The organism is Streptomyces sp. YGL11-2, assembly GCF_050054615.1.
GTDB lineage: Bacteria > Actinomycetota > Actinomycetes > Streptomycetales > Streptomycetaceae > Streptomyces.
In genome coordinates this window covers 109,794-194,831 of the sequence record NZ_JBNHIN010000006.1, presented here as the reverse complement: position 1 = coordinate 194,831, position 85,038 = coordinate 109,794, and the positions used below count along the sequence as shown (strand labels likewise).

General features: G+C 71.5%; 75 protein-coding genes, 1 tRNA gene and 3 pseudogenes. 22 read left to right on the top strand and 57 right to left on the bottom strand.

The genetic code is table 11. The annotated features are described in order from the left end of the window. Nucleotides 1-43: 43 nt before the first annotated feature. The 5 genes from ftsH to dacB all read right to left on the bottom strand — a co-directional run bounded on the left by ftsH (nucleotide 44) and on the right by dacB (nucleotide 7,501). Nucleotides 44-2,059 carry an ATP-dependent zinc metalloprotease FtsH gene (ftsH, locus tag ACO1BR_RS09940; RefSeq protein WP_426794656.1) on the bottom strand — a complete coding sequence of 672 codons (2,016 nt, stop codon included), beginning with the start codon at nucleotides 2,057-2,059 and terminating at the stop codon, nucleotides 44-46. 283 nt (nucleotides 2,060-2,342) lie between these two features. Continuing rightward, complete coding sequence (gene hpt / locus ACO1BR_RS09935; RefSeq protein ID WP_189302356.1) at nucleotides 2,343-2,882, bottom strand: hypoxanthine phosphoribosyltransferase; 540 nt, start codon at nucleotides 2,880-2,882, stop codon at nucleotides 2,343-2,345. A gap of 113 nt (nucleotides 2,883-2,995) precedes the next feature. Continuing rightward, complete coding sequence (tilS, locus tag ACO1BR_RS09930) at nucleotides 2,996-4,003, bottom strand: tRNA lysidine(34) synthetase TilS (protein ID WP_426794655.1); 1,008 nt, start codon at nucleotides 4,001-4,003, stop codon at nucleotides 2,996-2,998. A gap of 195 nt (nucleotides 4,004-4,198) precedes the next feature. Next, complete coding sequence (locus tag ACO1BR_RS09925) at nucleotides 4,199-5,347, bottom strand: zinc-dependent metalloprotease (RefSeq protein WP_426794654.1); 1,149 nt, start codon at nucleotides 5,345-5,347, stop codon at nucleotides 4,199-4,201. Nucleotides 5,348-5,887: 540 nt separating this feature from the next. Next, the gene (gene dacB / locus ACO1BR_RS09920; RefSeq protein ID WP_426794653.1) at nucleotides 5,888-7,501 is read right to left on the bottom strand and encodes a D-alanyl-D-alanine carboxypeptidase/D-alanyl-D-alanine endopeptidase; all 1,614 of its coding nucleotides are present in this window, start codon (nucleotides 7,499-7,501) and stop codon (nucleotides 5,888-5,890) included. Nucleotides 7,502-7,587: 86 nt separating this feature from the next. On the opposite strand from dacB, the gene ACO1BR_RS09915 reads away from it, so the two are divergent. Then, nucleotides 7,588-8,082, top strand: a complete 495-nt coding sequence (locus tag ACO1BR_RS09915) for an inorganic diphosphatase (protein ID WP_003968257.1) — start codon at nucleotides 7,588-7,590, stop codon at nucleotides 8,080-8,082. Nucleotides 8,083-8,275: 193 nt separating this feature from the next. On the opposite strand, the gene ACO1BR_RS09910 is transcribed toward ACO1BR_RS09915, so the two are convergent. The 9 genes from ACO1BR_RS09910 to ACO1BR_RS09870 all read right to left on the bottom strand — a co-directional run bounded on the left by ACO1BR_RS09910 (nucleotide 8,276) and on the right by ACO1BR_RS09870 (nucleotide 19,230). Continuing rightward, complete coding sequence (locus tag ACO1BR_RS09910) at nucleotides 8,276-9,133, bottom strand: hypothetical protein (protein WP_426794652.1); 858 nt, start codon at nucleotides 9,131-9,133, stop codon at nucleotides 8,276-8,278. 145 nt (nucleotides 9,134-9,278) lie between these two features. Next, nucleotides 9,279-9,455, bottom strand: coding sequence for a linaridin family RiPP (locus ACO1BR_RS09905; protein WP_426794651.1), 177 nt, complete (start codon nucleotides 9,453-9,455; stop codon nucleotides 9,279-9,281). 134 nt (nucleotides 9,456-9,589) lie between these two features. After that, on the bottom strand, nucleotides 9,590-10,177 hold the full coding sequence (locus ACO1BR_RS09900; protein WP_426794650.1) for a hypothetical protein: 588 nt from the start codon (nucleotides 10,175-10,177) through the stop codon (nucleotides 9,590-9,592). Continuing rightward, complete coding sequence (locus ACO1BR_RS09895; protein WP_426794649.1) at nucleotides 10,177-11,082, bottom strand: alpha/beta fold hydrolase; 906 nt, start codon at nucleotides 11,080-11,082, stop codon at nucleotides 10,177-10,179. Before ACO1BR_RS09895 ends, ACO1BR_RS09900 begins: the two co-directional genes overlap by 1 nt. 186 nt (nucleotides 11,083-11,268) lie before the next feature. Then, complete coding sequence (locus ACO1BR_RS09890; protein ID WP_426794648.1) at nucleotides 11,269-11,616, bottom strand: transposase; 348 nt, start codon at nucleotides 11,614-11,616, stop codon at nucleotides 11,269-11,271. 1,112 nt (nucleotides 11,617-12,728) lie between these two features. Continuing rightward, nucleotides 12,729-14,195, bottom strand: coding sequence for a phytoene desaturase family protein (locus ACO1BR_RS09885; RefSeq protein ID WP_426794647.1), 1,467 nt, complete (start codon nucleotides 14,193-14,195; stop codon nucleotides 12,729-12,731). Then, nucleotides 14,192-16,126, bottom strand: a complete 1,935-nt coding sequence (locus tag ACO1BR_RS09880; RefSeq protein ID WP_426794646.1) for an ABC transporter ATP-binding protein — start codon at nucleotides 16,124-16,126, stop codon at nucleotides 14,192-14,194. The genes ACO1BR_RS09885 and ACO1BR_RS09880 overlap by 4 nt, the downstream gene beginning before the upstream one ends. Before the next feature lie 460 nt (nucleotides 16,127-16,586). Next, nucleotides 16,587-18,359 carry a threonine/serine ThrE exporter family protein gene (locus tag ACO1BR_RS09875; RefSeq protein WP_426794645.1) on the bottom strand — a complete coding sequence of 591 codons (1,773 nt, stop codon included), beginning with the start codon at nucleotides 18,357-18,359 and terminating at the stop codon, nucleotides 16,587-16,589. 151 nt (nucleotides 18,360-18,510) lie between these two features. Further along, on the bottom strand, nucleotides 18,511-19,230 hold the full coding sequence (locus ACO1BR_RS09870; protein ID WP_426794644.1) for a DedA family protein: 720 nt from the start codon (nucleotides 19,228-19,230) through the stop codon (nucleotides 18,511-18,513). A gap of 257 nt (nucleotides 19,231-19,487) precedes the next feature. On the opposite strand from ACO1BR_RS09870, the gene ACO1BR_RS09865 reads away from it, so the two are divergent. Further along, on the top strand, nucleotides 19,488-19,853 hold the full coding sequence (locus tag ACO1BR_RS09865) for a YbjQ family protein (RefSeq protein ID WP_426794643.1): 366 nt from the start codon (nucleotides 19,488-19,490) through the stop codon (nucleotides 19,851-19,853). 122 nt (nucleotides 19,854-19,975) lie between these two features. On the opposite strand, the gene ACO1BR_RS09860 is transcribed toward ACO1BR_RS09865, so the two are convergent. Then, nucleotides 19,976-20,734 (bottom strand): MerR family transcriptional regulator, encoded by a 759-nt coding sequence (locus ACO1BR_RS09860; protein ID WP_426794720.1) that lies wholly within the window; start codon nucleotides 20,732-20,734, stop codon nucleotides 19,976-19,978. A 169-nt stretch (nucleotides 20,735-20,903) separates the two neighbouring features. Between ACO1BR_RS09860 and leuE the strand changes: the two genes are divergently transcribed. The 3 genes from leuE (at nucleotide 20,904) to ACO1BR_RS09845 (ending at nucleotide 23,880) form a co-directional block, all read left to right on the top strand. Then, complete coding sequence (gene leuE, locus ACO1BR_RS09855; RefSeq protein ID WP_426794642.1) at nucleotides 20,904-21,656, top strand: leucine efflux protein LeuE; 753 nt, start codon at nucleotides 20,904-20,906, stop codon at nucleotides 21,654-21,656. Between the two features lie 168 nt (nucleotides 21,657-21,824). Then, a complete protein-coding gene (gene wrbA, locus ACO1BR_RS09850; protein WP_426794641.1) occupies nucleotides 21,825-22,448 on the top strand; it encodes an NAD(P)H:quinone oxidoreductase in 624 nt (207 codons plus the stop codon). A 16-nt stretch (nucleotides 22,449-22,464) separates the two neighbouring features. Then, nucleotides 22,465-23,880: a glutamate decarboxylase gene (locus ACO1BR_RS09845; protein WP_426794640.1), complete on the top strand. Its 1,416-nt coding sequence runs from the start codon at nucleotides 22,465-22,467 to the stop codon at nucleotides 23,878-23,880. Nucleotides 23,881-23,895: 15 nt separating this feature from the next. Here the strand turns inward: ACO1BR_RS09845 and ACO1BR_RS09840 are convergent, their stop codons facing one another. The 4 genes from ACO1BR_RS09840 to ACO1BR_RS09825 all read right to left on the bottom strand — a co-directional run bounded on the left by ACO1BR_RS09840 (nucleotide 23,896) and on the right by ACO1BR_RS09825 (nucleotide 27,724). Next, nucleotides 23,896-24,582, bottom strand: a complete 687-nt coding sequence (locus ACO1BR_RS09840; RefSeq protein WP_426794639.1) for a PadR family transcriptional regulator — start codon at nucleotides 24,580-24,582, stop codon at nucleotides 23,896-23,898. Nucleotides 24,583-24,648: 66 nt separating this feature from the next. Beyond that, on the bottom strand, nucleotides 24,649-25,197 hold the full coding sequence (locus ACO1BR_RS09835; protein WP_426794638.1) for a DinB family protein: 549 nt from the start codon (nucleotides 25,195-25,197) through the stop codon (nucleotides 24,649-24,651). A gap of 141 nt (nucleotides 25,198-25,338) precedes the next feature. Next, nucleotides 25,339-26,796 carry an aldehyde dehydrogenase family protein gene (locus ACO1BR_RS09830; RefSeq protein WP_426794637.1) on the bottom strand — a complete coding sequence of 486 codons (1,458 nt, stop codon included), beginning with the start codon at nucleotides 26,794-26,796 and terminating at the stop codon, nucleotides 25,339-25,341. A gap of 64 nt (nucleotides 26,797-26,860) precedes the next feature. Beyond that, nucleotides 26,861-27,724 carry a helix-turn-helix domain-containing protein gene (locus tag ACO1BR_RS09825; RefSeq protein WP_426794636.1) on the bottom strand — a complete coding sequence of 288 codons (864 nt, stop codon included), beginning with the start codon at nucleotides 27,722-27,724 and terminating at the stop codon, nucleotides 26,861-26,863. A 313-nt stretch (nucleotides 27,725-28,037) separates the two neighbouring features. On the opposite strand from ACO1BR_RS09825, the gene ACO1BR_RS09820 reads away from it, so the two are divergent. Then, on the top strand, nucleotides 28,038-28,568 hold the full coding sequence (locus tag ACO1BR_RS09820) for an ATP-binding protein (protein WP_426794635.1): 531 nt from the start codon (nucleotides 28,038-28,040) through the stop codon (nucleotides 28,566-28,568). A gap of 161 nt (nucleotides 28,569-28,729) precedes the next feature. Here the strand turns inward: ACO1BR_RS09820 and ACO1BR_RS09815 are convergent, their stop codons facing one another. The 6 genes from ACO1BR_RS09815 to rpmG form a co-directional block, all read right to left on the bottom strand. Further along, entirely contained in the window at nucleotides 28,730-28,969 is a 240-nt protein-coding gene (locus ACO1BR_RS09815; protein ID WP_426794634.1) for a DUF397 domain-containing protein, read from the bottom strand. A gap of 153 nt (nucleotides 28,970-29,122) precedes the next feature. Continuing rightward, on the bottom strand, nucleotides 29,123-29,575 hold the full coding sequence (locus tag ACO1BR_RS09810; RefSeq protein WP_426794719.1) for an SRPBCC family protein: 453 nt from the start codon (nucleotides 29,573-29,575) through the stop codon (nucleotides 29,123-29,125). A 47-nt stretch (nucleotides 29,576-29,622) separates the two neighbouring features. Next, nucleotides 29,623-29,859 (bottom strand): 30S ribosomal protein S18, encoded by a 237-nt coding sequence (rpsR, locus tag ACO1BR_RS09805; protein ID WP_159508820.1) that lies wholly within the window; start codon nucleotides 29,857-29,859, stop codon nucleotides 29,623-29,625. A gap of 214 nt (nucleotides 29,860-30,073) precedes the next feature. Further along, nucleotides 30,074-31,222 (bottom strand): CobW family GTP-binding protein, encoded by a 1,149-nt coding sequence (locus ACO1BR_RS09800; protein WP_426794633.1) that lies wholly within the window; start codon nucleotides 31,220-31,222, stop codon nucleotides 30,074-30,076. Next, nucleotides 31,222-31,476, bottom strand: a complete 255-nt coding sequence (locus ACO1BR_RS09795; RefSeq protein WP_159508824.1) for a type B 50S ribosomal protein L31 — start codon at nucleotides 31,474-31,476, stop codon at nucleotides 31,222-31,224. The genes ACO1BR_RS09800 and ACO1BR_RS09795 overlap by 1 nt, the downstream gene beginning before the upstream one ends. Nucleotides 31,477-31,482: 6 nt before the next feature. Continuing rightward, nucleotides 31,483-31,647, bottom strand: coding sequence for a 50S ribosomal protein L33 (gene rpmG, locus ACO1BR_RS09790; protein WP_159508826.1), 165 nt, complete (start codon nucleotides 31,645-31,647; stop codon nucleotides 31,483-31,485). Between the two features lie 74 nt (nucleotides 31,648-31,721). Between rpmG and rpmB the strand changes: the two genes are divergently transcribed. The 3 genes from rpmB to tatA all read left to right on the top strand — a co-directional run bounded on the left by rpmB (nucleotide 31,722) and on the right by tatA (nucleotide 32,608). Then, nucleotides 31,722-31,958, top strand: coding sequence for a 50S ribosomal protein L28 (gene rpmB / locus ACO1BR_RS09785; protein WP_159508828.1), 237 nt, complete (start codon nucleotides 31,722-31,724; stop codon nucleotides 31,956-31,958). After that, complete coding sequence (gene rpsN / locus ACO1BR_RS09780) at nucleotides 31,958-32,263, top strand: 30S ribosomal protein S14 (protein ID WP_159508830.1); 306 nt, start codon at nucleotides 31,958-31,960, stop codon at nucleotides 32,261-32,263. The genes rpmB and rpsN overlap by 1 nt, the downstream gene beginning before the upstream one ends. Before the next feature lie 111 nt (nucleotides 32,264-32,374). Beyond that, nucleotides 32,375-32,608, top strand: coding sequence for a Sec-independent protein translocase subunit TatA (tatA, locus tag ACO1BR_RS09775; RefSeq protein ID WP_426794632.1), 234 nt, complete (start codon nucleotides 32,375-32,377; stop codon nucleotides 32,606-32,608). 21 nt (nucleotides 32,609-32,629) lie between these two features. Here tatA and ACO1BR_RS09770 read toward each other — a convergent pair whose 3' ends face one another. The 6 genes from ACO1BR_RS09770 to ACO1BR_RS09745 form a co-directional block, all read right to left on the bottom strand. After that, entirely contained in the window at nucleotides 32,630-33,475 is an 846-nt protein-coding gene (locus tag ACO1BR_RS09770; protein ID WP_426794631.1) for a nitrilase-related carbon-nitrogen hydrolase, read from the bottom strand. A 188-nt stretch (nucleotides 33,476-33,663) separates the two neighbouring features. Beyond that, on the bottom strand, nucleotides 33,664-33,789 hold the full coding sequence (locus tag ACO1BR_RS09765) for a hypothetical protein (protein WP_426794630.1): 126 nt from the start codon (nucleotides 33,787-33,789) through the stop codon (nucleotides 33,664-33,666). An 830-nt stretch (nucleotides 33,790-34,619) separates the two neighbouring features. Further along, the gene (locus ACO1BR_RS09760) at nucleotides 34,620-34,913 is read right to left on the bottom strand and encodes a hypothetical protein (RefSeq protein ID WP_426794629.1); all 294 of its coding nucleotides are present in this window, start codon (nucleotides 34,911-34,913) and stop codon (nucleotides 34,620-34,622) included. Between the two features lie 270 nt (nucleotides 34,914-35,183). Beyond that, nucleotides 35,184-35,417, bottom strand: coding sequence for a chaplin (locus ACO1BR_RS09755; RefSeq protein ID WP_426794628.1), 234 nt, complete (start codon nucleotides 35,415-35,417; stop codon nucleotides 35,184-35,186). A 359-nt stretch (nucleotides 35,418-35,776) separates the two neighbouring features. Continuing rightward, nucleotides 35,777-36,199, bottom strand: a complete 423-nt coding sequence (locus ACO1BR_RS09750) for a rodlin (protein ID WP_426794627.1) — start codon at nucleotides 36,197-36,199, stop codon at nucleotides 35,777-35,779. Between the two features lie 249 nt (nucleotides 36,200-36,448). After that, nucleotides 36,449-36,721, bottom strand: a complete 273-nt coding sequence (locus ACO1BR_RS09745; protein WP_426794626.1) for a chaplin — start codon at nucleotides 36,719-36,721, stop codon at nucleotides 36,449-36,451. Between the two features lie 288 nt (nucleotides 36,722-37,009). Here ACO1BR_RS09745 and ACO1BR_RS09740 point away from each other — a divergent pair, with 288 nt between their 5' ends. The 3 genes from ACO1BR_RS09740 to ACO1BR_RS09730 all read left to right on the top strand — a co-directional run bounded on the left by ACO1BR_RS09740 (nucleotide 37,010) and on the right by ACO1BR_RS09730 (nucleotide 40,886). After that, complete coding sequence (locus ACO1BR_RS09740) at nucleotides 37,010-37,192, top strand: hypothetical protein (protein WP_426794625.1); 183 nt, start codon at nucleotides 37,010-37,012, stop codon at nucleotides 37,190-37,192. Between the two features lie 688 nt (nucleotides 37,193-37,880). Next, nucleotides 37,881-39,560, top strand: a complete 1,680-nt coding sequence (locus ACO1BR_RS09735; RefSeq protein ID WP_426794624.1) for a bifunctional 3'-5' exonuclease/DNA polymerase — start codon at nucleotides 37,881-37,883, stop codon at nucleotides 39,558-39,560. Between the two features lie 303 nt (nucleotides 39,561-39,863). Beyond that, nucleotides 39,864-40,886, top strand: coding sequence for an alpha/beta hydrolase (locus tag ACO1BR_RS09730; RefSeq protein ID WP_426794623.1), 1,023 nt, complete (start codon nucleotides 39,864-39,866; stop codon nucleotides 40,884-40,886). A 140-nt stretch (nucleotides 40,887-41,026) separates the two neighbouring features. On the opposite strand, the gene ACO1BR_RS09725 is transcribed toward ACO1BR_RS09730, so the two are convergent. Next, nucleotides 41,027-41,650 carry a TetR/AcrR family transcriptional regulator gene (locus ACO1BR_RS09725; RefSeq protein ID WP_426794622.1) on the bottom strand — a complete coding sequence of 208 codons (624 nt, stop codon included), beginning with the start codon at nucleotides 41,648-41,650 and terminating at the stop codon, nucleotides 41,027-41,029. A 158-nt stretch (nucleotides 41,651-41,808) separates the two neighbouring features. Here ACO1BR_RS09725 and ACO1BR_RS09720 point away from each other — a divergent pair, with 158 nt between their 5' ends. From ACO1BR_RS09720 to ACO1BR_RS09710, 3 genes are all read left to right on the top strand, one after another. Further along, the gene (locus tag ACO1BR_RS09720; RefSeq protein WP_426794621.1) at nucleotides 41,809-42,519 is read left to right on the top strand and encodes a spheroidene monooxygenase; all 711 of its coding nucleotides are present in this window, start codon (nucleotides 41,809-41,811) and stop codon (nucleotides 42,517-42,519) included. A 51-nt stretch (nucleotides 42,520-42,570) separates the two neighbouring features. After that, entirely contained in the window at nucleotides 42,571-43,410 is an 840-nt protein-coding gene (locus ACO1BR_RS09715) for a DeoR/GlpR family DNA-binding transcription regulator (RefSeq protein ID WP_426794620.1), read from the top strand. 224 nt (nucleotides 43,411-43,634) lie between these two features. Beyond that, a complete protein-coding gene (locus ACO1BR_RS09710) occupies nucleotides 43,635-44,072 on the top strand; it encodes a RidA family protein (protein ID WP_426794718.1) in 438 nt (145 codons plus the stop codon). 137 nt (nucleotides 44,073-44,209) lie between these two features. On the opposite strand, the gene ACO1BR_RS09705 is transcribed toward ACO1BR_RS09710, so the two are convergent. From ACO1BR_RS09705 to topA, 9 genes and pseudogenes are all read right to left on the bottom strand, one after another. Further along, nucleotides 44,210-45,052 (bottom strand): arylamine N-acetyltransferase family protein, encoded by an 843-nt coding sequence (locus ACO1BR_RS09705; RefSeq protein WP_426794619.1) that lies wholly within the window; start codon nucleotides 45,050-45,052, stop codon nucleotides 44,210-44,212. Between the two features lie 327 nt (nucleotides 45,053-45,379). Then, on the bottom strand, nucleotides 45,380-46,444 hold the full coding sequence (locus tag ACO1BR_RS09700) for an acyltransferase family protein (RefSeq protein WP_426794618.1): 1,065 nt from the start codon (nucleotides 46,442-46,444) through the stop codon (nucleotides 45,380-45,382). A 643-nt stretch (nucleotides 46,445-47,087) separates the two neighbouring features. Next, the gene (locus ACO1BR_RS09695) at nucleotides 47,088-47,693 is read right to left on the bottom strand and encodes a DUF3995 domain-containing protein (RefSeq protein WP_426794617.1); all 606 of its coding nucleotides are present in this window, start codon (nucleotides 47,691-47,693) and stop codon (nucleotides 47,088-47,090) included. Nucleotides 47,694-47,922: 229 nt separating this feature from the next. Next, nucleotides 47,923-48,813, bottom strand: a complete 891-nt coding sequence (locus ACO1BR_RS09690) for a glycerophosphodiester phosphodiesterase (RefSeq protein ID WP_426794616.1) — start codon at nucleotides 48,811-48,813, stop codon at nucleotides 47,923-47,925. A gap of 674 nt (nucleotides 48,814-49,487) precedes the next feature. Further along, nucleotides 49,488-49,561: transfer RNA gene (locus tag ACO1BR_RS09685), tRNA-Thr, on the bottom strand. A gap of 81 nt (nucleotides 49,562-49,642) precedes the next feature. After that, a complete protein-coding gene (locus ACO1BR_RS09680; RefSeq protein ID WP_426794615.1) occupies nucleotides 49,643-51,247 on the bottom strand; it encodes an alpha/beta hydrolase in 1,605 nt (534 codons plus the stop codon). A 124-nt stretch (nucleotides 51,248-51,371) separates the two neighbouring features. Beyond that, nucleotides 51,372-52,761 (bottom strand): annotated as a pseudogene (locus tag ACO1BR_RS09675) (DNA polymerase III subunit delta'). Between the two features lie 225 nt (nucleotides 52,762-52,986). Next, nucleotides 52,987-56,187, bottom strand: a complete 3,201-nt coding sequence (tmk, locus tag ACO1BR_RS09670) for a dTMP kinase (RefSeq protein ID WP_426794614.1) — start codon at nucleotides 56,185-56,187, stop codon at nucleotides 52,987-52,989. A 156-nt stretch (nucleotides 56,188-56,343) separates the two neighbouring features. Beyond that, a complete protein-coding gene (gene topA, locus ACO1BR_RS09665) occupies nucleotides 56,344-59,205 on the bottom strand; it encodes a type I DNA topoisomerase (protein ID WP_426794613.1) in 2,862 nt (953 codons plus the stop codon). A gap of 498 nt (nucleotides 59,206-59,703) precedes the next feature. On the opposite strand from topA, the gene ACO1BR_RS09660 reads away from it, so the two are divergent. Next, nucleotides 59,704-60,279 carry a hypothetical protein gene (locus tag ACO1BR_RS09660; RefSeq protein ID WP_426794612.1) on the top strand — a complete coding sequence of 192 codons (576 nt, stop codon included), beginning with the start codon at nucleotides 59,704-59,706 and terminating at the stop codon, nucleotides 60,277-60,279. Next, a complete protein-coding gene (locus tag ACO1BR_RS09655; protein WP_426794611.1) occupies nucleotides 60,276-60,752 on the top strand; it encodes a DUF2752 domain-containing protein in 477 nt (158 codons plus the stop codon). The genes ACO1BR_RS09660 and ACO1BR_RS09655 overlap by 4 nt, the downstream gene beginning before the upstream one ends. 18 nt (nucleotides 60,753-60,770) lie before the next feature. On the opposite strand, the gene ACO1BR_RS09650 is transcribed toward ACO1BR_RS09655, so the two are convergent. The 7 genes from ACO1BR_RS09650 to bldG all read right to left on the bottom strand — a co-directional run bounded on the left by ACO1BR_RS09650 (nucleotide 60,771) and on the right by bldG (nucleotide 67,870). Continuing rightward, a complete protein-coding gene (locus tag ACO1BR_RS09650) occupies nucleotides 60,771-61,175 on the bottom strand; it encodes a hypothetical protein (RefSeq protein ID WP_426794610.1) in 405 nt (134 codons plus the stop codon). A 308-nt stretch (nucleotides 61,176-61,483) separates the two neighbouring features. Continuing rightward, the gene (locus ACO1BR_RS09645) at nucleotides 61,484-63,025 is read right to left on the bottom strand and encodes a DUF7059 domain-containing protein (RefSeq protein WP_426794609.1); all 1,542 of its coding nucleotides are present in this window, start codon (nucleotides 63,023-63,025) and stop codon (nucleotides 61,484-61,486) included. A 105-nt stretch (nucleotides 63,026-63,130) separates the two neighbouring features. Then, entirely contained in the window at nucleotides 63,131-63,715 is a 585-nt protein-coding gene (locus tag ACO1BR_RS09640) for a small secreted protein (protein ID WP_426794608.1), read from the bottom strand. Between the two features lie 216 nt (nucleotides 63,716-63,931). After that, nucleotides 63,932-66,340, bottom strand: coding sequence for a sodium-translocating pyrophosphatase (locus tag ACO1BR_RS09635; protein ID WP_426794607.1), 2,409 nt, complete (start codon nucleotides 66,338-66,340; stop codon nucleotides 63,932-63,934). 369 nt (nucleotides 66,341-66,709) lie between these two features. Next, nucleotides 66,710-66,895 carry a hypothetical protein gene (locus ACO1BR_RS09630; protein WP_426794606.1) on the bottom strand — a complete coding sequence of 62 codons (186 nt, stop codon included), beginning with the start codon at nucleotides 66,893-66,895 and terminating at the stop codon, nucleotides 66,710-66,712. Nucleotides 66,896-66,985: 90 nt separating this feature from the next. Then, a complete protein-coding gene (locus ACO1BR_RS09625; RefSeq protein WP_426794605.1) occupies nucleotides 66,986-67,417 on the bottom strand; it encodes an ATP-binding protein in 432 nt (143 codons plus the stop codon). Nucleotides 67,418-67,528: 111 nt separating this feature from the next. Continuing rightward, nucleotides 67,529-67,870 carry an anti-sigma factor antagonist BldG gene (gene bldG, locus ACO1BR_RS09620; protein WP_004571875.1) on the bottom strand — a complete coding sequence of 114 codons (342 nt, stop codon included), beginning with the start codon at nucleotides 67,868-67,870 and terminating at the stop codon, nucleotides 67,529-67,531. Between the two features lie 161 nt (nucleotides 67,871-68,031). On the opposite strand from bldG, the gene ACO1BR_RS09615 reads away from it, so the two are divergent. Beyond that, nucleotides 68,032-70,392 (top strand): DEAD/DEAH box helicase, encoded by a 2,361-nt coding sequence (locus ACO1BR_RS09615; protein ID WP_426794604.1) that lies wholly within the window; start codon nucleotides 68,032-68,034, stop codon nucleotides 70,390-70,392. Between the two features lie 117 nt (nucleotides 70,393-70,509). Here the strand turns inward: ACO1BR_RS09615 and ACO1BR_RS09610 are convergent. From ACO1BR_RS09610 to ssd, 7 genes and pseudogenes are all read right to left on the bottom strand, one after another. Further along, nucleotides 70,510-70,830: pseudogene (locus ACO1BR_RS09610) on the bottom strand (Rv3654c family TadE-like protein); the annotation flags it as partial. Further along, nucleotides 70,808-71,224 carry a TadE family type IV pilus minor pilin gene (locus tag ACO1BR_RS09605; RefSeq protein ID WP_426794603.1) on the bottom strand — a complete coding sequence of 139 codons (417 nt, stop codon included), beginning with the start codon at nucleotides 71,222-71,224 and terminating at the stop codon, nucleotides 70,808-70,810. The gene ACO1BR_RS09605 and the pseudogene ACO1BR_RS09610, both read right to left, overlap by 23 nt. Beyond that, nucleotides 71,211-71,399, bottom strand: coding sequence for a DUF4244 domain-containing protein (locus ACO1BR_RS09600; protein ID WP_159508885.1), 189 nt, complete (start codon nucleotides 71,397-71,399; stop codon nucleotides 71,211-71,213). Before ACO1BR_RS09600 ends, ACO1BR_RS09605 begins: the two co-directional genes overlap by 14 nt. A gap of 77 nt (nucleotides 71,400-71,476) precedes the next feature. Continuing rightward, a complete protein-coding gene (locus ACO1BR_RS09595; RefSeq protein ID WP_426794602.1) occupies nucleotides 71,477-72,301 on the bottom strand; it encodes a type II secretion system F family protein in 825 nt (274 codons plus the stop codon). 47 nt (nucleotides 72,302-72,348) lie between these two features. Further along, entirely contained in the window at nucleotides 72,349-73,218 is an 870-nt protein-coding gene (locus ACO1BR_RS09590) for a type II secretion system F family protein (protein WP_426794717.1), read from the bottom strand. Between the two features lie 56 nt (nucleotides 73,219-73,274). After that, nucleotides 73,275-74,432, bottom strand: coding sequence for a TadA family conjugal transfer-associated ATPase (locus tag ACO1BR_RS09585; RefSeq protein WP_426794601.1), 1,158 nt, complete (start codon nucleotides 74,430-74,432; stop codon nucleotides 73,275-73,277). A 193-nt stretch (nucleotides 74,433-74,625) separates the two neighbouring features. Beyond that, entirely contained in the window at nucleotides 74,626-75,801 is a 1,176-nt protein-coding gene (gene ssd, locus ACO1BR_RS09580) for a septum site-determining protein Ssd (RefSeq protein ID WP_426794600.1), read from the bottom strand. Nucleotides 75,802-76,259: 458 nt separating this feature from the next. Between ssd and ACO1BR_RS09575 the strand changes: the two genes are divergently transcribed. After that, on the top strand, nucleotides 76,260-77,192 hold the full coding sequence (locus tag ACO1BR_RS09575; protein ID WP_426794599.1) for an HAD family hydrolase: 933 nt from the start codon (nucleotides 76,260-76,262) through the stop codon (nucleotides 77,190-77,192). Nucleotides 77,193-77,465: 273 nt separating this feature from the next. On the opposite strand, the gene ACO1BR_RS09570 is transcribed toward ACO1BR_RS09575, so the two are convergent. Beyond that, a complete protein-coding gene (locus ACO1BR_RS09570) occupies nucleotides 77,466-78,323 on the bottom strand; it encodes an oxidoreductase (RefSeq protein ID WP_426794598.1) in 858 nt (285 codons plus the stop codon). Nucleotides 78,324-78,424: 101 nt separating this feature from the next. Here ACO1BR_RS09570 and ACO1BR_RS09565 point away from each other — a divergent pair, with 101 nt between their 5' ends. Continuing rightward, nucleotides 78,425-79,411, top strand: a complete 987-nt coding sequence (locus tag ACO1BR_RS09565) for an ATP-binding protein (protein WP_426794597.1) — start codon at nucleotides 78,425-78,427, stop codon at nucleotides 79,409-79,411. A 43-nt stretch (nucleotides 79,412-79,454) separates the two neighbouring features. Here the strand turns inward: ACO1BR_RS09565 and ACO1BR_RS09560 are convergent. Next, nucleotides 79,455-80,154: pseudogene (locus ACO1BR_RS09560) on the bottom strand (hypothetical protein); the annotation flags it as partial. 324 nt (nucleotides 80,155-80,478) lie between these two features. On the opposite strand from ACO1BR_RS09560, the gene ACO1BR_RS09555 reads away from it, so the two are divergent. Then, a complete protein-coding gene (locus ACO1BR_RS09555; protein ID WP_426794596.1) occupies nucleotides 80,479-82,797 on the top strand; it encodes a SulP family inorganic anion transporter in 2,319 nt (772 codons plus the stop codon). A gap of 216 nt (nucleotides 82,798-83,013) precedes the next feature. After that, entirely contained in the window at nucleotides 83,014-84,981 is a 1,968-nt protein-coding gene (acs, locus tag ACO1BR_RS09550) for an acetate--CoA ligase (protein WP_426794595.1), read from the top strand. Nucleotides 84,982-85,038 lie beyond the last annotated feature (57 nt).

The window sequence follows — 85,038 nt, the reverse complement described above, 5'->3', positions numbered from 1 at the left end:
CCCCGGCACGTATTCCGGGGCGCCCGGGGCGGGCGCCCCGGGCTCAGCTCTCGGGACGCCGGTCCTCGGGGGCCTCCGCCTTCTCGGTGGAAACGGTGCCGGACGCCGCCGTCACAGAGCCGTTGGCCGGGGCCAGCTCCTTCGGCGACAGCACCGGCGGGCGGGTCGAGGGCGTACGGCGCGAGGAGCCGGTCCACGCCGGGCGGGCCGGGCGCTTGACGACGTGCTTGAAGAGCTCGGCGATCTCCTCCTTGTTGAGCGTCTCCTTCTCCAGGAGCGTCAGCACGAGGTTGTCGAGCACATCGCGGTTCTCGACCAGGATCTCCCACGCCTCGTTGTGCGCGGTCTCGATCAGCTTCTTGACTTCCTCGTCGACCAGCGCGGCGACCTCTTCCGAGTAGTCGCGCTGGTGACCCATCTCACGGCCCAGGAACGGCTCGGAGTTGTCCGTGCCGAACTTGATCGCGCCGAGCCGCTCGGTCATGCCGTACTGCGTGACCATCGAGCGGGCCGTCGCGGTCGCCTTCTCGATGTCGTTCGCGGCGCCCGTGGTCGGGTCGTGGAAGACCAGCTCCTCCGCCGCGCGGCCGCCCAGCATGTACGCCAGCTGGTCGAGCATCTCGTTGCGGGTGGTGGAGTACCTGTCCTCGTCGGGCAGGACCATGGTGTACCCCAGGGCCCGACCGCGGGACAGGATCGTGATCTTGTGGACCGGGTCGGAGTTCGGCGAAGCCGCCGCGACCAGGGCGTGTCCGCCCTCGTGGTACGCGGTGATCTTCTTCTCCTTCTCGGACATGATCCGGGTCCGCTTCTGCGGTCCGGCCACGACGCGGTCGATCGCCTCGTCCAAGAAGTGGTTGTTGATCAGCTTCTCGTCGCTCCGGGCCGTCAGCAGCGCGGCCTCGTTGAGGACGTTGGACAGATCGGCACCGGTGAAGCCGGGGGTGCGCTTGGCGACGGCCGAGAGGTCGACGTCCGGCGCGACCGGCTTGCCCTTCTGGTGGACCTTGAGGATCTCCAGACGGCCCTGCAGGTCCGGGCGGTCGACGGCGATCTGCCGGTCGAAACGGCCGGGGCGCAGCAGCGCCGGGTCGAGGATGTCCGGGCGGTTCGTGGCGGCGATCAGGATCACGCCGCCCTTCACGTCGAAGCCGTCCATCTCGACGAGGAGCTGGTTCAGGGTCTGCTCGCGCTCGTCGTGGCCGCCGCCGAGGCCCGCACCGCGGTGCCGGCCGACGGCGTCGATCTCGTCGACGAAGACGATCGCCGGGGCGTTCGCCTTGGCCTGCTCGAAGAGGTCGCGGACCCGGGAGGCACCGACACCGACGAACATCTCGACGAAGTCGGAGCCGGAGATCGAGTAGAACGGGACGCCGGCCTCGCCCGCGACGGCGCGCGCGAGCAGCGTCTTGCCCGTACCGGGCGGGCCGTACAGCAGCACGCCCTTGGGGATCTTGGCGCCGACGGCCTGGAACTTCGCCGGGTCCTGGAGGAACTCCTTGATCTCGTGGAGCTCCTCGACGGCCTCGTCGGATCCCGCGACGTCCGCGAAGGTCGTCTTGGGGGTGTCCTTGGTGATCAGCTTCGCCTTCGACTTACCGAAGTTCATCACCCGGGAGCCGCCGCCCTGCACCTGGTTCATCACGATCAGGATGCCGATGGGCAGGAGGATGAAGGGCAGCAGCGAGATCAGCACGCCGACGAACGGGTTCTGCTTCGACGGGGAGACGGTGTACCCGTCCTTGATCTCGCCGGTCTGGTACTTGGCCTGCAAATTCTTGGCGATGTCGACGCCCTGGTCGCCGATGTAGCTCGCCTGGATCTTGTTGGAGCCGTCGATCTTGTTGTTGCCCGACAGCTCGATCTTGATCTTGTTCTCGTCGCCGGTGGTCAGCTCGGCGGATTTCACCTTGTTGTCAGCGATCGCCTTGACGACCTGACCGGTGTCCACCGTCTTAAAACCGCCGGACGAGCCGACGACCTGCATCAACACGACCACGGCGAGGACGGCCAGCACGATCCACATGACCGGCCCACGGAAGTATCGCTTCACGTCCATCCATACGGAGCCGTGTACGGCCCCGTCCCTCCTGCCACAGTGAGGCACAACGCCCTCGGGAGGGCTGGTCGTGCGTACGGTGTTTTACTGGCCCGAAAACAGACTGCCTTCGGACGGTACCCCAGCATTGTCACCCGGCGCCTGCGCCGACAGTGAACAATGAAGCCGAGGAATCCCCTCTTCCTGCTCCAACGGCGGGAAACCGCGAACGGTTCCCGCCGGGCGGCGCAGACAGGTCCGGGACCTCGCCGGCCACGGCGGCCGGCGAGCGGATGGTGCGCTCTCAGCCCCCGTAGACGTGGGGCGAGAGGGTACCGACGAACGGCAGGTTGCGGTACTTCTCCGCGAAGTCCAGGCCGTAGCCGACGACGAATTCGTTGGGGATGTCGAAGCCGATCCACTTCACGTCGATCGCGACCTTGGCCGCCTCCGGCTTGCGCAGCAGCGTGCACACCTCCAGCGAGGCGGGCTCCCGCGAGCCGAGGTTCGACAGCAGCCACGACAGCGTCAGGCCGGAGTCGATGATGTCCTCGACGATCAGGACGTGCTTGCCCTTGATGTCGGTGTCCAGGTCCTTGAGGATGCGGACCACACCTGAGGACTGGGTGCCCGCGCCGTAGGAGGACACGGCCATCCAGTCCATCGTGACGGGGGTGGACAGCGCGCGCGCCAGATCCGCCATCACCATCACCGCGCCCTTGAGGACACCGACGATGAGCAGGTCCTTGCCCGCGTACTCCGCGTCGATCTTCGCGGCCAGCTCGGCCAGCTTCGCTTCGATCTCTTCTTTGCTGATGAGCACCGACTGAAGGTCGGCGCCCATGTCCTTGTCGTCCACCCGTGCCACTCTCGCTCGCTTCGGTGTGCAGATCAGCCGTGAACCTCACGAAGCGGGACCCGGTCGCAAGATCACGGGGCAGGGTGGTCTTCTGCGGCTCAGCCCTGCCGAATGACCAGTCTGCCACCCTGCCGTCGCACACCCACCCGCCCGGGGAGGTTGATGGCGCCCTGCCCGCGCCAGGCGGTGATCAACCGGTCCACTTCTTCGATGTGCCGGGCGAACAGCGAACCGGCAGGTGAGCCGGCCGCGATGACGGCCCGGCGCAGCACCCGGCGGCGTACCGCGGGCGGCAGCGCGAAGAGGGCGGCGACGTCGAGGGTGCCGGACTCGTCCAGCACCGTGCCCTCGGCCTCGGCGGCCCAGGCGTCCAGCGCGTCGGCGTCGTCCCGCGAGAGCTGGGCGGTGCGCGCCAGCGCCTCGACGACGCCCTTGCCGAGGCACTTCTCCAGGGCCGGCAGCCCCTCGTGCCGCAGTCGCGAGCGGGTGTAGGCGGGGTCGGTGTTGTGGGGGTCGTCCCAGACGGGCAGCGCCTGGATGAGGCACGCCTTGCGGGCGGTCTGCCGGTCGAGGTCCAGGAAGGGGCGGCGGTAGCGGCCGTCCGTCCCGGTGGTCGCGGCCATCCCGGAGAGCGAGCGGATGCCGGACCCGCGGGCGAGACCGAGGAGCACCGTCTCCGCCTGGTCGTCGCGGGTGTGGCCGAGGAGGATCGCGCTGGCACCGTGGCGGTCGGCGGTGGCGTCCAGGGCGGCGTAGCGGGCGTCGCGCGCGGCGGCTTCCGGGCCGGCCCCGCGCCCGACGTGGACGCTGACGACGTCGACGGGGTCGAGCCGCAGGGCCCGCAGCCGTACGGCGACCTCGGCGGCGCGGAGGTCGGAGCCCTCCTGGAGGCCGTGGTCGATGGTCACGCCCCCGGCGCGGACCCCCAGCTTGGGAGCCTCGAAGGCGAGGGCGGAGGCGAGCGCCATCGAGTCGGCGCCGCCGGAACAGGCGACGAGCACGAGCGGGGCCTCGTGCTGATCCTGCGCGCAGTGGTGGTTGAGTACGTCGTGGAGTACGCGGCGGACCGCCAGGCGTATCGCGGCGACCGCTGGATGGGGACCCATGTCCGTTTCCAATCGTTCAGCTGGGGGACGAGCTTCGGGCCGTGGACGGCACTTCGTCACACAGAGTGCCTAGATGGTGACAGAGACGAGCAGTTCCCCGAGCATTGCACGCCTATCCACCGGTCACGGTCCCTCAGACGGGTGATTGGAGGGGCGCGCTACTGCCGCACGGCGTGCCCAGCTCACGCCGTGCGCTTACGGTGCTCCGTCGGCCTTCCGATGCACCCGCGCGACCCAGTCCGCCGGTTTGGCGATCTCTTGTTTCGTGGGGAGGGTGTTCGGCGACGTCCAGACCCGGTTGAAGCCGTCCGTGCCGACCTCCTTGACGACGGACCGCACGAACCGCTCCCCGTCACGGTACTGCCGCAGCTTCGCGTCCAGCCCCAGCAGCTTGCGCAGCGCCAGATCCAGCCGGCCCGCGCCGCTGGCCCGGCGCTGCTGGAACTTCTCCCGGATCTCCGCGACCGACGGCACCACCTCGGGCCCCACCCCGTCCATGACGAAGTCGGCGTGCCCCTCCAGCAGCGACATCACCGCCGTCAACCGCCCGAGGATCTCCCGCTGGGCGGGCGTCTGCACGAGATCGACGATCGACCGGGTTCCGTCTTCGCCCTCCTCGCCCTCCGGCTTGGCGCCGGCCAGCGACTGGGCCGCCTCCCGCAGCCGCTCCAGCAGCGTCCCCGGGTCGATGTCGGTCTCCCCCAGGAACGACTGGATCTCGCCCTCGATGTGGTCCCGCAGCCAGGGCACGGCGGTGAACTGGGTCCGGTGCGTCTCCTCATGGAGGCACACCCACAGCCGGAAGTCATGCGGCGCGACGTCCAGCTCGCGCTCCACGTGGACGATGTTCGGCGCCACGAGCAGCAGCCGGCCGCCCTGCGCCGCGGCCGGCAGATCACGCGTGGGCGGCGCGAACGTCTCGTACTGGCCCAGCACCCGCGACGCCAGGAACGACAGCAGCATCCCCAGCTCCACGCCGGTCACCTTGCCGCCGACCGCGCCGAGCACCGCGCCACCGGGCACGTTCGAGCGCCGGTCCTCCATCTTGGCCAGCAGTGGCCGCAGGACGGCCCGGAAGCCGGCCACGTTGGCCCGGATCCAGCCGGGCCGGTCCACGACCAGCACCGGCGTGTCATGCGGCACCGCCGGGCCCTCCGCACCCGGCTGCGCCATCCGGGTGAACGCCCGGACGTGCTCCTCGGAGGACTTGGCATGCCTCCGCAACTCCGCGACGATCTCCCGCGCCTCGTCCCGGCTCACCTCCGGACCGGGCCGGACGAATCGGGTCGCGGTCGCAACCGCGAGATTCCAGTCGACCATCTCCGCACCACCGATGCTCGTCATGGCTTCACGGTACGGGGGCGCTGGGCTTGCTGGTAGCCGATCCGCTGCGCTTGGCGCCCTTCCCACGTCGTCGACTGTCCCGCCGAGGGGGTTTCGCTGTGTTCCGCCCGCGGCGCGGGGCTCGCTTCTTGCGTTGGCGGCATTGGCGCCGATCCGCTGCGCTTGGCACGCTTCCCACGTCGTCGACTGTCCCGCCGAGGGGGTTTCGCTGTGTTCCGCCCGCGGCGCGGGGCTCGCTTCTTGCGTTGGCGGCATTGGCGCCGATCCGCTGCGCTTGGCACGCTTCCCACGTCGTCGACTGTCCCGCCGAGGGGGTTTCGCTGTGTTCCGCCCGCGGCGCGGGGCTCGCTTCTTGCGTTGGCGGCATTGGCGCCGTGGTGGCTTTTTTATCCGCTGCGCGGGGCTGTCGGGGTGCGGTGACGGGCCTCCGGGGGCGGTGTGCAGGACTGCTTCGCTTTACGTCCTGCACACCGCCCCCTCCGGCCCGTCCCCTCCCGTGGGTGGGGGGGAGGAACGGTGGGTGGGGGCGGGCCAAACCGGTCAGCGGCAGCCGCAGTTGGCCACTGTGGAGGCCATGCGGTCGAGGGCCTGTTGTGCGGCCTGGGCGTCGGTGGTGCCGGTGGTCATGAAGGCGAAGGCGAGCAGCCGGCCGTCCGCGTCCACGACGGTGCCGGCCAGGGTGTTGACGCCGGTGAGGGTGCCGGTCTTGGCCCGTACGGCGCCGGCGCCCGCGGTGTCGCCCACGTAGCGCCCGCTCAGCGTGCCGGTGAACGCGGCCACCGGGAGGCCGGTGACGACCGGGCGCAGGTCCGGCTTGTCGGGGGCGGCGGCGGCCAGCAGGAGGTGCGAGAGCAGGTTCGCGGAGACCTTGTCGTCGCGGTCCAGGCCGCTGCCGTCCTCGAAGACGGCGCCGGCCAGCGGGAGGTGCTGGGCGGCCAGGGCGTCGCGTACGGCCGTGGCGGCGCCGGCGAAGTCGGCGGGCTGCCCGGAACCACGGGCGGTCTGGCGGGCCAGCGCCTCGGCGATGTCGTTGTCGCTGTTGGTCAGCATCCGTTCCACGAGGGCGGAGAGGGGGAGGGAGTGGACGGCGGCGATCCGGTCGGGGCGTTGCGGGGCGGCGGCCTCGCCGGGGTCGCCGTCGACGGTGATACCGCGCTGCCGGAGCAGCCCCGCGAAGGCGCCGGCCGCGTCGCCCGCCGGGTCGGTGGCGCGCGGTGCGGGGCCGTGGTCGCTGCCGTCGAGGCGGGCCTCGTCGGTCATCAGGGCGGTGACCGGGGCGAGGTTCTCGTTGGGGCCGATGGGGTGCTCGGCGGGTCCCGTGTAGGCGGAGGCGTCGTAGCCGAGGCCGACCTTGGTGATACCGCGCCGCTTGAGGACGCGGGCCGTGTCGTCGGCGAGGGTGCGCAGGCTGGCGGGCCGTTCCCCGCCGCCCGGTGCGGGCGCGCGGGCGGTGAGGGTCGGATCGCCGCCGCCGACCAGCACGATGCGGTCCTTGCCGCCCATGACGACGGACGTGTCGATGCGGTGGTCGGCGCCGAGCTTGGAGAGCGCGGCGATGGCGGTGGCGAGCTTCACCGTGGAGGCGGGGGTGGCGGCCTCGTCCTGTTTGGCGCCGAACACCTGCCGGCCGGACGCGACGTCCAGGACGGACGCGGTACGCAGCGGGCCGAGCGCCGGATCGGCCAGCAGCGCCGCGAGCGCGTCGGCCAGCCCCGCGTCGGTCGGTACGGGTGCGGTGCCGGGCCCCACGGCGCCGTGCGCGGGTCCGCTGAGCGCCGCGAGCACGGGCGGCGCGCTCGGCGACGGGCGGGGCGCCCGGCCGTCATCGTGATGCTCGCCACCTGTGTCCGGTACGCCGGCCGCGGCGGCCCGCTCGGCCGTACGCTGACCGGAGTCCCACGGCCCGGCCGCCGCGACCGCGGCGACCGCGACCGCCAGTCCGGTAGCGGCGGACAGCGCCGTCAGCCGCCAGGTCTGCCGCGTATGCCGCGGTGTGGCCCGCCACGTCTGCCGGGCGGCGAACGACGCCGCGTACGCAGCACGGTGCGCGGTCCGTCCCGCGGTGCGGGCGGAACGCTGTGCCCGGCGCGCCGCCACCCGCGCGGAGCGCTGCGCCGACTGCCACCTGACCTGCCATGTTCGGGTCTCGGGCACCTCGGACCAGCCCCTTTCGCCACCACACACCTGCGTGGGGGACACTTAATCACCAGACGTATGTGTTGATCATGGAGGAGCCACCCGTGGAGTTCGACGTCACCATCGAGATCCCGAAGGGTTCGCGGAACAAGTACGAGGTGGACCACGAGACCGGTCGGATCCGCCTGGACCGTCGACTCTTCACCTCGACCAGCTACCCGGCCGACTACGGCTTTGTCGAGAACACCCTGGGCGAGGACGGCGACCCGCTGGACGCGCTGGTCATCCTGGACGAGCCGACCTTCCCCGGCTGCCTCATCAAGTGCCGCGCCATCGGCATGTTCCGGATGACGGACGAGGCCGGCGGCGACGACAAGCTGCTGTGCGTGCCCGCCTCGGACCCGCGGGTGGAGCACCTCCGCGACATCCACCACGTCTCGGAGTTCGACCGCCTGGAGATCCAGCACTTCTTCGAGGTCTACAAGGACCTGGAGCCCGGCAAGTCCGTCGAGGGTGCCGACTGGGTCGGCCGCGCCGAGGCCGAGGCCGAGATCGAGGCGTCCTACAAGCGCCTTGAGGCGCAGGGCGGCGCGCACTGACCTGACGAGCGGACCCGGCGCAGCGCGGGGCTCTCCGGCCCCGCCGCGCCCTTGGGCGCGCTCTGATTTTCGTACGCGAACGGGCGGCACCCAGTCGGGGTGCCGCCCGTCGTTCGTGTCGTGGGTCCGCGGGGTGGACGCCGGGGGCCGGGGGTCTCCCGGCCGCGGGGCGCGAGCCGCGGTGTTACGGGTGTTACGCAGCGGCGGGCGCGAGGGCAGCCGCCGGGGCCTTGCCGGCCAGCGCCGGGCTCTTGTCGCTCTGCGCGAAGACATAGAGGAGCGCCGGGTGCGTGGCGGCGAAGGCCAGCACGAAGCGGTTGAGCCCCATGAACTGCCCGATTCCCAGGTGGAAGAGCGTCATCGAGCCGAGGTACGCCTTCGCCGCCGGCTTCGGCAGGACGAAGACCAGCGGGAAGCCGACCTCCGCGGCGACCGTCGTCCAGGTGATGAGCTTGCCCAGCATCGGGTACTTGTGCACGAGCTTGTAGATGTTCGGGTCCCCGTAGTTGTGCGTGCGGATGACGCCGCTGAACGCCTCTCCGCTCAGCCACACCGGGGACACCAGCTTGACGACACCGGACGCGACGTAGGAGATGGTCGTCTCCAGGGCGAGCGCGCGCATGGCCACGTCGCGGGCCTTCTCGTTGTCCTTGAAGGTGCCGGTCGAGGCGAGGACGACGTTGATCACCTGCTGGAGCTGGTCGGCACCGTCTCCGCCGTAGGGGGTGCGCACACGTGAGGCGGCACCCGTCACCGCCAGAACGGCGCTGCCCGCCGCGCGCACTCCGCGCTTGTGACCCCAGATCAGCGTGGCGGCGGAGGCTCCCGCCTGAATCCCGTAAAGGGCGACGCCTGCCTTCTTGGAGGTGAGGGCCCGGGTCAGCCGGGGAAAGCGCTTGGCGAGTCCGGGGTGCGTGTTCTCCAGCTGGGCACTCAGCAGGTCACCGTCCGCGAGCTTGCGGTGCTGGCTCAGCATTTCCAGCGCGGAGACCAGCGTCCCCACGGAAGCCACTCGGCGGGCCGTGACCTCGGGCGGGGCGCTGAGAAACATGAGTGAGTGCTCCTGATGAATTGATACGAGTACGGTGGGTATCAAAGGACGGCGGCACGGTATGTGTATCGGACGTACCGTGCCGCCGCCCGCCTTCATCAGCCGGGACTAACGATGCCGTTCAACACCGTCCCGGCCGGTTCTCTTAGTGGCGCAGGACCTCGTGGGTGGCCATGTTCACCGTCGCCGCGGTGGCCGCGGTCACCGCGACGCCCTCGGGGGTCGCGAGGACGGTCAGCGGAGTGGTCATGGTCGGGGTCGCGTCAGAACCGATACGGCCCGGCGTCGCGTCGGACAGCTCGGTGTTAGCGAATTCAGCCACAACAGACATTTGCGTTCCTTTCTTCAAGAAAATTCAGCAAGTTCTCCAGCCGTTCGGCGGGAGGACGCGGACTCACGCGGTAAGGGGCTGCCGAGTGAGTTCGCGGCTTCCAGTCGAGAGGGTTGGTCGGCTCGCTATGCGGCCACCGGAAACGCGACCACGTCGGGGGCGTCGTCTTCCTCCAGCGGGAACTCCATGGAGACGAAGACGGGTTCGATGTGCCGGTCTTCCGGATTGGTGGGGTGCGAATACATCAGCAGGAACTGGCTGTGCGAGGCGCCCTCGGCATGAGGCAGATGGCGCTGGATATAGCCGGCCAGCAGCTTGTACCCGGTCCCCATCGATACGGGGCGCACGTCCGATCCGAAGGCGATCGACTGGGCGATGACGTGCTGGCTCGCGTCGAACAGGGCCTTCGGGCACCGGTTGCGCGCGTTCCACGCCAGTGCGTACCACGGCCGGTCACGGGTGACCGGAACTTCCGCCCACTCACCGGGCTTGCCGTCCGTGATGTCCCGGTAGAGGAGGTGACTGTCCTTGACTCCGGGGTTCGGCCCGAAGAAACGCCAGTTGGGGGTGGGTATCCGCCACCACTTCCCGCGGCGCATGAGACCGTCGAAACGCTGCTCGGGAATCTGCGCCACGGCCGTCGCCACCAGCCAGCCGGCGAGTGTCGCCGTGACAGCAGCCGTCTTCACCCGTTCCGTGTTCACGCTCACCATCACGTCAGTTCCTTTTCCCGCTCCGCGGCGCTCTCTTCAGCCTGGCGGCCCTTGCCGGGCCGCGACTGCTCCGGGTCGGTCCGCTCGGAGGGCGGTTCGCCGGCGATCAACTCCGCCACCTCTCGGGCGTGTTCCGGCACGGAGAGAAGGGACTCGTGATCGGAGCCGTCGACGAAGTGGTGCCGGGACCTCGCCGAGATGAGGGGCAGCCTGGCCTGGACCCCGTGGTGTATGGCGTTGTCGCCGACGTTGTTCTCCGCCGTGATGACGGTCAACGGGCAATCCAGTTCAGCCAGTTCCGGATAGGTCATCGCGTCCCGGTACTCCCGGCCGGCCGTGGCCCACGTACTCGGCTGCGCCAGGAACGCCAGGTAGCTCCGGTTGATTTCCGGGCGGTATTGCTTGTTCACGTTCAGGGCGGGGCGGAAGACCGAGAGGCCCGTCCCCGAATACACCTGCTCCATCACCATCGACCGGCGGGACCACCGGTCGACTTCGGTACGGCGGGAGTAACGCAGGCTGACCACTTCGGTGGCGTCGATCATGACCACTGCGGTCACGCCCTTCACCGCGTCCGGGTGGAGCGAGGCATAGGCGGCGATGAGGTACCCGCCGAGGGAGTGCCCGGCCAGCACCAGCGGAAGATCACCGACGTACGTTTCGCGCAGTTCCTGCACCAGCTCGAAATGCCGGTCCAGTCCGTACTGCTTCGACGGCGTGCTGAGTCCGTAGCCGGGACGGTTGAACCGTACGTACCCCATATCTGCGGGAAGCGCTTCGCAGACCCAGTCCCAGTATTCGTGGGCCATTCCCAGCCCGTTGTCGAGCAGGACCATGCGACGGGCATTCGGAGGAATCTTGACGTCAACCTCTACGAGGCTGCCGTCCGGCCTCTCGTGCGTCATGTAGCGACGTGCACGTTCACGTTTCCCCGTGAATCGCGTTACTGCACCGGCCAGCAGGCTCGCGCCGGCCAACCCTGCGATACCCACGGCGAATTGGCGTTCCAATGACGCCACAATTCCTCCCCCGTGATTTCAAGTGGCTGATACCCAGAACTCTAACACCGAGTGCCGGGGTAAAATAATGAGTTAGTTGACTCTCCGGACCGGGTGAGTCTTCCCCCGAGGCTGCGGAACACGACCTGGCGCACTCCGCCCATACTTCCGGAGTTCCATGTACAGCTCGCCTATCGTGGCCTTCAGCATGGCGTTTTCCTGGGTCAACTCAGCTATCCGGGACGCCTCCTCGGAGTCCCTTCCGCTCTCGCCGGCCAGGCCGTTGCGAGCCCCCTCAATAAACTGTCTGCGCCAGTTTGATACTGACTGCTCGGAGACTCCGGCTTCACGCGCGGCCTCTGCCGCGGTCAGTTGGCCACTCATGACTCTGACCAGGAGACCGAGTTTCTTGTCTGCGGGCAAAATCGGTGGACGTCCCACGTGGAACCCCCTTCTACGATCCGCGTTCGGGTATGCCGCACTCAGGGTTTGACGTAGCAACTGGTGAACAGGGCGACCGGTCGGCTGTGGCGAGCGCCGTCCCAGTTCGTGGGCTGCGCGCTCCAGCCCGGCCGCGCGGGCATGATCGTGGGCGTCATCCGGGGTGGTCGGCCGGGTGAATGCGGTCCCCACCCGGATGGTGCCGGTGGTTAGGGTTCCAGGATCGGTTGCTTGTTGCGCATCTCGATCACCAGGCTGCCGCCGGGGGCGAGAAGCCGGCCACTCGCCGGACGGCCCGGTGGCTGTTCCTCGCGAATGTGCCGGAGCGACGCGGTCGCACCGGCGTGGGACTTCAGCCCGCAGCGGGATTCCGAGGTGTGGTCACGTGCGTCCCCGAGGCCGAATTCAACGGTCCCCGCCTCAGGCGCGGAATGAACGGCCGGCAGACCCTTCACGGTCTCCGTGGTACGTCTGCCGCCAGGAAATAGGCGATCGCTTCGGCCTTCGCACTGCCACCCACAGCCAATGTCTTCTCCCCCGTTATCCACCCGTGCTCCCTCGCTTTGTCCCCACTGTCGATCCCGACGGGAACGTCGTGAAGCAGAAGAGCTGGAACGAGGCAAGACGCCGTTACCAGAAATGACGTCATACGCCAACACAGCTGCGCAGTAGAACCACAGCCGCCTGCATGGTGGGTCAGACCAGCAGTCCTATCGATCCAGTGGTATCGCCTCAACGAGATGTGGGGGATTTCACGTTTATGCCGTGTCAGTCCATCATATACGCCGGCCCGGATACCAGTGAATAGTACACAGAGCCACGAAGTCACCCAGGTGCCACCACCAGGCGCCGACCGGGCAACGCGTGTCCGAATTGACTGACTGCAACCCTTTTGCGTCGAGCGCTGCCGGGCCACATCGGCTTTCCGTATCGCGTTTCCCTTACTTGGTCCGGACTCCATCCCACACCAGACCCTCCGGCGTTGCCCAGCCCTTTGCCTACTTTTAGCGACAGGATTACCGGTGGCCCGACCCAGAAGGTGAGGTCACCGGCACCGACGCCGACCGATGACGACAAAGAATGCACAGCCGCTTCAGCGGGAAAGTGCGCATTTAAATAACGGCAGCTTTCGGTGACAGCGCGGGTACGTTACGTATATCGAAACGGTGCCGTAGTGCGGAAATCGCGGCCAGATAGCCGGACATGCCGTGCACGCTGGGCCCCGGCGGGGTGGCCGAGGAGCACAGGAACACTCCGGGCAGCGGTGTGCGGTAGGGGTCGACGCGGGGCACGGGCCGCGCGATGCTCTGGTACAGCGTCATCGCGCCGGAACCGATGTCCCCGCCCACGTAGTTGGGGTTGTAGCTCTCGTACGCGGCGGCGGGCACGGAGCGGTGGGCGACGACCGTGTCCCCGAACCCCGGGGCGTAGCGCTCGATGCGGGCGCGCACCAGGTCGTAGGGGTCGGTGGGGTCGCCGTTCGGCACATGGGCGTAGGCCCACACGGGCCGCTTCCCGGGCAGCGCACGTCCCGGATCGGTCACCGCGGGGTCCACGAGCAGGACGAACGGCTCCCTGGTCCGTATCCGGCGGGCGTTCCTCGTCTCCTGGCGCACCATCTCGGCATGCGTGCCGCCCAGATGCACCGTCCCGGCGCGACCCACCGCGGGATCGGCCCAGGGGATCGGCTCGGAGACCAGGAAGTCGACCTTGGCGGCGCCCGGACCGTAGCGGAACCGCGCAAGGGCGCGCGCGTAGGAGCGGGGCAGCCGCTCGCCCGCGACAGCCAGGAAGCCCTTGGGGCTGGTGTCCAGCAACACCGCCCGCGCGCCGCCCAGTTGCGCCAGGTCCGTCACCGCGTGCCCGGTGTGGAAGACGCCGCCGTGCGCGGTGATGTCCTGGGCCATCGCCTCCGCGATACGGGCGCTGCCACCGCGCGGCAGCGGCCACCCCGTCCCGTGCGCCAGGTGGCCGAGCAGCATGGCCACCGCGCCGGCCGCGAGACTCGGCAGCCTGCCGACCGCGTGCGCGGCGACGCCGGTGAGCAGGGCCGCCGCCTCCTCGCCCTGGAAGCGTGCCGCGCCGAGCCCGGTGCCGTGGAGGGCCACCCGGCCGGCCAGCAGCAGGGCGGCGGCGGGGTCCCGCGGCAGGCTGCGCTGCCCGCCGAGGATCAGCTCGACGACGGCTTCGCTGTGCTCCAGTAGCGGGCGCATCAGCCGCCGCCAGCGCGGGCCGTCGGGGCCCAGGTGCGCGCAGGTGTCCGCCAGCGAGCGGTACGCCAGGGCGGCCCGGCCCCCGTCCAGCGGGTGGGCGTAGCTGATCTCGGGGTGCAGCAGCTCGACCCCGCGGGCCGCCAGGTCGAACGCGCGGAAGAACGGGGAGGCGGCGGCCATGGGATGGACGGCGGAGCAGATGTCGTGCACCACGCCGCTGTCGAAGAGCGGCGCGGTCCGCAGCCCGCCGCCGATGGTCTCGGCCGCCTCGTGAAGCTCGACCTTCAGGCCGGCCCGGGCCAGGACCACACCGGCCGCCAGGCCGTTGGGGCCGGTGCCGACGATGGCCACGTCCGTGCTGCTCACCACTGCTCCTCGATCCTGATGGGCCGAAGCCGCACCGTCTGCTCGTTGAGGCCGCCCCATTGGGGCCAGCCGAGCGCGGACGCCAGCGGACCCGCCCCCGGCTCCCCGCGCACCCAGTCGGTCGCCGTGGCGACGGGGGCGGACCCGGCGTGCAGTTGGGAGCCCGCCAGCCGCCGGTACAGCTCGTCGCGCTCCATCAGGTCGTGGTGCACGCCGGTGGCGCGGACCCGGCCGCCTTCCAGCACCACGATCTTCTCGGCGTCGACCACCGTGGAGATGCGGTGGGCGATGGCGATGACCGCGCACTGCTGGGACACCCTGCGCAGCACGTCGCGGAAGTCCCGCTCCGAGTCGGAGTCCAGGTTGGAGGTGGCTTCGTCCAGCAGCATGACCGCGGGCTTCTGGAGCAACGTACGGGCGATGCACAGGCGTTGGCGCTGCCCGCCGGACAATCCGCTGCCCTGGTCGCCGAGTTCGGTGTCGAGTCCCTTCGGGAGACCGGCGACCACCGAGGTGAGGCCGGCCATCTCCACCGCCTCCCAGATGTCGTCCTCGGCGGCGTGCGGATGGGCGTAGGTCAGGTTCTCCCGGACCGTGCCGCGCAGGGTCGCGCTGTCCTGCTGGACGTAGCCGACCAGCCCGCGGACGGTGTCGAGCGGCAGCGTCTCGATGTTCTTCCCGCCGATCAGGATGACGCCGCCGTCCAGCGCGTAGAAGCGCTCGATGAGCTGGAACATGCTGGTCTTGCCCGCGCCCGAGGGCCCGACCACCGCCGTCAGCCCGCGCGCCGGCACGGTGAGCGAGATGCCGTGCAGGACCTGCGTCCGCTCTTCCTCCTCGCCCCGCCGGTAGCCGAACCGCACGTCGTGGAACTCGACCGCCGGCACGTGCAGGGCCAGCGGCCCGATGGGCGCGCCGCCGGACGCCTCCTCCGCCCCGTTGCCCTCCTGGGGCATGCGGGCCAGCTCGTCGACCCGCTGGATGGCGGCCCGGCCCTGGATGAACTGGCCTATCCCCATGAAGAACGTCACCAGCGGCGACACCAGCTGGAAGAGGTACATGATGAACGTGGTCAGGTCGGCCATCTTCATCTCGCCACGGGCCACCCACGCCATTCCGGCACCGACGACGACGGCCAGCGCGCCCTGCGTACCGACGTTCATGGACGGCGTGAACAGGGCGTTGTAGGCGTTGACCCGGATACCCGAACGCCGCGCCCGCTCGGCCAGCTTGCCGATGCGGGCGGTCTCCCGCGTCTCGGCGCGCGACGCCTTGACGGTGGGCAGCGCGGCGAGCACGCGCTGTACGGCGGTGCCGAACTGGCCGGTGTCGTCCCGGTTTTGGAGGGCCACCCTGCGCAGCTTGCGCGCGATGGAGAGGGAGATGAGGCTGGCGGCGCCGAGGCAGCCGATGGTGATGAGCATCAGCCGTACGTCGATGAGGAACATCAGCACCACACCGCCGATCACGGTGGCACCGCTGATGATCAGCTGGGCGAGGCTCTGCGAGAGGGCGATCTTCACCAGTGAGGTGTCGGTGACCGTGCGGGTGAGGATGTCGCCCTGGGGCCGCTTCCCGAATTCGGTGAGGTCGGCGCGGAGCAGCCGTCCGGTCAGCAGCTGGCGGACGTCGTAGACGATGTTCTCCCCGGCCCGCCCGATGACGTACGCCTGGAGCGAGGAGAAGACCGCGCCCACGCAGAAGAGGGTGACGAGTCGGACGATCGGGAAGGCGAGCGATTCGCCCTTGCCCGCCGCCTCGATCAGTTTTCCGATGGACCACGGTTGGGTGAGCGAGGCGCCCACGCCCAGCAGGCCCAGCAGCACGCCCGTGACGAGCAGTGTGGTGTGTTGTCTGACGACGCTTGAGACCGATCCGGCGCCGCGTCCGGTCCTGCTACTCAGGCTTGCGTGGCCGGCATGACTCGCCATGAGTGCTCCCCCCGTATTGACGACGGTTCACGGCGCGTGCGCGACCAGGAGAACAGCCCTGTCTTATAGGGACTGTCGTCGTCAAGATGTTCGAAGCTAACACGCCGTCCGGCGTCAAGTTATGGGTTAGTTGAGGCACCGGCATACGGCCCCGCAGATCACTGGCGGGCATCTGGGGCCGCGTCAGTTAACTCATCTCTTCTTTACTTGGCGCAGGTCCCGGGGGAGCCCGGGAGGGGCGGTCGAGGCGCCGCCGGGCGCCGAACGCCATGAACGTAGCGCCCACCGCATCGGCTGACAAGACCGTTCCGACAGGGTACGGAAAACCCGGACAGGAATTGCCGGCGGTCCCTCGCATTCCTCGGACCGCCGCAGTCAGAAACACGGCCCATATCCACGGACCGTATCCCCCGTGGTTTTACCGGAAAGGGGAATTCGCCGACGGCCGCCGGGTGTTGCCCTAGAAGCCGCGGGTCCGCTTGGCCGCCCTTCGGCCCGCGCCCGCCTCCGTGATGCCCGGCGCCCGCAGGAACAGCCGCGCGACCTCGCTTCCCAGGTTGACCCCGACGGCGATCGCCAGCGCCAGCGAGGCGGCCCGGATCAGCGACGAGATGCCCTCCTGCAGATTGCCCTGGGCGAAGTTGAGCAGCCCGAAGTACGTCGCGCTACCAGGGAGCAGCGGGCCGATCGCCGCGGTGACGTACGGCAGCGCCGAGGCGTAGCGGTACCGGGAGAGCAGCTGGCCGAAGAGGCCGACGAGCCCGGCGGCGATGGCCGTGGAGGGTACGGCGTTGAAGCCGGCGGTCACGTTCAGCGCCCCGTACACGACCCAGGCGACCCCGCCGTTTATCGTCGCGAACGCGACGGTGTGCCGCTCCTGTTGGAGCAGCACACAGAACGCCAGCGCCAGCAGCATGGACGCGACGATCTGCACCAGGGGATCGTTGAACATCCCCAACGCCTGCTCGGGGTTGAGCCGCTTGAGGCCGGGGTCGATCTGGAGCCCGATGTAGAGCACCGACAGCACGCCGACGACGATGCCGACGATCAGGTAGCCGACCTCCAACAGCCGGGCGGCGGCGGTGATGTAGTAACCCGTCAGCCCGTCCTGCACACCGGCGACCAGCGCCCGCCCCGGGATCAGCGCGAACAGCCCACCGGTGATCACCGCGGACGCCTGCACGTTGGAGTGCGCCAGGCCGAACGCGAGCCCTATCGCGGCCGGCGGCATGGCCGCGCACACGAACTGGTAGAACTCCGGCAGCCCGCGCCCGGACGCCAGCCACGCCAGCCGGTCGCCGAGCATCGAGCCCACCGCCGCCGCCGCGAACACCAGCGCCCCGCCGCCGACCAGCATGCTCGCCGCGCCGGAAAGCAGCCCGGAGGCCAGCGTCAACGCCCAGCTCGGGTACGGGTGGCGGTTCCGCCGGATCTCGGCCAGACCGCGGTACGCCTCCTCCAGGGTGATGCCCTCGGAGGTGATGTCGTCGACCAGCCGGAACACCGCGGACAGCCGGTTGTAGTCGACCCCGCGCCGCCGCACCGTCCGGCTGGCGGTGACCGGGTCGTCGACCAGCGACGGCTGGTACGAGATCGACAACAGCGTGAACGTGACCGTCGGCTCGACCCGTTCCAGGCCGTACGCGTGCGCCACGCCGAACATCGCCGCCTCGACGTCCTCCGCGCCCTCGCCGCCCGCCAGCAGGATCTCGCCGATACGCAGCGTCAGGTCGAGCACGCGGGGAACGGCGGGGCCGCCGGTCTCGTCTTCGGCGCGCTCCACCCGCTCGGGCACCGGCCGCTCGTGGATCGGCATCCGGAGCATCGTGCGCATCCGGTCCTGCCACGGAGCCTCCTTGGTGAGGCTGAGGACCGGGATGCCGTGCGGCGGGGTGAACGCCAGACCGCCGGCCACGGTGCCCGGCAGCGGCGTCTGCCCGGTGGTGCTCCCGGGCGGCGCGAACGCCGACCCCTCCTGCTCGGCCGGCACCTCCGGGCGCAGGCCCTGGGGCAGCGCGAACTCGGAGGTGGGGTGCTCCTCTTCGGGCGGCGGCGGCAGCGGCACGCCCAGCGGTGGCGTGAAGGCGCTGTGCGCCTCGTCCGACTGCGGTTTGCGCTCCTCGGGAAGACCGGACGGCGCCGAGGTCCCAGGGTCACCGGTACCGCCGCCCCTGCCCGCGCCGGTGCTGTTGCCGCTGCTGCCGCGCTGCCCGCGCGGTGGGTCCGACACCACGTCTCTCCGCTCCTCTTACGCCTCCTGCCGACCGGTCATGCACACGATGCCGTATGCCGGGGCGTGGCGCTTGCCCGGGTACCACCTTTCCGGACCGCGTGGAGTCGGACGCGGTGGCGCGGGAGCGGGGTGCGGTGTCCGGGCCGGGGCGTCAGCGCTTGGCGTGCCGCCCGCGGCGGCCGTCGCCCGGGGCGCCCAGGGGCCGGTCCGGGCCCCCCGCCGGGTGGACGGCCGCGCCCGCCGGCTCCTTCGCCGCCTTGCCGCGCGCCCGGAGGTACTCGATGACGATCGGGACCACGGAGACCAGCACGATCCCCACGAGGATCAGCTCGATGTGCGTGTGCACGAACGCGACGTTGCCCAGCGAGGCGCCCAGCAGCGTCACCCCGGCGCCCCACAGCGCACCGCCGATGAGGTTGAAGGTGAGGAAGGAGCGGTAGTTCATCCGGCTCACACCGGCGATGATCGGCGTGAACGTCCGCACGATCGGCACGAAGCGGGCCAGGATCAGCGACTTCGGGCCGTGCTTCTCGAAGAAGAGGTGCGCCTTCTCGACGTTCTCCTGCTTGAAGAGCCGCGAGTCGGGCCGCTTGAAGAGCGACGGGCCGACCTTGCGCCCGAAGAGGTAGCCGGCCTGGTCGCCCAGGACGGCGGCCAGCACCACCAGCAGGCACACCGCCCACAGCGGGGTGTTGAGCTTGTTCGTCGTCACCAGCAGCCCGGTCGTGAACAGCAGCGAGTCACCCGGCAGGAAGAAACCGATCAGCAGGCCGGACTCGGCGAAGACGATGAACAGGAGGCCGACCAGACCGAAGGTCTGGAGGAGATAGTCCGGGTCCAGCCACTGGGGGCCGAGCGCGAGGGTATTCACGGGGTGAGGGCTCCTGGGTCGAGGGCGCCGGGTCGCGCGATGCGACGAGCCAAAGCGGGGGTGCAGGCGCAGTGTGCGGCCCAAAGCTATCAACGGACTATGTCGCCTCGTGGTTCCAGCCGGAGGACCGGGGGCCTCCGGAACCCGGCCCTCCGGCGCCCCGGGCCCCGCGGATCCGCCCCTGCCACCCGACCGCGCCCCGGCCGCTGGCCGCCCCCGCCGTACCGGGTGATGCTGGCCGCAAGGAGGTGCGGATCATGGGCATCGAGGAGTACGGCGGGGGACAGCAGGCAGCGGACGTCCTGGTGGTCACCACGAACGACGTCCCCGGATTCCACGTGACGCGGGTGATCGGCGAGGTCTTCGGCCTGACCGTCCGCTCACGGCATCTCGGCAGCCAGATCGGCGCCGGCCTGAAGTCGATGATCGGCGGCGAGCTGCGCGGCCTGACCAAGACCCTCGTCGAGACCCGCAACCAGGCCATGGAGCGGCTGGTGGAGCAGGCCCGCTCCCGGGGTGCGAACGCGGTGCTCATGTTCCGCTTCGACGTCACCGAGGCCGCCGACGTCGGCACCGAGGTGTGCGCTTACGGCACGGCCGTGGTCCTGTCCCCCGCGAGCTGATCGGCCCCCGCAGCCGTGCGGGCCGGAGAGCAGCGCGCTCCGGCCCCCCCACGTCCGCCGAGGGACGCCACCGCACTCACCGGGACGCCCCCGCACTCACCTCACAGATACCGGACCGCGTCTCACAGGTGCCGGACCGCGTTCGCCAGCATCGCGTCGCGCATGTAGACCGCCAGACCGGGCCGGATCGCCTCGTACGTGGCGGTGAACCGCTCGTCCGCGACGTACATCTCCCCGAGCCCGGTGTGGATCTCGTAGGTGCAGTCGTAATAGGCGCCCCCGATGAACCGGCGGTGCTCCTCCGCGACGTCCATCGCCGCCTCGGAGTCCGCCGGCACGCCCTGCGCCAGCAGGTCGGCCATCCTGCGGTGGATGGCGTCGAACTCCGCGCCCAGCCGCTTCCAGTCCTCCTTGGTGTACGCGGCCGTCCGCCGCTGCGACTCCTTGTAGGCGTCGGTGCCGCCCCAGCGCCGCTCCGCCTCGGCGGCGTACCGGTCGGGGTCGAAGTCCCCGAAGACCTCGAACTTCTCCTCCGGGGTGAGCCGTACGTTCATTCTGCGTGCCTCCATCGCGTTTTCGACGGCGGCGGCCATCTCCTGGAGCCTGCCGATCCGCGCGGTCAGCAGGTCGTGCTGGCGCCGCAAGTGCGCTTGCGGGTCCGCGTCCGGGTCGTCCAGGAGGGCCGCCACCTCGTCGAGCGGAAAGCCGAGCTCGCGGTAGAACAGGATCTGCTGGAGCCGGTCCAGGTCGTGATCGCCGTACCGGCGGTGACCTGCGTGGCTGCGCTCGCTGGGCACCAACAGCCCGATCTCGTCGTAGTGGTGCAGGGTGCGCACCGTGATCCCGGCGAAACCGGCGACCTGCCCTACCGAATAGCTCACTTCCGCTCCCTCGTCGGTCATCGGTACGCGCTTCACGATGGGTCCTCACGCCGCGTGAGGTGCAAGCCCGGCCGTACGGATACGGATACGGATACGGGCGGGCGGCCGCGGTGGTCCGGATTCTGAACGGCCGGCGAGCCACCGGCCGCCCGGTGGCATCCTTCCGGCCATGCTCGGAATAACGGATCTGTCCACGTATCTGGCGGGCCTGGCACTGATCATTCTGCTGCCGGGCCCGAATTCGCTCTATGTCGTCTCGGTGGCCGCCCGGCGCGGCCGGCGGGTGGCGTACCGCGCCGCGGCGGGCGTGCTGTGCGGCGACACGGTGCTGATGACGCTGTCGGCGGGCGGGGTGGCCTCGCTGCTGAAGACCAGCCCGCTGCTCTTCGGCATCGTGAAGTTCGCCGGCGCGGGCTACCTCACGTGGCTGGCCGTCGGGATGCTGCGCGGCGCCTGGTCCCTGTGGCGCGGCGGCCGGGACCGCAGGTCCGTACGGGACGCCGGCGCCGCGGGGGACGCGGCGCCCCAGGGGGCGGCCGTGGCGGCCCGGGACGGCGCGGCCGTACCCGGCGGCGCCCCGGCGCCCCCCGCCCCCTCTGCGGCCCCCAAGGAGTCCGCCGAACGGCCGTTCCGCCGGGCACTGGTGGTGAGCCTGCTCAACCCGAAGGCGATCTTGTTCTTCATCTCCTTCTTCGTGCAGTTCGTGGACCCGTCCTATGCGCACCCGGTGCTGTCGTTCCTGGCCCTCGGTGCCTGGGCGCAGCTGTTCAGCCTCAGCTACCTCTCGGTCCTGATCTTCAGCGGGACGTTCCTGGCGGTGACCTTCCGGCGCCGCAAGCGGCTGACGGCCGGGCTGTCCGCGGGCGCCGGCGCCGCCTTCCTCGGTTTCGCGGCGAAGCTGTCGCTGGCCAGCGCGAGCTGAGCCGCCGCCCGGCCGCGCCGCCGTACGGGTCCGCGTGGCCGGGCCGGGCCGCGCCACCGTGGCCCGGCCAGGCGGCCCGGCCACGCGGACACCGGCGCTTCCACTGGCCGAACACTGGAGGCCACGCACCCCTTATGCCCCTATTGTCGGGTTCCAGGAGGTGCCTCCATGCCCACGCACGACGTGAACGTCGCGGTCATCTACTACTCCTCGACCGGCACCATCGCCGAGCTGGCCCGCCTGATCGCGGACGCCGCCGAGCACGCCGGCGCCGACGTGCGCCTGCGCCGGGCCGCCGAACTCGCCCCCCAGGCCGCCATCGACGCCAACCCGGCCTGGGCCGCGAACGTCACCGCCACCGCCGACATCCTGGAGGCGAGCCACGAGGACATGATCTGGGCGGACGCGGTGATCTTCGGGACGCCCACCCGCTTCGGCAACGTCACGTCCCAGCTCAAGCAGTTCCTCGACACCCTCGGCGGCCTCTGGCAGCAGGGCAGGCTGGCCGACAAGGTCTACAGCGGCTTCACCGGCTCCGCCACCGCGCACGGCGGCCAGGAGTCCACCCTCCTCGCGCTCTACCACTCCGTCCACCACTTCGGCGGCATCCTCATCGCCCCCGGCTACACGGACCCGGCGAAGTTCACCGACGGCAACCCCTACGGCACCTCGCACGTCGGCGGCCCCGATACCCCGGTCGACGCGAACGCCCGCACCGCCGCCCGGATCCAGGCGGAACGTGTCGTGAAATTCACCAAAGCCATCAAAGCCGGCCTTTCCGCTGCGAGTTGACGGGTATCCCCCTCAGATGACTCTCCACAAAGGCGCATCCGACCGCGACCGCTCGCGCCCGGCGCGCCCGGTCAACCCCTTCTACGGCGAGGCCGACCCGGTCGCCGGCATGGAAACCTCTCCCCCGCGGCACACCCTGCCCGAGGGCCCCGTCTCCCCGCACACCGCCTACCAGTTCGTGCACGACGAGCTGATGCTGGACGGCAACTCCCGGCTGAATCTGGCCACCTTCGTCACCACGTGGATGGAACCGCAGGCCGGCGTCCTGATGTCGGAGTGCCAGGACAAGAACATGATCGACAAGGACGAGTACCCGCGCACCGCCGAACTGGAGCGGCGCTGCGTGGCGATGCTCGCCGACCTCTGGCACGCACCCGACCCGTCCGCCACCATCGGCTGCTCGACCACCGGCTCCAGCGAAGCCTGCATGCTCGCCGGGATGGCCCTCAAACGGCGCTGGTCCCGGCGCAACGCGGACCGCTATCCCGCCACCGCCCGCCCCAACCTCGTCATGGGCGCCAACGTCCAGGTCTGCTGGGAGAAGTTCTGCACCTTCTGGGAGGTCGAGGCCCGCCAGGTCCCCATGGAGGGCGACCGCTTCCACCTCGACGCGGCCTCCGCGGCCGCGCTCTGCGACGAGAACACCATCGGCGTGGTGGCCGTCCTCGGCTCGACCTTCGACGGGTCGTACGAGCCGGTGGCGGAGATCTGCGCAGCCCTCGACGCCCTCCAGGAACGCACCGGCCTGGACGTCCCGGTCCATGTCGACGGCGCGTCCGGCGCCATGATCGCCCCGTTCCTCGACCCCGACCTGGTCTGGGACTTCCGGCTCCCCCGGGTCGCCTCCATCAACACCTCCGGCCACAAGTACGGCCTGGTCTACCCGGGTGTCGGCTGGGCACTGTGGCGCGACGAGGAGGCGCTCCCCGAGGAACTGGTCTTCCGCGTCAACTACCTGGGCGGCGACATGCCGACCTTCGCCCTGAACTTCTCCCGGCCCGGCGCCCAGGTGGCCGCCCAGTACTACACCTTCCTGCGGCTGGGCAGGGAGGGCTACCGCGCCGTACAGCAGGCCACCCGCGACGTGGCCCGCTCACTGGCCGAACGGATCGCCGCGCTCGGCGACTTCCGGCTGCTCACCCGGGGCGACCAGCTGCCGGTCTTCGCCTTCACGACCGCGGACGGCGTCACCGCCTTCGACGTCTTCGACGTGTCCCGCCGGATGAAGGAGCGCGGCTGGCTGCTCCCCGCCTACACCTTCCCGCCACACCGCGAGGACCTCTCCGTCCTCCGCATCGTCTGCCGCAACGGCTTCTCCCAGGACCTCGCCGACCTCTTCCTCACGGACCTGGAGAGCCTGCTGCCCGAACTCCGCAGCCAGCCCCGCCCGTTGAACCGCCCGGAGAACGTCGCCACCGCGTTCCACCACTAGCGTCTGTCCGATGGGTCAGGGTGAGCCCGGCCCCGGCCCCGACCCCGGACCGTCGGCGTCGTCGTCCTCGTCGCCCGCGGCGTCCCCGGTCGTCGCGTACGGGTTCTCCTGCCCCTCCGCGAGCACCCCCCTGAAGGGCTCCCCCTCGCCCGCGAAGACATAGGCGCCGCCCTCGATCCGCGCGATCAGCTCCCGGGTCCACTCCGCACCGCCGTCCGCCGAGTGCACCCACATGTTCATGATCTCGCCGATGTGGCCGAGCTGTCCGGTCCCGCCCTCGGGCGTGTAGTACGAGGTGACCGTGGACCGCCACTCGGTGAGCGCCCGCACCCGCTCCCCGAGCAGCGCCACCGCCTCCTCCCGCGGCAGGTCCACCATGAAGCCCAGACCGGCGCTCAGCACGTCGGTCTTCGGATCCCGCTGCGCCAGCGCCGCCCGCAGCAGCGTGAAGTACTCCGCCTCGCCCGCCGCGGTCAGCTCGTACTCGGTACGCGGCGGGCCGCCGGCGGTGCTGGGCGCGATGTCGTGGGCGTGCAGCAGCCCCTGCTTCGCCATCTGCTTCAGCGCGTGGTAGATCGACCCCGGCTTGGCGTTGGACCACTCCTGAGCGCCCCAGTACTCCAGGTCGTTGCGCACCTGATAGCCGTGCGCCCGGCCGTGCTGCCGCACGGCCCCCAGCACCAGCAGCCGGATCGCCGACATCGTCTCCTCAATCCCTCGCGCGCGTCCCTGCCGTCAGCCTAGGCCGCCGCGCACCGGGATCGGAGGTCACCCCTCTCGGGCCGCCCGCTCCTCGGCCACCAGCTCGAACGCGGTCCTGCCGTCCAGGGACTCCCGGATGATGTCGGCATGGCCCGCGTGCCGCGCGGTCTCCTCGATCAGGTGCAGCACCAGCCAGCGCATCGAGTGCCGTCCCCCGTCCGGGAACCAGGGCGCCTTCGGCAGCGGGAAGGTGTCGTCCAGGCTCGGCACGGAGCGGATGAACTTCTCCGTCTTCTCCGCGACCTCGTCCCAGAACGCCAGCGTCCCGGCCACCGTCTGGCCGTCCTCCAACTGGAAGGACAGATGCCAGTTGTCCCGGTCCCGCGCAATGGAGTGCTCCCGCTGCTGCGCGGTCTCCAGCCAGCGCAGCTCGACCTCCGCGGCATGCTTGACCAGCCCGGCCGGCGACAGCTCGCTGGCGCTCGGCCGCCGCTGCGCCTGCTCGTCGGTCAGTCCGAGGACCGCCCGCCGCAGCCCGCCGCGCTGCGCCTCCAGGAAGGCCAGCAGCGCACCGCGCTCGTCACCGTGGGCCTCGGCAGGGACAAGAGTGGGCATGACAGCCGCCTTTCACGACAGGTACCGGCGGCCGGCGGGAGCCGGCCGGCCGTCTTCCGACACCCCGTACGCTACGGGCCCTTGCGGTCAGCCCGTGTCCTCAACTGGCCACGCGGCATACCGGATTGCGGCCCGGCGGCCTCAGATCGGAAAGTGGGACCGCCCGTGCTGGATGGACACCCACTTCTGCGTCGTGAACGCCTCGATCGTGGACTCCCCGTTCAGCCGCCCGACCCCGGAGAACTTCTCCCCGCCGAACGCCACCTGCGGCTCGTCGTTGACCGTCCCGTCGTTGACGTGGACCATCCCGGTCTCGATCCGCTGGGCGATCCGCACCCCGCGCTCCACGTTGGCGGTGTGCACCGCCCCGCTGAGCCCGTAGGGCGAGTCGTTGGCGATCCGCACCGCCTCGTCCTCCCCTTCGAACGGCACCAGCAGGACGACCGGCCCGAAGATCTCCTGGCCGTGCAACCCGGAGTCCGCGGGCAGCCCGGCCAGCACGCTCGGCTCGACGAGGTTGCCGTCCGTACGGCCGCGCAGCAGCGCCGTGGCCCCCTCGGCGACCGCCCGGTCCACCAGCGAGGTCAGCGCCTCCGCCTGGAACCCGTTGATCAGCGGGCCTATCTGGGTCTGCGGATCGCGGGGATCGCCGGTCCGCAGCGCCGCCACCCTGGCGACGAACTTCTCGGTGAACTCCGCCTCCACGGCGCGGTCCACCAGCACCCTGTTGGCCGCCATGCAGACCTGCCCCTGGTAGACGAACCGGCTGAAGACGGCGGCGTCCACGGCGTAGTCGATGTCGGCGTCGTCCATGACGATCAGCGCGCTGTTGCCGCTGAGTTCAAGGATCACCCGCTTGAAGTGCCCGGCGCTGACCGCCGCCACATGCCGGCCGACCTTGTCCGACCCGGCGAACGAGATCACCCGGGGCACCGGGTGCTCGATCAGCGCGTCACCGATCTCCGCGATGTCCGTGATCAGTACGTTGAGCAGCCCGTCCGGCAGCCCGGCGTCCTGGAAGAGCTTGGCGATCAGCCCGCCACCGGTGATCGGGGTGTTCTGGTTGGGCTTGATCACCACGGCGTTGCCGAGCGCCAGCGCCGGGGCCACCGACTTCATGGAGATCAGGAACGGGAAGTTGAACGGGCTGATCACGCCGATCACCCCGACCGGCAGGCCGTAGACGCGGTTCTCCTTGCCGTCCACCGGCGAGGGCAGTATCCGTCCCTGGGGCCGCAGCGCGAGTTGTATCGCCTCGCGCACGAACTCCTTGGCGAGCCGGACCTCATAGGCGGCCTTGCTGCGGGTGCCGCCCAGTTCGAGGACGAGCGCCTCGATGATCTCCTCTTCGCGCTCCTCGATCAGCCGCAGCAGCCGCTCGGTGACGTCTCGCCGCTCGTAGGGATTCGACCGGGCCCAGGCGCGCTGCGCCCGTTCGGCGGCGCGGTACGCCTCGTCGACCTGGTCCACTCCGGCGACCGTGATCGACGCCAGCTTCTCCTGGTCGTAGGGGTTGAAATCGATGATGTCCCACGAGCCGCTGCCGGCCCGCCATTCACCGTCGATGAACTGGTAGGCCAGGTCTGCGAAGAAGGACATGGCATCCCTACTCTGTGCGGCTCTGCTCTGCGGGGGGCTGATCCGGCGTCATCCTACTGCCGCGTCAAGTGAGTTGGAGTAGACCACGCAGGAGATCCCTGGTCTGGGAGGGATCCGGACTGTCCTCCTGGAGCCGCGCCATCGCCCGCTCGTACTGGGCGACCTCCTCCGCCTTGTCCAAGTAGAGGGCACTGGTGAGCTGTTCGAGGTAGATCACGTCGGACAGATCGGACTCCGGGAACCGCAGCATGGTGAACGCACCGCTCTCGCCGGCGTGCCCACCGAAGTTGAACGGCATGACCTGCAACCGCACGTTGGGCCGCTCGGAGATGTCGATCAGATGCTTCAACTGGCCCCGCATCACCGCCCGTCCGCCGTACGGACGTCTCAGCGCGGCCTCGTCCAGCACGCAGTGCAGCTGCGGCGCCCGCTCGGATATCAGCAGCTTCTGCCGCTCCTGGCGCAGCGCCACCCGGCGCTGGATGTCGGCCGCCGGCGCACCCGGCATGCCCCGCGAGACGACCGAGTGCGCGTACTCCTCGGTCTGCAACAGCCCGTGGACGAACTGGACTTCGTAGACGCGGATCAGCGAGGCCGCCCCTTCCAGCCCCACGTACGTCTGGAACCACCCGGGCAGCACGTCGCCGTAACTGTGCCACCAGCCCGCGACGTTGGCCTCGCGGGCCAGGGCGAGCAGCGCCTCGCGCTCCTGCTCGTCGCCCACGCCGTACAGCGTGAGGAGATCGGCGACATCGCGTGCTTTGAAGCTCACTCTGCCCAACTCCATGCGGCTGATCTTCGACTCGGACGCACGGATCGAGTAGCCGGCCGCTTCGCGGGTTATCCCGCGCGATTCACGCAGCCGACGGAGCTGCGACCCGAGCAGGATCCGCCGCACCACCGACCCGCTCGACTCACTTGCGGACACCTCTCTGACCCTCCTGTGACCCCACCCCGTCCAACAGTGGGCCGCAGTCTGCCATGTTCAGGCTTCGTTGAGTGCTCATCCGGTTACTGATATGTGCGGCCCCCGCAAGCCCTCCACAAGAAATCACGGGAAGAATACGGCGCTTATGCGGCTAGCCCTACGCAATCACGTCAGCTGCACGTGCATCTGCCCTTGCATCTGTCCTACGCATTGGGAACCATGGGCGTCGCACGCATGCACGCTCGTGAAAGATCCGCCAGATCCGGCTGACCGGCCAGGGTCATGACGTCCGCGAACGCCAGGAGTGCCTCGCATGGGGACCAAGGTTATGACCATGCTCGATTTCGAGCCGTTATGGCAGGGCTTTCCTCCCGTCGACCCCTTGGCCGTCTCCGGATCCGCGTCCTGCTCGCTCCCGCCGCGCTACGAGTCGGTCGGCGGGGCACGGAAGTTCACCCGCGAAACGCTCTGCGGCTGGGACCTGGAGGACCTCTTCGACGGGGTGGCCCTGGTGGTTTCCGAGCTCGTCACCAACGCCCTGCGCCACGCGGTGCTCGCCGCCCCCGGCCGGACTCCCGAATTCGGCTCGGAATACGCGGAATACACCGAGTACACAGACACGGTGCCGCCCGCCCGGCTCCACCTGATGCGCTGGTCCTCCCGGCTCGTCTGCGCCGTACGGGACCCCAGCGACGCGTCTCCCGAGGCCGGCGAGGCGGACTCCGCCGCCGAGTCGGGGCGCGGGCTCTACCTGGTCGACTCCTTCAGCGACAGCTGGGGCTGGCACCGGCTGTCTGGGGCCCAGCACGGAAAGGTCGTGTGGGCCCTCTTCCGGCTGCCGTGAGAACCGGCCGCCGCGGGCCTGCCGCCACAGCGCCCGCGGCCCGCGCACACGACGAACGGGCGCCCGTATGCCACGGGCGCCCGTTCGCCTGTCCGCACCGCGCCGCCCGGCCACGCGCGGCCGGGCCGGTCGCGTACGCGGTGTCCGTCGCGTACGACGTGTCAGTCGCGTACCAGGTGGTCGAACTCCCCGTCCTTGACGCCGAGCAGCATCGCCTCGACCTCGGCCAGCGTGTAGACCAGCGCCGGGCCGTCCGGGAAGCGGGAGTTGCGGACCGCGATGTCACCGCCGGGCAGCTTCGCGAACTCCACGCAGGACCCCTGGGAGTTGCTGTGCCGGCTCTTCTGCCATGACACATCACGGAGATCCGTTGCGGCCATGCCGTTGTATGCGTGGGGCACAGGGCTCTCCCGGTGGTGAACGCGGTGATAAACGGTGTCAACTGCCCCGGATCATAGCTGCGTTCACATGCGGATGCATGCGCAGATGCACGTGCACGACAGCCGGTGCCGAGACCGTCACCGCCCGTGGAGCGGTCACCGTCCGTGGCGCGCTCACCGCCCCTGGAGCACCTTCCCCAAACCCTCCGTCACAATCGACCGCCATCCGCCGCCCATGACCCTGTGCGCCTGCACCTGGAACGGATCGTCCGGGTCGAAGCCCTCATGGACGAGGAAGAGACGCGTACCGCGCCCTTCGGGTTCCAGGGTCCAGGTGATCGTCCAGTCGGCGAGGTTGCCCTGCCCCTCGTCCGCGTCCCGCCAGCGCAGCCGCAACATCCGCTCGGGCTCGAACGCCTCGACCTCGGCGACGACGGTGCCGGAGAAGTTGCTGTTCGGCCGGGGCGGCGTCCGCATCTCGTAGCAATGGCCGACCTCCAGCCGGAAGTCACCGGGCATCAGCCACTGGGCGATCAGCTCCGGCTCGGTCAGCGCCCGCCAGACCTTGACCGGAGGATGCGCGAGGAAGTGCGCGACACGGATCGTGGTCGGGTCTATGCAGGAGATTCCCTACGCGTCAAACGTAGGGAATCTCCTACGTATCCTCCTGTGCATCACCGCGAGGCGTACGGCAGCAACGCCATCTCCCGGGCGTTCTTGATCGCGCGGGCCAGCTGCCGCTGCTGCCGGGCGGTGACCCGGGTGACCCGACGGCTCCGGATCTTGCCGCGGTCCGAGAGGAACTTCCGCAGCAGGTCGGTGTCCTTGTAGTCGATGTACGTGATCCCGGCCGCGTCCAGCGGGTTGGGACGGGGCGCGGGCTTACGGCGCGGGTCGGGCCTACGGGGCATGGTCACGGCTTTCTCGTGCGTGCGGATGCGGCCGGTTCCCCAGCGGAGAACGGCCGGTTCGGCGAGGGGCGGACCACGGGCTCACGGAACGGGAGCCCGCGGAACGCCGCCTCACGGGACGGGGACCCACAGGACGGGCCCCACAGAACGGCGCCTCGCGGAAGGGGAGTTCACGGAACGACGCCGAACGGAACGACGCCGAACGAACGGCGCCTCACGACACCGGGTCGAGGAGCGCGTCGAAGGCGGGCGGAAGGCTCTTCCAGGCCGGCGGCCCGCCCGCGTACTCGGCGTCGGTGAGCAGACAGGACTCCAGCAGGGACCGGAGCCCCTCGCGGTCCAGGCCGGGCGAGGTGAAGACCAGGTGCTGGGCCCGGTCGCCGTGCTCCGGATGCCAGTCCAGCGCGGCGGCGGCCCGGCGCATCGGCGGCACCATCTCCCAGGCGGCGTCCGGCAGCGAGGCCAGCCACGGCCCGGCGCTCTCCACGCACAGCGCACCGCCCGCCGCGTCCCAGGACAGCAGCGCGTCCGGCCGGTCGGCCAGCCAGAACCGGCCCCGGCTGCGCGCCGCCGCACAGGTCAGGTCCTCCAGGGCCGCGTAGAGCCGCTCGGGGTGGAAGGGCCGGGTGCGCCGCCAGACGAGCGTGCCGACCCCGGCCGCATCGGCCTCCTGCGGCAGCAGCGCACACGCCGGATGCTGCCGGGCGGCAGCCGCCTCCACGTCGAATCCGGCCAGCGCCGCGGCGGCCAACTCGACGGACGCCACGTCCACTTGGCGCGCTGTCGGGTGCAGCTGCGCCAGCAGCGCGAGATCGGCCTCGTCCGCGGCCTCCTCCCCCGCGGCCAGCGCCAGCACCGGCGCGTACTCCAGCTGCCGCGCCCAGGTGTCGGCGACCGTGCGCTGGTCGGAGGCCGCGGCCGCTAGCCCCGCCTCCGACAGATCGTCGCCGCAGGCGAGATACGGCAGCAGCAGCGCCGGATCGACGGCGGTGATCACCCCGGTCAGCGCCAGGTTCTCGCTGACGCACGCGGTGATCACCTCGGCCATCGCCTTCGGCTCGACCGAGTCCCACAGCTCCACGACCGCCAGCCGGCAGGTCCGGCCGGCGGCCAGCCGCTCCAGCTCGGGCACCAGGTCCTCGCGCAGCGCACAGCAGGCGCAGTCGTTGACCAGCGGCGCCTCACCGGTGTCCAGCGTGCCGCCGGCGTCGCGGACGGTGCGCCGCACGGTGCCGTCGGCGGCCGAGGCCAGGTCGTGGTGGAGGGCGACGCTGCCGGGCACGGTGCGCAGCAGCCGCTCGACCGCGGCCCGCCGGGCATCCGCGTGCAGCCCGCCCACCAACGCGACGCTCAGCCGCTCCATCAGCGGGCCCCGCGCTTGCCGTACCGGCGCTCGAACCGCTCGACCCGGCCGGCGGTGTCCAGCACCCGGGCGGCGCCTGTGTAGAAGGGGTGGCTCGCCGAGGAGATCTCGACGTCGATGACGGGATAGGTGTGGCCGTCCTCCCACTCGATGGTCTTGTCGCTCGTCGCCGTCGAGCGGGTCAGGAAGGCGAAGTCCCCGGCCCGGTCGCGGAAGACGACGGGCCCGTAGGCGGGGTGGATTCCGTTCTTCATCGGACCTCAGCGCTCCTCTCGGAAGGTGACGTGCCGCCCGACGACCGGGTCGTACTTGCGCAGTTCCAGGCGGTCGGGGTCGTTGCGGCGGTTCTTGCGGGTGACGTATGTGAACCCGGTGCCGGCGGTGGACCGGAGCTTGACGACCGGGCGTGTTTCGTTGCGGGCCATGCCAGGTAGTATACGCAAATGGTTTCCATTTTCAATAAGCCCCCGGAGGGCCCGACCACCGAAAGGACCGCTCCATGTCCGCCCACTGCCAGCTGACCGGCCGCAAGCCGGGCTTCGGCAAGACCGTCTCCCACTCGCACCGCCGCACCCCGCGCCGCTTCGACCCCAACATCCAGCGCAAGCGCTACTGGCTGGAGAGCGAGGGCCGGCACATCCGCCTGACGCTCAGCACCAAGGCCGTCAAAACCATCGACGCGATCGGCATCGAAGCGGCCGTCGCCCGTATCCGCGCCCGGGGGGAGAAGGTCTGATGGCCAAGAAGAGCAAGATCGCCAAGAACGAGCAGCGCCGCGCGACCGTCGCCCGCTACGCGGCCCGCCGGGCCGTCCTCAAGGCCGTCATCCGCAGCCCGCACACCCCTGAGGAGGAGCGCACGGCCGCGCAGCGCGAGCTCTCCCGCCAGCCCCGGGACGCCAGCGCCACCCGCGTCCGTAACCGCGACGGCGTCGACGGCCGCCCGCGCGGCTACTTCCGCGCCTTCGGCCTCTCCCGCGTCCGGCTGCGCGAACAGGCCCACCAGGGCCATCTCCCGGGCGTACGCAAGTCCAGCTGGTAGCCCACCGCCCGGCCGCCGTCCCCCGGAACGCCCCCTGGGGGTCGGCAGCCGGGCCGTTCGGGTAATACTGGACAGACTCCGCAGGCACCCCCGACGAAAGCGAGAGCGTCCATGTTCCGCAACGCCCTGGAGCCCTGGCACCTGATCCTGGTCGTCGCCGTGCTCGTGCTGCTCTTCGGTTCCAAGAAGCTCCCCGACATGGCGCGCGGCCTCGGCCGCTCGATGCGCATCCTCAAGTCGGAGGCCAAGGCCCTCAAGGACGAGCGCCCGGCCGACGCCCCCCGCCCGGACCAGGCGCCCCACGCGGAGCAGGCCCCCCGCCCGGAGCAGGCCCCCGGCCACTGACCCGGCCGGCGGCCACCGCACTCAGCTGTCGCCGCCCTCCTCGATCAACCGCCGCACCTCGCGGTCGATCAGCCCCAGCCGGGCCTCCGCGACCAGCGGCACCGCCCGGCGCTGCCGTCGCGCCTCGGCGAGATCGATGTCCACGGTGACCAGCGCGGGCTCCCACTTGGGCGCCTGCGCCACCACCGCGCCCCGCGGGTCCACCACCCGCGAGCCGCCCCAGAACGTCGCCCCGTGCTCGTTGCCGACCCGGTTGACGAACACCACCCAGCACTGCAGCATCTTCGCCGTATAGGCCAGCAGCGTGTCCCAGTACAGCCCGGTGTCCATCGCCTCCGGATCCAGGCTCGCCGCACTGTTGGTCGGCACGAACAGCACCTCGGCCCCGTCCTGCACCGCCAGCCACGGCAGTACGGGCTGCCAGGCGTCGTTGCACACCAGCGTCGCGCCCCGCCCGCCGGTCTTCGACTTCGTCAGCTCGTACGCGCGCAGCGACTGCCCCGGGCTGACGTGCTTGCGCTCTTCCCAGGCCAGGTAGTTGGGGAGATAGAGCTTGCGGTGCGCATGCACCAGCGCCCCGTCCGCATAGTGCGCGGAAGTGTTGTACGCGCGCAGGCTGGTGTGCTCGTGGAAGCCGACCAGCACGTCCGGCCCCAGAGTGCTCAGCTCCAGCAGCCGCGAATCGCTCGCCTCGATGGACTTGTCCCGCTTGAGCGCCCCCAAGTGGTAGCCGTGCAGGCTGAGTTCGGGGAACACCACGAGATCGGCCCCCTGGGCCGCCGCCTGCTCGATCTGCTCCCGTGCGATCCGGAGGTTCTCCGGCACATCTCCCAGCACGCAGTCCGTCTGCGCCAGCGCGATGAGCATGCCCACTCCCCCTCGATTAATTACCTTTAATAGCCTTTATAACCTTTCTCCAATTTTGCCAGAAAAAACCCGCCGACCGCTCCGAACGCACCCCCGCGGCCGCCGGCACGACCGGCGGCCGGCTCCCCGCACAGAGGGAGCCGGCCGCCCGGGAACGCCCTGGCCGCCTCGGCCGGGGCCGAAACCCGTCAGCGGTTGCCCACGCCCGAGAAGATCGGGATGTCGTCCCCGATGCGCGACGGCGTCTCGTCGCCGTCGGCCTGCGCCGGGTTCCCGGTGCACTGCCGGTTCCGCAGCGAGAACAGCTCGTCCACGCCCTGGACCGTGCTGGGAGCCGTTGCCGTCAACGGTGCGGGGCCGTCCTGATCCCCGATCGCCATGGCGCGGGAAGCAGCCGCGCCCGAGCCCCCCGCAAACGACACCACAATTCCCGCGGCGCCATCATCTTCATCATCGCGCAAAACCTTCAGGAGAAGGAACTCCCGAAACGGGCCCCTACGCCACGCCATAACCACGACTCACACCGGCACCCGAGAAACCCGCACAACGACGACGATTCCCCGGCCCCTTTCTCACTTCCAGCCACCATGCCAATACCCCGGCACCCCCACCAATCCCACGAAGGCATTTGCATGCGCCCCACCACACACCGACCTCAACGATTCGACACGCCACCCCGAGGTCACGACCGAATAACAATTCCGTACGTCAGCGCAACCGAAAAAGAAAAACCGGGCCGCCCAGACGAAGGAAATCTGGGCGGCCCGGGAATTACGTGCGCGGTCAGCGCCCGCGCTTGCCGTCGCCCGAGCGGATCGGCATGTCGTCGATGATGCGCGACAACACCTTGTCGCCCCTGGCCTGGGGCTGAGTGCTTGGCGCACTGCCGGTTCCACGGCGCGGACAGCGCATTGATGCCCTGCACCGAGACCAGGACACAGCCGAACAGCGAGCCGAAGTTCGCCGTGGCAGCCAGACCGATGCAGGGCCAACGCGGCTGCGATCCGCCATCCGGACCGTGGTGCCGACCGTCCGGTTCCGGCCGGCGTACACGTTGACGGTCCGGCGGCTGAGGCGTCTCACAGCCGCGCCGATTTCACCGGGCGAACACACAGGAAAGTGAATTTCCGCGTCGCCGGATGCGTTACCTGGTGACCGGCAGACCGCCGAGCAGCGAACCCTTCCTGTTCTTTGTGGCCCCCGTGGCGCCACCAAGAATCCTCTTCGGTCCGTACTTGACGGTTTCGGCCGTCTTCTTGACGGTGTCGACCAGCGGCGTGATCTGGCGGCCTTCGAGGTGCTTGTTGTGCAGCGCTGCGGCCCCTGCGCCGTTGTGGCCCATGCGGGGCGAGCCGGGATTGGCAGCGAAAGCGGGGACGGCCGCGCCCAGCGCCATGACAGAACCAGCCACAACCGCGGCAGACTTCGCGTACTTCACTTTCAACTGTCCCTTCTGGGGCGGTGCTTGTGGAGATCGCGGCATCAGCGCCACGTGAGCAATCACTTCGCTGCTCGGAACACCGCTTTTCCCCCTGACTAACGAGTGCCACCCCCCGGAGAAACTATGGATTTCCGCCTTCTTGGCGGCGCCACTCGAAAGCTGCCGGCCGTTCCGATACACCCCGTACAAGCCGAATGCCACCGGCCCCGACACGCAGTGGGGGCGAGCCGGGGCCGGTCACATCAACACGGCTCGAATTTCTTCGAGTCAGCGGTTGATGCACTTGTTGCCGAATGCCGGGTTGAGGATCGCGATGAAGTTGGCCGTGTTGCCGCAGACGTTGATCGGGATGTGGACCGGCACCTGGACGAGGTTGCCCGAGAGCACCCCGGGGGACCCCTTGGCGGCACCCTTGGCGCCCGCGCCGGCGAACGCCGGCGTAGCAGCGCCCACTGCGAGGAGCGTACCGGCGGTGACTGCGGCGACCTTTGCGTACTTCACTTTGCGCCCTTCCTGCAGCGGGTCCGTAGCGCACACGACCGTCGTGTCGCACGGGCGCGGATCTACTCGCCCGTAACTCCGCTGTCGATATTGGTAACGATTTCTCCTCGTCGACGAAACTCTTGCGGAGAAGTTTTCGGAGGAATCGCCCGAATGTCGCAAGACCATTTCAGGAAACACCCCGCACATACGATGCGGAAAAAACACCATAATTCGAACAGGCGCGGCGACTGCCGAATACTAATTCTCGCCGATAGGGGTGGAGAATTCCGGCCCTATGGTTCGTCACGCGATACCGCAGGCCCGGGGCCGCGCGGAGAGCGAGCCGCGGAGATCCTGGCCTGCGGCCGATGGCCGGCTCAGTGGTTGTGCACGCCGCTGCCCGATCGGATCGGAATGTCGTCGATGGTGTGCGACAGCGCCTCGTCACCCATGGCCTGGGCGGAGCGCTCGGCGCACTGCCGGTTCCGCGGTGAGGACAGCACATCGACGTCCTGAGCCACGCCCTGAACCGTGACCGGAACGCTCCCTGCCAGCGAGCCGACGTCGGCCTTGGCGGGGAAACCGATGCACGGCTTGTTCAGCGAGCCCTGGATCAGCTCCCGCTGCGGGCTCGTCCTGCCGTGCGTCGTGGAGTAGCCGAATGCGCTCTTGGCGCCGTTCCCGTTGACCGTCGGAGTGCCGTGGTGGCCACCGATCGCCATCGCCTGCGGGGCGACCGTCGCCGAGATACCGACCGGGGATGCGGTCGCAGCCGTCGTGGCCAGAACCTTCTTGATCACATCACACCCTTCTCGCAGCGGAGTGCCCGTATCCGGAGCGCACTGGATCAACTCCCCTTCGAGGGTGCGGTTTCGCCGATTCACCCGGTTGCCACGCAACCATAGACAGATATCACCGCACCGGGGCGTCGGCGCGGCATGGCCTTCGCCGGGCCGCGCCGAACGCCGTGACGGGAACGCCGACGGGCCCGGGGCACGGCATGCGGAAGGCCCGCCCCGGAGGGGCGGGCCTCAACCGCTCGGCAGGGACTACTTGTTGATGCAGACGTTGCCGAACGCCGGGTTGAGCACCCCGATGAAGGGGGTGACGGAGTTGCCGCAGACGTTGATCGGCATGTCGATCGGCACCTGGATGAGGTTGCCGGAGAGCACGCCGGGCGAGCCCACGGCCTTGCCTACGGCGAGGGCGCCCTTGTGGTGGTGGTGGCGGTGGTGGCCGCCGGCGCTGGCCACACCGGCCCCACCGACGACGGCGATGCCCGCGGCGGCGGACAGGGCGACGGCCTTGGAGACAAACTTCACGATGAACCTCATTCACTGAGCAGAATTCAGGATTCTGTACGCGCCGCCTGGAGCGACAAGCAGTTCAACGCAACAAACCGGGCAAAAGTAGCGGGACCAATCGGGTGATAGTGGACGAAAGTGTCGTATGGGACAGCAGTGGCGGCCATATGACACGCGCTCTACCGCTTCCAGCACCCGCCGTCCGCGCCATCGTCACACGTCAACCGTGACACACGGTTGATTGTCAGTGGCGTCGCGTGCAATGGCGTCATGAAGGTATCCCACGCGCAGGTGCTGGCCTGACGGTTGCGGCGGCAGAGTCCGACGCCGCGCACCGACGCCCCGGCCGAGGAAGTGGTGACGCGGCTGGCGGGCGTCCGGGCGCAGGTCGCCTCCGCCGCCGAACTCGCCGTGACGACACGGCAGATGGCCCCGGACGCCGCTGCCGTGCGGCGGGCCCTCGCCGCGCGCACCCTGGTCAAGACCTGAGCGATGCGCGGCACCCTGCACCTGCTGCCTGCTGGCGGGGCGGCCGCGTACCTCTCGCTGCTGGAGGCCACGCGCACGTGGGAAAAGCCGTCCTCGCTGCGGGCGTTCGTGGTGGATCCGCAGCAGATGGAGGTGCTCGGTGAGGCCGTCGACGGCCTCCTGGACGGCCGGCTGCTGACCCGTCAGGAGCTGACCGCGGCCTTGCTGGAGCGCCCCGGTCTGGATGGGCTGGGCGAGCCAGTTGTCCTCAGGCCGGGGCACCGTCGTCAAACCACTCGCCAGGACCGGACGGCTGTGCCAGGGACCGCCCCGGGGGCAGCACGTGATCTTCACCGCTCCCCGTTCCCGGGTGCCCGGATGGCGCGGTCTGCCGGACCCCGAGGAGGCCGCCGCAACGGTGGTTCCGGCCTATCTGGCGGCGCACAGCCCGGCGACGCCCGCCGCGTTCGACGCTCCCCAGCTACCGCTGGGAGGTACCCCCAGGCTGCTGCACGGGGCGACCCGGAGGGCGGTGCTCCGCGGCGAAGGGCGTCACCAGGGGACCCGCCCAGGGCAGCCCCCGGAGCCGCCGCCACGGATGTGCCGGCACTGCCGGGAGCGGCACCGTCGGCGACGCCGCCTTGCTCCCGGTGCCTCGCCGAGGCCGGGCTCGGCGGCATTGTCAGACCCTGGTGCAAGACTCGGTGGCATGAGATGGGCGGTGGCAGAGACGGACGACGGGGGTGTTCGTCTCTGTCCGCTCACTCAGGACGGCCGCCCCGCCGGTCCGGTGGTGAGCGAGCCCTCGCTCACCGAGGCGGTGCGGTCGCGCCCCGAGGTCGAGCGCTGGGTGTGGCGGTCCACGGCCGAGATCTACCGGCGCCTGCTGGCCTGCGGGGTGCGGGTCGAGCGCTGCTACGACGTCGAGGCGGCGGAGGCGCTGCTGATCGGCCACGAGGAGGGCCAGTCGGGCCAGCCGCGTTCGCTGGCCGCCGCCTGGGCGCGGCTGCACGGCCTGCCCGTTCCGCAGGACGCTCCCGCGCGCGCCGCCGAGACCCAGCCGTCCCTGTTCGAGCCGGGACCGGTGCCGCTGCCACCGGGCACGGACGAGTTCACCGCGCTGCTGGAGGTCTATGCCGGCCAGGTGGCGCGTACGGCCGAGACCGAGCATCCGGAGCGGATGCGGCTGCTGCTGGCGGCCGAGTCGGCGGGCATGCTGGTCGCCGCGGAGATGGCGCGGACCGGATTGCCCTGGCGGACGGATGTGCACCGGGAGGTGCTGGACGGACTGCTGGGCGAGCGCTATCCGGGCGGGCTGGAGCCGCGCCGTATGGCGGAGCTGGCCGACGAGGTGTCGCGGGCCTTCGGGGCGGGCGTACGGGTCCGCCCCGATCTGCCCAACGACATCATCAGGGCCTTCGCCCGTGCCGGCATCGCCCTGACCTCGACGCGCAAGTGGGAACTCCAGCAGATCGACCACCCCGCGGTGGCACCGCTGCTCGCGTACAAGTCCCTCTACCGCCTCCACACCGCCCACGGCTGGTCCTGGCTCCAGCAGTGGGTGCACGACGGCCGCTTCCGCCCCGAGTACCTGCCCGGCGGCACGGTCTCCGGCCGCTGGACCACCAACGGCGGCGGCGCTCTCCAGATCCCCAAGGTGATCCGGCAGGCCGTGCGCGCCGACCCCGGCTGGCGCCTGGTGGTCGCCGACGCCGACCAGATGGAGCCCCGGGTGCTGGCCGCCGTCTCCCGCGACCGGGGCCTGATGGAGGTGGCGGGCAGCGGCCGGGACCTGTATGCGGATCTGGCGGCGCGCGCCTTCGGCGGCGACCGCGACCAGGCCAAACTCGCCCTGCTGGGCGCCATTTACGGCCAGACCTCGGGCGACGCCCTCAAGCACATGGCCGATCTCCGCCGCCGCTACCCGGCCGCGGTGGCGTATGTCGACGACGCCGCCCGCGCCGGCGAGGAGAGCCGCCTGGTGCGCACGTGGCTGGGCCGCACCTGCCCGCCCGCGTCCATGGCCACCCCCGACGAAGCGGGCCTGCCTCAGGAGGACGAGGCACCCACGGGGTACGGCAGCAGCTCCGCGGCCCGCGCCCGCGGCCGTTTCACCCGCAACTTCGTGGTGCAGGGCAGCGCCGCCGAATGGGCGCTGCTGATGCTGGCCGCACTGCGCCAGTCCCTGGCACGGCCCGGACTCCGCGCCGAGCTGGTCTTCTTCCAGCACGACGAGGTGATCGTGCACTGCCCGGCGGAGGAGGCCGGGACGGTGTCCGAGGCGATCGCGACGGCGGCGGACTCGGCGGGACGGATCGCCTTCGGGCCGACACCGGTGCGGTTCCCGTTCACGACGGCGGTGGTGGAGTGCTACGCGGACGCGAAGTGAGCGGGGAGTGCCGTTAGTGGGGAATGCCGTTGGCGGGGAGTGCCGTTGGCGGGCAGTCCTGCGTTCGGGCCGTCCCGCTACGGGCACGCGGGAGCGCCGGTTGGCATCGGGGCATGGCCGCGCTGCCGGCTACACCGGATGCGCCGTTCCTTGACGATCTGCCGGGCCATCTGCCAAGCCACCCACCGGCCCTGACGCACCTCTTTCGCCGTTACTCCGGCGGCTGTCGGTGCCGCGGTGCAGAGTGAGGCGTTGCGTACGCGCGCTGCGTACGCCCGTCGTGACCAGAGGAGAGCGCCCGTCATGGCCGTACCGCCCGGTATACAGGTCCACCCCGAACTCATGCCGTTCCTCAAGGCGTTGCCACCGTACTCCGACGCGTATGAGGACATCGCGGCCACCCGCGAGAGGTTCCATGCGGTGCTGTCGATGCGTGCGGCCGACCGCTCGGGCGTACGCAGCAAGCGCTTTGACGTCCCACGGCCGGACGGCAGCGCGCTGACGGTCGAGGTCTACTGGCCGGAGGAGACCGGTGACACCGGTGACACCGGTGACACCTCCTCCGTGGCGCCGTTGCCTGCGGTACTGCACTTCCACGGTGGCGGCTATGCCATCGGCCGTTCGCTGCCCGGCCAGGACCGCACCGCGCTCGAACTCTGCCGCAACCTGCCCGCCGTCACGATCACCGTCGAATACCGCCTCGCGCCCGAGCACCGCTATCCGGCCGGTGTGGAGGACTGTTATCTCGCCCTGGAATGGACGGCGGCGCAGGCGGCCGAACTGGGCATCGACCCCGAACGGATCGCCGTCACCGGCAGGTCGGCGGGCGGCGGGCTGAGCGCGGCGGTCGCCCTGATGGCACGCGACCGCGGCGGCCCGGCCATCGCCTACCAGTCGATGTGCATCCCCGACCTGGACGACCGCGTCGCCGATGAGCCCATCCCGGCGGACACCTCCGACACCACCCCGAACCCCCTGGTGAACAGCCGGCGTTCGGTCCGCGCGGCATGGCGCCACTACCTCCCGGAGGGTTACCCGCCGGAGGGGACGACGCCGGATGCCTACGCCTCTCCGGCTCGCGCCTCCGACCTCTCGGGGCTGCCACCCGCCTATGTCCAGGTCTGCGACCTCGACTCGCTGCGCGACGCGGGCCTGGCGTACGCCCGGCGCCTGATGGATGCCGGAGTGCCGGTCACCGTCCGCAATGTGCCCGGCGCCTGGCACGGCTTCGAGCTGTACGCACCCGAAACCCGCCTCGCGAAGGAAACGACGGCCCACTGGACGGAGCATCTGCGGGCGGCGCTGTACCCGGGTGCGGTGGCTTAGGAGGCGGTGGCTCAGGGGGCGGGGTGAGGGCCGGGACGGTGCGAGCGACCTCTGCGGTACGAGCAGCTTCCGCGGTACGAGCAGCCGCAGCAGATACGAGCAGCCGCTGCCGTGCGGCCCCTCAGCCGTCCGGACGCCCCTCAGTCGTCCCAGCTCCCCTCCGCCGCCCCCTCAACCGTTGATATCAAGCCACGCGTGATGCGGGTCATGGTCGCGACCAGGACCTCGCGTGGTTGTTCCGGGCGATCCAGCCACCACAGGGCGAGCCCGTAGAGCGAACTGCGGATGGCCTCGCCGAGGGGTTCCAGCTCGGCCTCCGGGATGCCGGGGACGAACTCGCGCAGCAGGGCCATGTCCGTTTCGCGCTGCCTGCGCTGGAGTTCGCGGTGGAAGGCTTGCACCTCCGCGTCGCCCGTGGTGTCGCGGAACATCATCCGCCAGGTGTACGGGTGGGTCTGCACGTACCCGAACCAGGCGTCGTACATCGCCTCCATACGGCGGCCCAAGTCGCCTTCACCATGCAGAAGTTCATGGACGGGGGCGGCGGCCAGCTCGTCTCGGTGTCGCTCCAGCAGGGCGAGATGGAGCTCCTGCTTGGAGTCGAAGTGGCGGTAGAGCATCGGCTTGCTCAGACCGGCCTCGGCCGCGATCTCCCCGATGGTGGTGCCCGCGAAGCCGCGCTCGGCGAACAGCCGGGCGGCCACGTCCTCGATGCGCGTCCTGGCCTCGGCCCGGGCGGCGCGGTTCCGGTCGATCTCGCTCATGCGACGTCCTCGTGCGGTGTCGGTGCGGGTGATGGGATCTGGCTCGTTTCGGCCGTGGAATCCCCTCGCAATTGTCCCCGCGATGAAGGATACTTGGTCGTGTACCAGACGGTATACGCATTAGTAACTTCGGTGGGATCGGGCAGGAAGGCAGAGCCGTGATCGTTTCCGTACATCTCGCCGACGTCGGCGTCCGCTCCGTGCGGGCCGTCCTCGGCCGGTGCCCACGCCCCGGAGCGACCCCCGGCCTGCGCTACGCCGAGACCGCCCTCACCGGCGCCATCGCCTCCGGCCCGCCCAAGCTGCGCCCCGGCCGGGCCGCGCTGATCGCCTCGTGGGAGGACGACGCCGCCCTGGACCGCTTCCTCGCCGAAGACCCGCTGCCCCGCCTGCTGTCCGGCGGCTGGCATGTACGCCTGCTGCCGGTGCGGGTCTCGGGCGCCTGGAGCCCGATGCCGGTCGAGACGGACCCCGACGCCGCGTCGGCGGACGAGGACGGTCCGGTCGCCGTCCTCACCCTGGGGAAGCTGCGGCTGCGCCGGGCGGTCCCGTTCCTGCGTGCCAATTCCGCCGCCGCCGGCCGGGCCGCGGGCGATCCCGCTCTGCTCGCGTCCACCGCCCTGGTCAGACCGCCGCGCTTCGTCGGCACCTTCTCCCTATGGCAGAGCGTCTCCGCGATGAGCCGCTACGCATACGGCTTCGCGCAGCCTCAGCACAAGGCGGCGGTCCAGGAACACCGGGCGGCGCCGTTCCACCACGAAGCCGCGTTTCTCCGCTGCCGCCCCTACGGCGTCCAGGGCACGCTGGACGGCGCCGAGCCGATAACCACGGCCGCCGCAGCCCGGCCACGTCCTCAACTCGCCGGGTAGAGGGCCGGCGGCAGACGGACGACGAACATCCGATCCGCGAAGGGACCAGCGTTGACCGACACCGAAGGGGCAGCCGACGCCCGGGTCGCGACGGACGCGCCGGTCACGAAGCTGAGCCCCAAGGACCGCCGCAAGCGGTTCACCGACCGGGTGCTGGCCGAGGGTCAGGTGACCGTCGAGGACCTGGCCCATGAGCTCGGCGTCAGCCAGATGACGGTGCACCGCGATCTGGACACCCTGGAGCGTCAGGGGTGGCTGCGAAAGGTGCGCGGCGGAGCCGCGGCCACGCCCAGCGCCCTCTCCGAGTCCACCGCGCCCTGGCGCGGCGATGCGCAGGTGGCCGCGAAGGAGGCCATCTGCGCCACCGCGCCGGCCGTAGCCGAGCCCGGCCAGGCCGTGATCACCGATGACTCCGGTACGACGCTGCCGCTGGCCCGTGCGCTCTCCGCGCGCGGCGCGTACACGGTCATCACCAACTCCGTCCAGGTCATCGACGAGCTGACGGAGGAGCCCGACATCCGGGTGATCGCGTTGGGCAGCGAGCAGTACGCGGCGTTCAGCGCCTCCCTCGGCATGTCCACCGCCGATACCGCCCGCGGCTTCCGCGCGGATATCGCCTTCCTGTCCACCTCCGCGGTCGACAACGGCCACTGCTACCACCAGGCGCAGGAGATCGTCCTGGTCAAGCGGGCTCTGATGGCTGCCGCCCGGCGCAGGGTGCTGCTCGTGGACCACTCCGAGTCCGGCCGACAGGTGCTCTACGAGCTGGCGCCACTGGCCGAATTCGATCTCGGCATCTCCGATGAACTCCTTCCCCAGGAGGAGCAGGAAGCGCTTCAATCCCTGGGGATGCGATACGAGTTGGTGGCGAAGGGGAGTCGGCAGGGATGAGCGTTGACGGCGGGGAGACGGAGAAGCCGAGCGCGGACGACGAGTACGGCCCGCGCGGCTCACGCGGGCAGCAGGCACAGACCGGACGCGGGCAACACGGGCAGCGGGGTCAGACCGGCGGGAACGACGCGCAGAGCGGCACCTCCCCGGGCAGCCGCACCGCCCCGGCCTGCGAGGCCGCCCCATCCACCGGAACCACCCCGGGCAGCGACGCCCTCCCGCCCATCGGCACCCCCGTCACCGACGCCGCCGGCAGCCGCGACCTGGAGCGCATCAATCCGCCCCACCTCGCACCGCCGACCGGATTCAGCCACGCCGTCCGCGCCACCGCCCCCGGCACCCTGGTCTTCCTCGCCGGACAGACCGCCCTCGACGGTTCGGGCCGGATCGTCGGGGACGGCATCGTCGAGCAGTTCGAGCGGGCGCTGACCAACCTCCTGGAGGTGGCGGCCGCCTCCGGCGCCGGGCCGTCCGACCTGGCCAAGCTCACCGTCTTCGCCGTCGACATCGCCGACTACCGCCGGCACGCCCGGGACATCGGGCGGGTGTGGAAACGCCTGGTGGGCAGCGACTTCCCGGCCATGGCCGTCATCGGCGCCACCCGCCTGTGGGACGAAGCGGCCCTGGTCGAAATCGAGGGCATCGCCGTCGTCCGGCAGTGACGAAGGCCCCGCCCCTACCGCGCGGCTCACCCGCCAACTCCCCGCTCCCCGCTCCCGCCGCGCCCCACTCACCCCCGTACGACACCAACTCCCCACGCCCGCGCACTCCCCGTTACGCCACGCCCCCGTCCATCCGCTCACTCCCCCTCCCCCTCCGTCCCATACGTCGCCACCAACGCCCCGGCGTCCGCCGGCGACAGCGTGATCCCGAACTCCGAGTCCAGGAGCCCCGGGATCTCCTCCGGTGCGACCTCCCGCACCTCGCGCGACCAGTCCGGCCGGGTCTGCACGAACTCCCGCCCGACGAGCGTGCGGCGCACATCGGCCAGCGGCAGCAGCACCACGATCTTGCCGGTGAACGGCGACCGCGGATGGGTCGATATGTAGTGGTTGAAGACGCTGTAGTCGGCCGGGAAGCGGCGCTCCGCCCCGAAGGCGTACAGGTCGAACCAGCCGTCGTCGTGCCGCGAGCGCAGCACCCACGCCTCGGCCTCCTTCTCGTACACCAGGCCGAAGGTCCAGTCGCCCTGCTGCACCTCGACACCGTCCTGCAACGGGATCGGTGCGAGCAGCGCCTCACCGCCGAAGCCGACGTCGGTGATCCAGTCCGTACCGTCCAGCTCGACCTTCAACAGCGCGTGCGTGACCGGGCGCACCTTGCGCTCGCCCATCCGGATACGCGCGCCGAGCCCGGTGACACGGAAGCCCAGGCGCTCCAGGGCGGCGGCGTACAGGAGGTTCTGCTCGTAGCAGTAGCCGCCGCGCCGCTGCCGGACCATCTTCGCCTGCAGGGCTTCCAGGTCGAGCAGGATCGGGCGGCCCAGCACGATCTCGATGTTCTCGAAGCCGATCGACGCACTGTGCCCGGCATGCAGCTTTCGCAGCGTCTCCAGGGTCGGCCGGCGGTCGCCCTCGTAGCCGATACGCGTCAGATACGCGTCCAGATCGAGCTGCTCGCCGCCCCACTGGGATGCGGTCATGGTGCTCCCCCCGTCATAGCGTGCTCCTGCCGGAGCCTGGAGGGAGCTTAGGAGACGCCGCGTCCGGAGGGCGATCGGCTCTTCGGCTGACGACCTGGGCCGCCGGGCCGACCACCGGGCGGACGCGGGCTTACGGCCTACGGCAACCCGGTCCCAGGACGAGCGCCCGCAAAAAAACGCAACGAGCACCATCGTCCAGCACCCAACACCCCTCCCGGCCGCCCCCTTTCCCGGCCACCCCCTTGCCGACGTACCCCGGCCGACGTGCCCTGGTTGCCCGGACCGACGTGCCCTGGCAATCCTGCCCCGTCCGACGCCCCGCGCACTTCATCCCCGCCCACTCGCCGCCGCCTCCACCGGCACCTTCCGGAACGCCCACGCCATCGTCGGCTCCACCGCGAACCGGAAGATCCGCTGCACCGGCGGTGTACACAGCAGGGTGATCACGGTCCCGGCGATCAGGGTCAGCAGCACCACGCCCCAGGGGGTGTGCAGCCATGCGTGGTGGTACCAGCCCCAGAAGCGCGACCCCTTGGCGAGGAAGCCGTGCAGGAGGTAGCCGTAAAGGGTGCCCGCGCCCAGCGCCGTACACCACATCGTGCGGCCCGGCACCCAGGCGAAGAAACAGGCCACCAGCACCAGCGAGCAGCCGAACATCGCCAGGGTCATCACCACACCCCACCACCACGGGGCGCCCAGTTCCTGTGCGCTGTCGCGGTGGTAGAACCACGCGGCGTTCATCCGGGGCGAGGCCCAGTACGCGACGAGCAGCGCGGCGCCGAGGACCGGGACGGCCGCGATCCGCACCCACCGGCGGCGTACCAGCGCGAAGTGCTCAGGCCGCAGATTCAGCCCCAGCACGAAGAACGGCAGGAACTGCAGCACCCGTTGGAGATTCAGATCGTCGCCGATCTCCGGCGTGACGGACGCCATCATGGCGATGGTCAGCGCCAGCGGCAGCGGCGCGCGCACGATCTTCCACAGCGGTGCGGTCAGCCGCCAGATGAACAGCGCCACCAGGAACCAGGTCAGATACCAGGGGTCCAGGAGGCTGATGGGGTAGTTCGGAGCGCCGCCTGCCCAGCGTTTGAAGAAGGTGTAGGCGACTTCGAAGATGAGGTACGGGACCGCGACGCCGGTGATCAGCCGCTGCAATCGGTCACGGCGCAAATCGAAACTGCGCGAGAAATAACCGGAGATGATGATGAACGCCGGCATGTGGAACGCATAGACGGCGAGATAGAGCGCCGCCGCCGTCCGGCTGCCGAAACGCAGCGGTTCCCACGCGTGCCCCATTGCCACCAGCACGATGGCCAGGTATTTCGCGTTGTCGAAGAACGCGTCGCGGGATGTGCCCCCGACGGCACCGGCCACCCCCCGCCCCGTACGCATACCCGTACAGGCTTTCCCCTTAAGCCCGTTGGCCGTACCGCCCTGCGCCGTACGCCCGTTGACCGCACCGTCCCGGGCCTTACACCCGCGGACCGTTTCGGCATGCCCCTGACCTTCTCCGCCCGTCAGGACACCGTGTGGCCGATCGCCACCCGTCTGCCCATCAGCCCGAATTCCCTCCTCCGCCGGCGATTTGGCGTCCGCCCTCTCCTCTCCCGTGGTTGCCGCGGAGGAGAGCGTGGCCATCGAAGCGCCCGCACTTTCCGCCGTACCACCCGCGTCCGGCGCGTCATCCGGCATCTGCCGTGGCGTCGGAAGCGGCACCCGCCGCTCGCCGGGCGCCGGAACATCGTTCATCAAGGGCCCTCCTCGTACGCACCCAGAGGACGAGCCGGACACGGACCCGAACATTTCCCCGAAAGGGAACCCGAAATCCGAATCCCGCGCCTCGTTTTCCTTACGAGGAGTGTGGCGGCGTCAAACACCCAAGGCACCTTAGCCCCGCCACCGGAATCCCGTAAATCCCGCCCTGCCATGCCCGCCCACCTCGGCCCCGCCTCCGCGGCTCCTCCACTCAACACGGAAAAAACGCCGCAAAATATGGACCATTCGCGCGCACGCACCGCACACGTACCGGAAAAGTTCAGCCGATTCCCGCAACCAGCGCGATGACGGACAGCAGCAACGCCCCGCAGCCGCCCACGGCCCCGGCAATCCGGGCACTCCGATGCTCGGCCAATCGCCCCGAATGGACCCAGGCGGCAAACACAAAGGCAATTCCACCGGCCACGAACCACGGCCCCCACAGAAACGTGTACCAGCGGCTCACCCCCCGTAGTTCCGGCGCGAGTTCGACGGCGTGCGCCTCCACGAGCAGCCCCTGGCCGACGAACAGCGCCCCGTGCCAGACCAGGAGCACCCCCGCGCCCCATACCAGCAACTGGAGTATGCAGCTCATCCCGCGCCCCCATGCGCGGCGGCGTACCAGTGCCAACCCCAGGAGCCCGCCGACGACTTTGAGCACGCCGGTCAGCCACAACACGGCGATAAAACCGGCGTTCCGCTCCTCCGCGAGGCGGACCAGCGACGGCGAAACCGTGGACTCCGCCCCTGCCGCCCCGCCCAATTCCCAATAGAAGCTCGGTACGGCGAAAACGAATCCCCATACGGCGGCGGCCCACCCCGGCCAGGTGACCGGATATCGGCTGCCATCCGCCCGCGCGCTCTCGTCAGCCCGAGCACTCTCCATGGCCGCGATTCTGCCCGCCGGGGCATCGACGGATCGCCGCTTTACCCAACCCGTACCGAGCGAAGCAAAGCAAAAGAACGGAACAGCACAGAACAGAACCGTACCCAACTAGACCTGGGCCGGACCGAACTCGACCGCACCGAACCAAACCGCGCCAGGCCGGACCGAACCGAACCGTGCCGGCCCGGTCCGGCACGGGCCGGACCACTCGGGGCCAACACCCACCGCCCTAGTCGATAACCCCTTCCACACCCCGCCCCTGCACCGACTGCGCGCTCTCCTTCGCCCCCACGTCCCACGCATAGATCTCCAGCCGCCGCCCATGCGGCCCACGCAGCCGGTGCACAGCCCTGGCCCACTTCGAACTGACCTCGGCCATACGGGGATTGATCTGATCGGCGAAGCGCGCATAGCGCCGCAGTTTCCTCACCGACGGTGCGCCCAGAATCCCCGTACGCACCTTCGGCATCAGCCGGTGCACCCGCTTCACGCACCGTACGCAGAAACTCTGCACCACCAGCCGGTGGCGGATATGCGCACGGTCCAGCCACCCCAGTGCGCGCAGTTCACGCAGCGCCTGCGCCTCGACTCCGGGGTATTCCTCGGGCGCCTTGAGTTCCAGCAGGAGACCCTGCCCATTACGGTCCAGCCTCCGCAGATAGTCGGCGAGCGTCGGCACCCGCTCCCCCGCGAACTGCTTTCCGAACCAGCTCCCGGCATCCAGCCGCGCGATCTCGGCCGCGGTGAAATCCCGCACCCGCCACGGCGCCCGCCCCGGAAACACCTTCGCGGCATCGGTGGTCCGATTGAGCGTGGTGTCATGAATCACCACCAGCCGCCCGTCCTTGGTCCGCTGCACGTCGTTCTCGACCCATACGAGCCCGCGGCGGTGCGCCGCGTCGACGGCGGCAAGGGTGTTCTCCGGCGCGTAACGGGAAGCGCCACGGTGCGCGATCACAAAGGGCGCCTGATGCCCGGCCCTGATACCCACGACCGTCCCGCCTCTGGTGGCCAGATCCGTATGCCCTTCGGGTCCGGACGCCAGCGCGGCCGAGGCCATGGTCGCCATCACCAGAAACGCGATTCCGCCGGCCGCGATCCGCACCGTTCTCCGCACCATGCGGGGGCCTCCAGGTCGCTCGGCCGCAGACGTGCCCATCTGCGTCAGGTACGCCCCCTAGGACTCCCTCCGCCCTCCACGAACGCGGATACGCCCTGCCTCCCGACTCTGCCCCCGGCCCCGCGGCCCCGCCAGGCGAACGCCTCCTCCCCCCACCGCCCCCGGCACCCCACCACCCCGCCTTTCCGCAGGCCGGAGCGCACCCCGGCCTCCGGGGCCCCATCCGGCCATTCGTGCGATTCCCCTCGCGCCCGCCCCGCCACCCGGCCCGGCGCCCGGCTCGCTTCAGCAACGCCACCCTGCGCGGCGCCCTCTACGGGCCGACGGCCCCCAGGCACCCCGGTGGTCCCACTCACCGCCGGCGCCTACCCCCGCACCCTCGACGCCCTCACCTGGCTCCTCACCGCACTGATCAACGCGAGCCAGGGCATCGGCTGGCTTTACGGGCGGTCCCGAGGCCCCGCCGCGATCAAGCCCAACCGCCCCGAATCCATGCCCCCACCGGCGATCCCCCGGCCCCGAACCCGCCCCAACCCAGCCACACCACCGGCGACTTGCTCCCTACTGCTCCCGGCCGCTCCCCGCCGCCCCGGTCCCGCCGCCCAAGCAACCGCACCCCGACCCCAAACAAGAAAAAGCCCAGGTCAGAACTTCCTGACCTGGGCTTCCACAAGAGCCGCCTTCGGGATTCGAACCCGAGACCTACGCATTACGAGTGCGTTGCTCTGGCCAACTGAGCTAAGGCGGCGTGGTGCGCGGCCCAGTCTACACAGGAGCGGGGGGTGCTTTGTCATCGGTTCGGGGGCTGGTCAGGGGGGTGTGGGGTGGGTCACGTGCAGCGCTTGTTCTTGGCGGGTGGGGTGCCTTCGAGGAGGTAGGTGTTGATGGCGGTGTCGATGCAGTCGCTGCCGCGGCCGTAGGCGGTGTGGCCGTCGCCCACGTACGTGAGGAGGGTGGCGCTGGAGAGCTGGGCGGCGAGGCCCTTGGCCCAGGTGTACGGGGTGGCCGGGTCGCGGGTGGTGCCGACGACGACGATCGGGTCGGCGCCCTTGGCCTCGATGCGGTGGGGGGTGCCGGTGTGCTTGACCGGCCAGTACGCGCAGTTCAGGGCGGACCAGGCGAAGTTGTCGCCGAAGACCGGGGATGCCCTGCGGAAGGCGGGCAGGGCGGCGCGGACCTGGTCGGGGCCGGTGAAGGCGGGGGCGAGGTCGAGGCAGTTGACGGCGGGGTTGGCGTACATCTGGTTGGCGTAGTGGCCGTCGGACTTGCGCTCGTAGTAGCTGTCCGAGAGGGCGAGCAGCCCGCGGCCGTTGCCCGACTGGGCCTGGGCGAGGTACTCGCGGAGTTCGGACCAGGCGCCCTGGTCGTACATGGCGGCGATGACGCCGGTCGTGGCGAGGGACTCGGTGAGCTTGCGGTCCTGGCCGGTGTCCTCCGGCTGGGCGTCCAGCTTCTTGAAGAGGGCGGAGAGCTGCTTGCCGGCGTCCTCGGGGTTCTTGTTGCCGAGGGGGCAGTCCTTCTTCTTGACGCAGTCGGCGGCGAAGGCCAGGAAGGCGGTGTTGAAGCCGGCGGTCTGGTCGATGTTGATGGCTCGCGAGTTCAGTGACGGGTCCATGGCGCCGTCGAGGACCAGGCGGCCGGAGTGGGACGGGAAGAGGCCCGCGTAGGTCGCGCCGAGGAAGGTGCCGTAGGAGGCGCCGACATACGTCAGCTTCCTGTCGCCCAGGACGCCGCGCAGGATGTCCATGTCGCGGGCCGCCTCGATGGTGGAGACGTGCGGCAGCAGCTTGCCGGAGTGGGCCTCGCAGCCCTTGGCGAAGTTGCGGTAGGCGGTGACCAGCTGGTTGACCTCGGCGGGGGTGTCGGGGGTCGTGTCGGTCTGGGTGAAGCGGTCCATCTGCTGGTTGCTGAGGCATTCGATCGGCTCACTGCGGGCCACGCCGCGCGGGTCCATCGCCACCATGTCGTAGCGCGCGCGGATGGCGGCCGGCTGGGGCGCGTACTGCTGGAGGTAGTCGATCGCGGAGCCGCCGGGGCCGCCGGGGTTGACCATCAGGGAACCGAGCCGCGTCCCGGGGCCGGTGGCCTGCCTGCGGGCCACGGCGAGCTGCAGGTCGGTGGCCGCGCTGGGGTTGGCGTAGTCCAGCGGGGCCTTCATCGTCGCGCACTGGAAGCCCGCCACCCCGCAGTCGTGCCAGCTCAGCTTCTGGTCGTAGTACGGGCGGAGGTTGGCCGGGACCGCGAGGGGCAGCGGCGCGAGGGGCGAGCCGTCGGACGCCTGGCGCTCGGTGCCGGCGTCGTTCGTACGCCCCGGGGACGGCGCGCCACCGGGCGACGAACTCCCGGACGAGCAGCCGGAGATCAGCAGGGCGAGGGCCGCGGCGGCAGCGGCGGCTGCGGCGGCGGGGGTGCGGAGCAGGCGGCTGGGCTGCATGGGCGGTCCCTGGGGTGTGTGGCCGGTGGTCCTGGGGCGGGCGTCCTTAATCGCGAGTGCTTTACGGAGCGTATCGGGGCGAGGACGGTGAGTGCGTACTCCTGAGGACGGTGGGGACCGTGATTCAGCCTGCGCGCAGCGCGGCCGTCATCGCCTCGACCGCGAGCAGGGGGGCGACGTTGCGGTCCAGGGCCTCCCGGCAGGCGATGACCGCCTCTATGCGGCGCAGGGTGCTCTCCGCCGTGGAGGCGGTGGCGATGCGCTGGATGCTGTCGCGCACCTCGTCGTTGGCGAGCGGGACCGAGGCGCCCATCTGGAGGGCGAGGACGTCGCGGTAGAAGCCGGTGAGGTCGACCAGGGCCAGGTCGAGGCTGTCGCGCTGCGTACGGGTGGAGCGGCGCTTCTGCTTGTCCTGGAGCTCCTTCATGGCGCCGGCGGTGCCGCGGGGCAGCCGGCCGCCGGTGCCCGCGGCGGCACCGAGGGCGGCGCGCAGCTCCTCGGTCTCCTTGGCGTCGACCTCCTCGGCGACCTGCTTGGCGTCCTCCGACGCCGCGTCGATCAGCTCCTGGGCGGCCTTGAGGCAGCCGCCGATGTCGTCGACCCGGAGCGGGAGCTTCAGGACGGCCGCCCGGCGGGCCCGGGCGCGCTCGTCGGTGGCGAGCCGGCGGGCCCGGTCGATGTGCCCCTGGGTGGCGCGGGCGGCCCGGTCTGCGGCCTCCGGGTCGATGCCGTCGCGCCGTACGAGGACGTCGGCGACCGCGCCGACCGGGGGCGTACGGAGGGTGAGGTGGCGGCAGCGGGAGCGGATCGTGGGGAGCACGTCCTCGATGGAGGGCGCGCACAGGAGCCAGACCGTACGCGGAGCGGGCTCCTCCACGGCCTTGAGGAGGACGTTGCCGGCGCCTTCGGTGAGGCGGTCGGCGTCCTCCAGGACGATCACCTGCCAGCGCCCGCCGGCCGGGGAGAGCGAGGCCCTGCGGACCAGGTCGCGGGTCTCCTTGACGCCGATGGACAGCAGGTCCGTACGGACGATCTCGACGTCGGCGTGGGTGCCGACCAGGGTGGTGTGGCAGCCGTCGCAGAAGCCGCAGCCGGGGGTGGGACCGGAGGNGAACTACAACCCTTCGATCACGGCGGCCCCACCCTGCCCGCACCAGGCCGCGGAGGCATCCAATTCCACCTGCCGGGGCGGCACGGTCCTCTCCACCCCGGCGACGTCCAGGTCACCCCGCAGGACGGAGCGCACCTGGGCACCCCCGCCGGTAGTCGCAGGAACCCGCTCGCCGGACGTACCTTCCCCGTCGTCGCCATCGGCATGCCCGCCCGGCGCCGGGCGGGCCCGTGAACAGCCAGGCGTGGGTCATCTGCGAGGTGCCGGTGCGCTCGGCCGCCGGCTGCTCGCCGCCCGCCCGCGCCGCGCTCTCGGCGGCCACGACGGCGTCCGCGTCGCGTGCGGCCGCGGCGAGCTGCGCCGTCACCCGCTCCTGGCCGACCACGTCGTCCCATACCGCCATCGCTGCCGCCGTCCTGTCCGTTCTGCGTGCCGTGCCGGCGCGGTCGCGGGTCCGGGCGGATCCGCCCGGCGCCTCCTCCGCGCGTATCCCATTGTGGTCCACCCCACTGACAACCGAATCACGGCAGCCGTCGGCGCCGCCGCTGCCGCCCCACCTCGCACGCCGAACGGCCGTGGCCGCAGCGGGAATTGCTGCCCCCACGGCCGTTCGGTCAGAGCGCTCCGGTCAGCCGCGCCGGCCGCGGCCCCGGCGGCCCTTGCCGCCCGCGCCGCCTTCCGCGTCGTCGTCCGGGCGCGTGCCGAGGAGTTCGTCGGCCAGCGTCGGCAGGTCGTCCAGCGGGGTCTCCTCCGCCCACTCCGGGCGCGGGCGGCCATGCTGCCCGTTCTCCGCGGGGCGGCCGGTGGCCGGGTCGACCTGCGGGAGTTCGCGGGTCCGCTCCGGGCCGCCGTCGGCCGGTTCGCCGTGCGCGTCCTTGCCGTCCTCCTGGAACACCCACGGCGGCACCCGGTCCGCCGGGTCGTCGTCCCGTACGGGCGGCAGCACGGTCGTCTCCTCGGAGTCCGCACCGCCTCCCCGGCCGGCGTCCCGGACCGGCGGCAGCACCGCCGTCTCGTCCGCCTCCCGCGCCTCGGGCCGCGGCAGCGCCGCGGTCCGCTCGGCGTCCGACGCGGCGCCCGTACCGGAACCGGAAGCCCCGTTCGCGGAAACGGACCCGGATTCGTTCTCCTTGGCCACCCGCTTCCGCAGCTGCGTGACGTCGGTCTCCGTGGTCTGCGCCTCGGCCGATTCGGCCGCCTCGGCAGCCGCCTTCGCCTCCGCGGCCGCAGCCGCCTGGGCCGCCTCGACCCGGGCCTGCTCGGCGCGCAGCAGCGCCTCCTCGGCCTTGCGCTGCTTCTCCAGGCGGCGCTCCTCGGCCTCCCGGCGCAGCCGCGCCTCCTCCTCGTGCTGCCTGCGCAGCCGCTCCTGTTCGGCGTGGCGGGCCTTCTCCTCCGCCTCGCGGCGCTGCCGCTCCGCCTCCGCCGCCGCACGGGCCTCCTCGGCGCGCTGCCGCGCCTCCTCGGCCTGGCGGGCGGTCTCCCGGGCCTTGGCCTCCTCGGCCTCGCGGCGCTTGCGCTCCTCTTCCTCGGCGCGCAGCTTGGCCAGCTGCTCCTGGCGCTCACGCTCCAGGCGCGCCTCCTCCGCCTTGCGCGCGGCCTCCTCCTCGGCCCTGCGGCGGGCCTCCTCCTCGGCTGCCTTGCGGGCCTCGGCCTGTGCCTTGAGCTCCGCCTCGGACAGCGGCAGGACCTGGTCGAGGCGGTGGCGTACGGCGGTGGTGACGGCCTCCGGCTCCTGGCCGGCGTCGACGACCAGGTAGCGGGCCGGGTCGGCGGCGGCCAGCGCCAGGAATCCGGCGCGCACCCGCTCGTGGAACTCGGCGGGCTCGGACTCCATCCGGTCCGGCGCCTCGGTGAAGCGCTCGCGCGCGGTCTCCGGCGAGACGTCCAGCAGCACGGTCAGATGCGGAATCAGGCCGTCCGTCGCCCAGCGGTTGATCCGGGCGATCTCCGTGGGTGCGAGGTTGCGGCCGGCGCCCTGGTAGGCCACCGAGGAGTCGACGTAACGGTCGGTGATGACGATCGCGCCGCGCTCCAGGGCGGGCCGGATGACGCTGTCGACGTGCTCGGCGCGGTCGGCGGCGAACATCAGCGCCTCGGCCCGGTCCGAGAGTCCGGACGTGGACACGTCCAGGATGATCGCCCGCAGCCGCTTGCCGACGGCGGTGGCGCCCGGCTCGCGGGTCACCACGACCTCGTGGCCCTTGCTGCGGATCCACTCCGCCAGCGCCTCGACCTGGGTCGACTTCCCGGCGCCGTCACCGCCCTCCAGGGCGATGAAGAAACCGGTGGCGGCGGGCGCCTGGGCCGGGTCGCCTCCGCGCAGCGCCTCGCGCAGGTCGCGCCGCAGCGGTACGCCCTGCCGGTCGTCGGTCTTGCCCAGCACCCAGGCGGCGACCGGCAGCAGCAGCGCGCCGGCCAGCATCAGGGTGTACGCGGCGCCGCCGTGCGCGAAGACGAAGGCGCCGCTGCCGACGTGGTGCGGGCCGATGACACCGGCCAGCAGGGGCGCGGCGATGGCGGCCAGCGCGACCGCGAGCCGGACGACGGCGTGCAGATGCTCGGTCGTACGGGCGCTGCGGAACGCCTCGGACTCCTGGTCCAGCAGCACATGGCCCGTATTGGCGGCGATACCGGCGCAGACACCGGCCAGCAGCGCGAGCAGCAGCACCGTCGTCGGGTCCGGGACCAGCCCCATGGCCAGCAGCGCCAGGCCGGTGCCGGCGACCGCCATGGCCAGCAGCCGGCGCCGGGAGAGCGCGGGCAGCACCTTGCGGGCGGCGCGGATGCCGATGACCGTGCCGCCGGTCAGCGCGAGCACCAGCAGCGCGTAGGTGGCAGGGCCGGTGGCCAGGTCGAAGGCGTGCAGTACGGAGAGCGCGACGGCCGCGGCGATCGCGCCGGCCACCGCCGCGCAGGCGGGCACCAACAGCGGGATCGCGCCCGTACGGCCCTTGTCGGGCCCCGCGCCCGGCTTGCCGGCGGACTTCGGGCGGCGCAGGCCCTCCAGCGGGGAGCGCGGCCGGGGGGTCTGACCGCCGGGCAGCTCGATGAAGTACAGGATCGACACGGAGGCGGCGAACAGGCCGGCCGCCACGTACGAGCCCAGCGCGGCCTGGTGGAGGTGGAACCACTCGACGCCGGTGCCCAGCAGCTTCCCGATCAGCGTGACGACCACCAGCGCGGCGGCGGCGATCGGCAGCGAGACGAAACTGGTGCGCAGCGACAGTCGGCGCAGCGCGTCCATGTTGTCGGGCAGCGGCCGGACGGTGGCGCCCTCCGGGGGCGGCGCGGGCAGCAGCGCGGGTGCCGCGCTCTCCCTGGCGACGGTCCAGAAGCGCTCGGCGACGCCGGAGACGAAGACCGTCACCAGCAGCCAGGCGAGCGCGTCGGCCGGCGTCCAGTCGATCCAGAGGGGGGCGATGACCAGCAGCGCGAGCCGCAGCGCGTCCGCGCCGATCATCGTCCAGCGGCGGTCCAGCGGCCCGTCGGGCGCGGTGAGCGCGGACAGCGGCCCCAGGAGGACGGCCCCGAAGAGCAGTGTCGCCAGCAGCCGGACGCCGAAGACCGCGGTGACCGCGAAGGCGGCGCCCCTATAGCCTCCGCCGAACACGGCGTGGCCGCCCAGCGGTACATACAGCGCCGCCTGAAGGGCGAGCAATACCAGGACAAGCAAGGACAGGGCATCGCCGATACCCCCGACGAACTGGGCGCTCCACAGCCGCTTCAAAGGAGGGAAGCGGAGCAGGGCTCGCACCGCACGCTCGCGGGAGTCCGCTGCGAGCGCGTCTGAGGTGGGGGGCACGACCGTTGGCTGCTCGGCACGCGTCATCCCGCCAGCCTATCGGGACAGGGCACACTACCGGGCGCCCGCCCGAACAAATAGGCGGGCACCGTCGGATGCGAAGGGGCGGGCCGGGCGAACTCGTCCGCCTGGCCCGCCCTTGTGCCGCGCCGGTCCACGCCGGCTCCGGCGGCCCGGGGCGGCTCAGTCCTCGGCCGGCGCGGCCGTCTTCTTCGCCGCCGTCTTGGCCGTGGCCTTCTTCGCGGTGGTCGTCTTCTTCGCGGTGGTCGTCTTCTTCGCCGCGGTCTTCTTGGCGGCCGTCTTCTTCACAGCCGTCTTCTTCGCGGCCGTCTTCTTGGCCGGCGCCTTCTTGGCGGTCTTCTTCGCCGGCCCCTTGGCGCGCTTCTCCGCCAGCAGCTCGTAGCCGCGCTCGGCGGTGATCGTCTCGACGTCGTCGTCCCGGCGCAGCGTCGCGTTGGTCTCGCCGTCCGTGACGTACGCGCCGAACCGGCCGTCCTTGACCACCACCGGCTTGCCGCTCACCGGGTCCGTGCCCAGCTCCTTGAGCGGCGGCTTGGCGGCGGCGCGCCCGCGCTGCTTGGGCTGGGCGTAGATCGCCAGCGCCTCGTCGAGGGTGATCGTGAACAGCTGCTCCTCGCTCTCCAGGGAGCGCGAGTCGGTGCCCTTCTTCAGGTACGGGCCGTAGCGGCCGTTCTGCGCCGTGATCTCCACGCCCTCTGCGTCCGCGCCGACGACGCGCGGCAGCGACATCAGCTTGAGCGCGTCCTCCAGGGTCACGGTGTCCAGGGACATCGACTTGAAGAGCGAGGCGGTGCGCGGCTTGACCGCGTTCTTGCCGGTCTTCGGGGTGCCCTCGGGCAGCACCTCGGTGACGTACGGGCCGTAGCGGCCGTCCTTCGCCACGATCTGGTGGCCGGAGACCGGGTCCATGCCCAGCTCGAAGTCGCCGCTCGGCTTGGCCAGCAGCTCCTCGGCGTACTGAACCGTCAGCTCGTCGGGCGCCAGGTCGTCGGGGACGTCGGCCCGCTGGTGGCCCTCCTCGTCCTTCTCGCCGCGCTCCACGTAGGGGCCGTAGCGGCCGACCCGCAGCGTGATGCCGTCGCCGACCGGGAAGGACGAGATCTCCCGGGCGTCGATCGCGCCCAGGTCCGTGACCAGCTCCTTGAGGCCGCCGAGGTGGTCGCCGTCGCCGTTCCCGGCGTCCGCCGCACCTCCCACGCCCGCGGCGGAGCCGCTGTCAGGCCCGGTCTCGCCGAAGTAGAAGCGCCGCAGCCACGGCACGGCCTGCGCCTCACCGCGCGCGATCCGGTCGAGGTCGTCCTCCATCTTGGCGGTGAAGTCGTAGTCGACCAGCCGGCCGAAGTGCTTCTCCAGGAGGTTGACCACCGCGAAGGAGAGGAACGACGGAACCAGCGCCGTCCCCTTCTTGAAGACGTAGCCGCGGTCCAGGATCGTGCCGATGATCGACGCGTACGTCGACGGGCGGCCGATCTCGCGCTCTTCCAGCTCCTTGACCAGCGTGGCCTCGGTGTAGCGGGCGGGCGGCTTGGTGGCGTGGCCGTCGGCGGTGATCTCCCGCGCGGCGAGCGCATCGCCCTCGGCGACCTGCGGCAGCCGCCGCTCACGGTCGTCCAGCTCCGCGTTCGGGTCGTCGGCGCCCTCCACGTACGCCTTGAGGAAGCCGTGGAAGGTGATGGTCTTGCCGGACGCGCTGAACTCGGCGTCCCGCCCGTCGGCGGCCCGGCCGCCGATCTTGACGGTGACGGAGTTCCCGGTCGCGTCCTTCATCTGGGAGGCGACGGTGCGCTTCCAGATCAGCTCGTAGAGCCGGAACTGGTCGCCGGTCAGCCCCGTCTCCGCGGGCGTGCGGAAGCGGTCGCCGGAGGGACGGATCGCCTCGTGCGCCTCCTGCGCGTTCTTGACCTTGCCGGCGTACGTCCGCGGCTTGTCCGGCAGGTACCCGGCGCCGTACAGCTGCGTCACCTGTGCCCGGGCCGCGGCGACCGCGGTGTCCGAGAGCGTGGTGGAGTCCGTACGCATATAGGTGATGAAGCCGTTCTCGTACAGCTTCTGCGCGACCTGCATGGTGGCCTTGGCGCCGAAGCCGAGCTTGCGGCTGGCCTCCTGCTGGAGGGTGGTCGTCCGGAACGGCGCGTACGGCGAGCGGCGGTACGGCTTGGACTCGACCGAGCGGACCGCGAAGTCGGTGTTCTCCAGGGCGGCGGCGAGCGCGCGGGCGTTCGCCTCGTCCAGGTGGAGCGCGTCGTTCTTGAGCTGCCCGTTGGGACCGAAGTCGCGGCCCTGGGCGATCCGGCGGCCGTCGACGCTGTTCAGCCGGGCGGTCAGGGTCGAGGGGTCGCTGGCGTCACCCGCCCGGCCGGTGGCGAAGGTGCCGGTCAGGTCCCAGTACTCGGCGGAGCGGAACGCGATCCGCTCGCGCTCCCGCTCGACGACGAGCCGGGTCGCCACGGATTGCACCCGGCCGGCGGACAGCCGGGGCATGACCTTCTTCCACAGGACCGGCGAGACCTCGTAGCCGTAGAGGCGGTCGAGGATCCGGCGGGTCTCCTGGGCGTCGACCAGCTTCTTGTTCAGATCGCGGGGGTTGGCGACGGCCTCGCGGATCGCGTCCTTGGTGATCTCGTGGAAGACCATCCGGTGGACCGGGACCTTCGGCTTGAGGATCTCCTGGAGGTGCCACGCGATGGCCTCGCCCTCGCGGTCCTCATCGGTGGCGAGGAAGAGTTCGTCGGACTCGGCCAGCAGCTCCTTGAGCTTCTTGACCTGGTCCTTCTTGTCGCTGTTGACCACGTAGATCGGCTGGAAGTCGGCGTCGACGTTCACGCCGAGGCGGGCCCAGGACTCGCCCTTGTACTTCGCCGGGACCTCGGCCGCGCCGTTGGGGAGGTCGCGGATGTGCCCGACGCTGGCCTCGACCACGTAGCCGGGGCCGAGGTAGCCCTTGATCGTCTTCGCCTTGGCAGGCGACTCGACGATGACGAGTCGGCGGCCGCCGCCCTCTGCGGTCTCGCTGGTCGGGGACAACTTCGCTCTTCTCTCCGGTCGACGCTGGGAATGCTCCCGGGCCGGACGCCCGGGGCGCACTGCGGTGACGCTTGACGCTGCGGAGTGTGACGGTACCTCCCGCCCCCGTGTCAAACGGAAAAACCCCGCAACGCCACTCGAACGGTAACCCGACTACATGCCTTCGCGCCGCCCCGACCGTCCCAGCCGCTCTCCGGCCGCCCTGCGCGGGCTCGGATGGATCATGGCGGACCCGCGGCACCGCACCGCGCACCTCCCGGCGGTCCCCGGCGCGCCACCGCACCGGTACCGCCGGTGATCTCGCAGAGTAACCGCCCGGCGGGCGGCACCGCGCCCGCCGGCGGTGCCCGCGGCGGGCCGCGACTGTCACAAGGTGACGGCGGATGCGGTCATCACCTTGATACGTCAGGTGAGCGGACTGGCAGGATGGACGTGGCACGGCTCACGGCTTGAGCCGTGTACTGCCGTCATCACGCATCCTCGGGGGGAAGATCACCCATGGCGAACCAGTACCCCGGACCGCCACCGGAGCAGCCGCCCGGCCCGCCCGGACAGAACCCGTACGCCGCTCCGGAGCCCGGCCGCCCCGCCGACGCCGGTTACGGCTACCCGCAGGGCGGCCGCCCCGGAGAGCCCGGTTACGGCTACCCGCAGGCCGCTCCGCCGCCCGCGCCCGGCTTCCCGCCGCCGCCCGCCGCCGGTTTCACGGCCCAGCAGCCGCCCCCGGTCGGCGGCATGGCGATCTCGCTCGGCGACATCGCGGTCAGCGGCGACACGATCATGACGCCGGCCGGCCCGATGCCGCTGCGGGGCGCCGTCTGGACGGCCACCGACATGTCCCGCACGGAGGAGAAGATCCCCGCGCACGCGATCGTCCTCGCCATCGTCTTCTTCCTCTTCTGCCTCCTCGGCCTGCTCTTCCTCCTGATGAAGGAGCGCACCACGACCGGCTTCGTCCAGGTCACGGTGAACAGCGGGGGCCGCCACCACTCCACGATGATCCCGGTGCAGTCGCGCGAGCAGGTCATGTTCGTCATGAACCAGGTCAACTACGCCCGGTCGCTGAGCGTGTGAGCCGCCACGAGCCGCAGGGGGCCGCCGGAACGCTGCCGCCGGGCGGACCCGTCCCGCCGGACGCGCCCGGCGACCCCGCGGCCGCGTCCGTCCGCCGGCGCACCGTCCGCCGGGCGTCACTCGCGCTCGGCATCGGTGCGCTGGGCGCCGGCTACCTCTGGAACACCAACCCGCACCACTCCGGGCAGCTGTTGCTCCCCTGCCCGTTCCGCTGGGCGACCGGGCTGCAGTGCCCGTTCTGCGGCGGCACGCGGATGGCGTACGACCTGATGCACGGCGACGTCGCGGAGGCCTTCCACGACAACGCCGTGCTGCTCACGCTGGGCGTGCCGGCCGTCGCGTACGTGCTGGTGCGCTGGCTGGCCGCCGGGCTCCGCGGGCAGCGCCATCCGCTGCGGCTGACGGCCCGCGGCAACGCCGTGGTCGTCGGCATCGCCGCGGTGTGGATGGTCGCCCGCAACCTCATCGACTGACCGCGGAGCCCGCCTCGGTCAGCGAACGGTGACCTTCACCACCGGCGAGACGGCGCTGCCGGCCGCGATACGCAGCTGGTTGACGCCCTTGATACCGAGCTTCACGCGTATCGAGTAGCCGCCCTTGGCGTTGATCGGCGCCTGGGCCGGCAGCGACACCCACTTCTTGCCCTGCTTCTGCTGGACCGTGACCTTGGTGCCCGCCTTGACGCCCTTGGCGACACCGCTGATCCGGAACTGCTGCCACGCCTTGACCGTCGTCACGCTGGCCTTGGCCGTCAGCGTCGCCGCCGCGGGCGCCGTGGCGACGATCGGCGCCGACGTGTGGACGACCTGCGGCGCGGCCATGGCGACGGCCGAACCTCCGGCGAACAGCGCGACGGTGGCCAGGGCGACTCCGGTGTAGCGAAGCGTACGGTTCATGTCGGATTCCTCACTGATGGGCCAATGAGCCTGTTGGTGACCTTCCTTCAGGAATACGGCGAACCTCGGGCGGAGGTTCCCATTCCGCTCCGAAATCGGCCCACTTCGCCGGATCTGGCCGAATCCGAACGACCGCCCCCGGCAAGACAGTTGCCCCAGCCGCGCCACATCCCGGGCAGGCCGCCCCGTCGCGAGGACGCCCGCCTCCGTACGGGCAGCCCGGCGCCCTCGTACGGCACGTCGTACGGCGCCCGCGCGAACTTCCCCCGAACGGCGCCCTGTTCGCCGCGCGCGGCCCGCGTCCCGGCTCAGCTCACCGGCTCCAGGAACCCCTGCTCGATCAGCATCCGGATCGCGCTCGGCGTACGGTCCCGCAGCAGCACCGGGTCCTCACCGACGAGCTGGGCGATGGCGTCCAGGATCCGCCCTGCCGGCAGCGAGCCGTCGCACACCCCGGCGAAGCCCGCGCCGACCGTGTCCACCTTCGTCGCCCGCCGCATACCGCGGTTCTGACGGAGCACCACATGCTCCGGGTCCTCCGCGCCCGGCAGCCCGACCTGCTCCTGCACCACCTCGTCGGCCAGCCGGAAGTGCCCGGCCAGCAGCGCCGCGTCGTCCGTGGCCCGCAGATAGTCCTGCCGGTCGAAGTGCCGCAGCACCGCGTCCCCCAGCGGCTGTTCCACCGGATGCGGCCATTCCTCGACCGTGATGGACGGGTCCTGGGCACCGGACTTGCGCAGCGTGATCCAGCCGAAGCCGACGGCCTTGGTCTTGCGCGCCTCGAATTCGTCGAGCCAGGCGTCGTACCGCGCGGCGTACGCGTCCTCGCCGGTGCGGTGGTCGCCGGCGTCCCGCAGCCACAGCTCGGCGTACTGGGTGATGTCCTGCACCTCGCGCTGCACGATCCAGGCGTCGCACCCCCGGGGCACCCAGGAGCGCAACCGGTCCTGCCACTCCTCGCCCGCCACATGCTCCCAGTTGGCCAGCAGCTGGCAGTACCCGCCGTCGTTGAGATGCGCGGCGGCCTGCTGGACGAGGGTGCGGCACAGGTCGTCGCCGCCCATACCGCCGTCCCGGTAGGTGAGCCGGGCCCCCTCGGGACGGACCGGGGAGATCACGAACGGCGGGTTGGAGACGATCAGGTCGAAGCTCTCCTCGCCGACCGGCTCGAAGAGCGACCCCTCCCGCAGGTCGGCCGGCCGCGCCCCGGAGAGCGCCAGCGTCAGCGCGGCGATCCGCAGCGCCCGGGGGTTGAGGTCGGTGGCGGTGACCCGCGTGGCGTGCTGGGCGGCGTGCAGCGCCTGGATGCCGGAGCCCGTACCGAGGTCGAGCGCCTTGGCGACGGGGCGGCGCGCGGTGATCCCGGCGAGGGTCGTGGACGCCCCGCCGACACCGAGCACCAGCTGGGCGCGGTCGCCCTCCCCGTCGCCCCGGATGCCGCCGGCGCCGCCGACCGCGCAGCCCAGGTCGGAGACGATCCACCAGTCCTGCCCTTCGGGACCGCCGTACGGCCGCACGTCCACCGTGGCGCGCAGCCGGTCGCCGTCCCGCACCAGCCAGCCGTCGGCGAGGCAGTCGGCCACCGGCAGCGCCGCCCGGACCCGCGCCTCGGGCACCGGACGCTGCAACAGGAACAGCCGCACCAGGGTCTCCAGCGGGCCGTCGCCGCGGGTCGCCCGCAGCGCGGGGACGGTCTCGCTGCGGGCCAGCGCGGCATACGCGGGCGCGCCGAGCAGGTCCAGCAGCCCGTCGGCGGTGAAGGCGGCGGCCAGCAGCGCCTCGCGCAGCCGGCTCGTACGGGCACTGCTGTCGGGGTCCTGGTCATCTGCGGTGGGGAGGTGCGTCGTCACCCGTCCATTGTCGGTGCTGCCACCGACAATCGGCGACGGCCCGGCGCCACACCCCTCTCGGGCGCGTCGCCGGGCCGCCGCCCGAACCCGCTCAGGAATCCCGCACTACGCGCTCTTGGACGGCGCGGCGGACGGCGAACCGGACGCGCCCTGGTTCTGGCAGCCCTTCTGCTTGGCCATCGCCTTGCCCACGTCGCCGGCCTCCAGCTTCTTGAACGCCTGCTCGCTCTGCGCGTTGAGCTTGTTGATCCCGTCGGAGAGGTTGCGCAGCCCGTCCGCGAACTTCAGCTTGTCCGAGGTGTCCAGGCCGTCGACCTGCTTCTTGAGGGCGGCGTATCCCGTGGAGAGGGAGTTGAGTTCCTTGACCGCGTTCTTCTGCGCGTCGGCACCGCCGTCGCTGGGCGGCGCCCCCGCCTTGTCGAGCGACGCGGCCAGCGCGGCGTACGCCTGCGAGATCTGCCCGAACGCCTTCGAGTCGGTCTGCTGGACCTTCTTGGAGTCGGTGTTGCCGGTGTCGGCCGTCTGCATGGCCGCGTTGGCGTCCTGGATCTGCTTGAACGGAGCCTGCGCGGGGTCGCAGAACGACTTCGCCCAGTCGTCGAGCTTCTTGCTGTTGTCGCTGCTGCAACCGGTCAGCGCGAGCAGGAGTGCGGCACCGCCGGACAGTGCAGCCACAAGCTTCTTGTTCACCGGATTGGTCCCTTCCATGGCTCTCGGCCCCGGAACATACACGGCCAAACGGCCTGGTCGATGGGACGGGCATCTCCTCCGGCCCGCATTGCAGCCATTTGCACCAAGGACGGCGGGGCCGGCCGGGCGCACCGCGGGCGGGTGTCCGGCGCGCACAAAAAGCGCCGTCCACCCGCCCGTTGAGCGGTCGTCAGGCCGTTTCGCCGGCCGCTCCTCTCAGGACGCCACAGCCGTTTCGGTTGACTTCGCGACGCCTCCGGAGTCCTTCGAGTTGTTGTCTTCATCACCTACGGCGATACCGCGCCGCTTGGAGATGTAGACCGCGCCGACGATGACCGTGAGGGCCAGCGCGGCGGCCGCGGCCCGGATGCCGAGGCTCTTGTCATGGCCGTACGAGAACTTCACCACGGCCGGCGCGATCAGCAGCGCGACCAGGTTCATGACCTTCAGCAGCGGGTTGATCGCCGGGCCCGCGGTGTCCTTGAACGGGTCGCCGATGGTGTCCCCGATGACCGTCGCGGCATGCGCCTCGCTCCCCTTGCCGCCGTGGTGGCCGTCCTCGACCAGCTTCTTGGCGTTGTCCCACGCGCCACCGGAGTTGGCGAGGAACACCGCCATCAGCGTGCCGGTGCCGATCGCGCCCGCCAGGAACGAGCCGAGCGCCCCGACGCCGAGCGAGAAGCCGACCGCGATGGGCGTCAGCACCGCCAGCAGCCCTGGCGTGGCCAGTTCGCGCAACGCGTCCTTGGTGCAGATGTCGACGACCCGCCCGTACTCGGGCTTCTCGGTGTAGTCCATGATCCCGGGCCGCTCCCGGAACTGCCGGCGCACCTCGAAGACCACCGCCCCCGCGGACCGCGACACCGCGTTGATCGCCAGCCCGGAGAACAGGAAGACGACCGAGGCCCCCAGGACCAGCCCCACCAGGTTGTTGGGCTGCGAGATGTCCAGGCTCAGCCCCATCCCGCCGGCCGCATGGCCGATGTCCCGTACGGCGTTGGCGATCGCGTCCCGGTACGAGCCGAACAGCGCGGAGGCCGCCAGCACCGCCGTCGCGATGGCGATCCCCTTGGTGATGGCCTTGGTGGTGTTGCCCACCGCGTCCAGGTCGGTCAGCACCTTCGCGCCGTCCCCGGTGACGTCACCGGACATCTCGGCGATGCCCTGCGCGTTGTCGGAGACCGGGCCGAAGGTGTCCATCGCGACGATCACGCCGACGGTCGTCAGCAGACCGGTCCCGGCCAGCGCCACCGCGAACAGCGCCAGCGTGATCGAGGCGCCGCCCAGCAGGAACGCCCCGTAGACGGCCAGCGCGATCAGCACCGCCGAGTAGACCGCCGACTCCAGGCCGATCGAGATACCGGAGAGCACGACGGTGGCCGGCCCGGTCAGCGAGGTCTTCCCGATGTCCTGGACGGGCCGCCGGTTGGTCTCGGTGAAGTAGCCGGTCAGCTGCTGGATCAGCGCGGCCAGCACGATCCCGATGGCGACCGCGACCATGGCCAGCATCCGCGGATCGCCGCTGCGGCCCAGGATCTCCGGGTCGCTGACGCCGCCGAGGTCCTTGTAGCTGGACGGCAGGTACGTGAACACCGCGGCGGCCACCAGGGCCAGCGAGATGCCCGCGGAGATGAAGAAGCCGCGGTTGATGGCCGTCATACCGCTGCGGTCCCGGCGCCGGGGCGCCACGACGAAGATCCCGACCATCGCGGTCAGCACACCGATGGCGGGCACCAGCAGCGGGAACGCGAGCCCGGCGTCGCCGAAGGCCGCGGTGCCCAGGATGAGCGCGGCGACCAGGGTCACGGCGTACGACTCGAAGAGGTCGGCGGCCATACCGGCGCAGTCGCCGACGTTGTCGCCGACGTTGTCCGCGATGGTGGCGGCGTTGCGCGGGTCGTCCTCGGGGATGCCCTGCTCGACCTTGCCGACGAGGTCGGCGCCGACGTCCGCCGCCTTGGTGAAGATGCCGCCGCCGACCCTCATGAACATCGCGATCAGCGCGGCACCGAGGCCGAAGCCCTCCAGCACCTTGGGCGCGTCCACCGCGTACACGAGCACCACGCAGGAAGCGCCGAGCAGGCCGAGTCCCACGGTGAACATGCCGACGACGCCGCCCGTACGGAAAGCGATCTTCATCGCCTTGTGGGAGACGGCCGTAAGATCCTTTTCCCGGGAATCGCCGTCGTCCGGAGTCGCCTCCCTGGCCGCAGCCGCCACACGCACATTACTGCGCACCGCGAGCCACATGCCGATATAGCCGGTGGCCGCCGAGAATCCGGCCCCGATCAGGAAGAAGGCGCTGCGTCCGGCGCGCTGCGTCCAATTGTCCGCAGGCAGCAACATGAGCAGGAAGAACACCACGACGGCGAATACGCCAAGGGTCCGCAACTGCCGGGCCAGGTAGGCGTTTGCGCCTTCCTGGACGGCCGCCGCGATCTTCTTCATGCTGTCGGTTCCCTCGCCGGCCGCGAGCACTTGGCGGACCAGCACCGCGGCGACGGCCAGCGCGGCAAGGGCGACGACGGCGATCACCAGGACGATGTCGCGATTGCCCGCCGTGAGCGACGGTGCGGCCAGAGATGAGGGGAAGTCCAGCAACTGAGGGGTATGAGGCCCCGCCATTCGTCCTCCTTGACGTTATGGCACATGGGCGCGCGGAAGCACGCTCAGGCGTCCTGAGCAAGATGTGGACGGATTGTAGGGAGCCCCGGTTGATCAAAACAGGGCGCCTCAAAGGGAATTCGCCTGCTCCGGGGAAGATCAAAAGGCTGGCGGTTCGCCGAATTCGCCCGCACGGGGGAAACCAGCGAATTCGCTGACCCCTGACCGATGATCTCACTTTCCTACCGATTACCGCTGCTCAACGACACTGCACTGCCAGGAGAGTTGACTGTGGCCGCCGTGAAACCGGAGGAAATCGAGCCGTCGCCCCGCCGCCGTACGGCCGGCACGCGGCCCGTGCGCCACCCGTCGAAACACGGTGATGAGTCGTCAGATCACGTCCGGATCGCACCGCTCCCGACCGACCCGGGGCTCCCCGACGGCCGACCGCGGCTCACGGGACAGGAAGCGCTGAGATGCCCGGCCGAGGGCGCGCAGGATCAGCGGCGCCACGCTCTCGGGAACCGGCACGAGCACGATCAGGGACGGCCCCAGCGGATTCCCGAAGTCGTCCACGCAGCGACGCGTGCCGCACCGGCCGCGCGGAGGGCCGGCTGGTCCCCGCCTCCGTCCGCCCGGCGCTCCCCCGGGCTGCGCACGGCCGCCCTACGGCAGGACCGGAGCCGGGTTCGCGGGCCAGCTCATACGGATCAGCCCGCCGCCCTCGCCGGAGGTCACCTCGACGTCGTCGACCAGCCCGCTGATGACCGCGAGGCCCATCTCGTCCTCGCCCTCGACGTCGGCTTCCGCGGCGCCCTCGGCTTCGGCACCGCCCGCCCCACCGGGGCCGGACACCCCGTCGCCCACCTCGATCGAGAACTTCTTCTCGTCCTCGATCAGCACGACCCGCACGGGATCCTCGATGCCATGGCTTTCGTGCAGCCCCACGGCCCGGCTGCACGCCTCGCCCACGGCGAGCCGCACCTCGTCCAGCACGGCCTCGTCCACCCCCGCCCGCCGTGCCACGGCAGCCGCGACCAGACGCGCGGTCCGGACGTGCTCGGGAAGGGCGCTGAAGCGAAGTTCGACGGTGGCCATGCCATCCCCCTAGTGATGCGGGCGTGCGACGCAGGGGGCCGGACTGGTGTGCCCGGAACCCCCCACACTTCTTCCACCCCCGCGCCATGGGCGCGGGGGACCGGCGAACCGTCAGTCAGTGGCTGCGACGGCTTCGTCGACCGAGGTGTGAATCGGAAACACCTTGGTCAGACCGGTGATACGGAAGATCTTGAGAATGCGCTCCTGGTTGCAGACCAGGCGCAGCGAACCCTCATGGGCACGCACCCGCTTCAGCCCGCCCACCAGGACGCCGAGCCCTGTGGAGTCGAGGAAGTCGACACGTTCCATGTCCACCACGAGGTGGTAGCTTCCGTCGTTCACAAGCTCGACCAGCTGCTCCCGCAGCTTGGGCGCGGTGTATACATCAATCTCGCCACCGACCTCGACGACCGTACGGTCGCCAACGGTCCGGGTCGACAGGGACAGGTCCACGGATCCTCCAGCACCTTGCTATCGAGCGGTCGCCCCCCTGGGGCCTCCCCACCGAAGGTAGGGGCGGATCGGCAGCCGCGATGGCATTCAATCACTTACCAGCAGGCGTGCACGACGCCTTGTGAGCATTGTCCGTCACTCCGGTGACACACTCGGTGCCAATGGCCTCCAATCGACTCCCGCCGGATCCGGGCGCGCGCACTTCCCCAGGCATGATTCTCGACCGTCTCGCCCGGGGCGCGACCCGCGCTGCGCGCATCACTCATACGGAGCACTTGCCCCCGCGCATCGGCAGCCATGCCGACTGGCCGGCACAGATCCGGCCGGAAGTGATCGACGCCATCCGTTCGGCCGGAATCGATCGCCCCTGGGCCCACCAGGCACGGACATCCGAACACGCACTACGCGGCGAATCCGTCGTGGTCGCCACCGGCACCGCCTCCGGCAAGTCCCTGGCATACCTCGCGCCGGTCCTCTCCACGCTCCTGGACGGCTCAGAGGCGCCGAACGGCAGGGGGACCACGGCCCTGTACCTGGCGCCCACCAAGGCCCTCGCGGCCGACCAGCGGCGCGCCGTACGCGAGCTGGCCGCCCCGCTCGGCACCGCCGTCCGGCCCGCGGTCTACGACGGTGACACCCCGGTCGAGGAACGCGAGTGGGTCCGCCAGTACGCCAACTACGTCCTGACCAACCCGGACATGCTGCACAGTGGCATCCTCCCGGCCCACCCCCGCTGGTCCTCCTTCCTGCGCGCGCTGCGCTACGTCGTCATCGACGAATGCCACACCTACCGCGGTGTCTTCGGCTCCCACGTCGCCCAGGTCGTCCGCCGGCTGCGCCGGATCTGCGCCCGCTACGGCTCCGAGCCGGTCTTCCTGCTGGCCTCCGCCACCGCCGCGGAACCGGCGCAGGCCGCCTCCCGGCTCACCGGTCTGCCCGTGGCGGAAATCACGCAGGACACCTCGCCGCGCGGCGAGTTGGTCTTCGCTCTCTGGGAGCCGCCACTGACCGAACTGCACGGCGAGCAGGGCGCGCCGGTCCGCCGCACCGCCACCGCCGAGACCGCCGATCTGCTCACAGACCTCGCCATCCAGGGCGTGCGCACCGTCGCGTTCGTACGCTCCCGGCGCGGCGCCGAGCTGATCGCCCTCATCGCGCAGGAGCGGCTCGCGGAGGTGGACCGCTCGCTGCCCGGGCGGGTCGCCGCCTACCGGGGCGGCTATCTGCCCGAGGAGCGCCGGGCCCTCGAACGCGCCCTGCACAGCGGCGAACTCCTCGGCCTGGCCGCCACCACCGCGCTCGAACTGGGCGTGGACGTCTCCGGCCTGGACGCCGTGGTCATCGCGGGCTATCCGGGCACCCGGGCGTCGCTGTGGCAGCAGGCCGGCCGGGCGGGCCGCTCCGGGCAGGGCGCGCTGGCTGTCCTGGTGGCCCGCGACGACCCGCTGGACACCTATCTCGTCCACCACCCCGAGGCGCTCTTCGACCAGCCCGTCGAATCGACGGTGCTGGACCCCGACAACCCGTACGTCCTCGCCCCGCACCTCTGCGCCGCCGCCTCCGAACTCCCGCTCACCGAGGCCGACTTCCCGCTCTTCGGACCGGAGACCGCCGGGCTGCTGCCGCAGCTGGAGGCGGCGAGCCTGCTGCGCCGGCGCACCACGGCCTGGCACTGGACGCGCCGCGAGCGAGCCGCCGACCTCACCGACATCCGCGGCCAGGGCGGCTCGCCCGTCCAGGTCGTCGAGGCCGGCACCGGGCGGCTGCTGGGCACCGTCGACGCCGCCGCCGCGCACACCACCGTCCACGACGGCGCGGTCCACCTCCACCAGGGCCGCAGCTATCTCGTCCGGCACCTCGACCTGGAGGACGACGTCGCCCTCGTCGAACAGGCCGACCCGCCCTATTCCACGACCGCCCGGGACACCACCGCGATCTCCGTCCTGGAGACCGACACGGAGGTCCCCTGGGGCGACGCCCGGCTGTGCTTCGGCTCCGTCGAGGTCACCAATCAGGTCGTCTCCTTCCTGCGCCGCAAACTGATCACCGGGGAGGTCCTCGGCGAGACCAAGCTCGACCTGCCGCCCCGTACGCTGCGCACCCGCGCCGTGTGGTGGACGGTCACCGAGGACCAGCTCGACGCCGCCCGGGTCAATCCCGAGCAGCTGGGAGGCGCCCTGCATGCCGCCGAACACGCCTCCATCGGCATGCTGCCGCTCTTCGCGACCTGCGACCGCTGGGACATCGGCGGCGTCTCCGTGCCCCTCCACCCGGACACCCTGCTGCCGACGGTCTTCGTCTACGACGGCCACCCCGGCGGCGCCGGCTTCGCCGAGCGCGCCTTCCACACTGCCGCCGCCTGGCTCACCGCCACCCGTAGCGCCATCGCGGCCTGCGAATGCGAGGCCGGCTGCCCGTCCTGCATCCAGTCCCCCAAGTGCGGCAACGGAAACGACCCGCTCCACAAACGGGGCGCCGTCCGGCTCCTGGGGGAGCTGCTGCGGGGCGCGCCGAAGGCGTAGGGCCGGTCCGGCGGGTGCGCGCGGCGCGGGGCGGGCCCGGCCGCTCAGCGTACGGAATCCGACCCGCGGGCCGCGGGCGCCCGCCGGCCCCGCCACGTCCCCGGCGGGGCCCGCCCGTGCCCGTACCCGTGAGGTGAGCGGGCGACTGCCGGCCTCGGCCGTGACATCGGCGATCAGCGCGGCCACCGAGCACCGCACCAGGCGGGTGTGCTGCCCGGACGCCACCCGGCGGGCCGCCGCACAGGCCGCCTCCGGGCCCCACGGCGCCCGGTCGGCGGCGGCCAGCGCCGCCAGATCCGCGGCACCACCCGCCCGGTGCCGGGCCGTGACGGCCTGGCCGGCGGCCATCAGCGCCGCGAAGACCGCGCAGAGCGCCGCCGCCGCGAAGACCGTCCACACCGTCGCGGACCCCTCGTCACCGCACCGTGTCCTCCGCAAGAGCCACCGCCTCCCCGCCGACCCGCACCGTCATCCGGCCCACCCCCGGCAGGCCGGCCTCGACCCGTACGCGCACCAGGTCGCCCTCCCGCGCCACCGCGATCCGCGCGCCCTTGGGAGCCGCGCCGCGCGCCGTCGCAAGGACCCGCGCCGGCGGCTCCGACCGCGCCGCCGCCCGCGCCCCGGCCCGGGCGGCGTCCACACAGGCGATACGGGCACAGGCCGCCATCAGTCCCCAGATCAGCGCCGCCGCGACCGCCACCAGCACCGGCAGCACCACGGCCGCCTCCGCCGTCACGAACCCGGCATCCGGCGCCCTCCGCCCGCCGGCTCGGCCCGGGCCCGCGCGGGGACCGCGGGCCGGCCCACAACTCCGGCTCTCAGAACGGCGCATCGAGCGCCCTCTGGACCACCGACCGCAGCATCGACATCACCTGACCACTCGTCAGGATCTTGTAGAGCACCGCCGCGAACGCACACGCCGCGAGCGTCCCCACGGCGTACTCCGCGGTGCTCATCCCGCGATCCCGCCCGGCCGCGCGCACCCGCGCCCACCACCGTCGAAACATCTCAACCTCCTTGACACAGCCTGAACTTGAACTCGTCTTCCCTTGCCGGCCGCGGGGCCCTGGCACTCCCGCGCCGTTCAGTCGCGCCCCAGCAGCCCGCCCGCCAGCCCGATCAGCACCGGCGCCACACCGAGCACCAGGAACGCCGGCAGAAAGCACCCCGACAGCGGGAGGGTGACCAGCACCCCCGCCCGCCGGGCCCGTGCGGTCGCCGCCCTGCCCCGCTCGGCGCGGAGCCCGGCCGCGACACGGGACGCCGACTCGACGGCCGGGGCACCGGATATCCCGGCGCGCGCCAGGCACCGCGCCAGTCCGGCGGCTCCTGGGAGGGCGGCCAGTCGGGGCCATACGGCGGCCGGTTCACCGCCCAGACGCAGTTCCGCCGCGATCTGGCGCAGTCGCTCCGCCACGGTCCCCTCCAGCGACCGGCCCACCACCTCGGCCGCCTCCCGCGGCCCGGCCCCGGCCGCCAGACAGGCCGCCAGCAGATCGCCGGCCGTGGCCAGTTCGGCGCCGACCCCGACCGCCGCCGTCTGGCCGGCCGCCGCAGCGCGCTGCCGGACCAGCCAGCGGTACGCTCCCCACCCGACGGCGAGTCCCACAACGAGACCGGCCACCCCGCCCAGGAGGACGGCAACGAGACCGGCCGCCCCCAGGGGCCCGCCCCACTCCCTCAGCCGACCGCCGCACCGACCTCCCTGCCGCGCCGCCGCCATTCCCCTGTTTCGGCCTCTGACGGCCGCCCACCGCCCGCGGACACCGGCCGCCCTGCCGTACCGTCCGCCGCGCACCGCGCCCAGCACGGCCGGCACCCGCCGCCGTACGGCGCGCCCGCGCTGCGCCGCCCGCACCAGCGGAACCGACCGCGCCACGGCCGTCACCGCCATCACAGTCGCCGCCACTATCCCCACCCTGTGGACAACTTCCAGGTTCACCGCACCCACCCCGCTCACTCCCCCACCTCCGCCGCATCCGCAACGATCCGGGCCGTCCAGGCCACCCCGCCCCACTCCAGAAGCCCGCCGGTCACCAGACACCCCCAGCCGGCCGGGGTGTGCAGCAGCACCCCGAGCGGATCGGCGCCGAGGGCGCCGCCCATCAGGAGCCCGCCCGCCGGCAGCAGCGCGAGCATCAGCGCCGTGGCCCGCGGCCCCGCCAACTGGGCGCGCAGCTCCTCGCGTTGGTCCCGCCGCACGCCGAGCCCGGCCGCGATCCGCTCCAGCCCGCCGGCCAGTCCGGCGCCGCCCTCCACGGCCACCTGCCAGCACGCCGCCATACCGGTCAGCCCCTCGGCACCCGGCAGCCGCGCCGCCGCACGCAGCGCCGCGGGCACGTCGCCCCCGTACCGCGCCGCCGCACGCACCACCGCCCCCGCCTCTCCCAGCCCCGGCTCCTCCGTCCCCGCCACGACCAGGGCCCGGTCCGGCTGCTGCCCGGCCCGCAGCTCCCCCGCCACCGCCGTGCACAGCGCGATCACCGCCGCCGCCCGACGGTCCGCCCGCCGCCGTCTCCCCCGCGCGGCCAGCCACCGCCGTACGACGGCCACGCCCGCCACCGACGCCACCGCCGGCAGCACCGACCGCCCCAGCAGCCCCAGCCCGATCCCCGCCGGCAGGCACCAGAGCTCCGCCCCGACCGCGACCCCGCGACCGAGCCGCCACCGCCGCCCCGCCGCCCCGTCGACCACCCGCCCCGCCCACCATGCGCGCCACCGCGCCGGCCACCGCGCCGCTGCCGGGTCGGACACCACCGCTCCACCGCCGAGCACCGCGGCCGCCCTCCTCCGCAACACCGCGTCCCGCCGGCAGCCGGCGGCCATCCTGGCCGCGGCCCCGGCACACAGCACGGTGGCCACCACCGGCACCACCCCTGCCCTCAGCACCCCTCGCCACCCCTCTCGCACAGCCGCGTCAACCGCCCCCAGCCGCGCGCCTCCTGGAACCCGTCCGGACTCCAGACCGCGGCCGGTACGGTCACCACGAAGCCGTCACGATCCCGCTCCAGGACATGGACCTCGGCGATCCGCCGCCGCCCGGCCCGGTCCCGTACGAGATGCAGCACGACGGACAGCGCAGCCGCCAGCTGGCTGTGCAGCGCCGCCCGGTCCAGCCCGGCGGTCGACCCCAGCGCCTCCAGCCGGGCCGGGACATCGCACGCGGCATTGGCGTGGACCGTCCCGCAACCCCCCTCGTGTCCCGTATTGAGCGCCGCCAGCAGATCGGTCACCTCGGGGCCGCGCACCTCGCCGACCACCAGCCGGTCCGGGCGCATCCGCAGCGCCTGCCGCACGAGATCCCGCAGGGTGACCCGACCGACGCCCTCCTGATTGGCGGGCCGGGTCTCCAGCCGCACCACATGGGGATGATCCGGCCGCAGCTCCGCCGAGTCCTCGGCCAGCACAATCCGCTCGGCCGGGCCGACCAGCCCGAGCAGCGTGCTGAGCAGGGTGGTCTTGCCGGAGCCCGTACCCCCGCTGACCAGGAACGACAGCCGGGCCGCAAGCAGCGCCGCCAGCAGCCGCTCGCCGCCGGGAGGAACCGTCCCGGCCGCCACCAGCTCCGGGAGCGCGAAGGCCCGGGGCCGCAGCACCCGCAGGGACAGGCACGTCCCGGCGACCGCCACCGGGGGCAGCACGGCGTGCAGCCGGGTGCCGTCCGGGAGCCGGGCGTCCACCCACGGCCGGGCGTCGTCCAGCCGCCGCCCGGCGACCGCCGCCAGCCGCTGGGCCAGTCGGCGCACCTCGGCCGCGTCCCGGAACCGGACGTCCGTACGCTCCAGTCCGCCGCCCCGGTCCACCCACACCGCGTCCGGCGCGGTCACCAGCACATCCGTCACATCAGGCGCGGCCAGCAGCGGCTCCAGCGGCCCGCTGCCCACCATCTCCGACCGCAACGCGCCCACCACGCCCAGCACTTCGGCGTCCCCCAGGAGCCGCCCCGCCTCGCGCAGCGCCACCGCCACCCGGGCCGGCGTCGCCTCCGCCCCGGCTTCGGCGAGCCGCCGGCGCACCACCTCCAGCAGTTCCTGGCTCATACGAGGACACCGCCCCCGCCGGCGACCCCGAGCCATCCGGCGCCCAACGCACCGACGGCGCCCCGGCCCCTACGGCACCACCACCCCGCACCGCACCAGAGCCCGTCCCGCCACCAGCCCCCGAACCGGCACCCGACCGGGGCACCACCGGCTCCCGCCGGCCGCCACCACACCGCACCGCGCACCCACCGCCTCATACCGGCACACCCCCCTGCTCTCCGCAGGGCCCCGCGCCCCTCCTGGCCGCCGCCCCCGCGTCCCCGACGTCGCCGCCCCGCACCCGCCCCCAGAACCCGGCGCAGAACCGCGCCAGCGGCCCCCGCGCGTCCGCCCCCGGCACCGCACCACGCGCCAGGTCCTCCACCACCCCGTCCTCCCAGGGCAGTTCACCCGCCAGCGGCAGCCTCATCAGCCGCGCGACCTCCGCCGCCGGCAGCCCGCCGCCGTACTGGAGCCCGGGAGCCCCGCAAGCCACCACCCGCACATCGCGGAGCACCATCCGCACCCCGTCGGCCACCCGCCGCGCCGCCGCCACCGCGCGCAGCTCCGCGGGAACCAGCAGCAGCCCCAGGTCCACCTGGGCCAGCGCCTCCGCCGCCGTCTCGTCGACCCGGCGCGGCAGGTCCACGACCACGGCCCCGCCCCGCCGCCGCGCGGCGGCCAGCACCGCGCGCATCGCCGCGGGCGGGATGGCGACCTCGGCGCCCCGATCCCAGCTGAGAACCCGCAGGGAGTGCATCCGCGGCAGCGACTCCGCCAGCGCGCCGCCCGCCACCCGGCCGCGCGATTCGGCGAACGCGGGCCACCGCAGCCCCTTCTCCTTCTCGCCGCCCAGCAGGACGTCGATCCCGCCGCCCAGCGGATCGCCGTCCACGAGCAGGGTCCGCTCCCCCGTGCGGGCGGCCGTGACCGCCAGCGCACCGGCCAGCGTGCTCGCCCCGGCGCCGCCGCGCCCTCCGATGACGCCGACCGTCAGGGCGGGCGGCCCCACCCCCTCGACCGCGTCGGCGATCCGGTCCACCAGCCAGCGCTCGCCCTCAGGGAGCGCCAGCACCCGCTCCGCCCCGATGGCCACGGCCTGGCGCAGCAGCGCGGTGTCGTCCGCGTCCCGGCCGACGAGGATGACGCCCGCGCGGCGCCCGACGCCGGATAACCGGGCGGCGCAGTCCGCACCGACGATCACCAGCCGCGCGCATTCCCCGCCCGCTTTACCGACCGGAAGGCCGGGCCCCACTTCGGGCAACGCACCGGCCGCCGCGCACAGCCGCAGAAGGTCGTCGAGGAGCTGTTCGTCCTCGGTGATCAGCAGCGGCCCGTCCCGCTCTTCACCGCTTCGCACCGGCTGGTCGGAAGTAGATGATCCGGACACGTTCTGTCCCCCTATCGCTACACAACTCACACCTCCGCGAACTCCGCGGGCTTTTACGGTGCAGCGATCGGGAAATCTCCGTGGATCTTGACCCAAAACTGTGGACAACTCCGCGGTTGTGAATATCCCCGTCACCTATTCCAGCGACGGACGGAGCCTTCTGGGGCGCGCGAGAAGCCTCCGCTGAGCAGTCTGACGACTACGCTGGGTGATGGCGTATGCATGACAAGCGATGCCGGGGGGCTATGCCCGTACAGACGGTGGTTCGGGGGCTCACGGCGCAAAATGCGTCCGGACATGCGACGACCCCCGCCGGGGGGGAGAGCGGGGGTCGTCCCCACGGCCGACTCGGGGGGGGAGGAGCCGGACCGGGTTAGCACGGTCGCGAACGATCCGTGACTTCCATGGTGTACCCGAGAGCCTTCTCAGGCAAACCCACGCGCCACACCTTACGCCGAATGGTGGGCGCCTATGCTCGCCCCGTGGAAAACCACTCCGTGCCTCACTCGACTCCCCGTACTGCCGCGTTCTTCGACTTGGACAAGACCGTCATTGCAAAGTCGAGCACGCTGACCTTCAGCAAGTCGTTCTACCAAGGCGGCCTGATCAATCGGCGGGCCGTACTGCGCACCGCGTACGCCCAGTTCGTGTTCCTCGCGGGCGGCGCGGATCACGACCAGATGGAGCGGATGCGCGAATATCTCTCCTCGCTGTGCCGCGGTTGGGATGTGGCACAGGTCCGGGAGATCGTCGCCGAAACACTGCACGATCTCATCGACCCGATCATTTATGACGAAGCGGCCTCGCTCATCGAGGAACACCACGCGGCCGGGCGGGACGTCGTGATCGTCTCGACCTCCGGCGCCGAGGTGGTCGAGCCAATCGGCGAACTCCTGGGCGCCGACCGGGTCGTGGCCACCAGGATGGTCGTCGGCGAGGACGGCCGCTTCACCGGAGAGGTGGAGTACTACGCCTACGGCCCCACGAAGGCGGAGGCCGTCCGGGAGCTGGCCGCCTCCGAGGGATACGACCTGCGGCGCTGCTACGCGTACAGCGACTCGGTGACCGACGTGCCGATGCTGGAGACCGTCGGCCACCCCTGTGCGGTCAACCCGGACCGGGCGCTGCGCCGCGAGGCGGTCGCCCGCGGCTGGCCGGTGCGCACCTTCAGCCGGCCGGTCCCGCTCAAGCAGCGGCTGCCGTCGCTGTCGATGCCCTCGCGGCCGGTGCTCGCCGCCGTCGCCGCGGTGGGCGCGGCCGCCGCGACCGCGACCCTGGTCTGGTACGCGAACCGGCGCAATACCGGAAAGAAACGCCTTGCCGTAATGCCCGTATTTGTGAGCAAACGTAAAGATCTGGGGGCTGGGGTTCCGCTTACTCCACATGAGTAGTACAAAGGACGTAACGGCCCGCGAGACCAAGGACATCCGAGAGGAACACCTTTACCGCATCAAGGCCCACGGACCGACGCATGAATGTCGAGCACCCACGCGACGCCGACCCGTCGATTACGGGCCAGCCGCACCAGGTAACCGGACGACGATTCCGACCTGATGGGCAAATATCGTGCACGCTTGGTAACTCGGCAGACGTGCCAGCGGCGGTACCTCAGGGTTGGTACCGCCGCAACCCTTGTCAGGAGCCCTGACCCGCGTGAGCCGCGCTTACGCCGCGCCGCGCTGCAGCGCCTCGCAGACGGCGGTGCTCTCCCGTACGCCCAGCTCGACCGCGCGCCCGCAGTGCGCGATCCACTCCGCGACGCCCTCCGGCGTGCCCGAGGCGTATCCCTGGAGGGCCGCCGCGTAGGCCGCGCTCCCCTGTTCGGCGTGGCCGACCTCCGCCGAGCAAATGGCCTTCAGGTCCAGTCCGCTGCCGACCAGCACGACGCGCTGCGCCGCCCGCGCGACCAGCCCGTTGTACGAACCGAAGGGCCGCAGCGCCAGCAGTTCGCCGTGCACCACCGCGGCGGTCACCAGGGCCGGCGCCTCGGTGCCCGCCAGCAGCAGCCGCGCCAGCCCGTCCAGCCGCCCGGCGACCTCGTCGGCGTCCGGCAGCGCCAGCTCGACCAGCGGCTCGTCCACCGGCTCGGCGCCCAGCCGGGGCCGGCCCACGGTCTCGTCCGCCGCGCCACCGCCGGCCGCGACCAGATGGAGCCGTGCCAGCACCCGCAGCGGCGACTGCCGCCACACGCTCAGCAGCTGGCCCGCCTCGGCGGTCAGCCGCAGCGCCGCACCCACCGTCCACGGCTCGCCCGGCACACCGAAGTCGGTGCGTCGCCGGACCTCTTCGAGCGCCCAGTCGGCCCCCGAGAGCGCCGCGGAGGCGCGGGCTCCGCGCAGCGCCGCCTCGGCGGTGATCTCGGTGCTGCGGCGCCGCATGATCCGGTGCCCGTAGACGCGGTCGACGGCCTTGCGTACAGAGTCCACGGCGTCGGTCACACCAGGGAGCGTCGCCAGCGCCGCGAGCGGATCGGCGCTCGCCTTCGGGGGTTCGGGGGGCGTCCCCCCGGAGATTCCAGCCATGAGGACGACCCTACGCACCACCAGGCCGGACCCCTCGAAGGAGTGGTCTTCTTCACGTAAACCTCTCGCGGAGAGCTATCTCGCACCTACGCTTGGTGAACATGAAGATCGCTTTCGTAGGCAAGGGCGGCAGCGGCAAGACCACGCTGTCCTCGCTGTTCATCCGGCAGCTGGCCGCGGCCCGGGTCCCCGTCGTCGCGGTGGACGCCGACATCAATCAGCATCTGGGCGTCGCGCTCGGCCTGGACGAGGCGGAGGCCGCCGCGCTGCCCGCGATGGGCGCTCATCTCCCGCTGATCAAGGACTACTTGCGCGGTGCCAACCCCCGGATCCCGTCCACCGAGACGATGATCAAGACGACGCCGCCCGGCGAGGGCTCGCGGCTGCTGCGGATCTGCGAGGACAACCCCGTCTACGACGCCTGCGCCCGCACCGTGGCCCTCGATGACGGAGCCGTGCGCCTGCTGGCCACCGGCCCGTTCACCGAGTCCGACCTGGGCGTCGCCTGCTACCACTCCAAGGTCGGCGCGGTCGAGCTGTGCCTGAACCACCTCGTGGACGGCCGCGCGGAGTACGTCGTGGTCGACATGACCGCCGGATCGGACTCCTTCGCCTCCGGGATGTTCACCCGCTTCGACATGACGTTCCTGGTCGCCGAGTCGACCCGTAAGGGCGTCGCCGTCTACCGCCAGTACAAGGAGTACGCCCAGGACTTCGGCGTCCCGCTGAAGGTGGTGGGCAACAAGGTCCAGGGCCCCGACGACCTGGCGTTCCTGCGCGCCGAGGTGGGCGACGACCTGCTGGTGAGCGTCGGGCACTCCGACTGGGTGCGCGCCGTGGAGAAGGGCCGCCCGGCCCCCTTCGCGCTGCTGGAGGAGGCCAACCGCCGTGCCCTGGAGGCGCTGCACGACGCCGCCGACGCGTCCTACGAGGGCCGCGACTGGGAGCGCTACACGCGCCAGATGGTGCACTTCCACCTGAAGAACGCGGAGAGCTGGGGCAACGCCAGGACCGGCGCCGACCTGGCCGCCCAGGTCGACCCCGCCTTCGTGCTCTTCGAGGGGACGGCTACCCCGCAACCGGCCTGACCGGGGCCGCCTGCTCCGGGCCGGGCGCCTCGCGGGGATCGGAGAGGAAGTCGTAGTCCATCGAGAGCGTCTCGAAGTCGCGGCCGGGGAACGGTATCTCCTGCAACGGGAAGTCCCCGATGCCGTCGATCCGCCGCGGCCAGGTCCGCAGGCCGCCCGCCGAGCCGGCGTCATGGCGGAAGCCCATCTCCTTGGCCGCGGGCATGAGGTTGGGCTGCCCTTCCAACCAGGGCGCGCGGCCCCCCACCAGCAGCTCCCTGGCGTAGTCGTACGGGAGCGGCGGCGCGTGCCGGAGGCCGGAGTTGGTCTTCCGGTTCCGGACGAACGACACGGCCTGTTCGATCTCGCTCCGCCACTTCTCCGGCGTCCATCTGCCGACGCCCCCGGTAGACGCCGCCGAGGAAGTACGTCATCGTCGCGGCGTACCTGCCGACGGCCCGGAAGTGCGAGAACAGCTTCTGCCCGTCCTCCCCCGCCCCGTCCCAGGAGAAGACCACCAACTGCGGTGGATTCCGGCCCGGCTTGAGGCGCTGGGGACGCGGCTGGTGCGGCTGCGCCCCGGTGTACGCGGTCGACCCGTCGCCTATGAGGCGGACCGTACGGGCCGGGGTTCCGGGCGGCTCGGCCCGGCCCTTTCCGGTGCCCTGCGGCGGCCCTCCCTGGGCCGCCCCGGATCAGCCGGCTATCGCCGCCAGCACCACCGCGACCGCGAGGCGTGCGGTCGCCTTCGATATGGCTGCCATCAGCCGCCTCATTCCTGGCGCCGGGCGCACCTTCCGGGTGATTTATAGGAAAAATCACGCCTAAATTCCTATATGCGCTGACAAACGAGCAAAGCGGCAAGACAGTCGTCACCCTATTCACTCGATAGACGGAAGGGCTGACTCGTATGCCCGAAATGGGGGCTCGGAGGCTTTACGCTCCATTACGATTCATTTACCGATGCTTGAGAGTCACCGGACCGTCGCCCATCGCGACGTCCGCCGGCCGGCTCGCGTCCCGCCGCAGTACACCGCCGCCCCACGCTCGCGCCCCTGCGCGAGCGCGCCGCCCCGGAGGAGACGGGAATGTCGCAGATCCAGAAGTCACCGCCGCCGCAGGGGACCGGGATCCCTCCCGGGCCCGGCACGCCCACCGGGCCCGGCCCCCGCCCGAAAGGAGCCCGGCGCGCGGCCTGGCGCGGCGACCTCTCCGCCTCCGCCGTCGTCTTCCTGCTCGCCGTCCCGCTGTCGCTGGGCATCGCCCTGGCCACCGGCGCCCCGCTCCAGGCCGGCCTGGTCGCCGCGGCGGTCGGCGGGATCGTCGCGGGCCTGCTCGGCGGCGCCCCGCTCCAGGTGACCGGCGCGGCCACCGGCCTCCTGGTGGTCACCGCCGATCTCGTCCAGCGCTACGGCTGGCGCGCCACCTGCGCGATCACGGCCCTGGCCGGCCTCGCCCAACTCGCCCTGGGGGCAGTACGGGTGGCCCGCGCCGCCCTGGCGATCAGCCCGGCGATCGTGCACGGCATGCTCGCCGGCATCGGCGTCACCATCGCCGTCGGACAGCTCCATGTGGTGCTCGGCGGCAGCCCGGACGGCTCGGCCGTCGACAACGCCGCGGCGCTGCCCGGCCAGTTGGCGCATCCGCATGCCGTCGCGGCGGCGGTCGGCGCCGTCACGGTCGCCGTGCTGGCCGGCTGGCCACGGCTGCCGGGCCGCGCCGGGCGCTGGGCGCGGCGGCTGCCCGCCCCACTGGCCGCGGTGCTGGCCGCGACCGCGGTCGGCGCGGGGGCGGCGGTCCCGCGGGTCCAGCTGCCGTCCTGGCGGCTGCCCGAGCTGCCGGTGCTGCCGGACGCGTCCGTGGCGGGCGTCGCCGCGGCGGTCCTGACCGTCACCCTCGTCGCCAGTGTGGAATCGCTGCTGTCCGCGGTGGCCGTGGACCGGCTCGCCGCCGAACGGCCCGGGGCCCCGGCGGGACGGCTGCGGCTCAACCGCGAGCTGGTCGGCCAGGGGGTGGCCAACATCGTCTCCGGGCTCGCGGGCGGGCTGCCCGTCTCCGGGGGAGCGATCCGCGGCTCGGCGAATGTGCGGGCCGGTGCGGCCACCCGCCGGGCGACCGTGCTGCACGGCGTCTGGGTGCTGCTCTGCGCGGGCCTGCTGGCCGGCGTGCTGGAGCTGATCCCGCTGGCCGCGCTCGCCGCGCTGGTGATGGTCGTCGGCGTACGGATGGTGAGCTTCGCGCACATCCGGCATGTGCAGCGGCACCGCGAATTCCCGGTGTACGCCGCCACGTTGGGCGCGGTGGTGCTCCTCGGCGTGCTCCAGGGCGTCGTGGCCGGCATCGTCGTCGGGGTCTTCCTGGCACTGCGCCGGCTGACCCACACCCGGGTCGCGGTGACGGAGGAGTCCGGCGGCCACCGGGTACGCGTCAGCGGGCAGTTGACGTTCCTGGCGGTGCCACGGCTGACTAGGGCACTGGCCATGGTGCCGCCGGGCGCGCATGCCGTCGTCGAGCTGTGCGGCTCGTTCATGGACCACGCCGCCTACGAGGCACTCCAGTCCTGGTCGGCCGCCCATCGGGCGAGCGGCGGCCGGGTGAGCCTCGGAGGGCGCTCGGGCCGTCCGGTCGCCGAGCCGGCCGGCGCGCACGCCTGCCACCCGTGGACGCCCTGGCGCAATCACCACTGCACCCGGCCCGCCCCGGACCGTACGGCGCCCCACGAAAGCAGCGGCAGCCAACTACTGGGCGGCATCAGCGCGTTCCAGCGACACACCGCCCCGCTGGTGCGCGAGGAGCTGGCCCGGCTGGCCCGGGAGGGGCAGCGGCCCACCCAGCTCTTCCTGACCTGCGCCGACTCCCGGCTGGTGACGAGCATGATCACATCGAGCGGTCCGGGCGACCTGTTCACCGTCCGCAACATCGGCAATCTGGTGCCGCCGCCCGGCTCGGACGCCTCCTGCGACTCGGTGGGCGCGGCGATCGAGTACGCGGTCGAGGTGCTGCGGGTCGGCTCGATCACCGTCTGCGGGCATTCGGGGTGCGGCGCCATGGCCGCGCTGCTCGACGCCCCGGCGGAGCCGGCCGCGGCGACCCCGCTCACCCGCTGGCTGCGGCACGGCCGCCCGAGCCTGGCCCGTATGGCGCGCATCGGGCGGCTGGGCAGGGGCGAAGTCGCGCTCGTCGAACGGCCGGTGGCCGACGACCAGGAACGGCTGGCGCTGGTCAACGTCCGCCAGCAGCTCGACCACCTCAGGGCGCATCCGTCCGTCGCCCGCCGGATGGCGGAGGGCTCGCTCACGCTGCACGGCATGTACTTCCATGTCGCCGAGGCCCAGGCGTACGTGCTCGACGGGCCCGGCGGGTGGTTCCGCGCGGTCGGCGCCGATGTGCAGATGGCCCGGGTCTGACCCGTAGGACGGCCTGCTGCCCCGAGGCCCGGCCCGGGGCGGCGCCGGGCCTCGGGCGCCCCGTCTCGCCGGGGTCCACACGCCGCCGAGTGACGCTGTACCCGACGCGTCGTTAGTGCCAGGATCGATGGGGGTTGACCAACCTCCGCTTGATCATTGAGCATTTGACCTATCGGCCTATTGGTCTACACCACTGCGTCCTCGGGAGCCGTCGACATGGACAAGCGTCCTTCCATCTCCAACATGCTCAAGGAGGAGCGGCGGTTCGCGCCGCCCGCCGAGCTGGCCGCGCACGCCAACGTCACGGCCGCCGCGTACGAAGTGGCCGCGGCCGACCGGTTGGGCTTCTGGGCCACGCAGGCCAAGCGTCTGACCTGGGCGACCGAGCCCACCGAGACCCTTGACTGGTCCAACCCGCCCTTCGCGAAGTGGTTCGCCGACGGCAAGCTCAACGTCGCCTACAACTGTGTGGACCGCCATGTGGAGAACGGTCTGGGCGACCGGGTCGCGATCCACTTCGAGGGCGAGCCGGGCGACACCCGCACGATCACCTACGCCGAGCTCCAGAGCGAGGTGTGCAAGGCCGCCAACGCGCTGACCGCCCTGGGAGTGCGCAGCGGCGACCGGGTCGCCATCTACCTGCCGATGATCCCGGAGGCGGTCGTCGCCATGCTGGCCTGCGCCCGGCTGGGCGCCCCGCACTCCGTCGTCTTCGGCGGCTTCTCCGCGGACGCGCTGGCCACCCGCATCCAGGACGCCGACGCCCGTGTGGTGATCACCGCCGACGGCGGCTACCGCCGCGGCAAGCCGTCCGCCCTCAAGCCGGCCGTCGACGAGGCGCTGACCCGGCCCGGCACGGAGGACGTCCGCAGCGTCCTGGTCGTGCGCCGCACGGGCCAGCAGGACATCGGCTGGACCGACGGCCGGGACGTGTGGTGGCACGAGTTCGTCGACCGGCAGAGCGACCGGCACACCCCCGAGGCGTTCGACGCCGAGCACCCGCTGTTCATCCTCTACACCTCCGGGACGACGGGTAAGCCCAAGGGCATCCTGCACACCACCGGCGGCTACCTGACCCAGGTCGCCTACACCCACCACGCGGTCTTCGACCTCAAGCCGGAGACCGACGTCTACTGGTGCACCGCCGACGTCGGCTGGGTGACCGGCCACTCGTACATCACCTACGGACCGCTGGCCAACGGCGCGACCGAGGTGCTCTACGAGGGCACCCCGGACAGCCCGCACCAGGGCCGCTGGTGGGAGATCGTCCAGAAGTACGGCGTGACGATCCTGTACACCGCGCCGACCGCGATCCGCGCCTGCATGAAGTGGGGCGACGACATCCCGGCGAAGTTCGACCTGTCCTCGCTGCGCGTCCTGGGGTCGGTGGGCGAGCCGATCAACCCCGAGGCGTGGATGTGGTACCGCAAGCACATCGGGGCGGACGCGGCGCCGATCGTGGACACCTGGTGGCAGACCGAGACCGGCGCGATGATGCTCAGCCCGCTGCCGGGCGTGACGCACACCAAGCCCGGCTCGGCCCAGGTGCCGCTGCCCGGTATCGCGGCGACGGTCGTCGACGACGACGCCAACGAGGTCCCGGACGGCTCCGGCGGCTATCTCGTGCTGACCGAGCCGTGGCCGTCGATGCTGCGCACCATCTGGGGCGACGACGAGCGCTACCTGGACACGTACTGGTCCCGCTTCGCCGGCAAGTACTTCGCCGGGGACGGCGCGAAGAAGGACGAGGACGGCGACATCTGGCTGCTCGGCCGGGTGGACGACGTGATGCTGGTGTCCGGCCACAACATCTCCACCACCGAGGTGGAGTCCGCGCTGGTCGCGCACCCGAAGGTGGCCGAGGCCGCGGTGGTCGGCGCCACCGACCCGCAGACCACCCAGGCCATCTGCGCCTTCGTCATCCTGCGCGGCGGCGCGTCGGAGGACGAGGGCCTGGTCGACGAGCTGCGCGCGCACGTCGCCCGGCAGCTCGGGCCGATCGCCAAGCCCAAGCGGATCCTGCCGGTCGCGGAGCTGCCCAAGACCCGCTCGGGCAAGATCATGCGGCGGCTGCTGCGCGATGTCGCCGAGAACCGCGACCTGGGCGATGTCACCACGCTCACCGACTCCTCCGTCATGGACCTGATCCAGGCGAAGCTGCCGAGCGCGGCAAGCGAAGACTGAGCTGCCTGACGCGCGCAGCCGCAGCGCTCACGGAGGGGGCACCGGCCGTCGCGGCCG

Bases quoted from the DNA above. Each gene is read 5' to 3' on its own strand.
- ftsH (WP_426794656.1), bottom strand. From the start codon at position 2,059: ATGGACGTGAAGCGATACTTCCGTGGGCCGGTCATGTGGATCGTGCTG.
- hpt (WP_189302356.1), bottom strand. From the start codon at position 2,882: ATGGGCGCCGACCTTCAGTCGGTGCTCATCAGCAAAGAAGAGATCGAA.
- tilS (WP_426794655.1), bottom strand. From the start codon at position 4,003: ATGGGTCCCCATCCAGCGGTCGCCGCGATACGCCTGGCGGTCCGCCGC.
- ACO1BR_RS09925 (WP_426794654.1), bottom strand. From the start codon at position 5,347: ATGACGAGCATCGGTGGTGCGGAGATGGTCGACTGGAATCTCGCGGTT.
- ACO1BR_RS09910 (WP_426794652.1), bottom strand. From the start codon at position 9,133: ATGTTTCTCAGCGCCCCGCCCGAGGTCACGGCCCGCCGAGTGGCTTCC.
- ACO1BR_RS09900 (WP_426794650.1), bottom strand. From the start codon at position 10,177: ATGGTGAGCGTGAACACGGAACGGGTGAAGACGGCTGCTGTCACGGCG.
- ACO1BR_RS09895 (WP_426794649.1), bottom strand. From the start codon at position 11,082: ATGACGCACGAGAGGCCGGACGGCAGCCTCGTAGAGGTTGACGTCAAG.
- ACO1BR_RS09880 (WP_426794646.1), bottom strand. From the start codon at position 16,126: ATGGCGAGTCATGCCGGCCACGCAAGCCTGAGTAGCAGGACCGGACGC.
- ACO1BR_RS09865 (WP_426794643.1), top strand. From the start codon at position 19,488: ATGGGCATCGAGGAGTACGGCGGGGGACAGCAGGCAGCGGACGTCCTG.
- leuE (WP_426794642.1), top strand. From the start codon at position 20,904: ATGCTCGGAATAACGGATCTGTCCACGTATCTGGCGGGCCTGGCACTG.
- wrbA (WP_426794641.1), top strand. From the start codon at position 21,825: ATGCCCACGCACGACGTGAACGTCGCGGTCATCTACTACTCCTCGACC.
- ACO1BR_RS09845 (WP_426794640.1), top strand. From the start codon at position 22,465: ATGACTCTCCACAAAGGCGCATCCGACCGCGACCGCTCGCGCCCGGCG.
- ACO1BR_RS09840 (WP_426794639.1), bottom strand. From the start codon at position 24,582: ATGTCGGCGATCCGGCTGCTGGTGCTGGGGGCCGTGCGGCAGCACGGC.
- ACO1BR_RS09835 (WP_426794638.1), bottom strand. From the start codon at position 25,197: ATGCCCACTCTTGTCCCTGCCGAGGCCCACGGTGACGAGCGCGGTGCG.
- ACO1BR_RS09830 (WP_426794637.1), bottom strand. From the start codon at position 26,796: ATGTCCTTCTTCGCAGACCTGGCCTACCAGTTCATCGACGGTGAATGG.
- ACO1BR_RS09820 (WP_426794635.1), top strand. From the start codon at position 28,038: ATGGGGACCAAGGTTATGACCATGCTCGATTTCGAGCCGTTATGGCAG.
- rpsR (WP_159508820.1), bottom strand. From the start codon at position 29,859: ATGCCCCGTAGGCCCGACCCGCGCCGTAAGCCCGCGCCCCGTCCCAAC.
- ACO1BR_RS09800 (WP_426794633.1), bottom strand. From the start codon at position 31,222: ATGGAGCGGCTGAGCGTCGCGTTGGTGGGCGGGCTGCACGCGGATGCC.
- ACO1BR_RS09795 (WP_159508824.1), bottom strand. From the start codon at position 31,476: ATGAAGAACGGAATCCACCCCGCCTACGGGCCCGTCGTCTTCCGCGAC.
- rpmG (WP_159508826.1), bottom strand. From the start codon at position 31,647: ATGGCCCGCAACGAAACACGCCCGGTCGTCAAGCTCCGGTCCACCGCC.
- rpmB (WP_159508828.1), top strand. From the start codon at position 31,722: ATGTCCGCCCACTGCCAGCTGACCGGCCGCAAGCCGGGCTTCGGCAAG.
- rpsN (WP_159508830.1), top strand. From the start codon at position 31,958: ATGGCCAAGAAGAGCAAGATCGCCAAGAACGAGCAGCGCCGCGCGACC.
- tatA (WP_426794632.1), top strand. From the start codon at position 32,375: ATGTTCCGCAACGCCCTGGAGCCCTGGCACCTGATCCTGGTCGTCGCC.
- ACO1BR_RS09770 (WP_426794631.1), bottom strand. From the start codon at position 33,475: ATGCTCATCGCGCTGGCGCAGACGGACTGCGTGCTGGGAGATGTGCCG.
- ACO1BR_RS09735 (WP_426794624.1), top strand. From the start codon at position 37,881: ATGAGATGGGCGGTGGCAGAGACGGACGACGGGGGTGTTCGTCTCTGT.
- ACO1BR_RS09730 (WP_426794623.1), top strand. From the start codon at position 39,864: ATGGCCGTACCGCCCGGTATACAGGTCCACCCCGAACTCATGCCGTTC.
- ACO1BR_RS09725 (WP_426794622.1), bottom strand. From the start codon at position 41,650: ATGAGCGAGATCGACCGGAACCGCGCCGCCCGGGCCGAGGCCAGGACG.
- ACO1BR_RS09705 (WP_426794619.1), bottom strand. From the start codon at position 45,052: ATGACCGCATCCCAGTGGGGCGGCGAGCAGCTCGATCTGGACGCGTAT.
- ACO1BR_RS09700 (WP_426794618.1), bottom strand. From the start codon at position 46,444: ATGCGTACGGGGCGGGGGGTGGCCGGTGCCGTCGGGGGCACATCCCGC.
- ACO1BR_RS09695 (WP_426794617.1), bottom strand. From the start codon at position 47,693: ATGGAGAGTGCTCGGGCTGACGAGAGCGCGCGGGCGGATGGCAGCCGA.
- ACO1BR_RS09690 (WP_426794616.1), bottom strand. From the start codon at position 48,813: ATGGTGCGGAGAACGGTGCGGATCGCGGCCGGCGGAATCGCGTTTCTG.
- ACO1BR_RS09680 (WP_426794615.1), bottom strand. From the start codon at position 51,247: ATGCAGCCCAGCCGCCTGCTCCGCACCCCCGCCGCCGCAGCCGCCGCT.
- tmk (WP_426794614.1), bottom strand. From the start codon at position 56,187: ATGACGCGTGCCGAGCAGCCAACGGTCGTGCCCCCCACCTCAGACGCG.
- ACO1BR_RS09660 (WP_426794612.1), top strand. From the start codon at position 59,704: ATGGCGAACCAGTACCCCGGACCGCCACCGGAGCAGCCGCCCGGCCCG.
- ACO1BR_RS09650 (WP_426794610.1), bottom strand. From the start codon at position 61,175: ATGAACCGTACGCTTCGCTACACCGGAGTCGCCCTGGCCACCGTCGCG.
- ACO1BR_RS09635 (WP_426794607.1), bottom strand. From the start codon at position 66,340: ATGGCGGGGCCTCATACCCCTCAGTTGCTGGACTTCCCCTCATCTCTG.
- ACO1BR_RS09625 (WP_426794605.1), bottom strand. From the start codon at position 67,417: ATGGCCACCGTCGAACTTCGCTTCAGCGCCCTTCCCGAGCACGTCCGG.
- ACO1BR_RS09615 (WP_426794604.1), top strand. From the start codon at position 68,032: ATGGCCTCCAATCGACTCCCGCCGGATCCGGGCGCGCGCACTTCCCCA.
- ACO1BR_RS09605 (WP_426794603.1), bottom strand. From the start codon at position 71,224: ATGCGCCGTTCTGAGAGCCGGAGTTGTGGGCCGGCCCGCGGTCCCCGC.
- ACO1BR_RS09600 (WP_159508885.1), bottom strand. From the start codon at position 71,399: ATGTTTCGACGGTGGTGGGCGCGGGTGCGCGCGGCCGGGCGGGATCGC.
- ACO1BR_RS09590 (WP_426794717.1), bottom strand. From the start codon at position 73,218: ATGGCCGCCGGCTGCCGGCGGGACGCGGTGTTGCGGAGGAGGGCGGCC.
- ACO1BR_RS09585 (WP_426794601.1), bottom strand. From the start codon at position 74,432: ATGAGCCAGGAACTGCTGGAGGTGGTGCGCCGGCGGCTCGCCGAAGCC.
- ACO1BR_RS09575 (WP_426794599.1), top strand. From the start codon at position 76,260: ATGGTGGGCGCCTATGCTCGCCCCGTGGAAAACCACTCCGTGCCTCAC.
- ACO1BR_RS09570 (WP_426794598.1), bottom strand. From the start codon at position 78,323: ATGGCTGGAATCTCCGGGGGGACGCCCCCCGAACCCCCGAAGGCGAGC.
- ACO1BR_RS09565 (WP_426794597.1), top strand. From the start codon at position 78,425: ATGAAGATCGCTTTCGTAGGCAAGGGCGGCAGCGGCAAGACCACGCTG.
- ACO1BR_RS09555 (WP_426794596.1), top strand. From the start codon at position 80,479: ATGTCGCAGATCCAGAAGTCACCGCCGCCGCAGGGGACCGGGATCCCT.
- acs (WP_426794595.1), top strand. From the start codon at position 83,014: ATGGACAAGCGTCCTTCCATCTCCAACATGCTCAAGGAGGAGCGGCGG.